97 protein-coding genes and 2 tRNA genes (1 of these 99 running past the window's edge) are annotated in these 115,343 nt (G+C 31.1%); 46 read left to right on the top strand and 53 right to left on the bottom strand.

The annotated features are described in order from the left end of the window. Together ABDX67_RS11400 and ABDX67_RS11395 are read left to right on the top strand one after the other, a co-directional pair. Positions 1–535, top strand: partial view of a flavin-containing monooxygenase gene (locus ABDX67_RS11400; RefSeq protein WP_347175159.1) — the 3' end only. The gene continues 908 nt to the left of window position 1, outside the view; only the last 535 of its 1,443 coding nucleotides appear in the window; its start codon lies off the left edge, out of view; the stop codon is at positions 533–535. An 8-nt stretch (positions 536–543) separates the two neighbouring features. Beyond that, positions 544–2,361: a Xaa-Pro dipeptidyl-peptidase gene (locus ABDX67_RS11395; RefSeq protein WP_347175158.1), complete on the top strand. Its 1,818-nt coding sequence runs from the start codon at positions 544–546 to the stop codon at positions 2,359–2,361. Between the two features lie 52 nt (positions 2,362–2,413). Here ABDX67_RS11395 and ABDX67_RS11390 read toward each other — a convergent pair whose 3' ends face one another. Then, on the bottom strand, positions 2,414–3,625 hold the full coding sequence (locus tag ABDX67_RS11390; protein WP_347175157.1) for an MDR family MFS transporter: 1,212 nt from the start codon (positions 3,623–3,625) through the stop codon (positions 2,414–2,416). A 240-nt stretch (positions 3,626–3,865) separates the two neighbouring features. On the opposite strand from ABDX67_RS11390, the gene ABDX67_RS11385 reads away from it, so the two are divergent. Beyond that, positions 3,866–4,483 carry a DUF1684 domain-containing protein gene (locus ABDX67_RS11385; RefSeq protein WP_347175156.1) on the top strand — a complete coding sequence of 206 codons (618 nt, stop codon included), beginning with the start codon at positions 3,866–3,868 and terminating at the stop codon, positions 4,481–4,483. A gap of 74 nt (positions 4,484–4,557) precedes the next feature. Here the strand turns inward: ABDX67_RS11385 and ABDX67_RS11380 are convergent, their stop codons facing one another. The 5 genes from ABDX67_RS11380 to ABDX67_RS11360 form a co-directional block, all read right to left on the bottom strand. Then, positions 4,558–5,259, bottom strand: coding sequence for a crotonase/enoyl-CoA hydratase family protein (locus ABDX67_RS11380; protein WP_347175155.1), 702 nt, complete (start codon positions 5,257–5,259; stop codon positions 4,558–4,560). A gap of 138 nt (positions 5,260–5,397) precedes the next feature. Next, positions 5,398–5,763 (bottom strand): fluoride efflux transporter CrcB, encoded by a 366-nt coding sequence (gene crcB / locus ABDX67_RS11375; protein ID WP_347175154.1) that lies wholly within the window; start codon positions 5,761–5,763, stop codon positions 5,398–5,400. 1 nt (position 5,764) lies between these two features. Further along, positions 5,765–6,730, bottom strand: a complete 966-nt coding sequence (locus tag ABDX67_RS11370) for a BT_3928 family protein (RefSeq protein ID WP_347175153.1) — start codon at positions 6,728–6,730, stop codon at positions 5,765–5,767. Then, on the bottom strand, positions 6,727–7,359 hold the full coding sequence (locus tag ABDX67_RS11365) for a hypothetical protein (protein ID WP_347175152.1): 633 nt from the start codon (positions 7,357–7,359) through the stop codon (positions 6,727–6,729). The genes ABDX67_RS11370 and ABDX67_RS11365 overlap by 4 nt, the downstream gene beginning before the upstream one ends. Positions 7,360–7,487: 128 nt before the next feature. Further along, positions 7,488–8,024, bottom strand: a complete 537-nt coding sequence (locus tag ABDX67_RS11360) for a DUF1599 domain-containing protein (RefSeq protein ID WP_347175151.1) — start codon at positions 8,022–8,024, stop codon at positions 7,488–7,490. A 137-nt stretch (positions 8,025–8,161) separates the two neighbouring features. Here ABDX67_RS11360 and ABDX67_RS11355 point away from each other — a divergent pair, with 137 nt between their 5' ends. From ABDX67_RS11355 to cdaA, 4 genes are all read left to right on the top strand, one after another. Beyond that, positions 8,162–8,743 (top strand): LOG family protein, encoded by a 582-nt coding sequence (locus ABDX67_RS11355; RefSeq protein WP_347175150.1) that lies wholly within the window; start codon positions 8,162–8,164, stop codon positions 8,741–8,743. A gap of 1 nt (position 8,744) precedes the next feature. Beyond that, positions 8,745–9,566, top strand: coding sequence for a dihydropteroate synthase (gene folP, locus ABDX67_RS11350; protein ID WP_347175149.1), 822 nt, complete (start codon positions 8,745–8,747; stop codon positions 9,564–9,566). A 97-nt stretch (positions 9,567–9,663) separates the two neighbouring features. Continuing rightward, complete coding sequence (locus ABDX67_RS11345; protein WP_347175148.1) at positions 9,664–10,257, top strand: ExbD/TolR family protein; 594 nt, start codon at positions 9,664–9,666, stop codon at positions 10,255–10,257. Positions 10,258–10,314: 57 nt separating this feature from the next. Continuing rightward, the gene (gene cdaA, locus ABDX67_RS11340; RefSeq protein ID WP_347175147.1) at positions 10,315–11,088 is read left to right on the top strand and encodes a diadenylate cyclase CdaA; all 774 of its coding nucleotides are present in this window, start codon (positions 10,315–10,317) and stop codon (positions 11,086–11,088) included. Here cdaA and ABDX67_RS11335 read toward each other — a convergent pair. Together ABDX67_RS11335 and truA are read right to left on the bottom strand one after the other, a co-directional pair. Next, a complete protein-coding gene (locus tag ABDX67_RS11335) occupies positions 11,085–12,854 on the bottom strand; it encodes an ABC transporter ATP-binding protein (protein ID WP_347175146.1) in 1,770 nt (589 codons plus the stop codon). The two genes, cdaA and ABDX67_RS11335, sit on opposite strands and share 4 nt — an antisense overlap. 2 nt (positions 12,855–12,856) lie before the next feature. Beyond that, entirely contained in the window at positions 12,857–13,582 is a 726-nt protein-coding gene (truA, locus tag ABDX67_RS11330; protein WP_347175145.1) for a tRNA pseudouridine(38-40) synthase TruA, read from the bottom strand. A gap of 63 nt (positions 13,583–13,645) precedes the next feature. Between truA and ABDX67_RS11325 the strand changes: the two genes are divergently transcribed. Then, positions 13,646–14,143: a metallophosphoesterase family protein gene (locus tag ABDX67_RS11325; RefSeq protein WP_347175144.1), complete on the top strand. Its 498-nt coding sequence runs from the start codon at positions 13,646–13,648 to the stop codon at positions 14,141–14,143. Here ABDX67_RS11325 and ABDX67_RS11320 read toward each other — a convergent pair. The 4 genes from ABDX67_RS11320 to ABDX67_RS11305 form a co-directional block, all read right to left on the bottom strand. Then, entirely contained in the window at positions 14,130–15,932 is a 1,803-nt protein-coding gene (locus ABDX67_RS11320) for a tetratricopeptide repeat-containing sensor histidine kinase (protein ID WP_347175143.1), read from the bottom strand. The genes ABDX67_RS11325 and ABDX67_RS11320 overlap by 14 nt on opposite strands. Before the next feature lie 34 nt (positions 15,933–15,966). Beyond that, positions 15,967–16,644 (bottom strand): hypothetical protein, encoded by a 678-nt coding sequence (locus tag ABDX67_RS11315; RefSeq protein WP_347175142.1) that lies wholly within the window; start codon positions 16,642–16,644, stop codon positions 15,967–15,969. A 155-nt stretch (positions 16,645–16,799) separates the two neighbouring features. Continuing rightward, positions 16,800–17,459: a response regulator gene (locus ABDX67_RS11310; RefSeq protein WP_347175141.1), complete on the bottom strand. Its 660-nt coding sequence runs from the start codon at positions 17,457–17,459 to the stop codon at positions 16,800–16,802. A 361-nt stretch (positions 17,460–17,820) separates the two neighbouring features. Continuing rightward, a complete protein-coding gene (locus ABDX67_RS11305) occupies positions 17,821–18,255 on the bottom strand; it encodes a DUF4293 domain-containing protein (RefSeq protein ID WP_347175140.1) in 435 nt (144 codons plus the stop codon). Between the two features lie 205 nt (positions 18,256–18,460). Between ABDX67_RS11305 and rho the strand changes: the two genes are divergently transcribed. After that, positions 18,461–20,086 carry a transcription termination factor Rho gene (gene rho / locus ABDX67_RS11300; RefSeq protein ID WP_347175139.1) on the top strand — a complete coding sequence of 542 codons (1,626 nt, stop codon included), beginning with the start codon at positions 18,461–18,463 and terminating at the stop codon, positions 20,084–20,086. Positions 20,087–20,158: 72 nt separating this feature from the next. Here the strand turns inward: rho and ABDX67_RS11295 are convergent, their stop codons facing one another. The 7 genes from ABDX67_RS11295 to ABDX67_RS11265 form a co-directional block, all read right to left on the bottom strand. Then, entirely contained in the window at positions 20,159–22,273 is a 2,115-nt protein-coding gene (locus ABDX67_RS11295) for a peptidylprolyl isomerase (protein ID WP_347175138.1), read from the bottom strand. Between the two features lie 99 nt (positions 22,274–22,372). After that, the gene (locus ABDX67_RS11290; RefSeq protein WP_347175137.1) at positions 22,373–23,638 is read right to left on the bottom strand and encodes a hemolysin family protein; all 1,266 of its coding nucleotides are present in this window, start codon (positions 23,636–23,638) and stop codon (positions 22,373–22,375) included. An 8-nt stretch (positions 23,639–23,646) separates the two neighbouring features. Then, positions 23,647–23,841, bottom strand: a complete 195-nt coding sequence (locus tag ABDX67_RS11285; protein ID WP_347175136.1) for a hypothetical protein — start codon at positions 23,839–23,841, stop codon at positions 23,647–23,649. Between the two features lies 1 nt (position 23,842). After that, complete coding sequence (gene lptC, locus ABDX67_RS11280) at positions 23,843–24,409, bottom strand: LPS export ABC transporter periplasmic protein LptC (protein WP_347175135.1); 567 nt, start codon at positions 24,407–24,409, stop codon at positions 23,843–23,845. 2 nt (positions 24,410–24,411) lie between these two features. Then, positions 24,412–25,770, bottom strand: coding sequence for a hypothetical protein (locus tag ABDX67_RS11275; protein ID WP_347175134.1), 1,359 nt, complete (start codon positions 25,768–25,770; stop codon positions 24,412–24,414). A gap of 14 nt (positions 25,771–25,784) precedes the next feature. After that, complete coding sequence (bamG, locus tag ABDX67_RS11270; RefSeq protein ID WP_347175133.1) at positions 25,785–27,080, bottom strand: BamG family beta-barrel-assembly machinery protein; 1,296 nt, start codon at positions 27,078–27,080, stop codon at positions 25,785–25,787. Next, a complete protein-coding gene (locus ABDX67_RS11265; protein ID WP_347175132.1) occupies positions 27,074–27,805 on the bottom strand; it encodes a type III pantothenate kinase in 732 nt (243 codons plus the stop codon). Before ABDX67_RS11265 ends, bamG begins: the two co-directional genes overlap by 7 nt. Positions 27,806–27,905: 100 nt before the next feature. On the opposite strand from ABDX67_RS11265, the gene ABDX67_RS11260 reads away from it, so the two are divergent. Further along, positions 27,906–27,978, top strand: a tRNA-Phe gene (locus tag ABDX67_RS11260). Between the two features lie 41 nt (positions 27,979–28,019). Here ABDX67_RS11260 and ABDX67_RS11255 read toward each other — a convergent pair. Beyond that, positions 28,020–29,666, bottom strand: a complete 1,647-nt coding sequence (locus tag ABDX67_RS11255) for a solute:sodium symporter family transporter (protein WP_347175131.1) — start codon at positions 29,664–29,666, stop codon at positions 28,020–28,022. A gap of 60 nt (positions 29,667–29,726) precedes the next feature. After that, entirely contained in the window at positions 29,727–30,605 is an 879-nt protein-coding gene (locus tag ABDX67_RS11250; protein WP_347175130.1) for a LysR family transcriptional regulator, read from the bottom strand. A gap of 78 nt (positions 30,606–30,683) precedes the next feature. Here ABDX67_RS11250 and hutH point away from each other — a divergent pair, with 78 nt between their 5' ends. Genes hutH through hutG form a run of 4 tightly spaced genes read left to right on the top strand, consistent with a single transcriptional unit; the run spans position 30,684 to position 36,447 of the window. Then, complete coding sequence (gene hutH / locus ABDX67_RS11245) at positions 30,684–32,177, top strand: histidine ammonia-lyase (RefSeq protein WP_347175129.1); 1,494 nt, start codon at positions 30,684–30,686, stop codon at positions 32,175–32,177. Between the two features lie 8 nt (positions 32,178–32,185). Then, entirely contained in the window at positions 32,186–34,183 is a 1,998-nt protein-coding gene (gene hutU, locus ABDX67_RS11240) for a urocanate hydratase (RefSeq protein ID WP_347175128.1), read from the top strand. Continuing rightward, positions 34,183–35,418 (top strand): imidazolonepropionase, encoded by a 1,236-nt coding sequence (gene hutI, locus ABDX67_RS11235; RefSeq protein ID WP_347175127.1) that lies wholly within the window; start codon positions 34,183–34,185, stop codon positions 35,416–35,418. Before hutU ends, hutI begins: the two co-directional genes overlap by 1 nt. Before the next feature lie 12 nt (positions 35,419–35,430). Continuing rightward, entirely contained in the window at positions 35,431–36,447 is a 1,017-nt protein-coding gene (gene hutG, locus ABDX67_RS11230; protein WP_347175126.1) for a formimidoylglutamase, read from the top strand. A gap of 35 nt (positions 36,448–36,482) precedes the next feature. Here hutG and ABDX67_RS11225 read toward each other — a convergent pair whose 3' ends face one another. From ABDX67_RS11225 to ABDX67_RS11195, 7 genes are all read right to left on the bottom strand, one after another. Further along, the gene (locus ABDX67_RS11225; protein WP_347175125.1) at positions 36,483–37,304 is read right to left on the bottom strand and encodes a pseudouridine synthase; all 822 of its coding nucleotides are present in this window, start codon (positions 37,302–37,304) and stop codon (positions 36,483–36,485) included. Positions 37,305–37,350: 46 nt separating this feature from the next. Continuing rightward, positions 37,351–38,268: a geranylgeranylglycerol-phosphate geranylgeranyltransferase gene (locus tag ABDX67_RS11220; RefSeq protein WP_347175124.1), complete on the bottom strand. Its 918-nt coding sequence runs from the start codon at positions 38,266–38,268 to the stop codon at positions 37,351–37,353. Positions 38,269–38,287: 19 nt separating this feature from the next. Then, positions 38,288–39,214 (bottom strand): mevalonate kinase family protein, encoded by a 927-nt coding sequence (locus ABDX67_RS11215; protein WP_347175123.1) that lies wholly within the window; start codon positions 39,212–39,214, stop codon positions 38,288–38,290. 63 nt (positions 39,215–39,277) lie between these two features. After that, the gene (locus ABDX67_RS11210) at positions 39,278–39,850 is read right to left on the bottom strand and encodes a toxin-antitoxin system YwqK family antitoxin (RefSeq protein WP_347175122.1); all 573 of its coding nucleotides are present in this window, start codon (positions 39,848–39,850) and stop codon (positions 39,278–39,280) included. 25 nt (positions 39,851–39,875) lie between these two features. Then, positions 39,876–40,973, bottom strand: a complete 1,098-nt coding sequence (locus ABDX67_RS11205; protein ID WP_347175121.1) for a diphosphomevalonate decarboxylase — start codon at positions 40,971–40,973, stop codon at positions 39,876–39,878. Between the two features lie 37 nt (positions 40,974–41,010). Next, positions 41,011–41,724 carry a LytR/AlgR family response regulator transcription factor gene (locus ABDX67_RS11200; RefSeq protein WP_347175120.1) on the bottom strand — a complete coding sequence of 238 codons (714 nt, stop codon included), beginning with the start codon at positions 41,722–41,724 and terminating at the stop codon, positions 41,011–41,013. After that, positions 41,717–42,787, bottom strand: a complete 1,071-nt coding sequence (locus tag ABDX67_RS11195; RefSeq protein ID WP_347175119.1) for a sensor histidine kinase — start codon at positions 42,785–42,787, stop codon at positions 41,717–41,719. The genes ABDX67_RS11200 and ABDX67_RS11195 overlap by 8 nt, the downstream gene beginning before the upstream one ends. Positions 42,788–42,994: 207 nt before the next feature. Between ABDX67_RS11195 and ABDX67_RS11190 the strand changes: the two genes are divergently transcribed. The 6 genes from ABDX67_RS11190 (at position 42,995) to ABDX67_RS11165 (ending at position 46,667) form a co-directional block, all read left to right on the top strand. Beyond that, entirely contained in the window at positions 42,995–43,342 is a 348-nt protein-coding gene (locus ABDX67_RS11190) for a hypothetical protein (RefSeq protein ID WP_347175118.1), read from the top strand. 31 nt (positions 43,343–43,373) lie between these two features. Beyond that, positions 43,374–44,699: a serine hydrolase domain-containing protein gene (locus ABDX67_RS11185; protein ID WP_347175117.1), complete on the top strand. Its 1,326-nt coding sequence runs from the start codon at positions 43,374–43,376 to the stop codon at positions 44,697–44,699. 65 nt (positions 44,700–44,764) lie between these two features. Next, positions 44,765–44,998 (top strand): hypothetical protein, encoded by a 234-nt coding sequence (locus tag ABDX67_RS11180; protein ID WP_347175116.1) that lies wholly within the window; start codon positions 44,765–44,767, stop codon positions 44,996–44,998. A 13-nt stretch (positions 44,999–45,011) separates the two neighbouring features. Further along, the gene (locus ABDX67_RS11175) at positions 45,012–45,803 is read left to right on the top strand and encodes a TlpA disulfide reductase family protein (protein WP_347175115.1); all 792 of its coding nucleotides are present in this window, start codon (positions 45,012–45,014) and stop codon (positions 45,801–45,803) included. A 19-nt stretch (positions 45,804–45,822) separates the two neighbouring features. Beyond that, positions 45,823–46,116, top strand: coding sequence for a hypothetical protein (locus tag ABDX67_RS11170; protein WP_347175114.1), 294 nt, complete (start codon positions 45,823–45,825; stop codon positions 46,114–46,116). A gap of 23 nt (positions 46,117–46,139) precedes the next feature. Continuing rightward, positions 46,140–46,667, top strand: coding sequence for a hypothetical protein (locus tag ABDX67_RS11165; RefSeq protein ID WP_347175113.1), 528 nt, complete (start codon positions 46,140–46,142; stop codon positions 46,665–46,667). A 2-nt stretch (positions 46,668–46,669) separates the two neighbouring features. Here the strand turns inward: ABDX67_RS11165 and ABDX67_RS11160 are convergent, their stop codons facing one another. The 3 genes from ABDX67_RS11160 to ABDX67_RS11150 form a co-directional block, all read right to left on the bottom strand. Then, on the bottom strand, positions 46,670–47,878 hold the full coding sequence (locus ABDX67_RS11160; RefSeq protein WP_347175112.1) for a BaiN/RdsA family NAD(P)/FAD-dependent oxidoreductase: 1,209 nt from the start codon (positions 47,876–47,878) through the stop codon (positions 46,670–46,672). Between the two features lie 137 nt (positions 47,879–48,015). After that, complete coding sequence (locus tag ABDX67_RS11155; protein WP_347175111.1) at positions 48,016–48,945, bottom strand: GYDIA family GHMP kinase; 930 nt, start codon at positions 48,943–48,945, stop codon at positions 48,016–48,018. 79 nt (positions 48,946–49,024) lie between these two features. After that, positions 49,025–50,296 (bottom strand): hydroxymethylglutaryl-CoA reductase, degradative, encoded by a 1,272-nt coding sequence (locus ABDX67_RS11150; protein ID WP_347175110.1) that lies wholly within the window; start codon positions 50,294–50,296, stop codon positions 49,025–49,027. A gap of 171 nt (positions 50,297–50,467) precedes the next feature. Here ABDX67_RS11150 and ABDX67_RS11145 point away from each other — a divergent pair, with 171 nt between their 5' ends. The 3 genes from ABDX67_RS11145 (at position 50,468) to ABDX67_RS11135 (ending at position 54,224) form a co-directional block, all read left to right on the top strand. Then, positions 50,468–52,003 (top strand): peptide MFS transporter, encoded by a 1,536-nt coding sequence (locus ABDX67_RS11145; RefSeq protein WP_347175109.1) that lies wholly within the window; start codon positions 50,468–50,470, stop codon positions 52,001–52,003. 73 nt (positions 52,004–52,076) lie between these two features. Then, positions 52,077–53,627: a peptide MFS transporter gene (locus ABDX67_RS11140; protein ID WP_347175108.1), complete on the top strand. Its 1,551-nt coding sequence runs from the start codon at positions 52,077–52,079 to the stop codon at positions 53,625–53,627. 75 nt (positions 53,628–53,702) lie between these two features. Continuing rightward, the gene (locus tag ABDX67_RS11135; protein ID WP_347175107.1) at positions 53,703–54,224 is read left to right on the top strand and encodes a thioredoxin family protein; all 522 of its coding nucleotides are present in this window, start codon (positions 53,703–53,705) and stop codon (positions 54,222–54,224) included. A gap of 92 nt (positions 54,225–54,316) precedes the next feature. On the opposite strand, the gene ABDX67_RS11130 is transcribed toward ABDX67_RS11135, so the two are convergent. The 4 genes from ABDX67_RS11130 to surE are packed head-to-tail and all read right to left on the bottom strand — an operon-like array spanning position 54,317 to position 58,552. Further along, positions 54,317–56,344, bottom strand: a complete 2,028-nt coding sequence (locus ABDX67_RS11130; RefSeq protein ID WP_347175106.1) for a ComEC/Rec2 family competence protein — start codon at positions 56,342–56,344, stop codon at positions 54,317–54,319. 31 nt (positions 56,345–56,375) lie between these two features. Continuing rightward, the gene (gene lpxB / locus ABDX67_RS11125) at positions 56,376–57,485 is read right to left on the bottom strand and encodes a lipid-A-disaccharide synthase (protein ID WP_347175105.1); all 1,110 of its coding nucleotides are present in this window, start codon (positions 57,483–57,485) and stop codon (positions 56,376–56,378) included. Positions 57,486–57,506: 21 nt separating this feature from the next. Continuing rightward, the gene (locus tag ABDX67_RS11120; RefSeq protein ID WP_347175104.1) at positions 57,507–57,794 is read right to left on the bottom strand and encodes a hypothetical protein; all 288 of its coding nucleotides are present in this window, start codon (positions 57,792–57,794) and stop codon (positions 57,507–57,509) included. Continuing rightward, positions 57,782–58,552, bottom strand: a complete 771-nt coding sequence (surE, locus tag ABDX67_RS11115; protein ID WP_347175103.1) for a 5'/3'-nucleotidase SurE — start codon at positions 58,550–58,552, stop codon at positions 57,782–57,784. The genes ABDX67_RS11120 and surE overlap by 13 nt, the downstream gene beginning before the upstream one ends. A gap of 221 nt (positions 58,553–58,773) precedes the next feature. Here surE and ABDX67_RS11110 point away from each other — a divergent pair, with 221 nt between their 5' ends. The 4 genes from ABDX67_RS11110 to ABDX67_RS11095 all read left to right on the top strand — a co-directional run bounded on the left by ABDX67_RS11110 (position 58,774) and on the right by ABDX67_RS11095 (position 64,845). Then, a complete protein-coding gene (locus ABDX67_RS11110; protein WP_347175102.1) occupies positions 58,774–60,894 on the top strand; it encodes a carboxy terminal-processing peptidase in 2,121 nt (706 codons plus the stop codon). Between the two features lie 13 nt (positions 60,895–60,907). Next, a complete protein-coding gene (locus ABDX67_RS11105) occupies positions 60,908–61,351 on the top strand; it encodes an acyl-CoA thioesterase (RefSeq protein WP_347175101.1) in 444 nt (147 codons plus the stop codon). A gap of 112 nt (positions 61,352–61,463) precedes the next feature. After that, entirely contained in the window at positions 61,464–63,089 is a 1,626-nt protein-coding gene (locus ABDX67_RS11100; protein ID WP_347175100.1) for a M14 family metallopeptidase, read from the top strand. Between the two features lie 13 nt (positions 63,090–63,102). After that, the gene (locus ABDX67_RS11095) at positions 63,103–64,845 is read left to right on the top strand and encodes a M14 family metallopeptidase (protein ID WP_347175099.1); all 1,743 of its coding nucleotides are present in this window, start codon (positions 63,103–63,105) and stop codon (positions 64,843–64,845) included. A 157-nt stretch (positions 64,846–65,002) separates the two neighbouring features. On the opposite strand, the gene ABDX67_RS11090 is transcribed toward ABDX67_RS11095, so the two are convergent. From ABDX67_RS11090 to ABDX67_RS11075, 4 genes are all read right to left on the bottom strand, one after another. Then, entirely contained in the window at positions 65,003–66,241 is a 1,239-nt protein-coding gene (locus ABDX67_RS11090; RefSeq protein WP_347175098.1) for a DEAD/DEAH box helicase, read from the bottom strand. A 145-nt stretch (positions 66,242–66,386) separates the two neighbouring features. Then, entirely contained in the window at positions 66,387–67,082 is a 696-nt protein-coding gene (locus ABDX67_RS11085; protein ID WP_347175097.1) for a Bax inhibitor-1/YccA family protein, read from the bottom strand. A gap of 75 nt (positions 67,083–67,157) precedes the next feature. Then, positions 67,158–67,400: a GlsB/YeaQ/YmgE family stress response membrane protein gene (locus ABDX67_RS11080; protein WP_347175096.1), complete on the bottom strand. Its 243-nt coding sequence runs from the start codon at positions 67,398–67,400 to the stop codon at positions 67,158–67,160. A gap of 133 nt (positions 67,401–67,533) precedes the next feature. After that, a tRNA-Leu gene (locus tag ABDX67_RS11075) sits at positions 67,534–67,615 on the bottom strand. A gap of 91 nt (positions 67,616–67,706) precedes the next feature. Here ABDX67_RS11075 and ABDX67_RS11070 point away from each other — a divergent pair. After that, positions 67,707–69,113, top strand: a complete 1,407-nt coding sequence (locus ABDX67_RS11070; RefSeq protein ID WP_347175095.1) for a dipeptidase — start codon at positions 67,707–67,709, stop codon at positions 69,111–69,113. Between the two features lie 56 nt (positions 69,114–69,169). Further along, positions 69,170–71,356 (top strand): S9 family peptidase, encoded by a 2,187-nt coding sequence (locus ABDX67_RS11065; RefSeq protein WP_347175094.1) that lies wholly within the window; start codon positions 69,170–69,172, stop codon positions 71,354–71,356. A gap of 191 nt (positions 71,357–71,547) precedes the next feature. Here the strand turns inward: ABDX67_RS11065 and ABDX67_RS11060 are convergent, their stop codons facing one another. After that, positions 71,548–72,174 carry a peptidylprolyl isomerase gene (locus tag ABDX67_RS11060; protein WP_347175093.1) on the bottom strand — a complete coding sequence of 209 codons (627 nt, stop codon included), beginning with the start codon at positions 72,172–72,174 and terminating at the stop codon, positions 71,548–71,550. A gap of 123 nt (positions 72,175–72,297) precedes the next feature. On the opposite strand from ABDX67_RS11060, the gene ABDX67_RS11055 reads away from it, so the two are divergent. Continuing rightward, entirely contained in the window at positions 72,298–72,666 is a 369-nt protein-coding gene (locus ABDX67_RS11055) for a BlaI/MecI/CopY family transcriptional regulator (protein WP_301399624.1), read from the top strand. 1 nt (position 72,667) lies between these two features. Further along, the gene (locus tag ABDX67_RS11050; RefSeq protein WP_347175092.1) at positions 72,668–74,872 is read left to right on the top strand and encodes a M56 family metallopeptidase; all 2,205 of its coding nucleotides are present in this window, start codon (positions 72,668–72,670) and stop codon (positions 74,870–74,872) included. A 250-nt stretch (positions 74,873–75,122) separates the two neighbouring features. On the opposite strand, the gene ABDX67_RS11045 is transcribed toward ABDX67_RS11050, so the two are convergent. The 3 genes from ABDX67_RS11045 to ABDX67_RS11035 all read right to left on the bottom strand — a co-directional run bounded on the left by ABDX67_RS11045 (position 75,123) and on the right by ABDX67_RS11035 (position 79,001). Then, positions 75,123–75,713 (bottom strand): PhnA domain-containing protein, encoded by a 591-nt coding sequence (locus ABDX67_RS11045; protein WP_347175091.1) that lies wholly within the window; start codon positions 75,711–75,713, stop codon positions 75,123–75,125. Between the two features lie 282 nt (positions 75,714–75,995). Then, entirely contained in the window at positions 75,996–77,618 is a 1,623-nt protein-coding gene (gene ade / locus ABDX67_RS11040) for an adenine deaminase (protein WP_347175090.1), read from the bottom strand. Between the two features lie 51 nt (positions 77,619–77,669). Then, positions 77,670–79,001 carry a S28 family serine protease gene (locus ABDX67_RS11035; RefSeq protein WP_347175089.1) on the bottom strand — a complete coding sequence of 444 codons (1,332 nt, stop codon included), beginning with the start codon at positions 78,999–79,001 and terminating at the stop codon, positions 77,670–77,672. Positions 79,002–79,122: 121 nt separating this feature from the next. Between ABDX67_RS11035 and lhpI the strand changes: the two genes are divergently transcribed. The 3 genes from lhpI to ABDX67_RS11020 are packed head-to-tail and all read left to right on the top strand — an operon-like array spanning position 79,123 to position 83,138. Beyond that, positions 79,123–80,082, top strand: coding sequence for a bifunctional Delta(1)-pyrroline-2-carboxylate/Delta(1)-piperideine-2-carboxylate reductase (gene lhpI / locus ABDX67_RS11030; protein WP_347175088.1), 960 nt, complete (start codon positions 79,123–79,125; stop codon positions 80,080–80,082). Continuing rightward, entirely contained in the window at positions 80,075–81,142 is a 1,068-nt protein-coding gene (locus ABDX67_RS11025; RefSeq protein WP_347175087.1) for a proline racemase family protein, read from the top strand. Before lhpI ends, ABDX67_RS11025 begins: the two co-directional genes overlap by 8 nt. Positions 81,143–81,158: 16 nt before the next feature. Continuing rightward, positions 81,159–83,138, top strand: coding sequence for an MGH1-like glycoside hydrolase domain-containing protein (locus ABDX67_RS11020; protein ID WP_430438131.1), 1,980 nt, complete (start codon positions 81,159–81,161; stop codon positions 83,136–83,138). A gap of 46 nt (positions 83,139–83,184) precedes the next feature. Here the strand turns inward: ABDX67_RS11020 and ABDX67_RS11015 are convergent, their stop codons facing one another. Then, positions 83,185–83,895, bottom strand: a complete 711-nt coding sequence (locus tag ABDX67_RS11015; RefSeq protein WP_347175085.1) for a LytR/AlgR family response regulator transcription factor — start codon at positions 83,893–83,895, stop codon at positions 83,185–83,187. 9 nt (positions 83,896–83,904) lie between these two features. Continuing rightward, positions 83,905–84,225, bottom strand: a complete 321-nt coding sequence (locus ABDX67_RS11010) for an Hpt domain-containing protein (RefSeq protein WP_347175084.1) — start codon at positions 84,223–84,225, stop codon at positions 83,905–83,907. A gap of 542 nt (positions 84,226–84,767) precedes the next feature. Between ABDX67_RS11010 and lacZ (ABDX67_RS11005) the strand changes: the two genes are divergently transcribed. The 7 genes from lacZ (ABDX67_RS11005) to ABDX67_RS10975 are packed head-to-tail and all read left to right on the top strand — an operon-like array spanning position 84,768 to position 99,498. After that, positions 84,768–87,893 carry a beta-galactosidase, LacZ type gene (gene lacZ / locus ABDX67_RS11005; RefSeq protein ID WP_347175083.1) on the top strand — a complete coding sequence of 1,042 codons (3,126 nt, stop codon included), beginning with the start codon at positions 84,768–84,770 and terminating at the stop codon, positions 87,891–87,893. A 3-nt stretch (positions 87,894–87,896) separates the two neighbouring features. Next, complete coding sequence (locus ABDX67_RS11000) at positions 87,897–89,075, top strand: glycoside hydrolase family 27 protein (protein WP_347175082.1); 1,179 nt, start codon at positions 87,897–87,899, stop codon at positions 89,073–89,075. A 5-nt stretch (positions 89,076–89,080) separates the two neighbouring features. Continuing rightward, the gene (locus ABDX67_RS10995; protein WP_347175081.1) at positions 89,081–92,116 is read left to right on the top strand and encodes an aminotransferase class III-fold pyridoxal phosphate-dependent enzyme; all 3,036 of its coding nucleotides are present in this window, start codon (positions 89,081–89,083) and stop codon (positions 92,114–92,116) included. A 40-nt stretch (positions 92,117–92,156) separates the two neighbouring features. Beyond that, a complete protein-coding gene (locus ABDX67_RS10990) occupies positions 92,157–95,423 on the top strand; it encodes an amidohydrolase family protein (protein ID WP_347175080.1) in 3,267 nt (1,088 codons plus the stop codon). Between the two features lie 36 nt (positions 95,424–95,459). Next, positions 95,460–98,579, top strand: a complete 3,120-nt coding sequence (lacZ, locus tag ABDX67_RS10985) for a beta-galactosidase, LacZ type (protein ID WP_347175079.1) — start codon at positions 95,460–95,462, stop codon at positions 98,577–98,579. Positions 98,580–98,583: 4 nt separating this feature from the next. Continuing rightward, on the top strand, positions 98,584–99,021 hold the full coding sequence (locus ABDX67_RS10980) for a YybH family protein (RefSeq protein ID WP_347175078.1): 438 nt from the start codon (positions 98,584–98,586) through the stop codon (positions 99,019–99,021). A 3-nt stretch (positions 99,022–99,024) separates the two neighbouring features. Further along, the gene (locus ABDX67_RS10975; protein ID WP_347175077.1) at positions 99,025–99,498 is read left to right on the top strand and encodes a GNAT family N-acetyltransferase; all 474 of its coding nucleotides are present in this window, start codon (positions 99,025–99,027) and stop codon (positions 99,496–99,498) included. Here the strand turns inward: ABDX67_RS10975 and ABDX67_RS10970 are convergent. The 7 genes from ABDX67_RS10970 to ABDX67_RS10940 all read right to left on the bottom strand — a co-directional run bounded on the left by ABDX67_RS10970 (position 99,495) and on the right by ABDX67_RS10940 (position 109,956). After that, on the bottom strand, positions 99,495–100,703 hold the full coding sequence (locus ABDX67_RS10970) for a M24 family metallopeptidase (protein WP_347175076.1): 1,209 nt from the start codon (positions 100,701–100,703) through the stop codon (positions 99,495–99,497). The two genes, ABDX67_RS10975 and ABDX67_RS10970, sit on opposite strands and share 4 nt — an antisense overlap. Positions 100,704–100,711: 8 nt before the next feature. Further along, a complete protein-coding gene (locus tag ABDX67_RS10965; protein ID WP_347175075.1) occupies positions 100,712–102,004 on the bottom strand; it encodes an aminopeptidase P N-terminal domain-containing protein in 1,293 nt (430 codons plus the stop codon). A gap of 1 nt (position 102,005) precedes the next feature. Next, positions 102,006–103,253, bottom strand: coding sequence for an NAD(P)/FAD-dependent oxidoreductase (locus ABDX67_RS10960; protein WP_347175074.1), 1,248 nt, complete (start codon positions 103,251–103,253; stop codon positions 102,006–102,008). A gap of 3 nt (positions 103,254–103,256) precedes the next feature. Beyond that, entirely contained in the window at positions 103,257–105,524 is a 2,268-nt protein-coding gene (locus tag ABDX67_RS10955) for a S9 family peptidase (protein ID WP_347175073.1), read from the bottom strand. An 11-nt stretch (positions 105,525–105,535) separates the two neighbouring features. Then, entirely contained in the window at positions 105,536–106,546 is a 1,011-nt protein-coding gene (locus tag ABDX67_RS10950; protein ID WP_347175072.1) for a 4-hydroxyproline epimerase, read from the bottom strand. Next, the gene (locus ABDX67_RS10945; RefSeq protein WP_347175071.1) at positions 106,539–108,260 is read right to left on the bottom strand and encodes a DUF885 domain-containing protein; all 1,722 of its coding nucleotides are present in this window, start codon (positions 108,258–108,260) and stop codon (positions 106,539–106,541) included. The genes ABDX67_RS10950 and ABDX67_RS10945 overlap by 8 nt, the downstream gene beginning before the upstream one ends. 94 nt (positions 108,261–108,354) lie before the next feature. After that, positions 108,355–109,956, bottom strand: a complete 1,602-nt coding sequence (locus ABDX67_RS10940; RefSeq protein WP_347175070.1) for an aldehyde dehydrogenase (NADP(+)) — start codon at positions 109,954–109,956, stop codon at positions 108,355–108,357. Between the two features lie 312 nt (positions 109,957–110,268). On the opposite strand from ABDX67_RS10940, the gene ABDX67_RS10935 reads away from it, so the two are divergent. Then, positions 110,269–111,237, top strand: coding sequence for a dihydrodipicolinate synthase family protein (locus tag ABDX67_RS10935; RefSeq protein WP_347175069.1), 969 nt, complete (start codon positions 110,269–110,271; stop codon positions 111,235–111,237). 258 nt (positions 111,238–111,495) lie between these two features. Continuing rightward, positions 111,496–112,335 (top strand): AraC family transcriptional regulator, encoded by an 840-nt coding sequence (locus tag ABDX67_RS10930; RefSeq protein WP_347175068.1) that lies wholly within the window; start codon positions 111,496–111,498, stop codon positions 112,333–112,335. Positions 112,336–112,401: 66 nt separating this feature from the next. Here ABDX67_RS10930 and ABDX67_RS10925 read toward each other — a convergent pair whose 3' ends face one another. Beyond that, entirely contained in the window at positions 112,402–112,797 is a 396-nt protein-coding gene (locus ABDX67_RS10925; RefSeq protein WP_347175067.1) for an MmcQ/YjbR family DNA-binding protein, read from the bottom strand. A 177-nt stretch (positions 112,798–112,974) separates the two neighbouring features. Between ABDX67_RS10925 and ABDX67_RS10920 the strand changes: the two genes are divergently transcribed. The 3 genes from ABDX67_RS10920 (at position 112,975) to ABDX67_RS10910 (ending at position 115,072) form a co-directional block, all read left to right on the top strand. After that, positions 112,975–113,736, top strand: a complete 762-nt coding sequence (locus tag ABDX67_RS10920) for a LytTR family DNA-binding domain-containing protein (RefSeq protein ID WP_347175066.1) — start codon at positions 112,975–112,977, stop codon at positions 113,734–113,736. A gap of 90 nt (positions 113,737–113,826) precedes the next feature. Beyond that, on the top strand, positions 113,827–114,444 hold the full coding sequence (locus ABDX67_RS10915; protein WP_347175065.1) for a dioxygenase family protein: 618 nt from the start codon (positions 113,827–113,829) through the stop codon (positions 114,442–114,444). Beyond that, positions 114,437–115,072: a YceI family protein gene (locus ABDX67_RS10910; protein ID WP_347175064.1), complete on the top strand. Its 636-nt coding sequence runs from the start codon at positions 114,437–114,439 to the stop codon at positions 115,070–115,072. The genes ABDX67_RS10915 and ABDX67_RS10910 overlap by 8 nt, the downstream gene beginning before the upstream one ends. The last annotated feature ends 271 nt before the right edge of the window (positions 115,073–115,343 follow it).

Below are 115,343 nucleotides of genomic sequence, written 5' to 3'. Positions count from 1 at the left end.
TATTAAAAATGGAAAAGCTTCTGTAATTACAGATCATATTGACACTTTTACAGAAAAAGGAATAAAATTAAAATCAGGAAAAGAAATAGAAGCTGATATCGTAGTTAGTGCAACTGGCTTAAAATTACTTGCTTTTGGTGGTGCTAAAATAGCTATTGATAATGAAGAATATGACATTTCTAAAGCATTAACTTATCGTGGTTTGATGTTAAGCAACTTACCAAATTGTATTTTTTTTGCGGGATACACGAATGCTTCTTGGACATTAAAAAGTGATTTAACTAGTGAATATGCAAATCGCCTTTTAAAATTTATGAAAAAAAAGAACTATACCTATGTTGTTCCACAAATTATGGATAATGAAATGGAAACTTTACCTTTATTAAATCTTAATTCTGGATATATTTATAGATCAGAACATGAATTTCCAAGACAAGGTTCTAAAACTCCTTGGAAATTATATCAAAATTATTTTAGAGATTATAAAACATTGCGCATAAATAAAATAACAGATAAACAATTACAATTTAAATAAATATAATTATGAGAATAAAAGTTCTAGTAGTTGCACTACTTCTAGTTGGATTTACAGTTCAAGCACAAGAAAAAACTGTTCCTGTTTTTAAAGACGGAGAAGCACAAATTGTAGAAGCATTTAAAGACCCTAAAGATTGGCTTCGTCACGATTTATGGGTAGAAACAGAATTTGACTCTGACGGAGATGGAAAATTAGACAGAATGCATGTTTCTGTTACCAGGCCAAAACAAACAGAAACTGAAGGTTTAAAATTACCAATTGTATATGAATCTAGTCCATATTATTCTGGAACTGCAGGAAATGCACCAATATTCTGGGATGTAAAACATGAACTTGGCGAACAACCAAAACCAAGAAATCATACCGAAGTAAAAAGAACAGGTAAACGCCCAATTATTTCGAATTCGCAAATTAGAACTTGGGTTCAAAGAGGATATATTGTAGTACATTCTTCATCACCAGGAACTGGTTTATCAGATGGTTCACCAACTGTTGGTGGCGATAACGAATCTTTAGCTCCAAAAGCTGTAATCGATTGGTTGTGCGGCAGAGCAAATGGTTTTACATCAAGAGAAGGAAATGAAAAAGTAACAGCATATTGGTCGACTGGAAAAGTAGGAATGACTGGAACTTCTTACAACGGAACAATTCCGTTAGCTGCAGCAACAACTGGTGTAAAAGGGTTGGAAGCAATCATTCCAATTGCACCAAATACTTCGTATTATCATTATTATAGATCAAACGGTTTGGTTCGTTCTCCTGGTGGATATTTAGGTGAAGATATTGATGTTTTATATGATTTTATTCATAGTGGAAAAGAAGAAAATAGAGCTCGTAATAATAAAGTTGTTCGTGATACAGAAATGGCAAATGGATTGGATAGAATTACAGGAGATTATAATGACTTTTGGGCTGGAAGAGATTATCTAAATGACATGAAGCCAATGAAAGCAGCCTTATTAATGTCGCACGGATTTAATGACTGGAATGTAATGCCAGAACACAGTTATAGAATTTATCAAAGAGCTAAAGAAATGGGAATTCCTTCTCAAATTTTTTATCATCAAAATGGGCATGGCGGACCGCCACCAATGACGATGATGAATCGTTGGTTTACACATTATTTACACGGAATTGAAAACGGCGTTGAGAACGATGCAAAAGCTTGGATTGTAAGAGAAAATGACAAAAGAGACAATCCAACTTCGTACAAAGATTATCCAAATCCTGATGCAAAACCTGTTCAGCTATTTTTGAATGCTGGTGCACCAAAAGCTGGAGGTTTATCAACCAACAAATCAAATTTAAAAATTAAAGAAACTTTAGTTGATAATTATTCTTTTTCTGGAGAAGTTTTAGCGCAAGCGGAATACACAAATCATAGATTATTATATGTAAGTCCAACTTTAAAAGAAGACATTCATATTTCTGGATTGGCTTCAATAACCGTAAAAATTGCAAGCAGTAAACCTGCAGCAAATTTATCGGTTTGGTTGGTTTCTTTACCTTGGAACGAAGGAAGAAGAACAGTAATTACTGACAATATAATTACGCGTGGTTGGGCAGATTTACAAAACTACAAATCGTTACGTAAAAGTAAACCGTTAAAACCTGGAAAGTATTATGAAATGACATTTGATTTACAACCAGATGATCAAATTATTAGAAAAGGACAACAAATTGGACTGATGATTTTTTCTAGTGATAGCAACTATACTTTGTTGCCAAAACCTGGAACAGAATTAACAGTTGACTTAAACGGAACTTCAATTACAATTCCTGTTGTTGGCGGTAAAGATGCTTTTGAAAAAGCAATAAAATAATACTTTACTTAAAAATTTTATAAAAAAAGCACTGAAAAATCAGTGCTTTTTTTTATTCCATAATTTCTTCTTTTTTTAACATTCGTTTTAATAGGAACATAAAGAATACGGCAAGTGCTGCAATTACTGTTACAATAACCCAAGTTATATCAAACCCAACTGCACTTACTAATTGCATTCCAGAATTATGACTAAATATGTGTGCAAAAGAAAATGCGATACTATACAACGCCATATATTCTCCTTGCTTTCCTTTTTTAGCGCGCTCCATTGCAAAGGCATTTGAAAACGGAAAAGCAATCATTTCTCCGATAGTCATTAAAAACATTCCGATAATTAAAATTCCTGTCCAAGTAGAAATCAATAACACAACAAAACTTAATGCAGTTAATATTCCGCCAAACAACATCAAACCAACTTTTGTAAATTTTGAATTTTCTAACCATTTTATCAACGGCATTTCTAAAACAAAGATAACAAAGCCATTCATCCCTAAAAGCAAACCAATTTCTTGTTCTGATAAAAAATGAACATCACTGTAATACAAAGGCATCGTAGAAAAATATTGTAAAAAGACAGCACCAAATAACATTATTCCGATTAAAAAAAACCAAAATGCTTTATCAGAATATGCAGAAATTGGGTTTTCTGCTTTTGATTTATCCAACACTTTTGATTTCTTCGGATTTAAAACTTGTAACAATAAAATTCCTGCTAAAAAACAAGTAATTCCATCAATCCAAAACAGACCAGAATATCCAATCGATGCAATAATTAAACCTCCAATTGCGGGTCCAGCAGAAAAACCTAAATTAATTGCCAAACGAATTAAGGTAACAGAACGCGTTTTATTTTCTGGTTTGCTATACGAACTCAACGCCACAAACATTGCCGGTCTAAAAGAATCTGCAATTATCATCAACCCAAAAATACCAGCACAAAAACCAGCAAAAGTGGTTACAAATTGCATGGCTACAAAAGCAAATCCAGTTCCAATCAAACTAAAAAACATCACTTTATAATACCCAAATTTATCAGTCAGTTTTCCACCAATCCAAGAACCAACCACAGAACCTAATCCGAAGAAAGACATAATCCAACCAACATCAGCCAAAGTAAATTCTAAGCTTTTTGTCAAATACAAAGACAAAAACGGAATTACCATTGTTCCGGCTCTATTGATTAAAGTAATCAATGCTAACCACCAAACTTCTTTAGAGAGTCCACTAAAAGTATCAATATAATTAAAGTATAATTTTTTCATTTTTTTTGGTTGTTGATGTGTATAAAAATAAAAAGTCCGACTGTGAAGTCGGACTCATTATGATAGTAATAATTTATGTTGATATCATTACAATACAATTGACGTTCGACTTTTTCGACTTTTAATCGATTTCTGACACGTATATGTATTGACAATTCTCATTTTAATTTTATTTGATGTTTCAAAACTACATAAATAATTGTAAAAATTGTATTTTTATTTTTTAAAATATTCATCTCAATGAAAAAACTAATTACCCTTTTCTTTTTGTGCGTTCTTATTTCTTGCAATGAAACACCAAAAGACGATTATCTTAAAAAAATTGAAGATTATCAATACAAAGAAAATTTAAAATTTCATGATGAAAGTGGATCTCCATTGACAAAAGAAGATTTGAAAACCTTTAAAAAATTAGATTTTTATCCGATTGATAAAAAATACAGAATTGTTGCAAAACTAGAAAAAACAGTGGATGCTCCGATTTTTGAAATGACTACAACTACAGATAGAAAACCTTTGTATATAAAATACGGTACGGTAACTTTTACGCTAGATGGAAAAGAACAAAAAATTCCTATTTATCAAAATAAAGATTTAGATAGAGATCCGCAATACATCGATTATTTATTTCTGCCTTTTACAGATAAAACAAGCGGAAAAGAATCTTATGGCGGCGGACGCTATTTGGATGTTTTAACGACGGATGAAAATCCAGATGGAACAATTATATTAGATTTTAATAAAGCTTACAATCCGTATTGTGCATACAACGAAACATTTTCTTGTCCGTTAACACCAGAAGAAAATACGTTAACAGTAGCAATTTTAGCAGGAGCTAAAAACTATAAAAAAGAGTAGTTTCTTTTTAATTTTGAGCGGATTCGAGAAATCTTTTAAGAGATGGCTTCATTTTATTCGCAATGACAAAAACATCAAGGATTGATAGCAATTTCTTCTTGCAAATCTAATTCAATTGCTTTTTCAATAGCTTCTAAATGTGGTTTTCTCACTTTTATTTTTGTTGCTGCATGTGCTTTTTCATTTAATTGACAGAACATTTTAGCAACCTTAATTGCAGTTGGCAACAATTGATTCTCTGGAACGATTACATCTAAAAATCCAGCTTTTATGGCATCTTTAGGATTGTATATTTCAGAATTATTAACACTTCTATCTAGAAAAATTGGCGCTAATCTAGCTTTGGCAATCGCAATTCCTGCGTGATGCATTGTCATACCAATCATCACTTCGTTTAAACCGATTTTAAAATCGCCTTCTACTCCAATTCTATAATCTGCAGACAATAATAAAAATCCGCCTTTTGCAATTGCATGACCAGAACAAGCAACAATAATTGGTTTTGGAAAAGATAACATTCGCAATGACAATCGCGATCCTTTTGTAACCAATTCTTTAGCAGATTCAGGTGATTTTGTCATTACTTTTAAATCGAATCCAGCAGAAAAAATTCCAGATTGACCAGTTAGAATAACAATTTTATTTTCTTGTTGCGCTTTGTCTAAACTAGCATTTAAACCTTCTATCACTTCATGCGAAATAGCATTTGCTTTTCCGTTTGCAATCGTAATTATTGCATACTTTTCTTCACTTTTATACTGTACTACTTCGTTCATTTTCTATTTATTATTTGACGGAGCTCAACTAATGAGATTTCTCGTCGTTCATTCTTCTCTCTGTCGAAATGACATTTAATTTTCTGTTTCTTTTGAAATAAATTTCTCTACTCCGCTCGAAAGGACAATTGTTTTATCTTACTTAACAATATAAATCCCTGCAAAAACAGCTAAAAATCCGACTACAAAACTGGCGATTGTGTAAAAAGCAAAGCTTGTAAAATCTCCAGATTTTAAAAACACATGATTTTCATAAGCAAAGGTTGAAAAGGTTGTAAAACCACCACAAAATCCTGTTGCTAAAAGTAATGTATGATTTTCTGTCAACGCATCACTTTTTGCTGCGTATCCCAAAATAATTCCGATGAATAAACTACCGATAATATTGGCTAAAAATGTTCCGTACGGAATTCCAGTTTCAGAATTGTTTAGAAATTTTCCAAACAAAAAACGCAATGCGCTTCCAAATCCGCCACCAATAAAAACAAGTAGTAATTGTTTCATCTTATTTTAAGATTATTTCATCTGCATCAGACCAATTCCATTTTCCCATGATGGTTCCTTTTTGCAGCATCATAATTCCTGGATTTGCTCTTACCATTGTTTTTAATGTGATTCCGTCACAAAACAGAAAATCAAAAGGCAATTCGTATTTTTCTTTTGCTAATAATAATTCATCTGTAAAAGATGCGGATGCACCGTAAACTGAGTATCCTTTCGCAATTGCTTTGTCTGCTATTTCTTTGATGGTTTTAAATCCGTTGGTATCAGCTTTATCCAACGTATGAACAATAATTAACAATACTTTTTCTTCTTCTAAAATTTCTGGTGCTAAATCTGCTTGTGCATCTTCTAAGTAGAAATCATGAATTTTAGGAAGCTCGCCATCGCCTTTGTATTTCATTCCTTCTTGAATGTTATTACCAACTGCATATGCTCTAAAATCGATGATTGGCAAATGCACCAATACATGATACGTGATGTATAAAAATGACGCCAACGACAAAATGGTAATTACTTGTGAAACCTTTACAGAAAAGATAGGTTTAATGTCTTTTACTCTAAAAATCATTAAGAGAATTAATGCGATTAGAAGGATGTTTTTATAGAACGTTTCCCAAGGTGTTAATGTAATTGCATCACCAAAACAACCGCAATCTGTTACTTTGTTATAGTATGCCGAATACCAAGTTAAGAATAAGAATATGGTTGACAACACGAGTAAACTCCATAAGGTTATTTTTGCTTTACAACCTAATAAGAGTATAATTCCCAGCATAATTTCTGCTAGAATTAAAATGATAGAAAATGCCAATGCATACGGAATTAAATATTCCATATCCAACACGCTTTGACTAAAATATTCTTCGAATTTGTATTGAGAACCAATTGGATCTACCAATTTTACAAAGCCAGAAAAGATAAACATCGCTCCGACAAAGATTCTTGAAATGTGTACTAGTAGTTTCATTTTTTTATTAATTGTGGTTGAATAAATTGTTCATTTAATGATAAATAATGAATAGCAATTAAAAGCCTAAATTTAATATCTTTTGAATCATAAAATCTATAATTAAGAGCTAAATCCCATTCATTTTTAACAGAGAGGTCATTTGATAATTCTATTTCCTCAGCGTATTTTTTAAATATTTCAAATTCCTTTTTTGAGTTTCCAACTCTTTTTAGGAAATTTATATAATCTCCATTACCGCGAATCCATAAGACATCTTTAATCTCTTTCTTTCCTTCTATTGTAAATGGATGAGCCCAAATTTTATATTTTAATTTTGGAGTTATTTTATTATATAATTCTTTTTGTTTTTTGAAATCAATAAAGTTTAAATAACGTGGATAACTTATAGAATCTGCAACATTAAATTTTTTATATGCTTTTTGAATATCACACTTGTTTAAATCTCCATATTTTTTACAAATTTGACTTTCAAAAAAATCAACAATCTTAGCTAAATCATTTAATTCATAAGTTGAAAATGATTCTGATAATAATGTATCAGCTTTCATTTCTTTAAAAGTTGATGTTTCATCTTTAGCACAACTTATAAAAAGCACAATTGAAACCAATAAAATGAACTTTTTCATAAACTTATTTTAAAAACTACTCAATCCTTTTTTCTTTTTATCTCGACTCCGCTCGATATGACAGAAAAACACTCGAAGTGACAACAACTTTGAACCTTTGAGCCTTTGCTACTTTGAACCTTTGGAACTTATTTCCCCATATGAATCATCGCAAAAATTGCATAATTAATCATGTCTTGGTAATTGGCATCAATTCCTTCAGAAACCAATGTTTTACCTTTATTATTTTCAATTGTTTTTACGCGCAATAGTTTTTGCAAAATCAAATCTGTTAAGCTAGAAATTCTCATATCCCGCCAGGCTTCACCATAATCGTGGTTTTTATTTTCCATCAATTCTTTGGTAATCGCAATGTGTTTGTCGTACAATTCTGTTGCTTCATCTGTAGATACATCTGGATTTTCAACAACTCCTAATTCAATTTGAATCAACGCCATTACACAATAATTGATAATTCCGATAAACTCACCTCGCTCACCTTCATCAACTTTTCTGACAGCATTTTCTTGCAATTGACGAATTCGTTGCGCTTTTATAAAAATCTGATCTGTTAACGATGGTAAACGTAAAATTCGCCATGCGCTCCCATAATCGCTCATTTTTTTAATGAACAAACTTCTACATTCTTCTACAACTGCATTGTATTGTTTCGACGTATTCTGCATAAATCTTAAATAAAGTATTTCTGTAAAAACAATCTTAGATTGCTTTTCATTTAATTATTTTTCTGATATCTCCGTAAAAATAGTAAATCTTACCTCCTTTTCGTTTATTTTTACAATGAATTTTACAAATCTCTTTGATGAAAAAAGTAGTAGTTTTTTGCGGTTCTAGTAGTGGATTTAATACGGTTTATAAAGAAGCAGCAATTGAATTAGGAAAGGCGTTTGTAAAAAACAATATTGCAATGGTTTATGGCGGCGGAAAAATTGGAATGATGGGAATTATTGCAGATACAATTCTTGCTGAAAAAGGAAATGTTATTGGCGTAATTCCGAAGTTATTAGAAAAAGAAGAAGTGGTTCACAGAGAAGTTACTGAGCTAATCATCACCAAAAAAATGAGCGAACGTAAAGTAATTATGAGCAAATTGGTTGATGGATATATTACCTTGCCTGGCGGATTTGGAACTTTGGATGAATTGTTTGAAGCATTGACTTTAGGACAATTACACATCGAGCAAAAACCAATCGGTATTTTAAATGTAAATGGATTTTTTAATCACACATTGCAACAATTAGATGTGATGGTTAAAGAAGGATATTTAAAACCACAAAACCGAAAATTGTTATTGGTAGATACAACTGTTGATGGTTTGTTAGCGCAAATGTATGCGTATAAAGCTCCAGAAAAATCGCACGTTATTAATAAAGTAGTAAGTTAAAATGACTATAAATTGCAACCATAAACTGATTGATATTTCTTCTCCAAAAGTGATGGGAATTTTAAATATTACGCCAGATTCTTTCTTTGATGGCGGATCGTATAAAAACGAATCTGACATTTTACAAAAAGTAGAAAAAATGCTTTCTGAAGGTGCAACATTTATAGATGTTGGCGCCTATTCTTCAAGACCTGGTGCAATACATATTTCTGAAGAAGAAGAACTACAACGAATAATTCCTATAATTAAATTATTAGTAAAACATTTTCCAGAAATTATTATTTCTGTGGATACTTTTAGAAGTAACGTCGCTAAAAAAACAGTTGAAGCTGGCGCAGCAATGATCAACGATATTTCTGGCGGAAAAATGGATGCGAATATGTTTAAAACTATTGCAGAATTACAAGTTCCGTATATAATCATGCACATGCTCGGAACTCCACAAAACATGCAAAAAAATCCAACATATGAAGATGTAACAAAAGAAGTAATTTCGTTTTTTGCGGAGCAGCTTTATAAATTGCATCAATTAAAAGTAAACGATGTTCTTATTGATGTCGGTTTTGGTTTTGGAAAAACCATCGAACACAATTACGAGTTATTGAAAAATTTATCACTTTTTAAAAATTTAGATGCGCCAATTTTAGTTGGAATTTCTAGAAAATCGATGTTGTACAAACCGTTAGAAATCACACCACAATTAGCATTAAACGCAACCACTTCTGCCAACACAATTGCGCTGTTAAATGGCGCAAATATTTTACGAGTTCACGATGTAAAAGAAGCGATGGAAGCAATTAAAATTATTGAGCAACTCTCTTAATTTCATTTTCGGCATTCTTTTTGTTTCTTCATTAGCAACTACCAAATTTTAAATTAGTAATCAAACTCCAACTATTTACTAATTAAAAATTAAAAAAATGAGCAGAAGAGAAAATCCAGAAATCAATGCCGGTTCTATGGCAGATATTGCCTTTTTATTATTAATCTTTTTTCTTGTTACCACAACTATGGTAGTTGATTCAGGGATTTTAAGAAAAATTCCGAAAGAACAAGAAAATGATGAAAAAATTATTTTAAAAGACAAAAATGTTTTAGATGTTACTATAAATAGCAACAATCAACTATTGGTTGAAAACGAAATTATCAACATCAAAAACCTCAAACAAATTGCTATTGATTTTATTGACAATGGTGGCGGACTCGATAAAGATAAAAACCCTTGTGATTGGTGTAATGGAAAAAAAGATCCAACATCATCAGATCATCCATCAAAAGCATTTATCGCCATACAATCAAGTAGAAATACAGATTACGGAACATATATTACAGTTTTAAACTCTTTAACTAGCGCAAATACATTTTTAAGAAATAAACTTTCTCAAAAACTATATGACAAATCGTATAATCAGTTGTTAGACATGTATAAATCAACAAAAAAAGAGAAAGAAAAAATTGATATCATTAGAGAAAAATATCCATTATTAATTTCTGATATTGAAAATACAAATTGAAACTTTAGAATGTTGCATAATTATTCCTATTTTTACAGTTAAAGCAACAAAAAATTAATGTTAGACTTTATTGATTTTTCTATTTTAGACATTCTAGATATTCTTCTAGTTGCTGCATTATTATACTACATCTACAAACTTTTAAAAGGCACGGTTGCCATTAATATTTTTATTGGAATTGCGCTTATTTTCTTAATTTGGAAAATAACACAAGCCTTAAAAATGGAAATGTTGAGTGGAATTTTAGGCTATTTATTAAGTGGTGGAGTTATTGCATTAATCATTGTATTTCAACAAGAAATTAGAAAGTTTTTATTAATGATAGGAACGACGAATTTCTCATCAAAAAGAAGTTTTTTAAAACAATTAAAATTCTTAAAATCAGAGATTGAATCTGAAACGGATGTAGATACAATCGTAAATTCTTGCATCAAGTTATCAAAAACAAAAACTGGTGCTTTAATTGTTATAGAACGCACAAACAACTTAGATTTTTTAGCAAATAACGGAGATAAAATGAACGCTTCTGTAAACGAAGCCATTATAGAAAGTATCTTTTATAAAAACAGTCCATTGCACGATGGAGCAACTGTAATTAGAGATAATTTTATTGTGGCAACTCGTGTGGTTTTACCTTTGTCTAATGAAAAAATTCCTGCTCGTTTTGGCTTACGTCATAAAGCAGCAATTGGAGTTACAGAAAAAACCGATGCTTTGTGTTTATTAGTTTCTGAAGAAACCGGAGAAATTTCTTATATAAAAGATGGCACTTTTGATTTGTATTCGGATTACAGTGAATTGATAGAAAAAATAAAAGACGATTTAAACTAAACCGCTTCTACACTACTAAATTGTTTGTCGTACAGATTTCTATAATATCCATCTGGTTTTTCTAACAATTCTTGATGCGTTCCTTCTTCAACAATCAATCCTTTGTCCATTACAATAATTTTATCTGCCATTTTTATCGTTGCCAATCTGTGTGCAATTACAATTGATGTTCTTCCTTTTGTAATCGTATCTGTTGCGTATTGAATCATTTGTTCTGCATTAGAATCTACAGATGATGTTGCTTCGTCTAAAATTAAAATACTTGGTTTGCTTACATACGCTCTTAAAAATGCGATTAATTGTCGCTGACCAGAAGACAACATTGCGCCTCTTTCTTTTACGTTATAATGATATCCGCCAGGTAACGTCAAAATAAAATCGTGAATTCCGATTTGTTTTGCAGCTTCTTCCACCTCTTCAAAAGTGATGTTTTCATTTTTTAAAGTGATATTGTTTAAAATTGAATCGGAAAACAAAAAAACATCTTGTAACACAATTGCAATTTGATTTCGCAAAGAATTAATTTCATAGTCTTTTACTGAAACACCATCAACACAAATTTCTCCTGAATTGATTTCGTAAAAACGATTTATTAAATTGATAATAGTTGATTTTCCTGCTCCAGTTGATCCAACAATTGCAACTGTTTGCCCTTTTTCTACTTGTAATGAAATGCCTTTTAAAACCTCTTCGTCTTTTATATAACTAAAGCGAACATCTTTAAATTCGATTTTTCCCTGTAAATTTTCTGCGAAAACAGTTCCGTTTTTATCAATACTACTTTGTGTGTCTAATACTCCAAAAACACGTTCACCAGAAACAATTCCCATTTGTAACGTGTTAAATTTATCAGCAATTTGACGTAAAGGTCTAAACAACATTTGCGTCATCATAATAAAACTCATAATTTCTCCTGGCTCAACATCCACATTATTTACTGATTGCAAACCGCCGTACCAAACTAATAATCCGATAGCAATAGACGATAATACTTCTGCAACTGGAAAGAAAATAGAATAATACCAAACCGCTTTAATATGTGCTTTTTTATGTTTGCTGTTTATTTCCATAAACTTTTCGTACTCTATTTTTTCTCTACTAAATAACTGAACAATGTTCATTCCTGTTACTCTTTCTTGTACAAATCCATTTAGATTTGCAACTTGAGTTCTTACTTCTTGAAAAGTAGATTTTATAGCAATTTGAAATAGTTTTGTAGCATAAATTAAGATTGGCAATACTGCCAATGCAATTAATGCCAATTGCCAATTCATAAAAAGCATCGCTACAATAACGACTACCATTTTTAAAATATCACTAATAATCATGAACAAACCTTGACTAAAAGAACTTGCAATGGTTTCGATATCAGAAACAACTCTTGTAACCAATCTTCCAACAGAAGTTGTGTCGAAATACGCCATTCTAAATTGTAAAATATGTCTAAATATTTTGGCGCGCATATCTCTAATAATATGTTGCCCAATCCAATTGGCAAAATAAATAAACAGCACTTGCAACAGTACTTCTGCAATTAAAACAGCAAGCATTAATAGTGTAAAATACAGTAAAGTCTCTTCGTTTTTATTTGTCGTAAAATCTTTTACTGCTTCTTTCAATAAATACGGTCTGTAAGCAGATAATAATGCTGTTGAAATTACGGCAACAGTTGCAATTATAAAATGAGTTCTATAACTTTTTGCAAAGCTTAGAATTCTCATAAATATTTTTGCGTCAAATGCTTTTCCAGACTCTTTTTTACTCATAATTAATACTTAATTTCTGTTAAAAACAACCCTTTCGCCGGAACTGATAATCCTGCATTTGCTCTGTCTTTACTTAAAATAATATTTCTAAAATCTTCTTTATCTATTTTGTTTTTTCCTACATCAACCAAAGTGCCAACAATTGCTCTAACCATATTTCTTAAAAAACGATTTGCCGTTATTTGAAATATAAGTTGATTGCCTTCTTGCACCCAAACTGCTTTTGTTACCTTACAATTAAACGTTTTTACTTCTGTTTTTACTTTAGAAAATGCTTGAAAATTTTCATATTCTAACAAAATTTCAGCAGCTTCATTCATGGCATTTACATCTAATTTCTGATGAAATAATTGCCAAGTAGTTTCTAGCAAAAAAGGGTTTCTTCCTAACCAAATTCTATATTCATAACTTCTGGTAAGCGCATCAAATCTGGCATGTTTTTCATCAGCAACTTTTTCTACTTGATGCACAACAATATCTTCTGGTAAAATAGAATTTAATTTAAATACGATATTATTATCTAATTCAATAGCAGAATCAAAATGCGCAAACATCTGTGAAGCATGCACTCCTGTGTCTGTTCTACCAGCGCCAACAATACCAATTTCTTCTTGTAAAACAATGCTTATCGCCTTGTTAAGTTCTTCTTGAATTGAGTTCGCGTCAGGTTGTATTTGCCAACCATGATAATTTTTACCTAAGTATGAAAGTTCTATAAAATATCTCAAAAAACAGTACTTTTGTTAACATCAAAACTACATAAATTAATTTGTTATTAGCATTTTTAAAACGTGAAAAAGATTCTTCTATTATCAGACACCCACAGTTATATTGACACACAAATTTTAAAATTTGTAAAACAAGCGGATGAAGTTTGGCACGCAGGAGATATTGGTGATTTACAAGTAACCGACACTATAAAAACGTTAAAACCATTACGTGCTGTTTACGGCAATATTGATAATACAGATGCGCGATTAGAATTTCCGTTAGACAATAAATTTACGGTAGAAAATGTTACTGTTTGGATGACTCATATTGGTGGTTATCCTGGAAAATACAATCTAAGAGTTAGAGAAGAATTACAACAAAATTCGCCACAATTATTTATTTGTGGTCATTCACATATTTTAAAAGTACAGTTTGATAAAAAACTAAATATTTTGCATTTAAATCCTGGTGCTGCAGGAAATCATGGTTTTCATAAAGTAAGAACAATGATTCGTTTTACAATTGATAAAAAAGAAATAAAAGATATGGAAGTGATTGAATTAGCTACGCGTGGCTAGTTTCTTTTTTCTCTAAAATTGGCAATTCAATTTTAATTTTTGTGCCAGTTTCTGCGTTAGAATCTATAAAGAACTTTCCTTTCATCATTTGTATTCTGGCTTCAATTTGATTTATTCCTAAGCCATCTTTTTTAGGAATATCTGTTTTATCAAATCCTTCGCCATCATCCTGAATATCAACAAATAAAACTCCATCTTTATCTAATATTTTCACAGTTGCTTTTGTTGCATTACTGTGCTTTAAGATATTATTGACTAATTCTTGAATGATATTATTTGCTTTAATTTCAAAACTCTGTTGATAACGTCTTACACTTTTAATGTGGGTATTTATTTCAATTTTAGAATTCGAATATTTTTCTGCCATGTCTTTTATAGCATATTTCAATCCAAATTTTAGTAAAACTGATGAGACTAACGTATGCGATAAATCTCTTATTGTTTGCGAAGCTTCTACAATTATTTTTTGTGTTTTATCAATCTCCACAGGAGTTTCGCCATTAAATTGCATTTTACTTGCTTGTAAGTGTAAGTTGGCAGAAGACAATAAAGAACTAACACTATCGTGTAATGTTTCTGCTATTTGTTTACGCTCCTCTTCTTTACCATCTAATGTTGCATTTAAAATACGAACCTGCGATTCTGATTTTAACTTTTCTAAGTTACTTTCTTGTTCTAATTTTGTTTGATCTAAATGCAATTTTAAATTCTTTTGGCGTAATTTATAATTGTAAATAATCACTCCAGAACTTAAAATTATTAGTACACTAAGAAGCCCAAAAAACCAAGCTGACTTCTTTGCCTCTGCTTCTTCTAATTTTACTTGCTCTTTTTTTAGATCTACTTGAAATTTCTCATAAACTCCTTTTACAAGGTGTTCTACCTCTACATCTCTTAAACTATCTTTTATGATGAAGGATTTTTCTTGATAATCATACGCTGTATAATCTTTTAAGTTATATAAAGCCCAAGCTAAATTAAAATACAGATCACGTTTATATTTAAACGCAGTACTACTATTGTCATTTTCAATTAAATCTAATGCATTATAATATACTTCTTTCGCTTCTTTATATTTTTCTTCTAAGACATAAATACTTGCTAAATTTCCAAGAGCTGAAGCCTCATGTAATTTATTATTTGTCTTTCTTCTAATTTCAATTGCTTTTAAAGAATATTCTTTGGCTTCATCATATAAAGAACTCTGTATATAAATACCAGATAAATTATTATATGCTGATGCTTTTATACTCTCTAAATCATTATTTAAAGATTTTAGGTCTATAATTTTATTAAAATAATATCTAGCACTATCAAGTTTATTAATAACTATATATTCTGTACCAAGTTTTAAAAAATTATCAGCTAAAGCTTTATTTCTAGAGAAACTTAAATCATATTTTTTTATTTTTTCACTAAACTGTGACTCATCGCTTTCTAATAATAATGTTAAAGATTTTTTTAAATACTTAAGCGCATTACTATGGTTATTTAATTTTACAAATAGTTCTCCAACTTGATAAGTGCTTAAAAATTCTACATCTTTATTATTTGCTTTTTTAGAATCCTCCAATAACTTTAAACTTAACTCTAAAGAACTACTATATTCATTTTTTTTAATGCTTTTTTTAATGCTTAAATAACGATTTTGTAATACAGTATCTTGTTGTTGCAAAACAGATAAAGGAAAAACCTCTTTATAAAAGATTTTTCCTTTATCTATTGAACTAGCTACAACTTTTAAAGTAAATACTAGAAGTAAATAAAATAGTATGTATGTCTTTTTCAAAATTTTTTATTCATTGTGGAATACAAAGTAATTCTTAGCCACCAAAACTATCATTATCAAAAATAATAATTGGTTTTCTTATAACTGACTCTGCTAAACCTTTTCCTAATAGTTTGTGATTTACAAAATCTAGCTTTAAAACTCCTGTATCTGGTACATTTAATGCTCTAGAAAATTTATTTTCAGAACTAGCTCCTTTAGATAAATGCACTTCATAAGTAGCTAAATCTTCGTTGTAAACAAACTCTGTTTTTACATTATTGTTCACTTCAAAATCTAATTGAATTGTGCCATCATCATTTGTAGTTAATCCATATTCTTTTAAGAACTTTTTACTGGTCCCTTTAGCAAAGGTAATATTTTCATCTTCAACAGAAAATTTCATTTGTTTTCCAGTTTCATTATCAAAAAAACCAATACTTAATTTATTGTTATCTAAAGTAAAATCATTTCTATATTGATTTTGAGTATTATGACTTACCTTATTTAAATGAACCTCATTTGTTGATGAGTTAATACCTTTACGAACATCTGAAAAAGTATTGTTTGCAACTACATAATCTACAGAATAAGATCCTGATGCATCTCTTTTTAATTGTACTTCTTTTAATAAAGATTCTTGAGGGGTTTCAAAATCTGTTTCGTTTGTTGAACAAGATGCGAAACTAAAAGCTAAAACTATGGCTAAAAAGCCTACACTTAGTTTTTTCATGGGAATAAATTTTTAAAATTTGATTAGACTTGATTAATTATTTTCTTTATAAAAAAATGAGTGAGTTAGCAAAACTGCATTTATATAGGATTGGGGGGATTTCTTATTTAGGGGGATAAATCTTTTAATGAAATCTCTATTTAGGGAATAGAATTCTATATAATCTTGTTTTTAACGGCAAACATTGCTAAGCCCACTGCATTTTTTACATTTAATTTTTTTAATAAATTTTTTCTATACGTTTCTACTGTATTTACACTTAAAAACAACTTATCTGCCATTTCTTGTGTACTATATTCTTTTACTAGAAGCTTTAACACTTCCATTTCTCTTTCTGTTAAACCATTTATTACATCAAAATCTGGTCTAGAACCTTCACTTACATTATAACCTAATGATAAATTAAACAACCCTTCTTTAATGTCATCACTAAAATAAGGATCTCCATTATAAACAGATTTAATTGCTTTTAAAATATGTTCTCCAGCACTTGTTTTTGATATAAAACCATCAGCTCCAAAAGTTGTTAATTGTTTTACCAATTTAGCATCATCATAACTAGACAACATAATAATTTTTTGATGTTTCTTCTTTTTGTTAAACTTTTTCAACACCTCTATACCATCTAATTCAGGCATATTAATATCTAACACCAAAATATCTGCTTCGTTAGTTTTAAACCATTCTATAACTTGTTTTCCTGTTAATGAATAACCAACAACCTCTATATCTTTATCAGTATTTAGCATCGCAATAATCCCTTCAATCAGAATCATGTGATCATCTGCGACATGAACTTTAATTTTTACTTTCATAATTAATTACCTTACAAATTTAAACTACAATTACAGTTTGTACAATACCCATTTATGGGGTTTTTTTTACCTCACGGAAAACCGTGAGTTGACTCACGGAAAACCGTGAGTTGAGCCTCTCACGGAAAACCGTGAGTTAGCTCTGTAACTATCTGATTTTCTTACTCTTATGAGCACTATTTTTTACTGTTTTTTTAGACCACTAATTTACAAAAATTAATTGCTTATTGTTTTTTCTTATTTTTTTCTAAAAAATAAAAAGCATAAAAAAGGCTAATTTTATACATGTAAAATATAAAAACTAAAAAACCGAAGTATTAAACTTCGGTTTTTTCGCACTAAATATACTAAGATGTTAGGTTTACCTTAATCTGTCTACAGATTTTACGAGATCTTCATCCTTTTTTATTGCTTTATTAGCCAAAGCTAACAACACAATAACTATAACCGGAATAAACATCCCAATACCCTTCTCAGAAACTTGCGTTTCTCCAGATACAGTTAGAGACAAATATATAAGTACACCTAATAAATAGAAGTTAATCAACATATTTACTCTTCCTATTACAAATTGTAATTGTCTATTCTTATATAAAAAAATAGCAATTACTGATAGAATAGCAGATAGTAAATATGAAAAAAATATTGTTTTTAAAAGTAAACTTGTTTCATTTATTAAATCTGGAGCAGAAATAATTTTTGTTGATTTTTCTGTCCATAAACTAAATACAAAAATCAATCCACCAGAAAATAGAGCGGCACATAATAAATATAATGTTTGAATTCTTTGTATCATTAGTACTAATTGGACAGCAAAAGTAAAACTTTCTTTTTTTAAAAAGAAACATTGTAGTTAAAAATAATTACATATATTTGCTAATAATTCAACTACACACTCGTATTAGCCAAAAGCTTTACAATACTGAATCAAAAAAATTCAACACAAATAATTCTTAATTGTATTAAGAAAAATCCCACTATATTAATTTAACAATGTAAAAATGTTCGAAATCACAGAACTGAAAGCCAAAACTCTTACAGAACTACAAGAGATTGCAAAAACTATTGGATTATCTAAAACAAGTCAATTAAAAAAATTAGATCTTGTATATCAAATTTTAGATACTCAGGCAGCGAATCTTGCTAATCAAGAAAGACCAAAGGCCGAAAAACCAAAAAGAAAAAGAGTTGTAAAAAAGGTTGTACATAAAAAACCTGAAGAAAAAACAGCTCCGATTGTAAAAGAAGAAAACAATCCAAAACCAAAACCAACTCCAAGAGAAAAAGTGGCTGAAACTAAGTCTGAAGTTCAAAAAACTGAAGAAAAACCAACTACACCTGAAGCAACTTCTGATGAAGAAAAAACTGAGCAAAAAAAACCTGTTCATACTAATCAGAAACAGAAAACTAACAATCCTAACCAGAACAAAAACAGAAATAATAATCAACCAAGAGAAAAAGTTTCTAAAGGAAATAAAAGCAATTCACGTTATAAAGATCCAGATTTTGAGTTTGATGGAATTATAGAAAGTGAAGGTGTTTTAGAAATGATACCAGATGGTTATGGTTTTTTACGTTCTTCTGATTACAATTATTTATCATCTCCTGATGATATTTATGTATCTCAATCTCAAATAAAGTTATTTGGTTTAAAAACTGGAGATACCGTTAAAGGAAATGTTCGTCCACCAAAAGAAGGTGAAAAATATTTTCCTTTAATTAGAGTTTCTAAAATTAATGGATTGAACCCAAATGTTGTTAGAGACCGAGTGTCTTTCGAGCATTTAACACCATTATTTCCTCAAGAAAAGTTCAATTTAGCAGAAAAAGGGAGTTCTTTATCAACAAGAATTATCGATTTATTTTCTCCAATTGGAAAAGGACAACGTGGAATGATTGTATCACAACCTAAAACAGGTAAAACAATGCTTTTAAAGGATGTTGCTAATGCAATTGCAGCAAATCATCCAGAAGTATATCAAATTGTTTTATTGATTGATGAGCGACCGGAAGAGGTAACAGACATGCAACGTAGTGTTCGAGGAGAAGTTGTTGCTTCTACTTTTGATGAACCAGCTGAAAAACATGTTCGTGTTGCAAATATTGTTTTAGAAAAAGCAAAAAGATTGGTAGAATGTGGACATGATGTTGTGATTTTATTAGACTCAATTACACGTTTAGCTAGAGCTTACAATACAGTTGCTCCTGCTTCTGGTAAAATTTTATCGGGTGGTATAGACGCAAATGCATTACACAAACCAAAAAGATTTTTTGGGGCAGCAAGAAATATTGAAGGCGGTGGTTCTTTAACTATTATTGCTACTGCATTAACAGAAACTGGTTCTAAAATGGACGAAGTAATTTTCGAAGAATTTAAAGGAACTGGTAATATGGAACTACAGTTAGATAGAAATATCTCTAACAGAAGAATTTACCCTGCTATTGACTTAATTAAGTCAAGCACACGAAGAGATGATTTACTGTTAGATGAAAAAACTGTTCAACGTATGTGGGTATTAAGAAAATACCTTGCAGATATGAATCCTGTAGAAGCAATGGAATTTATCAACGAAAGAATTAAATTTTCTAAAAACAATCAAGAGTTTTTAATTTCTATGAACGGATAATTAAAATACAATTCATAAAAAAAACCGAATCAATATTGATTCGGTTTTTTTTATGTTTTAAAGTTTTACTAATTACTCAATTCCGTAATAAGCACCTCTATTATCTACAATTTCTGCAGCTTCTTTAATAGCATTGTACATTAAACTTGTTTGAGATTTTCTAGTACTTGCTAATCTATTTCTATAAGAATCATAATTTGGTAAAGCAACTGGCGCTTCTCTTTTTGTAACAACAAAAGCAAAAACTCCTTTTCCTCCTTCAACATTATTAAACAATGTATTCTCTTTTGCTGAATACATTGCACCTACAATTTTAGGCTCAAATCCTACAGCAGAAATAATTGGAGATTGCATTGAAATTGCAGAAGCTGTACTAACAGCTTGTTTTGTAGATGTTGCAATATCAGCTAAAGTTGCTCCAATCATTGTTTTATTAATGATTGCCGCTTTCTTTTGATTCATTAAAATTGGCCTAACAGTGTTTGTTGCTCTTGCGGCAGACATTAAACCTTTAAATGTTTTGTTTGTAATTACAGCTACAACATGTCCATTGTTTGTATCAAATCTTTGATAAGCACCAACTTCATTCTCTTTTTTATGAGACCAAGTAACTATTTCTCTTTGATTACCAATTCCAGGAACTGTTTCGTCTAATATTTTTAAACCAAATGCAGATTGAGGGCTTAAAGCTTTTTCTTTTGCAACATCTTCAAACTTTTCTCCGTTTGATAATGCTAAAGCAAATGTTTCTGCATTTTGAAAAATTGTATTCTCTGTAGCTTGTGATGCTTCTATTCTTCTAGCAAAAGTTGCAATTTTAACTGCTTGTTGCTTGTTTTTACTTTCATCAACTCTAATAATGTGGTAACCAAATTTAGTTTTTACTACTTTTATGGTTCCTTTTTTATTGAAGAATAATGCTTCTCCAAAATCTTTATCTAAAGAAAAAGCAGCACTTGGATTAATCCAATCAATATCTCCACCTTTTCCTTTTGTTCCATCAGGGTTAACTTCATCAGCAATTTCAGCAAATTTCTTTGGATTATTTCTAACTAATTTAAAAATACTGTCAATAGATTTTTTTGCTTGAGCATCTGTTATTTTAGTGTCTGGTCCAGAAGATGCAGAACCAATAAAAGGAAGTAAAATATGTGCTCCTTTTACAGAATCTGGAATCTGAACTACTTCATTAATTTTAGAAATTTTAAAATATCCATTGTCTTTATAAGGACCAAATACATCTCCTTTTTTTCCATTAAAAACTTGATCAGCAATAACTGCAGAAACTGTAGTTTTAAAGTTATATCCATTATCTAAAGTTAAATCCGAACCGTTATCAGCAAAAAACTCAGCATCATTTTCTGTGTTTTTAAAACCTTTTACTCCGTCTTTATCATCTAATAAACCAGCAACCTCATTTTTAATATCATCTTCATCTTCTTGTGTTGGAATAATATCAAACTTTACATATTTAATATCTGCAGAAGCATCTACTTTAAATGAAGTTGGATTTGCTTTTATATAAGCTTCAATTTCTGATTTAGTAACAGTAACTAAGCTATCTGCAACTGTTGTAAATGGAACATATACATATTCTGCAGTAATTTTTGTATTATCAGTTAAATACTGTAACTCTCCTTCTTTTAAAGAAGCACCAACACCAGCAGTAATTAAATTATTGTACGTTGTGGTTTCTAAACCACTTTTAAGTTGCCCCATAAAAGCTGACCAAGATGCCCACATTTCTGGGTCGTCAGATTTTGTTAAAGCTAAATATTCTTTTAATTTAGCTTCGTCAAACAAACCAGCAGCGTTTAAAAACTGTGGATTTGTTTTTACAGATTGGTTTTCTATAAGAGCAGTCCAAACATCATTTTCTCCAACAGTAATTCCTGCAGCAGATAATTGTGTTTGATAAATTTTTTCTCTTACTAAGTTATCCCAAACTATTTTAGAAGCTTGCATATCTGTAAGTCCGTTACCTACTTGTGCTTTATAAGCTTCTAAAGCTTCGCTAAAATCTTTTCTTGATATTACTTCTCCACCAACTTCTCCAACTGTATTTACTTTAGTTGAATTGAAAAAATCTTGGATACTTGAAGGATCTAATACAAAAGCAAACAAAGCCAATCCAATTACTAGGATTAATGCCATTGAACGCTCTCTAATTTTAGATAAAATTGCCATACATTATTTATTTAATTAACAGGGAGCGAAAATACAATATCGGTTTTAATAATGCAACTGCTTAGCCACAATTATTTACGATATTTTTTAAGGATAAATTTAATCTTCTATATCGCCAATTTGGAAGTGTATTTCTTCAATTTTTGAGGAGCTAACTTTAAGTATTTTAATCACAAAATCTTCAATTCTTATTTCTTCATTAACATCCGGAATATTTTCTGTATGTTCTATTATAAAACCACCCAACGTTTCGTAAGCTTCTTCTTTTGGGATGTTTAAGCCGTATTCTTCGTTCAAATAATCTATTTCTAACCTTGCAGAAAAACGAAATTCAGTTTCGTTAATTTGCTCTTCGAGTAACTCTTGAGAATCGTGTTCGTCTTCTATTTCTCCAAACAATTCTTCAACAATATCTTCAACAGTTATCATACCTGACGTTCCGCCATACTCATCTAAAACAATAGCAATACTTTTTCTTTTTTTGATTAAATTGTTTAAAACATCGTGAATAATCATCGATTCTGGAACAATTTCTATTGGTAAAATAACAGAACGAATCGTTTTTGGTTTTTTAAATAACTCAAAAGCATTTACATAACCAACAATATCATCTAACGAGTTTTTATAAATCAAAATTTTAGAAAAACCTGTTTCAATAAATATATTTCTTAAATTAGGGATTGTTTCATGAAATTCAACTGCCATCATTTCTGTTCTTGGCACCATAATTTCTCTAGCTTTTACTTTATGAAAATCTAAAGCGTTTTGAAATATTTGAATTTCAGAATCAAAAATATCGTGAGCATTACTAGTTTCTATCTGTTCGTTTATATAATTCCCTAATTCTTCTCTACTAAATTCTGTTTGCTCTTCGTCTTTATTAGTTCTAAAAAAAACACGTAGAAAAAAATCTGAAATAAATGTTATAAATGATGAGAAAAAATGAAAAATAACATAGAAAAAATAAGTTGGTACTGCAAAGTATTTTAGTGCTTCATTGGCATAAATTCTAAAAATTGCTTTTGGCAAGAATTCTGCTGTTACTAAAATTAATAAAGTAGAGATAATGGTTTGAATTAACAATATTGAAAATTCATTAAGCGAATCCGAAGGTAAAAACCCTACTAAAAAATCGCCCATATAAATACTGTAAATTACCAAAGCAATATTATTACCAACTAACATTGTGGTAATAAATTTTGATGATTTATTTGTAAGCTTTGCAAGTATCTTAGAAATAAAGTTATCCTTCTTTTTTTCTAATTCGATATGTAATTTATTGGCAGAAACGAAAGCAATTTCCATGCCCGAGAAAAATGCAGAAAGTAATATTGAAATAACAATTATTGCTATTTGTGTTTCCATGTAAAGTTTTACTGGTTATTTTTAGATTGTACTTTTTTTCTAAAATATCTTTTAAAGAAAAACACTAAGGTAATAAAAACTGCAAACCCAAGCATTAAATAAGATCTTTCTCTGTTAGTATTCCAACCTAAAATTGCTTCAACCAAAAACACAATTGCAATTATCAAATATGCATATTGTAAATATTTCCAAAGTGTATTCATTTTATTCTTCTTTTGTAATTAGTTCTCCAGATAATTTTTTTGCTAAAAACTTTGTTAAATCTTTTTTAGATTCAAAACCAATTCCTCTAATTGTATCTGTTGGGTTTGTTAATTTAAATTTTTTTTCTGAAAAAAAATAATCTGTATTTTGATCCCAAAATAACTGATCTGTATATAATTTTGATTGGTCTGTATGATTAATGATAACCACATTTCCTTTTAACTCAGTAATCATTGTTTTTAAATACGAAATAGAGTAATCGCCAAGTATAGTTGTTGAATCTTTCCCATTATTTTCAAACGTTATCAATCTTATTCCTTCAGGAAATTCATTATACGGATGTTCTACTCTATTGCTAAAATCTTTTAACAAGGGTGCAAATAGCTTTGATGTTGTTCGTCCAGAATCTCTATAAACATGTGCAATCTCTTTTGCAACTCCAACTGGTAAATTTTTTACAGAAAAAAACTCTCTAACTTCATTTGAATTATTAGTGCAAGAAAAAAACATTGCTACTATACCAATAGTAGCAATGTTTTTACATATTTTCTTTGAACTAAAATTCATTATTATTTTTCGGAAACTTTTACTGTTTCTCCTATCCAACATTTAATTGTGTATGGTGTTCCTGCTTTTATTGTTTCACTAAACATTAATTTTTTAGAAGGTTCTTGAGAAAGATAATTCTTAATATATCTAGATGCAGTAGATGCAATACTTGGATCTACAGAAGCAGCTCTTCTTGCTTGATATAAAGCAGCAGTATAAACCATTCTTTGTTCAAATTCTGTTGTTCCACAAGCACTTGCACTAGTCGCATATAAGTTAGCAATTAATAAATATGCTTTACCAAAATTTGGATTATTTTTTAATGCTTGTCTAGCATAACTTCTTGCTTGAGATTTTTGCCCTCTTTTAGCAAACAATTGTGCAATTTTATACTGATTCTTAGCCTTTTCAAAAACGTCTGGCTCTTGATCTACAGCTTTCTTATAGTAATCCATTGCTTCTGTTTCTTTACCTTTCTTATATAAGATACCAGCAAAATAAACCAATGTTTTTGGCGATGGATCTGCAGCAACCCAAGCTTCTACTAATTTTTCATACAATGGTTCATCTGTACACTCTTTAGAGTACATTCTAGAAACAGCTCTATTTAACCATTTTACATTTGTTTTATTAGTTTCAAACTCTCCAGTATATAAAGGAATCAATCTTTCACAAGTAGATAACTCTACAATAATTTGATCTAAACCTGCTTCAACTTGACCTAATGCTTTTGAGTTAATAGAATAAGCTCTTAATAAACTTTTTTCTCTTTTTTCTAAAGTCTCACCTTTTTCTTCTTTTGCTTTTAAAGGCACTAGCTTTTTAGCATAATAATCTAATTTTTCACCTACAGATTCTAAAACATCATCATAAGTATCAAATACTTTTTGAGGATTAGTATCTTTATTTCTATCTGTAACGCCTTGAAAATATTTGTATATATTTCTAACACCCATTTGTGTTGGGTCTAAAGAATATGCTTTTTCTAATAAAGCAAAAATTTCGTCATCAGAACCTATTTTTTCTCTCGCTAAAAACGTTGCGTAATCACTATGCATTTTTGCCGCATCTTTAGGGAAGTACTGTAACCTTTGTTCGTAAATCTTTTTTGCTAAAGCGGTAAACTCAGCTTTATCGCTACCAGCTTTTAATTGATCTTTAACCAATCTGTCGCCTAATTTATAGATGTTAACTGATAACTCAGGACAGTCATTCATTAATTGTTTTAACTTAGGTAATGCAGTGTCATACTTTTTAGTTTGAACTTCTCCTTTAAATAAATTGTATACTCTACCACAATCAGTAGTGTTCTGTGCTAAAATGCTAGTGTTTAAAAGCAGTGTTATTGCTGCAAGTAAGAACGTAATTTTTTTCATCATCTATCTGTTTTTAATTAGTCAATTGATTTTTTTACAAACCAAGCTTGTTGCCCAAATGCGCTTAATGATAAACTTAGTTTAAAGTTAAAATAGTTTTCTTGTATTAAGTTGTTTATTGTTGATCCTTTTTGACCGTACTCAATTCCTAAATTTAGGTTTGATAAACTTCTTAATGGTAAACCTAAACCAAAAGATATGCCAAAATCTTTTATTTCAGTAAAATTTCCTGGTGTGCTTGTTCCATTCACCAATAAACCTGTATTTTCAAATCGGACTCCAGCCCTATATGTAACTCTATCCCAGTAACTTGAAATTGAATTGTCTTTTGGCAGATAAAAACCACCAATAGAAACTCTACTCGATTTATTATATTTATATGATGAGTTAGTTAAAATTGAACCTTGCAAATCTAAAGCATTTTGAAATTCATATTCTATTCCTGCATACCACTTATTCTCTTTTCCAAGTCCAACACCTAAACCTGTTTTCATTGGGTTTACAATTTTACTATCAATAGAAGCACTGTACAATGTGTCTTTTGGAATTTCTATAGTAGAAGAAGTAATAGCTACAGAATATAAATTTTCTGTTCCAGAAGTTTTTAAATTATTTTCTAATTTAAAAGCGGCACCTATATTTAACATTAATTTGTTATCTAACTCCTTTATATAATGCATTCCTAATTTAACTCCTGTACCTCTAATTGTAGTTACTTCATTGTTTTTAGTACCTAATTGTGAATTTAATCTTTGTGATAATATATTATTTTCAGTTTTTCCAAAAACATACTCTCCTTCTAATCCAACAGAAAAGTTTTTTGTGATAGAAATTCCGTATGCTCCATAAATTCTATTTGTTCCTCCAGAACCATAAAATCTTGTTGCTTCAAAAGCATCACCATTAATATCATTTACAATATTTAATAATGAATATCCAACTGTAGTATTTGGCCTTAAACCAAAAGAAACACCTGCATTTTTTCCTACAGGAAAACCAATATTAACATAAGATAAGGTAGATGAAGTTGAGTTTTGTGAACCAGAAAAGTCTTTTATTGTTAAATCATTTACATTTACCCCAATTGAATAGGTTGCAAATCTTAAATATGCATTTGCTGCAGGATTTAAGAAATTTAAATGAAAGACATCATTATAAGCAATTCCAATACCTCCCATACTTGCTTGTTCTACTGTTTGTGAACTGTATTGTTGACCAATACCGAAAAAAGAATACGGAGATGAATTTGTTCTCTGCGCAGTTGCTTTTATTGAAATAAATAATAAAAATATATAGAAAATTTTCTTTAACATTCCTTGTTGTTATATATCAAAATTGTGTTTAAACCCTCCAAAACAAAATTTGGATTGGCAAATATGCTACTTTTTAATTGTTTAGCCAAGAAATATGTATCTCCACCTGTTAAAACTAGTGTTAAAAATGAATATTCTCTTTCATATTGCTCTATTGCTCCATTGATTTCATTTAAAACGCCATTAATTATTCCTGAATGAATACTCTCTTCTGTAGTGCATCCTACAAAGTTTTTAGGAATATTTTTTTCTAATAAAGGCAATTTAGAAGTGTAATTATGCAATGCTTTATATCTCATTTCTATTCCTAATGAAATTGCTCCTCCAAAATATTCTTTCTGTTCATTTATAAAATCGTAGGTAATACAAGTTCCTGCATCAATGATTAGTACATTTTTATTTTGAAATTTTTCTACAGCATTTGACACCAAAGCTATCCTGTCTACCCCCAGTGTTTTAGGGGTTTTATATAAATTCTTAAATGGCACTTTTGTGGATGAATCAAGAACTAAAAAAGAAAGTTTTTTATGTAATTGATCTAATTGACTTGTAGAAATATTCTTAACAGAAGAGATAATTCCTTTATCAATATTATATTTGTTGATTAAAAAAACAACTTTTTTAAGTAGATCATTAGCTTCAAAAACAACTACTTCTAATAAGGTATCATTCTCAAAAACAGCAGCTTTAATTCTAGTATTTCCAACATCAATAATTAAATTCATCCTATCATTTTAAGTGGTCTCCAAAAATACAACAGATTTTTTACAATTTTATTTGGTAGATATAAAAAAGGAGTACTATATTTGCATCCGCTAAGGCAATGGTACCTTAGCTCAGTTGGTAGAGCAAAGGACTGAAAATCCTTGTGTCCCTGGTTCGATTCCTGGAGGTACCACAAAAACCACTCTTTTTAGAGTGGTTTTTTTGTTTAACTCATTAAGCAAAATACACATAAACAGCAATTACTATTGCGCAAATTGCAAATCCGGCAGTTTTTAGATGTTTCCATGGAGTAATATCTACTTGCTCTGTATATTTTTGTACATAATCTTCTTTTCTTGGTTTAAACTTACCAATTACCAACATAATTAGGATGTTCAAAATAAACAAAATTGCCATGATATCTAAAAAATGAGGATACGCTTCTGCTTTTATCAATGCTAATTCTTCTATATCTGTAATACCTTTTAAACCAGCCTCTTCTAATGCTGATGCAATAAATCTTGGTTGTAATATAAATTGACTGATAATATATAAAATACATCCAGATAATAATCCGATTTTTGCAGCAATTGCAGGAACTCTTTTTGTGGTATAACCAACTACAATAATTGTTAAGATCGGAATACTATAGATACCATTTATTTCTTGTAAGTACGCGAACAAACTTCCCGCGTTTGCTATTAAAGGCGCAATAAACATGGATGCAATTGCTAATAAAATTCCAAATGATTTTCCGTATTTAACTACCGTTTTTTCAGTTGCGTATTTATTAATATGCTGTTTGTAAATATCAATTCCAAATAATGTAACCGAACTATTTAACACACTATTAAAAGAACTTAAAATTGCGCCAAATAATACCGCCGCAAAAAAACCTAATAACGGAGCTGGCAACACTTTGTTAACCAACATTGGGTACGCATCATCTGCATTTTCTATACTTCCATCAAACATGTGAAATGCTATTAACCCTGGTAAAACAACAATTATTGGTCCTAATATTTTTATAAATGATGCTAATAATAATCCTTTTTGCCCTTCTTCTAAATTTTTTGCTCCTAATGCTCTTTGAATAATTTGTTGATTTGTTCCCCAATAAAATAATTGCACCAACATCATTCCGGTAAAAATAGTATAAAACGGAACTGGATCTGTTGGTCCACCCATCGATTTAAATTTGTCAGGATTTTCAGTTACTAAAATAGACAAACCATCAAACATACTTCCATCACCAATTGCCATAAAACCAAAAATCGGAATTAACAAACCACCAATTAATAACCCAACAGCATTAATTGTATCTGAAATTGCAACAGCTTTTAATCCTCCAAAAATTGCATAAATAGATCCAATACTTCCAATTCCCCAAACACAAATCCAAATTGATTGCTCTTGAGAAACATTTAACATTTCTGGCACATTAAACATTCCGCTTATTGCCAATGCTCCAGAATATAAAATTACAGGTAATAAAACCACAACATATCCAGATAAAAATAAACCAGAAGTCAATGTTTTTGTAGTTGTATCAAACCTTTTTGCTAAAAAGCCAGGAACCGTTGTTAGTCCTCCTTTTAAATATCTTGGCAATAAAAACACTGCAGTTACAACCATAGCAATTGCTGCCAAAGTTTCCCAAACCATAACCGACAAACCGCTTGTGTAGGCTGATCCGTTTAGTCCGACAATTTGTTCTGTTGATAAATTTGTTAACAGTAAAGAGCCAGCAATTACACCAGCTGTTAATGTTCTTCCTCCTAAAAAATATCCGTCAGAAGATTTTTCGTCTGTTTTTCTAGTTTTTAAATAAGAAATAATTGCAACAATTAATGTAAAGCCAATAAAAGTTAGAATTTGCATAAAATATAGGTTTGGTTTTTCGATGTGAAATTTAAACAAATAATTATAAATCTATTGTAGCTACAACAATTTAATTATTTCTTTTAAAATCGGATTTCTATTATCAGTATTCCAAACTACAGACAAGGTAGTTTTTTGTTTAGCCTTTTTTAATTCGATAAATTTTATTTTATGATTATTTAGTATAGCCAATGATTTTGGAACAATTGAAATTCCGAAGTTATTTTCAACCAATTTGTAGATTGAGCCAGCGTGAATTGTATTATGTGATACTATTGGAGAAAACCCACTTTCATCAAATAATTGCATTACTTTTTCGTAATAAGACGAACTATATTTCGGATCAAAAAGAATAAATGGTTCTTCTTTAAATTGTGTTAAACTTTTAAAATTATCAGCATTTATTTGATGATTTTCTGGCAACACCAAACAAAATGACTCTTTTAAAACGGGTTTACTTATCAATCCTCTTGGCACTCTATCAAGCCTTACAAATCCTAAATCTAACTCATATGAAAGCAACCCTTCTATTTGTTTTTCATTGTCCATTTCTTTTAAACTGAACACAATATCTGGATAATCACTTTTAAAACTCATTAATAAATTCGGAATTACCTCTTGCATTGCAGAGCCAACATAGCCAAATTTTAAATCTCCGTTTTTACCATCACTCAACATTTTAGCATGATGCAAAGTATGCTCAATATTTTTTAAATTAATTACCAATTCTTTCTTCAAATACTCTCCAGCTTTTGTCAATAACACTTTTCTATTATGCCTTTCAAACAACACAACACCCAAACCATTTTCCATCTGCTTTATTTGTTTACTCAAACCTGGCTGCGAAATAAATAATCTTTCTGCAGCTTTTCTAAAATGCAAATCTTCTGCAACGGCTAAAAAATATTTGATATGTCTAATTTCTATTTGATAACTCATAGTTATTATTTATTAGATTAAATAATATTGTAAAGCATCAAAAATAAGAATAACTTTGTTAAAAACATTTTTGACACGATGAAATTTAAATACGGTATAGATCATTTAACAGTTAATAAGGTAATTGCCATTGCAAATGGTAGTTTAAAAGCAGAAATCAACGAAATAGCAATCAAAAAAATTACTGAATGTAGACGAAAAGTTGAAACCATGGCAAATGGCGATAAAGCAGTTTACGGAATCAATACTGGTTTTGGGCCTTTGTGTGATGTGCAAATAACACCGGAAGAAACTAGTAAACTTCAAGAAAATTTATTGATTACACATGCAGTCGGAGTAGGAAACCCAATCGATAAAGAACTGTCAAAAATCATGATGATTTGTAAAGTTCACGCCTTATGTCAAGGTTTTTCTGGTGTTCGTTTAGAATTGATTGAACGCATCCTTTATTTTATTGAAAACGATTTATTACCTGTTGTTCCTGAGCAAGGTTCGGTTGGTGCCTCTGGAGATTTAGCTCCGTTATCTCATTTATTTTTACCCTTATTAGGTGAAGGAGAATTCTGGATGAATAATGAAATTGTATCTGCAAAATCAATTTTAGAAAAACACCATTTACAACCTTTAATTCTTCAAGCAAAAGAAGGTTTAGGATTGATAAATGGAACGCAATTTATTTTAGCGCACGCTATTATCGGGTTACAAAAAATGAAGTATTTACTCGATTTGGCTGATGTTTGTGGCGCAATGAGTATTGAAGGTTATCAAGGAAGTGCCTCTCCGTTTAGATCTGAATTACATGAAATTCGTCCGTTTAAAGGAACGATAAAAGTAGCTGAACGCATGAGAATGTTATTCAACAATTCTCAAAACATCAACTCTCACCAAAGTTGTGAACGTGTTCAAGATCCGTATTCAATGCGTTGCATTCCACAAGTTCACGGAGCGTCAAGAAATGCCTATTATCATTTAGAAGAATTGGCAGAAATTGAAATGAATTCTGTTACCGACAATCCGATTGTATTGAGTGAAACCGAAGCAATTTCTGGTGGAAATTTTCACGGTCAGCCGTTGGCAATGGCTTTAGATTATTGTTCGATTGCCGCATCAGAATTGGGAAATATTTCAGACAGACGTTCGTATTTATTATTAGAAGGAAAATTTGGTTTGCCAAGATTATTAACTTCTGGTGGCGGATTAAATTCTGGATTTATGATTCCGCAATACACAACTGCAGCGCTGGTTACAGAAAACAAATCGTTATGCTTCCCTCCTTCTGCGGACAGCATTCCTACTTCTTTAGGACAAGAAGACCATGTTTCTATGGGAAGTATTTCTGGGCGAAAATTCAATCAGATTTTAGGAAATATTGATAAAATATTCGCCATAGAATTGATGTATGCAGCACAAGCAATGGATTTTAGAAGACCTAATACTTTTTCAGAAATCATTGAAGAGAATTTTAAAATCATCCGAAATAAAGTAGATAAATTAGAAGACGACAGAATTTTAAAAGAAGACATCAACAACTTGATTCAGTTAGTAAAAAATCAATCTTTCATCGTAAAATAAAAAATATCATGACATTTAAAGAACAGATTTTACAAGGAATTCCTTCTGAAATTCCAGCAAAAAAAGACTATCCAAAAAATGCGAATAGAGCTCCGAAAAGAAAAGATATTTTATCGATTGAGGAAAAACAATTAGCCATTAGAAATGCGTTGCGTTATTTCCCAAAAAATTGGCATCAAGAATTGGCGACAGAATTTGCAGAAGAATTAAAAGAATACGGCAGGATTTATATGTATCGCTTTAAGCCTGAATATAAAATTTATGCAAGACCAGTTTCTGAATATCCTGCAAAATCTTCTCAAGCTGCAGCAATTATGTTGATGATTCAAAACAATTTAGACCCTGCGGTTGCACAACATCCTGAGGAATTAATTACCTACGGAGGAAACGGCGCCGTTTTTCAAAATTGGGCACAATATCTTTTAGTAATGCAGTATTTAGCAACAATGAACGATGCGCAAACATTGCATTTGTATTCTGGTCATCCGATGGGATTATTTCCTTCTTCAAAAAATGCTCCGAGAGTGATTGTAACCAACGGAATGATGATTCCTAATTATTCAAAACCTGATGATTGGGAAAAATTCAATGCACTTGGAGTTACACAATATGGACAAATGACGGCGGGTTCATTTATGTATATCGGTCCGCAAGGAATTGTACACGGAACTACAATTACAGTGATGAACGCTTTTAGAAAAGTCTTAAAAAAAGATGAAAATCCTGCTGGAAAAATATTTTTAACCGCTGGTTTAGGCGGAATGTCTGGCGCACAACCAAAAGCTGGAAACATTGCAGGTTGTATTACAATTGCTGCTGAAGTAAACCCGAAAGCAGCAACAAAAAGACATGAACAAGGTTGGGTTGATGAACTAATTGACAACATAAAAGATTTAATTTCTAGAGTTCAACAAGCACAAAAAAATAATGAAATTGTTTCGATTGCATACATCGGAAATGTGGTTGAAATTTGGGAACGTTTTGATGAAGAAAATATTTTTATTCACTTAGGTTCAGATCAAACATCGTTACATATTCCTTGGACTGGTGGTTATTATCCGGTTGATATTTCCTATGAAGAATCAAATCGATTGATTAGAGAAGAACCTACCGTTTTTAAAGAAAAGGTACAAGAAACATTACGAAGACACGCAGCTGCCATCAATAAACACACAGCAAAAGGAACGTATTTCTTTGATTACGGAAATGCTTTTTTATTAGAAGCTTCAAGAGCTGGTGCAAATGTAATGGCAGAAAATGGTATCGATTTTAAATATCCGTCGTATGTGCAAGATATTTTAGGGCCGATGTGTTTTGATTACGGATTTGGTCCTTTCCGTTGGGTTTGTGCTTCTGGAAAAGCAGAAGATTTAGACAAGACTGATGAAATTGCAGCAACCGTCTTACAAGAAATTATGGAAAATTCTCCTGAAGAAATTCAGTTACTAATGCAAGACAACATCACTTGGATAAAAGATGCCAAGAAGAATAAAATGGTGGTTGGTTCTCAAGCAAGAATTTTATATGCTGATGCAGAAGGTCGTTCTAAAATTGCAGAAGCTTTTAACAACGCAATTGCCAATAAAGAAATAGGCCCAGTTGTTTTGGGAAGAGATCATCATGATGTAAGCGGAACTGATTCACCTTACAGAGAAACTTCAAATATTTATGATGGAAGTAAATTTACGGCTGACATGGCAATTCATAATGTAATTGGCGATAGTTTTAGAGGTGCCACTTGGGTTTCTATCCATAATGGCGGTGGCGTTGGTTGGGGCGAAGTGATGAATGGCGGATTCGGAATGTTGTTAGACGGAACAAAAGAAGCAGAAGTACGATTAAAAAGCATGTTATTTTACGATGTAAATAACGGAATTGCAAGGAGAAGCTGGGCAAGAAATGACGAAGCTATTTTTGCCATCAAAAGGGAAATGGAACGGTCTCCAAATTTAAAAGTAACTTTACCGAACATAGTGAATGACGAATTGTTAAAAGATTTATTTTAATGGCTACATTATTTAAAAATATCAAAGAATTAATTCAGGTTAGAACAACACCCATTTCTTTTGTATCTGGAAAAGAAATGAAGGTTTTACCAACCATTAAAAATGCTTTTTTAGTAGTAGAAAACGGCTTAATTACTGATTTTGGCGAAATGAAAGATTGCCCAACTACTAAGTTCTCAAAAGTAATTGATGCAACAGGAAGAATGATTTTACCTTCTTGGTGCGATTCTCATACGCACATTGTCTATGCAGGAAACAGAGAAGGAGAATTTGTAGATAGAATTAACGGTTTAACCTACGAAGAAATTGCAAATAATGGTGGTGGAATTTTAAATTCAGCTAAAAAACTACAAACAACTTCTGAAGAAGAATTATATCAACAAAGCAAAGTTCGTTTAGAAGAAGTAATGCAATTAGGAACTGGCGCAGTTGAAATAAAATCTGGATACGGATTAACAGAAGAAGCCGAGTTAAAAATGTTGCGAGTTATCAAACGTTTAAAAGAAAATTATCGGGTAGAAATCAAAGCAACATTCTTAGGCGCACATGCGGTTCCTGCAGCATTTAAAAACAATAAAGCGGGTTATTTACAATTACTAATTAACGATGTATTACCAAAAGTAGCACAAGAAAACTTAGCAGAATACATTGATATTTTTTGTGAAACTGGTTACTTTTCTGTCGCTGATACAGAATTGATTTTAGCAGCAGGAAAAAAATACGGATTGATTCCTAAAATTCATGTGAATCAATTTACTGCAATTGGAGGTGTGCAAGCCGGAATTAAATTCAACGCATTGTCTGTAGATCATTTAGAAGAAATGAGAGATGAAGATATAGATGCGTTAAAAAACACCAAAACAATGCCTGTTGCATTGCCAAGTTGTTCTTATTTTTTGAGCATTCCGTATACTCCAGCAAGAAAAATGATTGATGCAGGTTTACCTTTAGCTTTAGCAACGGACTACAATCCAGGTTCTACTCCATCAGGAAACATGAATTTTGTAGTTTCTACCGCTTGTATTAAAATGAAAATGACTCCAGAAGAAGCGATTAATGCTGCAACTATTAACGGAGCATATGCAATGGGATTAGAAACAAAAGTCGGTTCTATTACAAAAGGAAAAATAGCAAATTTGATTCTTACAAAACCGATTAATTCTTACGGATTTATTCCGTATTCATTCGGAATTCATCTAATAGAAAAAGTATTTATTAAAGGAAAAGAATTTTAAAGAAAACCAACATTGAAAAAAAACATCTTTGAGAACATAAATATTGATTATCAGCCTGGAAAAAAAAGATTTTGGACAGGTAGAAAATCAAATCCAGATATTGAAAATCAATACTGGCATCAAGAAGTAGAACTACAAGATATTAATGATTTGCAAAGAAAAAACTCAACAGATATTGCTTTGTTAGGTTATGTTTGTGATGAAGGAGTTCGTAGAAACTCTGGAAGAATTGGAGCAGAAAAAGGACCTGAAGTAGTTAGAGATCATTTGGCAAAATTGCCAATACATTTTGAAGAAAAAAGTGTTGCCGATTTTGGTGATATCATTTGTATTGATGAAGATATGGAAGCTTGTCAGCAAGGACTTTCTACAAGTGTTTCTAAATTAATTTCAAAGAGTGTTTTTCCAATTGTAATTGGCGGCGGACATGATATGGCATATGGTCATTTTATGGGAATTAGAGATGCAATAAAAAATACTTCTAAAAAGAAAATTGGAATTATTAATTTTGATGCACATTTTGATTTACGTCCGGTTGATAAAAAATCAAATTCTGGAACACCCTTTAATCAGATAATTTCTGAAGTGAAAAAAGACGGACAAACCATAGATTATTTTGCAATCGGAATTCAACGACAATCAAACACCAAAGAACTTTTTAATATTGCAAAAAGCGAACACGTGAGTTTTGCTATTAATTACGAATGTGAATCTTCATCCGAAGAGTTAAATGCTTTAAAAGAAAAGCTTTCTAAGATAATAGAAAGAAATGATTATTTGTATATAACAATTGATATGGACGGATTTTCATCTGCATATGCACCAGGCGTTTCGGCTCCTTCACCGTTGGGATTTACTCCGTATTTTGTGTTTAAAATGCTACACTTTTTATTTGACACCAATAAAGTAATTTCTTGTGATATTGCAGAACTTAATCCTAGTTTAGATCGTGATAATTTAACTGCAAAATTAGCGGCAAAACTCGTAGATTTTATTGTAATGAAACTCAACAAAAAAGACATCTTTTAAGTAAAAGATGTCTTTTTTAGATTGTTAGATTTTTATTATATCATATGAAGCGTATTTACTTCTTGAGAAGTTAATTCTCTATAACGTCCTCTTGGTAAGTTTTTCTTAGTTAATCCTGCAAAAATTACACGATCTAACTTTACAACCTTATAACCAAAATGTTCAAAAATCTTACGAACAATTCTGTTTCGTCCAGAGTGAATTTTAATTCCGACTTCTGTTTTAGATTCTCCAACAACATAATCAACCTCATCAATGAAAACTTTTCTTCCTTCAATAATTACTTCTTCTCTAATTTTCTGAAGATGCTTCATTTCAAACTTTTTATCTAAAGAAGCGTGGTATAATTTATGAACATTATGCTTAGGATGTGTTAATTTTTTTGCTAATTCTCCATCATTTGTAAACAACAACAAACCAGTAGTATTTCTATCTAAACGCCCAACTGGATACACACGTTCTTTAGTTGCATTTTCTATTAAATCCATCACCGTTTTTCTACCACGCTCATCATCCATCGTAGTAATATAATTTTTTGGCTTGTTTAATAAAATGTATTTTTTTTCTTCTGGTGTAATTGACGATCCATCAAAACGAACTTCACTTCCTGGTTTTACTTTAAATCCCATTTCTGTAATTACAACACCATCTACAGTAACATTTCCAGAAGCAATAAGTTTATCTGCTTCTCTTCTTGAAGAAACTCCTGAATTAGAAATGTATTTGTTCAATCGAATTCCGTCTTCTGGATTTGCTTTTGGAGCAATTTTTATTTTTCTATACTCTTTTTTCTTTCCTTGAAAACCACCACTGTTTCCTGATTGTCGTCCTCGCGACGAGTGTTTATCTGTACTCATTTTTTATTGTATTAATTTTCGGCAAAGATACTGCTAAATATTTGATTTAATTTAGTTTATCAATTACTCTTTCTAAGACCAAGGACGGATCTATAAAAAGCAAACTTAGAATACCTAAAAGCAACATTATTTTAAGAATAGTATGTAATAAAATATAATGCTTTTTTAGGTTCGCCTTCCATAAAAAGTAACCAATAAAAATCAATATAATTAAAGAGAAAAGGAAATAATATTTCATATACCCAACTCCAGAATAATTAAGCAAAATAGCTGTTGGTAAAAAAGTAAAAACAATAAATACTATTCCTAATTTTCTTGTATTACGCTCACCATACTTTACTGGAAAAGTGATGTAATTATTTGCAATATCGCCTCTTAAACTTCCTAAATCTTTAATCAGTTGCCTTAACAACAAAACCAGAAATAAAAATGTAGCATGCACAAATATTATTTTTGAAAAATTTTTATAATACACAAAAATGGCAAAAAATGGTAGAATTGTTAAAACTGCAGCAGAGATTAACCCTATAAAAGGATGCTTTTTTAATTTGTGTGAATACAACCAAATTGCAAAAATATACACTGCAAAAAACAAGGCTGCTCTCCAAGAAATAAAAAAGCCAAAAATAAAACCTAAAAAATTAAGTAAAAAATAAATCTTTAATTTTATTTTTTGACTAACAACATTATCTAAACTTGTTTTAATTGGTTTATTAATAATATCTGCTTTTACATCATAAAAATTATTGATGATATAACCAGAAGAAACAACACATACTGACGCTAATACAATTAACAACAATTCATAATCTAACAGAACAAATCGCAGTGATTTTTTTGGGGAAAAAATAAATATTGCAGCTAAATATTGTGCCAATATTAGTACTAAAACATTGTAACCTCTAACAACTGAAAGTAAACTTAATAGTTTGTAAAAAAAAGATGTTGATTTAGAAGTTCTCACTTTTTGAGTTGTTGTGTTTCTAAAATCGATAGACCAATTCTAACTTATAATCTTGGAGTTTTTCTTTTGCCTTTTCGAAATCTTCAGTAAATCCTAAGATATAACCTCCGCCACCAGAACCACACAATTTTAAGTAATAATCGTTTGTAGTAATTCCTTGCTCCCAGACTTTATGAAAAGCGGCAGGAATCATAGGTTTAAAATTAGTTAAAACAACTCTAGATAACTTTTTTACATTACCAAATAATGATTTAACATTTCCATGTAAAAAATCATCAATACAAGCATCTGTATGCAATGCAAATTCTTCGTTTAACATTTTTCTAAAACCTTTGTTTTTCATCTTATTCATAAAGATGTTTACCATCGGTTCTGTTTCGCCAACAATTTCTGAGTCTAACAAAAACACAGCACCTTTTCCTTCTTTTTGTGACGGAATTCCAGCTGGTTCTATATTGGTTTTAGAATTGATTAAAATTGGCAAACTTAAATAACTATTTAATGGATCTAAACCAGAGCTTTTACCGTGAAAAAAAGATTCCATTATACTAAACGTTTCTTTTAAAATCAACAGTTTATCTCTTGTTAAATTTTCTAAAACGGTTATTTTATTATTTGCATATTTATCATAAATAGAAGCAACCAAAGCGCCAGAACTTCCAACTCCATATCCTTGCGGAATTGAAGAATCAAAATACATTCCGTTCTCTAAATCTGCTTTAAATTCATCTAATCTAAAAGATAAATTATTGTCTTTTAATTCTGATAAATAGTTGTAAAATCTACGTAAATTGCCATTAGATTTTATTGCTTCTTCTGAAGGATTTTTTGAAGCTTTTAATGCACCTCTGTAAGTATTATAAGGAATCGCGAGACCTTTAGAGTCTTTTATAATTCCGTATTCTCCAAAAAGCAAAATTTTAGCGTAAAATAATGGTCCTTTCATTTTTTTCTTTTCTTTAACAATTGCAAAAATACTATTTATTATTTTAACGTACAGTAGTTTAAATTATTTCTTGTCTAGGTTTTTGTAGAAGACTTTCCATGTTCCGGCCTTTTTGCCTTTTACATAATTCCCTTTTTCTTTTATTTTTCCGTTTTTATAAAAGGTTTTCCAATTTCCTTCTCTAAAATTATTTTCAAAATTACCTCTAGAATAAAGTTCACCCGATTCGTAATACTCGTAGTGTTTTCCTTCTGTTTTATCGTCTTTATAATTTGTTACAGTTTTTAATTTTCCAGATTCAAAATACACTTTTCTAACTCCGTCTATTTTGCCTTCTTTATAATTTATTTCCTGAAACAGTACTCCGTCTTTAAAATAATACTTTACTAATCCATGAAACTTTTCGTTGTTAGGATTGTCGTTTAGACTAAATCCTTCCATTTGTATAGTTCCATTTACGTAATAATCAACAATCCAAAATCCGTTTTTCTGAACTTTAGGTTTAGGTCTGTAATAAGTTGCTTTTTCTTTTGCTGTTGAATTCCAATTTGCATCGAACCACATAGCTTCTTGAGCTGAAACCGACGCAGTTAAAAACCCAACAACTAACATAAATAGTAAGGTTGAAGTTTTCATAATTAATGGTTTTAGTTTCTGTAATTTACAACTTTTTTGCTCCAAATCCTACGGAATCAAAAATATATTGCTTTTTCTGACAGTAATTAGACAAAATTTCCTCAATAAAATGATTTACTTTTTCCTTCTCATTTTCTGGATACAACACGTGTACATTTGCACCAGCATCTAACGTAAAACAAATTTTACTTTGAGTTTCTTCTCTAAATTTCCAAATTTTATTGATGATTTCCAATGTATTTGGTTTCATCAAAATAAAATACGGATTACTCGTTAACATCATTGCGTGCAATGTTAATGCTTCACTTTCTACGATGTTTATAAATGCATCAACATCTCCGTTTTGCAATATTTTAGAAATCTTGGCAAGGTTTTCATTTGCTTGTAAAAAGCGTTGTTTTGCATACAGATGTTTGTGCATTAAATTATGACCAACCGTACTAGAAACTTGCTTTTCTCCTTTATCAACTAATAAAATGGCATCTTGATAATTTTCAAAAACCGAATGCACTTTATACGGAAATTGTATACCAAATAAATCTGAACTTCCTTTAATCTCTGAATGATTTCCCCAAACAACTAACGGACCTTCTATACTTCTACTTGCGCTTCCAGAACCCAAACGTGCTAAAAAAGATGCTTTTTGATTGATGAATGCTGATGATAAATTTGGATTTAATTCTTTTTCTAAATTCAATAAACACATAGCAATTGCCGATAATCCACTTGCAGAAGATGCAATTCCGCTTGAATGCGGAAAAGAATTTTCTGAGTTAATTACCATGTCATATTCAAAAATATACGGACAATATTCTTTTATTCTTTCAAAAAATTGAGCGATCTTCGGTTTAAAAGCTTCTTTTTTTTCTCCTTCAAAAAACAGTTCGAAATAGATTTGAGACCTTTCGACTCCGCTCAAGGATACATCTCGTTTAACAAAATCAATTGAAGTAATTGTATGACAATTATTTAATGTAAAACTAATGGAAGCGTTCTTTGGAATTTGCGGATCACTTTTTCCCCAATATTTTATCAAAGCGATATTACTTGGTGTTCGCCATTTATATGTTGCTTTTTCTATCGAAAAATTAAGTACTGAAGGAATGAATTGTGCTGTGTTCAAATCGAAAATAATTTGCTGTAAATATAACTTTTTATTGTTACATATTTTCTAATTTTTTCAAAACAGCATCTTTGTATTTTCTACTAATCGGAATTGCTTTTTGAGCAATTTCTAGAAATTCATTTGTGTAAGAATCAATACTTTTTAAGGAAACAATATACGACCTGTGCACTCTTAAAAATTGTTGCGATGGCAACTTTGCTTCAACATTTGTTATGGTTTCTCTTGTAATTATTGTACTATTTTGAGTGCAAATTTTTATATAATCGCTCAAACTTTCTATGTATAAAATTTCTTCAAAATTAACTTTCACCATTTTTCGTTCTGAACGCACAAAAAAGAAATCAGCAGTTACATTCTTATTTTCTTTTGGCGATTCTTCCGCAACAGAAATCGTATCAAAAAAAGTATTTACGGCTTCTAAAAATCGATCAAAAGCAATTGGTTTTAATAAATAATCTACTGCTTTTAAATTGAATCCTTCAACCGCATAATCTCTATACGCTGTGGTAAAAATAACTTTAGATTCTTTACCAATCATTTTTGCTAAAGACAAACCAGAAACTTCTGGCATGTTGATGTCTAAAAACAATAAATCGATTTTTTGAGTATTGATTATTTCAAAAGCTTCCAAAGCATTTTTACAACTTTTTATCAATTCTAAATTCGATATTTTTTCTACATAAGAAACCAATATTTCTCTTGCCATTGGCTCGTCGTCAACAATAATGCATTTGATTTTTTTAAACATCTGTTTTTGTTTTTAAACCATCAATGGAAATTTGCAATTGTACTTTAAATTGATTTTTCGAATGCTCAACAATTAAATTATGCGCATTCGGATATAACATTTCTACTCTTTTATGAATGTTCTCTAAACCAATTCCATTGCCTTGTTTATCATTGCTTTCTGAAGTATTTACAATCTCAAAAATCAGGATATTATGATCAATTTTTAAATCAATGTTGATGGATAATTTTTCATCAATAATTTTACCGTGTTTAAAACTATTTTCTAAAAACGGAATGAACAACATGGGCGCAATTTGAATATCAGAAGTAAGTTCAGATTTATTAAAAGTAACAATTAAGGTGTCGTGGAATCGCATTTCTTCTAAAGAAATATAATCTTCTAAATGATGAATTTCATCAGCAAGACTAACTGTTGGTTTATCAACCTGATATAAAATATAATCCAGTAAATTAGACAATTTTAAAATCATTTCTGGCGCTTCATTTTTCTTTTTTAAAGCAAAACCATAAATAGTATTTAAAGAATTGAATAAAAAATGTGGATGGATCTGCATTTTTAAAAACTTTAATTCTTGCTCTTTAAGTTGCAATTGCGCCTGCAAGATTTTATTTTCTAAGGATTTATTTTTCTCCAAAGATTTGTAATTGTGTGACAAGATTTTAATTCCGCTTGCCAAAACAACAATCAACAGCACACAAACCAAAATAACAGAAGAACTTTTGGTTAACGCTGGCATATTTTGAAATTCTAAATTAAAATAGAAAACAAAACCAAATGCCATCGTCATAAAAACTCCACAGGTAATAAAAACACCTGCATAAACACTATATAAAGCAAATTCTTTGTATTTCTTTTTCAATAAATAATTTGGTAATAAATTATACACAAAAACATAAGAAGCTATAATTGAAATAATACTTAATAAAATAGAAAACCAAAAAATAAACTGTGCGTTTGAAGAACCAACACTAAAGAATGTTTGAAAGAAAAACCAAACCACAAACCAAAAACTTAGATGTAAAATGGATTGTTTTAAAAAATGTTGAAAAGTGGTATTCATTAATGTAAAGGAAATTAAAAAAGTCTTTTAATGCTATAAATATAGACGATTTTAGGTTTCTGAGATGCCAAATACAGGTTTTGTATTGTTTTTGCAAAAAAGGAGCTAATTAGGTTAAAAGGAATAAAATATCTTAATTTGGTCGTTTTTAATTATTTAAAGTGATGAATTAAAATAATTTAGTTCTGAATTTAAAAACTACAAATTATGACACATTTGCTTTCTGATGGCGGACCAACATTTATGTATCCTTTATTAATTTTATTATTAACTTCAGTTTTCCTAATCGTTAGAGGAATTAAAAACAACACAACAAAAAACTTAAACCTTTTAAAATCTATTGGACTTTTTGCGTTGGTTTTTGGATTTTTAGGCTTTACAATTGGTTTGATTGACGCATTAGATAGAATTGTAGAAATCAAAGGAGATATTGCAACACCTGTGCTTGCTGGCGGATTTAAAATAGGAATTCTTCCTCCAACTTTCGGAATGTTTACTTTTTTAGTTGGTAGAGCAGGAATTATTTTATTGACAGGATTAAAAAAAGAAAACTAATCTTTTTAAAAATCACATTAAACTTCTACTTATGATTAAAAAAATACTTTTTATTACTGTATGCTTGTGCTCAATTTTTACATTTGCTCAGACATCAACAAAAACAAATTTAGACAACTTATTCAAAACATTTGAATCAGAAAATAAAGCAATGGGAACTGTTTCTATTTTTAAAAACGGAACAGAAATCTACCAAAAAGACTTTGGTTTTGCTAACCTCAAAACCAAAAAAAGAGGAAATAAATTTACCAAATACAGAATTGGTTCTATCTCTAAAACAGTTACTGCAACTATCATTTTACAACAAATTGATGAAGAAAAATTAACCTTAAACACTTTCGTTAAAGAGTATTTTCCGGAATTACCAAATGCACATAAAATTACGATTGAAGATTTATTAAGACATCAAAGTGGTTTGGTAAATGTTACAAACGATACAAACATTAGGTCTTGGATTACAAAACCGCAAACTCGCAAGCAAATGATGGATCGTTTTATTAAAAACGGAACTGAATTTGAACCGAAAACACAATCAAAATATTCTAATACTAACTTTATCATTCTCTCTTACATTTCAGAAATAATTGATAAAAAACCTTTTAATAAAATACTAGAAGATAGAATTATAAAACCACTACAATTAAAGAGAACTGAATTCGGAAACCCAATTAAACCCAACAACAACGAAGCGTTGCCTTATTATTTTGAAAATAATCAATGGAATTTTATCGACATGCAAACTAATATGTCTGCGCCGATGGGAGCTGGAGCAATTGTTTCAACTTCATCAGAATTAAATGTTTTCTTATCAAATTTATTTTCAGGAAAACTAACTTCTGCTGCTGCTTTAAAAAAATTAATGACTATTAAAAACGGAAAAGGACTCGGAATTATGCAATTCGAGTTTAACGATTTAAAAGTATTTGGTCACGATGGCGGCATTGATGGTTTTCAATCTTATGCTTTATACATTCCAGAGAAAAATATTACCATGGCTTTTACATTTAATGGGTTAAATGCGATGACGATGCCAACTGTAATTTCTATTTTAGAAACCTATTTTAAAAATGACACTTCGTTAAAAAAGACAGTTACACTTCAATTAAAAACGGAAGAATTAGACGTTTATTTAGGAGTTTATAGCGGAAAAACATTTCCTGCGAAAGTAACTTTTACTAAAAAAGGCACTACTTTGTTTGCACAAGCAACTGGTCAACCAATCTTTAAATTAATTTCGCCTAAAAAAGATCTTTTTATGTATGACGCAATGGGAATTCGTTTTGATTTCAACCTACAAAACAAAACAATGGAATTGACTTTTGGCGGGAAAAAACATTTACTTGAAAAAGAAGAATAAGTATAAATTTTAGTTCGTTGTTAAAATACCTTTTTCATTCATTTGAAAAAGGTATTTTTGTATTTATGAATAGAAAACTAAAATTAATCTGGGATTTTAAAGGAGAAGATGGTTTGGAAACTGCAAAACATCACCACATTCATTTAATGGAATTTGCTGCAGCAAAAGATCTATATTATTACGAAATTGATTTCTTAGAACTCACCGAATTTCATAGTATCGCTTATATTATTGTTGATGAAGTTGATATGAAAACATATCGTGATGCTTTGATTCCGCATAGAGGAGAATTGGCGTAAATTTAAAATAATTATGCAAAATATATTTAAAAAGGGAATTCTTTTAACGCTACTTTTTATCTTTTCAGCAAACATCTTGATTGCGCAAAAGAACAAATCATTTGAACAAATTTTTATCGTGAACGATGAAATTGTTTCAAAAGAAAAAATAAACGATTACATGAAATCCGGATTCATAAAAGGAATGAAGAATGGTATTTCTGATGATGAATACATCCGTTTAAAAAAGAAACTCGGAGATATATTGGGCGAAAAGGAATTTATTGCAGTCATCGAAATTTTTTCTAAATCAGAAATGAGAAAGAAAAAAAGAGTTAAAAAAGCCGAAGAAACCTATGCTAAAAAATTTACTAGAGAATATATTTTAAATGTAAATGATACTGCAAAAAATTTTAGGGTAGAAATGGTAAACGGAGAACAAATTCAGTTATCCGATTTAAAAGGAAAAGTTGTTTTGCTTAATTTTTGGGCAACTTGGTGCGCGCCGTGTATCAGAGAATTTTACGAAATGCCGTCTAAAATTTTAGAAAAATATAAAAACGAAGATTTTGTTTTTATTCCGATTGCAATCGGAGAAGACAAGGCATTGGTTTCAAAAAAAATGACCTACTTAAAAGGAAAAGAAATTGTTTTTAATGCAGGATTTGATCCTGAGAAAAAAATATGGAACAAATATGCAAAAGGAGCAATTCCTAAAAATTTTATTATTGATAAGAAAGGAATTATCCGTTTTACCTCAACAGGAAACAACGAAGCAAATGTTGATAATTTAGCCAAAGAAATAAAAAAATTACTAATAGAATAATCACTTAAAACCTAAAATTATGTTTTTAATAAATGCTTTAGCAAAACCAACAAAAAAATCTGAGCAATACGATGAAGTTATCGGTGCGTATGTAAGTTTATACATCGATTATAAAGATATTGAAGGTGCGTACAAATTAGCAAAATATTATATCAAAAGCGAAGGTTGGAAAGTAACCGAAATCGAAGAAGAATATTATACGCTAGATACTGTAGACGATGTTGATGAAGACCAAGTTGAATTGTACGAAGAAGCATTAGAATATGGCTACTCAATTATTTTTAATTGTTTTGAGGAGGAGGATGAGGAATAAAAAATATTTTTAGAAAATAAATTATGGAATTAAACCAGAAAGAGAATTTAAAGAAGAGACTTTTAATCTCAAATCAAAGTCTAAATGAAGCTAAAGATGATCAATTAAAATTGAACGAATCTTTAGAAAAAATAATGACTTGGCTTGTTGGTTTTATATTTGTCTTTTTAGGAGTTTTAATAAGCAATATTGACAAAATTTGTATTAAACATTTTAAATCATTATTTCTTCTTTTAGGTTTGACAATAATCTTTGGTACTTTATCAAGAGTTTTTAGTTATTTATTTAGTCTTTCTTTTATGTCCGCATTAAATCTTTTTAATTTTGAAATAAAACTAGGTTCAAACTTAAGTGAAGAAGATATTAATGACCTAGAAGTTTCTGAAAAAGCAAATGAAATAGTTTCAAGTTACGCACCAAGCAGTAAAGGTTTTATTAACAAAAACGTCAACTTATATAAAAACTTTTTTGTTTTATTTTCCTCCTTAACATTCTTGTTTTTCATAATATCAGTTATAGTTTTAATTTTAAAAATATATTTTTATTTCTAAAACTATTTAGCAATCGCTTTTCCTGCAATAAAACCGCCAGTCCAAGCATTCTGAAAATTAAAACCACCGGTAACGGCATCAATATTTAAAATTTCACCTACAAAAAATAAGTTGTTGTGTTTTCTGCTTTCAAAACGTTTAAAATTAATTTCTTTTAAATCAATTCCGCCAGCAGTTACAAACTCTTCCTTAAACGTACTTTTTCCGTTGGCATTAAACACTCCTTTGGTTAATTGATTGGCTAATTTCTCTATATGATGATTACTTAAATCTGCCCATTTAAAAATTTCTGTAATATCAGAAGCAGCAACAAAACGTTCCCACAATCTTCTTGGAATTTCAGCAAACGGAGATTTTAAAAATACTTGCTTTTTTGGTTGTTTCTTTTTTAAATTCAACAACACATTTACAATTTTATCGGTTGGTCTCGATAACCAATTTACTTCCACATTGTATTGATATCCTTTTTCTGCTAAAATTCGCGCTCCAAAAGCAGACAATTTTAATACTGCTGGACCGCTCATTCCCCAATGTGTAATTAATAAAGGACCTGAGGATTCTAATTTTGTTCCAACAATATTCACAGTTGCATTCGGAACAGAAATTCCTAATAAATCAATGATTCTTTTGTCTTTAATATTAAACGTAAACAAAGACGGAACTGGCTCAATGATTGAGTGATCTAAAGTGGTTACCAATTCCCAAATTTTATTACTACTTCCTGCAGCAATTACTAATTTATCCGCAGTAAACGTTTCGTTTTTTGTGTGGATTTTCCATTGATTATTTTCTTTTTCTACCGAATTTACTCCGTGATTTTTCAGAACTTTTATACCAAGTGTATCAACAGCATTTTGAAAACAATCAATAATTGCTTGCGAAGTATTTGCTTCTGGAAACACTCTGTTATCTTCTTCAATTTTTAACGGAACGCCACGATCATCAAACCACTCAAAAGTATCGCCAGTCATAAATGTATGAAAAGGTCCTAGCAATTCTTTTTCTCCTCTTGGATAAAATTTTACCAATTCTTTGGGTTCAAAACAAGCGTGCGTAACATTACATCGTCCGCCACCAGAAATTTTTACTTTTTGTAGAACATCATTTCCTTTTTCAAGAATTATAATGTCTAAATCTGGATTTTGCTCTTTCGCATTTATTGCTGTAAAAAAACCTGCGGCTCCTCCACCAATGATAATTATTTTGTTCATTTTTTTTTGTTTGTCAGTTCGAGTGTCACGCCAAAGCGTGATGTATCGAGAACTTTTCTTTAAATCATCTCGTTATAAATTTATTTCAACTTCGACTTCGCTCAGTTACCAATAAATTTACTCGATGTGACATTCATTTATAAAACCATTTTTGAATATGAAAGTACAGTTTCAAACCCTTTTTGTTTAAAATAATTTGGTGTGTCTTCGTTTCCAGTTGCCAATACAAAATCTCCGCCCCAAGCTCCCAAGCTTTTTACAGTGCCAAAATAATCAGAAAATAATTCCTTTTTAACTGGATTTAATTTAATAATAGAAGAAATAATGTTTTCATGTTCTTCTAGTATTTTTTTTAAATCTGATATTGAAGTTGCTTTTACAAACTCGTTTGATAAATTGGAAATCTCAGTAATTTCTTGCTGAATATGTTGGTTATTTTTTCTGTATTGCGCAATTCCATCTCTGCTATTTTGCTTTTTATTTAAGTGTACAAAAAATAATTCGTCTTTAAAAAATGGATTGAAATCAACTTGCTTTACAATGGGTTGTTTATTTTTTAACTGATAAAAAATTGGAACATCATTTTTAGCACAAGCAATATCATAACCACTTCCAGAAAAAGCATTCCATAATAATCTATACCCATCAACATTTGCCCAAGTTGCAATATTATTTATTAAGGTTGAAGAACTTCCCAATCCCCAATTTTGAGGGAAAGTTAAATTTGTTTTTACGATGAATCCTTTATCGGTTTGCAAAAAATCCGGATTTAGTTTTCTTGCTTCGCTTAAAATTTTGTGTAACGTTTCTGCAATAAATTCGGCATTTCCTTCTTTATCAGAATTGAAGGTTGCGTTTTTTAAACGGAGTTTTGGTAAATCAAAAATTGCTTCAAACCAACACTCTCCTGTATTTGTAAAACTTCCCCAAACCAATTGCGGTTCTTGAATTGACGTTACAACTAAATCTTGCCCAAATTTTGTAGGCACAGCCAACGATGTCGCTCCGTCAAGAACAACATATTCTCCTGTTAATAATAATTTTCCGTTTGAATAAAATCGAGTCAATTGTTAGTTTTTTTGTCAGGTCGAGCGCAGTCGAGACCTAAATAAAAACCTCTCGACTGCGCTCGAGGGGACATTCCGTTTACCTTCTCAAAGCATTAAATTGTTCAACAACTGCACTATGTGTAACCGTTTTATCTTTAAAGTAAGCAACAACTTTTTCTTTTTCTTCATTTGTTGCATTCAATTGATTTAAAATATTCATCAAATGCATTTTCATATGTCCTTCTTGAATTCCGCTTGTAGTTAACGCTTTTAACGCAGCAAAATTTTGTGCCAAACCTGCTGTTGCAATAATTTGCATCAATTCTCTTGCCGATGGTTTTTGCAACATATCTAGCGATAATTTTGCCATAGGATGTAAAGCGGTTAATCCGCCAACAGTTCCTAAAGCTAAGGGAATTTCAATCCAAAATTTAAAAATATTATTTTCAATTTCGCAATGCGTTAAACTTTTATAGTTTCCAGATTTTGCCGCATAAGCATGCGCTCCAGCTTCAACAGCTCTAAAATCATTTCCGGTTGCCAATACAACAGCGTCAATTCCGTTCATAATTCCTTTGTTGTGCGTTACAGCTCTGTAAGGTTCTATTTCTGCAATCTGAACTGCTTGTTTAAATTTTTGAGCAAATTGTTGTGGATTTTCTCCGCCCAATTCATCAATCTTACAAGAAACCTCGGCTCTTACTAAACATTGCGGAACGTAGTTTGATAAAATACTCATTACAATTTCAATATCGTCTTTTCTAAAAGCTTTTGCAATGGCTTCTAAACACGAATTGATAAAGTTTGCGCCCATAGAATCTTTGGTTTCAAACGTTGCATGTAATTGATAATAATTTGCAAGCTTATCAGTTTTATCAACCAATTCAATAGCTAAAATTCCGCCACCACGTTTTTCCATATTTTTAGTTATGGAAGCAGTCGCTTTGTATAAATTTTCTTTTTGTTGATGGAAATACGATGTTAAATCTTCTTTATTACCTTCGTACATAAAATGTACTTGACCAATTTTAGTTGTTGAAATTACTTCTGCTTTAAAACCGCCACGTTTACTCCAAAATTTTGCCACTTTAGAAGCTGCTGCAACTACAGAACTCTCTTCAACAACCATAGGAATTACATAATGATCTCCGTTAATTACAAAGTTTGGTGCAACACCATAAGGCAAATAAAAATTGGACACTGTATTTTCGATAAAATCATCATGTAATTCTTGCAGTTTTTTATCTGCATTCCAATATTGCTTAAGTGTTTGAATAATTTCTGGTTGTGAGCTAAAGTAATTTTTAGACAACCAGTTTATTTTTTCTTCTTTAGTAAGTTTAGAAAACCCTGAAATAATTTTGGACATTGAATTGTACTTTTTAAGCGAAGCAAAGATAATTGAATCCTAGATAAATAACCTTAGAATTCCATATTTCTGATTTTTTAGCTTGATTTTTGCCAATTTTTCCGTAAACTTGGCAATCTTTTTATCAACTAAATAAAGAATAATTAAAAAAACAACTAAAATTACATACTTATGTCAGAATCAATAGTCAAACAACCAGAACAGCAAGAAATGTTCGGACATCCAAAAGGCTTATTTTATTTATTTTTTGCAGAATTATGGGAACGTTTTAGTTTCTATGGAATGAGAGCGTTGCTAACGCTTTACATGGTAAATGTAATATTTGAAGCTTTAGTAGAAAGAGATATTGCAGCAGCTGCTGTATATGCTTCATATGGATCTTTAGTATACGCATCTACCGTAATTGGTGGTAGAATATCTGATAGTATCTTAGGAATGAAAAATTCTATTTTCTTGGGAGGTATCTTAATGGCTATTGGTCATTTTGTATTAGCCATTCAAAGCGACATTGCTTTCTTTTTAGCATTGGCTTTTATTGTGGTTGGTAACGGTTTTTTTAAGCCTAATATTTCAACATTTGTTGGAGAACTATATAAAGACGATGACCCTAGAAAAGAAGCAGGTTTTAGTATTTTTTATATGGGTATTAATATTGGTGGTTTTGCAGCCCCTCTATTATGTGCATGGCTAGGACATACGTATGGATGGCACTATGGTTTTGCATTGGCAGGATTCGGAATGCTTTTAGGTTTAATTGTATTTTGGAGTGGAATTAAAAAAAATGTATTTGGAAATAAAGGTGGGGCACCAAGTAAAGAAATTATTGAGAAAAAAGTAATCGGGATTAAACAAGGCGTTTTAGTTCCTGTATTGGCAGTTTTAGCAGTTCCTGTAATTGCATTTTTAATTTCTTCTTATAAAAGTGTTTTTGCTGATGATGCATTCATGGGTGGTAAAAACATTGTAAATATTATCTTTAATATATTACTTCTTGTGATTGTTGTGTATTTAGGGTATATCATGTATCAAGCAAAAGTTGAAGAAAGAAAAAAAATATTTGTTGCCGTATTAATTACTATTTTTATGTCACTTTTCTGGGGATTCCATGAATTATCTGGTAGTGTAATTACGCTATTTGCAGCAAGAAATGTTAACTTATATTTAGTTGATGCAGCAGGTACAAACGCATTAAACTCTATGTTTATCATTATATTATCGATACCAATGTCAATGTTATGGGTTTATCTATCTAAGAAAAAGAAAAATCCAAGAACACCTTATAAGTTTGGGTTAGGACTCCTATTTGCCGGAATCAGTTTTTATATTTTATCAATTAGTGGTGCAAGCGCAGATGAAAATGGTATGGTACCTTTTTCGTTCTTATTAGTTATGTATTTCTTAATTTCTGTAGGAGAAATGTTAATGTCTCCAATTGGACTCTCTAAAATTACAGATCTATCACCAAAAAGAATTGTTGCTTTTATGATGGGGATTTGGTTCCTATCTTCAGCATTTGCTTTTCAATTGGTTGGATTTATTGGAGAACAACTTGCCATAGAAAGTACCGATAAAAACATCGGTGGTTTTGAAACTTTAACTACCTATACTGATGGATTTTTGATGATAGCACAATATGCTCTTGGAGCAGGTTTATTAATACTTATTGCTTCTCCATTGATAAAACGCTTGATGGGCAACGTACATTAAAAAAACATATTTTTAAAACCTCACAAACTCATAGTTGTGAGGTTTTCTTTTTTAACTTCAATTATTAATTATTATGAGCACTACTGTAAAAGCTAATGAGTTTAGTTTATTAGGTCACAAACCTGCCTTATTTGTTCTATTTTTCACAGAAATGTGGGAACGCTTTTCCTATTACGGAATGCGTGCCATTTTTGTATTATTCTTAACCGCTTCATTTACTGATGGTGGCTGGGAGTGGACAAGAGAAAGAGCCTTAGGCTTATTGGGGATTTACACAAGCTCTGTTTATTTAACCCCAATTATTGGTGGTTGGATTGCTGATAAATTTACAGGTTATCAAAAAGCTGTTGCTTTAGGAGCTTTATTAATGACACTTGGTCATGCTTCATTAGCTTTCGAAACTGAATTTATGTTCTATGTTGGAGTTGGTTTATTAATTGCAGGAAATGGATTATTTAAACCAAACGTAACTTCTGTAGTGAGTGGTTTGTATGATAAATATCCAGACAGAAAAGACGGTGCGTTTACAATTTTTTATATGGGCGTTAATTCTGGTGGATTCTTAGGAGTTTTACTATGCGGATTCTTAGCTAGTAATTTAAGTTATGCATGGGGATTTGGATTGGCTGGAATCTTTATGCTTTTAGGAACGATGCAATTTTGGTTTGGAAGAAGCATTTTTGGAAACGTGGGTGCAGAACCTACAAAAAAAGTTGACATCTCTGATGCAATTGAAAACATAGAAGTTACTAAAGAAGAAAAAGTACCAGCAAATGTGCAAAGAGACAGATATATTGTAGTAGGTATCTTAGCGTTTTTTGTTGTTTTCTTTTGGGCTGCTTTTGAACAAGCTAGTGGTTCTATGAATATTTTTGCTCGAGATTACACACAAAGAGGCTTGGAAGGTAGTTCTGCTTTAATTTTTAAAATTGTTGACACCATAATTACCATTGTTCCACTAGGAATCATTTCATGGGTTTTACTAAAGCTATTTGCTCAAACTTTTAAGAGTATTTCTTTATCAAATATTATTCTAGGCATCAGTTTTTTAAGTATTTGGGCAATTGCAATTTGGAAACTAACTGTTATTTTACCTGGTGATAAAGCAGAAATTGAAGCTTCATGGTTTTTGATTTTAAATTCTTTGTTTATTATTGGTTTGGCACCACTTTTCTCAAAATGGTGGGAAAGCAAATACAATCCTTCTGCCGCAATGAAATTTGGAATCGGAATGATTCTTTTAGGAATCGGTTTTGGTGCTCTAGCTTATGGTTCTAGCACAATTCCACAAGGAGCAAAAACAGCTTCTGTTAGTTTAATTTGGTTAGTCTTAGCATATTTATTACATACAATGGGCGAATTATGTTTATCGCCAGTTGGGTTGTCTTATGTTTCAAAATTAGTGCCTCCAAAAAAAATTGGAGTGATGTTTGGCGTTTGGTATTTAGCAATTGCTGCTGGTAACAAAATAGCTGCAATGGTTGGTGGACAAATTGATGCAATTGTAGAACAATATTCTATGAGTTACTTCTTTTTAATATTTACAATTATTCCTGCTGCTGCTGGTTTCATTTTAATATTAATCAACCCATTAATGAAAAAATTAATGCACGGAATTCGTTAAGTTAGAATCACAATATTATTGAAAAAGCTAAAAAACACTTTGTAAATTTGTGAATTAAATATCGACAGATAGAACATGAAAAAAATAATTACTTTACTACTTATTACTTTTGCATTAAACACAAATGCACAAGAAAAAGTAAACTGGCTTTCTTTTGAAAAAGCAATTGAAATCAATAAAACAAATCCAAAACCTTTATTGATTGCTATTTATGCAGATTGGTGTGGTTGGTGTAAAAAAATGGATAAAGAAACCTACACAAATCCAATAATTGCAAAGTATGTAAACGACAACTATCATGCAATAAGACTAAATGGCGAAGGTAAAGACCCAATAACATATAAAGATTACACATTTAAATTTAATCAACAAGGAAAAACAAAATATCACGAATTAAGTGCTGCTTTACAAAACGGAAAACTAAGTTATCCAACGACTGTTATTTTAAATAAAGAAGAACAATTATTAGACAGAATTCCTGGTTATTTAACGCCACGAAAAATGGAAATGGTATTGGCTTTTTTCATTAAGAAAGACAGAAAAGAAAAGAATTGGGGAGATTTTGTAAAAAACTTTAAAAGTACAATTGTAGAGTAAATTACTTCATTTTAGTTTCTAAATTAGTTCTCGACTCCACCTGCCGGATGAAGGCAAGGTTCGAACTGACATTTTGGAAATTACCTAACTAGTTACTTAAAAATGATTGCTCCTTTTTCTGCGGTATAATAAAACGGAATGCCTTTTTGATCACAAATAAATTTCCAATTTACAATCTGACTTTTATAATTTGAAGCATCGGCAATGATTTGTTTGGGTTGGATGTTTTGAATCAATCTTTCTAAGTTAATTTTTGGAGATTGAATTAATAAAACAATTGGTTTTAATTGAATTCCTAATTGATAAACTCCCAAACTATCTACCAAAACAAAAGTTTCTTTTTTAAATTGATAAGCATTAGAAAGTTTATTTTTAAATTGAATTTCTTTTGCTTTTCTGCCAACTTTATAATCTCTAATTAAACCTAAGTTTTTTATACTTACTGAATCTAAATCATGGTAAATCTTTAAATTTCCATTATTATTTTCAGCAATAATAGTTTGTCGGCTTTTATTAAAAATTACAAATTCGTGTCTAGTTTCTGTTTGTTGTTTTTCATAAAAAATGCTTCCTTGAAAAAGGATGATCATTAATAAAAGTGCCACAACTGACTTATAGGTTTTTCTTTCAAAATAGCTAAAACCGAAAATCAAACATCCATAAGACATCATCAAGAATAAAAAAGAGAACGAAATATCTTTTATCAGAAAAGATTCTTGAATTGAAATCCAACTTACAAATTGATTCATTAATGAAATAATGAAGATGTATAAATCTGCCAAAAAGTTAGGCAAGATTTGAAATAATGCTAATACAATTACTAAAATTCCAAGCATTAAAATAATTCCAATAAAAGGAATTATCACCAAATTAGAAAGCATAAATAACCCAGGAAATTGATGAAAATAAAACAAACTCACAGGTAAAACCCCCAATTGTGCAGCAACAGAAACCGTAAATAGTTGCCAAAACTTATCTGTTAAAAACCATTTTGGCTTCCATAATTGATACAGTTTTGGCTGAATGGTTACAATACTAAAAACTGCTAAATAACTTAATTGAAAACCAACATCAAACAAAAACATCGGTTTGGTAAGTAGCAACACAAACATCGAGGCAATTAATGTATGTTGCACTAGTGTTTTTCTCTTAAATGTCATTCCGATTGCAATGGCTGTAAACATGGTTACTGCTCTTACAACCGATGCAGATAAACCCGCAATAACTGCAAAAAACCAAAGCAATAAAACGATTAAAAATGTCTTTATGATTTTTCCGTTTTTAAGTTGTTCTAATGGTTTTAAAAAGAACGTTAGAATTAATAAAATAATTCCGACATGCAAACCAGAAACTGCTAAAATATGAATGGCACCAGCATTTGTATAATCTTCTAATAAATCTTTTGAAATATCTTTTCGTTGTCCTAAAATCAACGCTTTTATAACAGCAAGTTCCTCTCCTTCAAATCCGTTTTTTACTAATTCCTTTTCAACTTTAGCTCGGATGTTTTCAGCTATTTTATACATTGAATTTTCGTTAGATTCTTTTACCAAAAAAGCAGTATTTCTTAGAAAAACTTGATGGTAAACACCTTGTTTTTCGAGATACGTTTTATAATTAAATTGAAATGGATTTAATGGTTTTTGAACTTTATTGAGTTCTGATTTAAACAAAAATACGGAACCAATTTTAGCAGACGTTTGCAAACTATCTCTTTGAACATTTAGCAAAATTGTTCCTACAGTTTTTTGATTTCCAACTTTAATAATTGAACCTAAATACTTATCATAATACAAATTACTTTTTAACACTTTTTCTACTTTAAAAGTGATTAAAGAGTCCGCAGGAAAATAATTTGCATAATAGTTTTCTTTATGTGATTGGTTTTGAGAAAACACAGCAATCATTCCTACAAAAACAAATAAAAACCAACTTGTAATTGTAAAAAAAAGTTGCTTTTTAAAATACTTGAAAAGAAAAATCAGTAGTAAAAATAATACAACAACAAAAACTGATTGCGTAAAAGAATACTGCCATAATTTATAGTAAAATTGCAAAACAATTCCTACAATTAGGCAAATAGTAAAATGAGTTGGTAAAAAACTTAGCAACTTTTTCATAGCATGCTAAAGTTACTAAAAAAATAAGAAATTATTTTATTCCTTCAATAATTAATCTTGCAGACTCTTCTGAAGCTCCTTTTCCACCAAGGATTTTTTCTAACTCGTAGTATTCTAAAAACAACTTTTCTCGATGCGTTTCATCTAGAATTTTAGTCAATTCTTTGCGTAGTGTTTTTGTGTTAAAATCACTCTGAATTAATTCAGTTACCACTTCTTTATCCATAATTAAATTGACCAATGAAATAAATTTTAATGTGATAATTCGTTTGGCAATTGCAAACGTAATGGCGCTTCCTTTATAACACACAACTTGCGGCACTTTAAACAAAGCCGTTTCTAAAGTTGCTGTTCCGGATGTTACCAAAGCAGCAAACGAAACGCTTAATAAATCGTAGGTTTTATTGTTGATAAACTGCACATTATCCGTTTTTATAAATTGCTGATAAAAAGAAAAATCTTGACTCGGAGCGCCAGCAATTACAAATTGATATTCTTTAAAATCATCAACCACAGAAAGCATTACCGATAACATTTTTATAATTTCTTGTTTTCTACTTCCAGGTAATAATGCAATAATTTTTTTATCGCCTAAATTATTTTCTTTTCTAAAAGCGATTTCACCAACTTGTTTTCTATCGGCAATGGCATCAATTAAAGGATGACCAACAAAATTGACATCATAATTACGTTTTGCATAAAATTCTTTTTCAAAAGGGAGAATTACATTCATCATGTCAATATCTCTCTTAATCTTTTCTACTCTGCTAGATCTTGACGCCCAAACTTGTGGAGAAATATAATAATTGGTTCTAATACCTTTTTGTTTTGCCCATTTTGCTATTCGTAAATTAAATCCAGAATAATCTATAAAAACAACAACATCTGGCTGAAATGCCTCAATGTCTTTTTTACAAAAAGCAATGTTTTTAAATATGGTAGGAATGTTTGCCAACACTTCTACAAAACCCATAAAAGCCAATTCTTTATAATGTTTTACCAACGTTGCTCCAGCATTTTTCATCAAATCTCCGCCCCAACATCTAATATCTGCATTCTCGTCTTGTTTAAACAATGCTTTTATCAAGTTAGAACCGTGTAAATCTCCTGATGCTTCTCCGGCAATAATGTAGTATCTCATTCCTTTTATTAAGAATTGTAGCTAAAATAGTTTGACAACAAATGTAGTAAATGCAATTAAAATAGTTGTAAACAAAACACCTCTTGCTCTGTAATCTTGTTTCTTTTTGATAAAAATAAAAAACACAAACAAATTTGGAATTGCAGCTAAGGTTAATATTTTAGCTGTTAAATCTTGTTCTTTTATAACGATTAACGTTTCTTGAAAATTAAATTTTGAAAAAAATTCTATATAAATAAAAACTCCAGAAAATGTTGCAAATAGCGACACTAAAGCTCCAATTAGAATTTCTTTTTTTATAAATCCCATGTATTTAATTTTTGGATTGTGTGATGTGCAGTCATATCAAACTTAACAGGAACCACAGAAACATAACCGTTATTTAACGCCCAAATATCTGTATCTTCTCCTTTGTCTTTACAAATAAACTCGCCAGACAACCAATAATATTCTTTTCCGTTTGGACTTGTTCTTTTGTCAAAGTTTTCTTGCCAATTTCCGTTTGCTTGTCTACAAATTTTAATTCCTTTGATGTCTTTTTCAGGCAAATTCGGAATATTTACATTTAAAACGGTAGCTTCTGGAATCTTCTTCTTTAAAGCTTCAAGTACAATTTGTTTTATAATTACTTTAGATGCTGTAAAATCTGCATGCCAATTAAAATCTAACAACGAAAAACCAATTGCCGGAACACCTTCAATTCCTGCTTCTACAGCAGCACTCATCGTTCCAGAATAAATGACATTTATAGATGAATTTGATCCGTGATTAATTCCTGAAACACACAAATCTGGTTTTCTGTTTAAAATACTATTTACCGCCATTTTTACACAATCTGCCGGAGTTCCAGAACAACTATATTCAATTTGCGGTCCATCATCAACAGTAATTGAATTACAATGCAACACATTATCAACCGTAATTGCGTGTCCCATTCCGCTTTGCGGACTATCTGGCGCAACAACAAAAACGTCTCCAATTTCATTCATCACTTCTATAAGAGCGCGAATTCCTGGAGCAGTTATTCCATCATCATTTGTAACTAAAATTAAAGGTCTTTTTTTCATAATTATATTTTATCACTAACAAATGTACCATAATTTTACTTTCTTTTATACGATACGGATTTAACATTTTTTAAACAGATTTACGATGGATATTTAAGTAACATTGTATCAATAATATCACAAAAAAATACGAAATAAATTTGCACTACTTTTTTTGGTATAATTTTAGTAGTTTGCAATACTCTAAATTGCAAAAAAGAATTTATAAAAACAATAAGAACATGAAGAGAGCATTTAAATTTATCATTCCGTTTGTAGCATTTTTTATACTAGCATCAAGTTTTACAACAAATCCTATAAAAAATGATCCAGAAAAAGACAAAGTATTAATTTCTGTCATCAATTACATGCTTACAAATGGGCATTATTTACCTAAGGATTTAGATGATGATTTTTCTGAACATGTTTTTAATGAGTTTATTGAAGGTTTAGATCCGTCTAAAAGATATTTTACACAAGAAGATATTGAAGATTTTTCTAGATTTAAATACTTAATTGACAATCAACTTAAAAAAGCAGATTTAGCTTTTTATCATTTAGTTTATGGTCGATTTACAGAAAAAATTAAAAGCGCAAAAAAATATTACGGAGAAATTTTAGCGCAACCATTCAATTTTAATAAAAGAGAAACCATTGATATTGATTATGATAAAATTCCCTTTCCAAGAAACGAAAATGAGTTGATAAATAATTGGAGAAAACAATTAAAATTAAACACGTTAAGCAGAATTCAAGAAAAACAAGACTTAGAAACTGAAAAAGGGAAAAATGATAAGAACTTTAAAAAATCATCTTTTAAAACCTTAGAAGCTGCTGCAAGAAAAGAGGTTTTAAAAAATATGGATGAACTATATATCCGTATAGAAGAGTTAGAAAATGCTGATTGGTTTTCAACTTTTTTAAATAGTGTAACCAGTGGTTTCGATCCTCATTCTACATATATGGCTCCAAATGTTAAAGAAAAATTTGATATTGATATGTCTGGTAAAATAGAAGGAATTGGAGCTAGATTACAGAAAAAAGGAATTTACACGCATGTTTTTGAAGTTGTTTCTGGTGGACCAGCTTGGAAACAAGGTGATTTAGAAGCTGGAGATATTATTTTAAAAGTGGCGCAAGCAGATGAAGAACCTTTAGATATTGTTGGAATGCGTTTAGACGACGCCATTAAATTTATCAAAGGAAAAAAAGGTACAGAAGTTAAATTGACTGTAAAGAAAAAATTAGACAATTCTATTCGTGTAATTTCTATTATTAGAGATGTTGTAAATTTAGATGAAACTTTTGTAAAATCTAGTGTTGTTCTAAAAGACGGAAAAAAATACGGAGTCATTAATTTACCAAAATTTTACATCGATTTTAGTGATAAAAACTTTAGAGATTCTGCAAAAGACATGGAAAAAGAAATTGCAAATCTTAAAAAAGAAAATGTAGAAGGCTTGTTAATCGACTTAAGAAATAATGGCGGTGGATCTTTAAAAACTGCTATTGAGATTGCAGGATTATTTATTAGTGAAGGTCCAGTTGTACAAGTAAAATACAGAGGAGAAAAAGCAAGAGTTCAACATGATCAAGATCCAAAAATACAATGGGATGGACCTTTGGTTGTTTTAGTAAATGAATTATCTGCTTCGGCATCAGAAATTTTTGCTGCTGCAATGCAAGACTACAACAGAGCAGTTATTATTGGAAGTAATCAAACCTACGGAAAAGGTACTGTTCAAAATATTTTACCAATCAACCAATTTTATCCAGATTATAAAGAAGATTTAGGTTTTTTAAAAATGACCATCCAAAAATTCTACAGAGTTAATGGCGGTTCTACACAAAAAGAAGGCGTGTATTCTGATATTGCAATGCCAGACAGATATAGTTATATGAAGTTTGGTGAAAGAGATTTAGATGGCGCTTTAGATTGGGATAAAGTTCCGAAAGCAAGATATACTCCTGTAAATTCTTATGAAAATTTTAGCGATGTTGTAAATGAAAGTAAAGAGAGAATTATGCAAAATCCTAGTTTTACATTGATTAATGATTATGCAAAATGGTTGAAGAAAAGTCAAGATGACACAACATATTCTTTAAACTTTAAACAATTTACAAAAGAAGCTAAAAAGCATCAAGAACAAGGAGAAAAATTTAAATCTGTTTTTAAATTTGAATCAAAATTAAAATTTGAATCTCCTAAAAGTGAACTTCCTTTAATCAAAAAAGATATTATAGACGGTGACAAAAGAACAGCTTGGCATCAAAATTTAGCAAAAGACATCTACATAAATGAAGCTTTAAATGTATTGAGTAGATTAAAAATGAGAAATTTAAATCAAGTAGTTCAACACTAAGTCGAATATTTTTATGGAATTTAAAGTAACATTTAAAACAAAATGGGCAGATTTTGATGCAAATAGACATATGCGACACACCGCATATAATGATTATGCCGCAGAAGTTAGAGTTCGGTATTTTAAAGAACATGGATTGTCTATAGATGATTTTGCTAGAGAAAAATTAGGTCCAATTCTATTTAAAGAAGAAACTAACTTTTATAAAGAAATCCACATCGGAGAAGACATTACAGTAAATCTTACGTTAAAAGCTTTATCAACAAACATAGAACGTTGGAAGTTACAACATCAACTTTTTAATGAAAATGGCAAGTTGGCAGCACAAGTAAATGTGTATGGCGCTTGGATAGATTTAGAAAAAAGAAAATTGACCGCTCCTTCAGAAAAATTTAAAAATTTATTTTCTAGTTTAGACAGAACTGAAGATTTTGAAGAAATTATTCTAAAAAAGTAAACGTTAAAAAAAACTTAATATTTATAAGTTCATAGAACAACAAATAGGTTTGTATATAGAATTCTATATCTTTAAAGCTAATTCATTATAATTAACTTAACCTACTATTATTATGTTCAACAAAAAACAAGCAATTACCCTTTTTTCTGGGTTGCTTTTTTGCTTTACTTCTTTGCAAATTTCGGCACAAACCGATTATAGCAATTATAGCAAATTCTCTCAACGACTTAAAACTTTACAAAGTCAAAATGCATCAAACAGTAAATTAGAAACACTTACAACAACAGTTGGTGGACATAAAATTTGGGCATTAACTTTATCTAAAGGAAACTCTAAAAACAAACCTGCAATAGCTATTGTTAGTGGTGTTGATGGTTCTCATATTTTAGGTCCAGAAATGGCAATTCAAATTGCAGAAAATATTTTAAAAAATCATGCGGATGTATTAGAGAAAACTACATTTTATATTTTCCCTAATATGAGTCCGAATGCTACAGAAAATTATTTTTCTTCTTTAAAACATTACAAAAACGGAAACGCAAGAAGTACTGATGATGACAGAGATGGCGAATTTAACGAAGATCCTTTTGAGGATTTAAACAAAGACGGTTTAATTACCATGATGCGTGTAGAAGACGTTACTGGAGATTACATCAAACTAAAAGAAGACGAAAGAATACTTGTGAAAGCTGATAAAAATAAAGGTGAAACAGGAATGTATAAAATTTTCTCAGAAGGAATTGATAATGATAAGGACGGGAAATTTAATGAAGATGGGAAAGGCGGAATTTTATTTAATAAGAACTTCAGTTATAACTATCCTTATTTTAAACCAGGAGCTGGAGAACACGCAATTTCTGAAAAAGAAAATAGAGCTTTATTAGAATTTTTATATGAGCAATGGAATATCTTTTCTATTATTACTTTAGGTCCAGAAAACAATCTTTCTAATCCATTAAGATATAATGCGGCTGGCGCAAGAAAAAGAGTTGTAACTAGTGTTTTAAAAGACGATGCAGCTTTAAATAAATTTTTATCAGGAAAATACAACAAAATCACAGGAACAAAAGACGCTCCAACTTCTAACGGAAAAGGTGGAGATTTCTTTCAATGGTCTTATTTCCATTTTGGTAAATTAGCATTAGCAACTCCAGGTTGGTGGGTTCCAAAAGTAAAAGATTCTGCTAAAAAATCTGCAAAAAACAAGTTTGTAAACTATTTAAATTGGGCAAAACAAGAAAACATAAGCAATGCTTTTGTTGATTGGAAACCAATAAATCATCCTGATTTTCCAAATAATAAAGTAGAAGTTGGAGGAATTTCTCCTTACAAAATGATAAATCCGCCATTTAAAATGGTTGCAGACATCAGTAAAAAACACACAGATTTTATTATTGAACTTGCAAAAATGCAACCAAATATTACACTTCAAAATGTTACTTCTGAAGCTATTGGAAATGGGTTAACAAGAATTTCTGTAGATGTTCATAACAGTGGTTTATTACCAACTCATACAGAAATGGGGAAAAAATCTAGATGGTTATTAAAAATAAAAGTAGCTGTTAAATTGGGTAAAAATCAAGAAATTATTAGCGGAAAAGAAATTACGTTGGTAAATAGTATTGACGGAGATAGTAGTCAAAAATTTTCTTGGTTAATTAAAGGAAAAGGAAATGTTAGTATAGAAGCAGGAACTTCTCATACAGGTTCAGATTCAGCAACAATCAAATTAAAATAAAAAATTAGAAAAGATGAAAATCAACAAAAATATATTAAAGTCATTGTTGCTAGTATTTTTATTTCCATTAGCAATTGGCGCACAGAATAGTTCAGAAATTTTTAGAGCAGCCGGATCACCACACAATCCTAAAGTTCAAATTTCATTTAATAGATATTATACTTCAGAAGGATTAGCTGCACTAAGTAAAAAAATTGCAGATGCACATCCTAATTTAGTTAAAAGACAATCTATCGGTAAATCTGCAAAAGGCAGAGATATTTGGATGCTTGCAATTACAAATTATAAAAAAGGAAAAGCAGACAGAAAACCAGGATTTTATTTAGATGGAAATATTCACTCAAATGAAATTCAAGGTGGAGAAATCAGTATTTATACAGCTTGGTATTTGACAGAGAATTTTAACGATAACGAATATATAACCAATATGTTAAATGACCGTATTTTTTATATTGTTCCAACGATAAATCCAGATGCAAGAAACGATTTTATGAAAGAACCAAATACTGGAAGTAGTCCAAGGTCTGGTATGATTGCTTTAGATGATGATAGAGATGGTTTGTTTGATGAAGATGGTTATGATGATATCAACGGCGATGGTTCTATAACAATGATGAGAAGAAAGAGCAATCACGGAAATTATATTGTAGATCCACAAGATCCAAGAAAAATGATTCCTATTGGTCCAGATGATGTTGTTACAACTCAGCGTTACGAATATTTAGGAAACGAAGGAATTGACAATGACGGCGACGGAAGAATAAACGAAGATACGCACGGATATTACGACCCAAATAGAGATTGGGGTTGGAAATGGCAACCAGATTATATTCAACGTGGCGCATACAGACATCCGTTTTCTTTACCAGAAACGAGAGCAGTTGCAGATTTTGTTTTAGCGCATCCAAATATTGCTGGTGCACAAAGTTTTCACAATTCTGGAGGAATGATTTTACGTGGTCCAGGAGCACAAGAAGATTTAGCAACTTATAACAGAGCAGACATTAGAATTTATGATGCAATTGGTAAGAAAGGAGAAAAAATGTTGCCAGGTTATCGTTACTTAACAGTGTATAAAGATTTGTATTCTGTTTTTGGAGGTGAATTAGATTGGTTTTATGGAAGTAGAGGAATTTATACTTTTACCAATGAAATTTTCACATCATTTGCATACTATAAAAAGAGCGGAAGAGACAGAAACCAAACGTATGATTTTGACAAAGAATTGCTAATGAGTGATGCTTTTACTGATTGGAAAGAGTTTAATCACCCAACATACGGAAAAATAGAAATTGGCGGATTTAAAAAGAATTTTGGTAGAGCAACGCCAGGTTTTATGTTAGAGGAAGAAGCGCACAGAAATATGGCGTTTACTTTTTATCATGCGTATCACATGCCAAATTTATCAATTGCAGATATTTCTGAAAAGAAATTAAGTGGTGGCTTAAAAGAAGTAACTGTTACTATTCAAAACGATAGATTAATGCCAACACACGCAAGTCAAGATTTAAAATACAATATTACAAGACCAGATTATGTAAGTATTTCTGGAGTTAATGTTGTTGCAGGAATGTTGGTTACTGATGCAGATTTTAACGTAACCGAAGAACAAAAAGTGAATCCGGCTAAAATGAGAGTTCAGAACATTCCTGGAAACGGAGTTGTAAAAGTTCGTTGGATTGTAAAAGGAAATTCTAAATTTACTGTTACTGTTGATAGTGCAAAAGGTGGAGTTGTTTCTAAGAGAAGTAATTAAGTTTCACTTATAAATCTAAACAAGATTGACTAAAAAGCACTAAATTTTTAATTGTCTCCTTGAGCGGAGTCGAAAGGTTTGTTGATTATCAAAATAATAACAAGTTCTCGACTCCGCTCGAACGGACAAGAACCTTCTTTTTAGCCAATCTTTTTATTTAATACCAACGTTTCTTTTTCTTTTTAGAAGCTACAGATTTCCTTCCTTTTCTGTATTTTCCAGCATCAGGAGATTTATGTACTTCTGGCTTTGCTTTTGGGTCTAGCGGATACGGATGATCTTCAATAACATCCAATTGCTTATTGATTAACTTTTGGATAGCAATAACATAGTCTTTTTCGTCTGCAGAACAGAATGAAAATGCAGCGCCTTCTTGCCCTGCTCTACCCGTTCTACCGATTCTATGCACATAGGTTTCTGAGATATTCGGAAGGTCAAAATTAATTACTGTATCAACATCTTTAACATCAATTCCACGTGCAGCAACATCAGTAGCAATTAAAATATTAACCTCTCCTTTTTTAAATTTCTGCAAAGCTTCTTGACGTAGATCTTGAGATTTATCACCATGAATACTATCAACTTTATACTTATTTCTAAGTAGTGTTTTTTCTAATTTATCTACTCCGTATTTAGTTCTTCTAAAAATAATGACACTTCCTTTTATAGAGTTTCTAAGCAAGTGCAAACACAATTCTATTTTTTTTGGTTTTGGAACATAAAACAATAATTGATGTACACCTTTTACCGTAGAAGAAGTTGGAGCAACTTCAATTTTCACTGGGTCTTTTAAGATCGTTTTAGCCAATTCCACCACTTTAAATGGCATCGTTGCAGAGAATAATAAGGTTTGTTTTTGTTGATGACATAAGCGTTCTATTTTCTTAACATCATCAATAAAACCCATATCTAACATTAAATCTGCTTCGTCTAACACAAAAGTTTCAATATAATCTAAGTTTACAAAATCTTGTTTGTGTAAATCCAATAATCTACCAGGAGTAGCAATTAAAATATCAACTCCTTTTCTCAGCATTTCTTTTTGTGGCTCAATAGAAATTCCGCCAAAAACGATACCCGTTCTTAGGTTGGTGTATTTACTATAAATATTGAAATTCTCTTCTATTTGTATCGCTAGTTCTCTTGTAGGACTAATAATTAATGCTCTAATTTTCTTTCCTTTTTTAGAAGCATCTTGTTTGTCAAAAAGTTGTTGCAAAATGGGCAATGCAAACGCAGCTGTTTTTCCTGTTCCGGTTTGAGCAGAAACAATCACATCTTTTTTTTCAAGAACAATCGGAATAGTTTGTTCCTGAACTAAAGTAGGGTTTTCGTATCCGTGTTCAGTAATTGCTCTTACAATTGGTTTATTTAATCCTAAATCTCTAAACTGCATATCTCTTTAAATAATGCACAAAGATACTGTAAAAAGTAGTATAAAATAGAAATGTCTCATCGAGCGGAGTCGAGATGTTTAGATATAATCAAAGAATTATAAGTTCTCGACTCCGCTCGAACAGACAATTAAAAAGTTAAGCGATTTATTTTCTATCACCCAATATTCTTAGTAGTAATAAAAACAAGTTGATAAAGTCTAAATACAACATTAATGCTCCAACAATGGCATTTTTAGATTCTTCTTCAGAACCAACTTCAGAAGTACCACTCATTCTTTTAATTTTTTGAGTATCGTATGCTGTTAATCCAACAAATATAAAAACACCAGCATAAGTTATCAGCCAATACATCATTGTACTTTGCATGAAAAAGTTAACAACAGAAGCAATAATAATTCCGATTAATGCCATAAATAATAAATTACCCCAAGATGTTAAATCCTTTTTGGTGTAATAACCATACATACTCATGATAGCAAACGTACCAGCAGTAACTAAAAATGTACTTCCAATTGATTCTGGTGTATACATTAAAAATACGACGGATAATGTCAAACCGTTTAGTGCTGCATACCCTGTGAAAATAATCCCTGCAGTTTGCGCAGATATTTTATTAATCCTTGAAATTAAATATCCTACTAAAAATATTTCTCCAATAAATAAACCAAAGAATAACATTCTATTCTCTTGAATCATTTGTCCTATTCCTGAAATTGATGCAACCCACATTGCTATCAAACCTGTAATTGCTAGTCCACCAGACATCCAAGAATACACTTTTGACATAAAAGCAGCTTGAATGGTTTGTATTTGTTCGTTTGTATAATTTCTTATTTCCATGATCTAATTTCTTTTGTGTAAAAATAAAAAAAAGAGCTATCATAAAATAGCTCTTTTCGTTAATTCTTTGATAATTTATTTTTTAAATAAACCTGCTATAAATAGCACTACTGATGCTCCAATTACACCGGTAATTAAATCGCCAACAATACCATTTGCAATAGTAATTCCCAGAATTCCAAAGATCCATCCGCCTACTGCTCCACCAATAATCCCTAAAATTACATTCAATAAAAAGCCGAATCCACCGCCTTTCATTAATTTACCTGCAAGAAATCCTATCAATGCTCCAATTAAAACTGTGTACAATAAAGTCATAATATAAATTATTTGTTAGTAATTCTTAAATTTAGTAAATTATTTATTATCAATTACTTAACTTAAAACTGAGTTATTAACAGAGATATTATAAAATAAAAAGCTCTTCGAAAATCGAAGAGCTTTTACTTAGTACAGGCGGAGAGACTCGAACTCTCACACCTTGCGGCACTAGATCCTAAGTCTAGCGTGTCTACCAATTCCACCACGCCTGCATTTAAGGAGTGCAAATATAAACATTACTTAGAAATTGCAAAGAAGTTCTTTAGGAATTTTAGTATTTTTGATATTCATCAAAAAACTATCATGCAAAACATTAAAAATTATATCAATTCAAACAAAGATCGTTTTATAAACGAATTAATAAAAATCCTTAAAATTCCTTCTGTTAGTGCAGATCCTGCATTTAAACAAGATGTTTTAAATACATCAGAAGTTATAAAGACATTTTTAGAAAAAGCAGGTTGTGACCACGTAGAAATTTGTAAAACTCCAGGATATCCAATTGTATACGGAGAAAAAATTATTGACGTTAATTTACCAACCGTTTTAGTGTATGGTCATTATGATGTTCAGCCAGCAGATCCAATAGAATTATGGGATTCTCCACCTTTTGAACCAGTAATAAAAACAACTGAAATTCATCCTGAAGGTGCCATTTTTGCTCGTGGAGCTTGTGATGATAAAGGACAAATGTTTATGCATGTAAAAGCGTTAGAGTACATGACATCAACAGGAAATTTACCTTGTAATGTAAAATTTATGATTGAAGGCGAAGAAGAAGTTGGTTCTGAAAGTTTGTCTTGGTTTGTCGAAAGAAATCAAGAAAAATTAGCAAATGATGTTATTTTAATTTCTGATACCGGAATGATTGCCAATGACATTCCGTCTATCACAACCGGTTTACGTGGCTTAAGTTATGTAGAAGTTGAAGTAACTGGACCAAATAGAGATTTACATTCTGGCTTGTATGGCGGTGCTGTTGCAAACCCTATTAATGTATTGACAAAAATGATTGCTTCTTTACATGATGAAAATAACCACATTACAATTCCTGGTTTTTATGATAATGTAGAAGAATTATCACTTGAAGAAAGAGCAGAAATGGCAAAAGCACCATTCTCTTTAGACAATTATAAAAAAGCATTAGATATTGATGCTGTTTACGGCGAAAACGGATATTCTACCAACGAAAGAAATTCTATTAGACCAACGTTGGACGTTAACGGAATTTGGGGCGGATATATTGGTGAAGGCGCAAAAACAGTAATTGCTTCAAAAGCGTTTGCAAAAATATCGATGCGTTTAGTACCAAATCAAGATTGGAAAGAAATTACAGAATTGTTTAAAAATCATTTTGAAAGTATTGCTCCTGCAGGAGTTAAAGTTGTAGTAAAACCTCATCATGGTGGACAAGGTTATGTAACTCCGATTGATAATATTGGATATCAAGCGGCGAGTAAAGCCTATGAAACTACTTTTGGTAAAACGCCGATTCCACAAAGAAGTGGAGGAAGCATTCCGATTGTTGCTTTGTTTGAAAAAGAATTAAAAAGTAAAATAATTTTAATGGGATTCGGTTTAGATTCTGATGCAATTCATTCGCCAAACGAACATTTTGGAATTTTCAATTATCTTAAAGGAATTGAAACAATACCATTATTTTATAAATATTTTACCGAATTGAAAACCAAACAATTAACTGTTTCTTAACTCAAATCAACAGATAATTAAAATATTTTTATACAAACTAATTAAATACTCAACCAATGAAAAATTTACTTCAAAAAGCAAGTATGGTTTCTTTATCCATTTTGCTTTTAACGGCTTGTACTACTTCTACCGAAAAGAAACAACGAACTGCAGATGATTATAAAAATGCTGCTAAATTTATGCAACGTAGTTGGTCTGGATTGGTTCACAATCAAATTACTTCTCAGAATTGGACAAGTAATGATGTACTTGTTTATTCTAAAAGAACTAAAAACGGAACTGAATATGTTTCTGTAAATGCCAACACAAAAGAGAAAGCAACTTTAACTGATTATAAAACTCCAAAAACTGAATCGAAATATGCAAAAGCAACCAGAAACGAACATGTTTCTCCGAATGGAAAATTAGCTGCTTATATTGATAATTACAATTTATGGATCAGAGATTTATCAAACAATAAAAAGACACAATTAACTTTTGACGGAAAAGAAGATTATGGTTACGCAACCAATAACGCAGGTTGGACAAGAGGAGATAATGCGGTGTTAAAATGGTCGCCAAACTCTGACAAAATTGCAACGTTTCAACAAGATGCTCGTGGCGTTGGCATGATGTATTTAACAACAACAAATGTTGGTCATCAAAAATTAGAAGCTTGGAAACATCCATTACCTGGAGATAAAACTATTTTCACGATAGAACGTGTAATTATTCACTTAGGAGCAAGACCAAAAACGGTGCGTTTAAAAATGGGTAAAGACTTTCAAAGAGGAACAACTACAGATCATATTGCTGGTCGTGGTGGTGTTTTATTGGATGCTCAATGGAGTAAAGATGGTTCTAAGTTTGCCTTTGTTTCTGGATCAAGAGATCATAAAGAAGCACATTTACAAATTGCAGATGCAAGAACTGGTAAAGTAAGTTCAATTCACAAAGAAGTTGTAGACACCTATTACGAATCTGGTGTACGAGCAGAAAATTGGAGAGTTTTATTTGATTCTAATGAATTTATTTGGTATTCTGAAAAAACAGATTGGGGACATATCTATTTATATGATTTAAATACAAAAAAACTAAAAAATCAAATTACAACTGGTAACTGGTTGGTAAAACAAATTAAATATCTTGACGAAAACTCTAGAGAAATTTTCTTTACTGGAGGCGGAAAAGAAGAAGGAAATCCATATCATGATTATTTATACAAAGTAGGTTTTGACGGAAAAGGATTGACAAATTTAACTCCAGATTACGGAACACATTCAGTTAGTTTTTCTCCAAATATGGATTATTTTGTAGATACATATTCTACAACAGATACTCCGCCAGTTTCTGTATTAAGAAATAGAAATGGGGAAGAAATTGCAGAATTGGAAGCGGCAGATATTTCTGAATTAGAAGCTGAAGGATATATCGCTCCGATTGAATTTAACGTAAAGGCGAGAGACAATGAAACTGATTTATACGGCGTTTTATTTCTTCCTACAAATTATAATGAAAGTGAAAAATATCCAGTATTAAATTATATTTATCCAGGTCCACAATCTGGTTCTGTTGGTAATTACGGATTTAGACCTGTTTGGAGAGATTTTCAAGCTGCGGCCGAATTAGGTTTTGTTGTGGTTGCTGTTGACGCACAAGGAACGCCAGGAAGATCAAAATCTTTTCATGATTTCTATTATGGAAATATGGGCGATAATGGAATTCCAGATAATATTGCAGCAATTAAACAATTAGCAGAACAATACAAAGGAATGGACATTGAACGTGTTGGAATTTGGGGACATTCTGGTGGTGGATTTGCGTCTACAAGAGCCGTTTTTGCATATCCAGAATTTTATGATGTTGCTGTTTCTGGCGCTGGAAATCACGATAACAGAAACTACGAAGCAGATTGGGGAGAAAAATGGCAAGGTTTATTAGTGGAAGGAAATATGGAAGGAAACGGAGACGGAACTACAAATTATGACAACCAAGCAAATCAATTAATTGCAGGAAATTTAAAAGGAAAATTATTAATTACACATGGTTCTATCGATAATAATGTTCCACCTTCTAACACCATGTTAGTTGTTGAAGCATTGATCAAAGCAAACAAAGATTTTGACATGATTTTATTTCCGAATAAAAGACATGGTTATGGAGACATGACAAATTATATGACAAGAAAAAGATGGGATTATTTTATTACACATTTACGTGATGAAGTTCCACCAAAAGAATTTGATTTAGCAAATTTTAAATAAATAAAACACTTTGTAAAAACCGCTTAGATATTGAAACAAGTTCAGTATCTAAGCGGTTTTTTGGTTGCTAATATTTTTAATTGAAAATAAAGAACATAAATATGTATGTTCGAGTGTCATATCGAGCGGAGTCGAGATACAAGAACTTCTTTTGTTATAAACCTTTCGACTCCGCTCGAACAGGCAATAACTTATTTTATAAAATACGCTTTGATGATATAATCTACTTTTGGATATTTTTCTCTTAAAAAAGCATTACCAAACTTTGCAATAGAATCTTGTTTTCTTCCTAAAGCACCTCCATATCCGCTATAAAATTTCAGTACATTTTCTTTGCCTTCAATCACTTTTGCAATTACAGGAAATCCTGTAACGCCTGGCCCTTTATAATTGTCCAATCTATAATTGTCTTTTAAATTGATGTAAAACTGATTGGATCTTGTTCTTTTACCTCCTCGCGCAAATGCAATCGACATGGCTTCATTTTTTGCCAAAACTGGTTCATCATCAATCTTATTGTTTCTCCAACTATTATTGATAGTACTATCATTATGAATACCAAATTGAGCTACAAAATCAGGAACTACTCTATATATTGCAATATCATCGAAATAACCATTTTTAATTAATTGATACAATCTATCAACACCTTTTGGAGACCAAGCTCTTCTGGCAACAATATCAAAATTTCCTTTTGTTGTTACAAAACGTGCTTTAAACGTATTTGGCGCTTCAGCCTTTAACCATTTTTGATTGAATTTTTTTGGCGCACAAGATGCTAACAATATGATGCTTACAAGTATTAAAACTCTTTTCATTTAAAAAAAATTAGTGGTTCGTTTTTTGACATCAACAAATGTAGAAAAAAAATTTTGACTCTACACTTGTAGAATCAAATTTTATTTCTACATTTGTAGAGTTAATTCTAAAAACGTAGAACAATGCAATTATCAAAATCTGAAGAACAACTAATGCAATACTTATGGAAACGCAATAAAGCTTTCATGAAAGATTTATTAGATGATTTTCCTACGCCAAAACCTGCAACTACAACTGTTGCTACTTTGTTAAAGCGCATGAACGACAAAGGTTTTATTGATTACAAACTCTACGGAAAATCGAGAGAATATTTTCCGTTGGTAAAAAAAGCGGATTATTTTTCGAAGCACGTAAACGGATTAATTAAAAACTTTTTTAATGATTCTGCTCCGCAATTTGCATCGTTTTTTACTTCTGAAACGAATTTATCAAAAGAGGATTTAGAAGAATTGAAGAAAATTATTGACAAACAAATCGATAAAAAAAAGTAAGATGATCGCCTATATCATAAAATCAACAATCTGTTTAGTATTGCTTTTAGCATTCTATCATTTTGTTTTAGAGAAAGAAAAAATGCATCGATTCAATCGTTTTTATTTATTAGGTGCTATTGTATTTTCATTCATCGTTCCTAGTTTTATAATTACAGTTGCACCTGCAGAATTTGTTGAACCAATACTACATCAACAAGAAAATGTGTTACAATTTCAATCAGAATTAACAACAACTCAAATTACTCAAGAAGTTGATTATACCAATTATATTATCGGATTGTATTGCATCATCAGTTTGGTTTTATTATTTCTCCTGACAAAAAAAATATATCAACTTTTAGAACAAACAAAGAGAAATAAAAAAGTCAGTTATTATTCTGCAACAGTTGTGTTGCTTAGAGAAAAAATTATTCCATATACATTTCTACATTATATATTTATCAATAAAAAGAAGTATAAAACGAATGCCGTTGAACAGCAAATTTTAACGCACGAGTTAACGCATGTGCAACAAAAACATTCTTTAGATGTACTTTTTATAGAAGTTTTACAAATCCTATTTTGGTTCAATCCAATCTTTAGATATTACAAAAAAGCAATCCAGTTAAATCACGAATTTTTAGCGGATGATGCTGTACTAAAATCACATAAAAACATTGCTGAATATCAATATGTATTATTAAATACAACTGCTCAGCAAAACAATATTTACTTGGCCAGTAATTTAAATTATTCACTCACAAAAAAACGATTACTTATGATGACAACACCGAGTTCTAAAACAAAAATCCTGCTTAAAAAATTGATGGTTTTTCCATTAGTTGCAGGATTTGTTTTCGCCTTTGCTCAACGAGTTGAAGCAAAACAAACTAAAAATGAAAAACCACAAGTAGTTGTGGTAGAAACAGAGGAAAATGGCATTTCAGAAAAAGAAATGAACGAATATAAAGAATTAATGACGACTGCAAAAAGGTCAAAAATATTCATCTACAAGCAACTTAATAGAATGAAAGAGTTGTACAAAAGAATGTCTGTAAAACAACAAAATTCTGTTGAAGATGTTTATGAAATTGCTCCGCCGATGCCTCCAATTTCGCACAAGAAAAAAACACCTACAGAAGCACAATTTAATTCTTGGAAAAACAAAGAGAAATTTGCTTTATGGATTGATGGAAAAGTGGTTGATAATTCAGTTTTAAACAATTATAAGAATACTGATTTTCCTTATTTTCTTGGAAGTAGAGTTTACAAAAATGCAAGAAACGAACGTTTTCCACAAGAATATCAATTCAGTCTTTACACGCATTTATTTTTCAAAAAAATGAAAGAAAAAGAAGCTCAAGAAAATAAAAAAACTGTAACTATTCTTATTAAAGATGATGGAAATTTAATTGTTCAGAATCAAACAATTGCTCTTGATAATCTAGAAAAAACTTTAGACAAAATAGTAAAAGACGAAGCCTTAGTTATTATAAAAGGAGAAAGTGATAAAAGCACAATTCATCTTAACAAAGTAAAAAATGCGTTAAGAAAATATGGTCTTTATAAAATAAGTATCAATAACAAATTATTGCCTCCACCACCGCCAATGGATATTGTTTTCACCTATAAAAAATTGGCAAAAAGAATTCAATCTACTTCTAAAAATAGAAAAGCAAATGTGATTTATTTAAATGAATTGTATAACAAAATGACTGCTTCTCAAAAAAAGCAAGTGACAAAACCTTCTCGAGTTCTTCCGCCGCCTCCGCCAAAAACGAAAGAAAATGAAATAGCGGAAACTCCAGTAATTAATGAGAATTATGCAAGTTCAAATCAGTGGGTAGAAGTTGTAGAATTACTACAAAGTGCTCCAGGTAAAATTGATGGAAAAGCAATTCCACCTCCACCGTTATTAAAAAAGAACGCTACAAAAAAAGAAACTGAGCGTTATAATAAAGCGTTTACTTATTGGAAACAGAAAACGCAGAATCCTATAAAGGTAGAAAAGGCTACAAGAATTAAAACTATAATAAGTTATATGAAAAACCTTAATAAAAGAGGTGCAAAATTTACTTATAACGGCAAACCAATAACATTTAAAAAAGCAACAAAACTGGTTAAAGAGGAAAACATTCATAATTTATATTCTGTTGAGAATAAAGACAAAACATTCGAAGTCAATCTTTCTGACACACCTTTTGTAAACGAAAAAATAGAGTAATCAAAATTCCGAAAAAGCTTATTCTATTAAAATGAATTAAATTGAGTCGCTCAAATACTGAAACAAATTCAGTAAAATGAGCGGCTTTTTTTTGTAACATTTTTCTAAAAGTATCGTTCTAATTGTATACGAATGTCACTTCGAGTGGTTTTCAACTTTAGGAGAAAATTGTATCGAGAAGTTTTCAATGAGTTCTCGATACTAATTTTTTCGTTCCTCATAAATTCACTCGAACTGACAAAAGCTAGCTCTACTCTTTCTCAGACATTTTCTTTACGTAATCTGTAATAATTACAATCTGAGTTGGTCCAACTTTACCTTCAATATATTTCGCATTTTCTTTATCCAAAGAAATTCTACGCACTGCAGTTCCTTGTTTAGCAACCATGCTAGAACCTTTTACTTTTAAATCTTTTATCAACACCACAGAATCTCCGGCTTCTAAAATTGCTCCGTTTGCATCTCTATGAATTATTTTTTCGCTTTCATCTAAATGATCTCCAGATTCTTTTGCAAAACGCAAATCGTCATCTTCTAAATACATCATATCAAGTAAATCTTGTGGCCAACCTTCTTTTCTTAAACGCGACAATAGTCTCCAAGCAATAATTTTCACAGCTCTGTGTTCGCTCCACATAGAATCGTTTAAACAACGCCAATGATTTGCATCTGTATTTTCTGGATTCTCAATTTGATCAACACAAGTTTCACAAGCCAACAAACTTCCGTCAACACCACCAGTTGATGTTGGTTTTACTTCATAAATTGATAAATTCTCTTTTGATGCGCATAATTCACATTGATTTCCACTTCTGTTTTCTAAATCTTGTTGTAAGCTCATTTCTCTATTTTATTATGTTGTAAAAATACATTTTTTTAGAAGCTATTTCCTGCTTTCCGCTATATCTTTTTTACTTCTGTTCTCGATACACCACGCAAAAAAGCGTGGCACTCGAACTGACAGTAAAAAAGGATGCCGCTTCAATCAGGGCTAAACCTGTTTACTTACTTTTTGCTTTTATTTACTAACTGTTATTTTTTACGAAATGTAGTGAAATTCAGTTTTTAGATTTCTCCAGAAAGTAAAAACAACAAACCACTTTGAAACTTTGAAGCTCTGCAATTATAAAACCCCCAACGAAGTAAACTCAAATGAATCTCCATTAAACAAACCTTTATCGCTTAATTTTAAAGCTGGAATCACCAACAACGCCATAAAAGACAAACTCATATAAGGTGCTCGTAATGTACTTCCCTTTTGCTTTGCCATTTTATCTAATTCTGCATACGATTTTCCGATTTCTTCTGCTGATTTATCAGACATAATTCCTGCAACTGGCAACGGAACAACTTTTTCTTCTTTTGAAGTTACAGCACAAATTCCACCTTTATTTTTGATGATTAAATTCACCGCTTTGCAAATTGCTTCGTCCGAAACTCCAACCGCAATAATATTGTGAGAATCGTGTCCAACCGAACTTGCAATGGCACCTTCTTTAATTCCGAAATTTTTGATAAACGCAATAGAAGGTGCTGTATTTTGATATCGATTTACAACCGTCATTTTTAAAACGTCAGTTTCTGTATTAGAAACTAAATTCCCATCAACAATTAAAGAATTTGCTTCAATTTCGTTGGTTACCAATTCGCCATCCAAGGCTTCAATAACACGAATCTTTTTTGCGGATGATTGAAACTCAAAATCAGACACATTTTTAAAATCTGTATTAAAATTATTCAACACTTCAAAATCAACTGATTTCACAAATGATTTTCCGTTTTCAGCAACCAATACCCCATTGATATACGTTTCCAACACTTTAAATTTCTCTAAATTTTCAACAACAATAAAATCTGCATCATCTCCATTTTGCAACAAACCAACATCTAACTTATAATGTTTCACCGGATTTACACAAGCCACTTGCAATACTTTAAAAACATCCATTCCTTTTGCAATTGCAAGTTCACATAATTGATTGATATGACCAACTAACAAATCATCTGGATGTTTATCATCAGAACAAAATAGCATGTTTTCAAAATGCTCTGGTAATAAATCTATCAACGCTTCAAAGTTTTTGGCTGCAGAACCTTCTCTGATAATTACTTTCATTCCTTTTTGCAATTTCTCTTGCGCTTCATCAAACGTAAAACATTCGTGATCTGTAGAAATTCCTGCAGAAATATATTTCGTAACATCATCTCCACGTAAACCTGGTGCATGTCCATCAATAGGTTTATTATTGTTTTTTGCATGTTGAATTTTCGCTAACACTTCATCATCATCAAACAAAACGCCTGGATAATTCATCATTTCTGCCAAATATTTAATATCAGGATTTTCCATCATCAATTTAATATCTTCAGAATCAATAATTGCTCCGGCACTTTCAAATGAAGTTGCAGGCACACAACTTGGCGCACCAAAATTGAATTTCAACGGAACTTTCTTTCCGTTTTCAATCATAAATTCAACGCCTTTTACACCTAATACATTTGCTATTTCGTGTGGATCAGAAACCGTTGCAACGGTTCCGTGAACAACTGCAATTTTTGCAAATTCAGACGGAACCAACATTGAGCTTTCTATGTGAATATGTGCATCTACAAAACCAGGAAGAATGTAGTTTTCTATAGAATGATTCGTTTCTTTAATGGAAGCAATTTTTCCGTTTTCTACGGTTACTTCACCTTTAAAAATCCGTTTATTTTGGATGTCAACTATATTTCCTTGTACAATCATTTGGTTTGTGTTTCTATGACAAATTTACAAAGAAAATCAGCTAAAATCAGGTTATTGTAACGGATAAATTTTTACATCTTCTCCTAACCAACTTTGTAATTTAGTATACATTTTTTGTTGATCTTCTTTAGAGAAATCTTTAATTCTTGTTCCATGATGTCCTCCTTTTAACACCATTTTTAAAGCATCAACTGCTGGTTTAGGATTTGGAGCACAAGCTCCCCAAGGATCATTTCCTCCATAAATATATAAGAATTTATTTCCTTTATTTTCAACAAAATTTCTTACTTTTTTTATATAATTGGCATTATAAGTTAAATCAACATTTTCGGGCCCAAAAACAACTAAAGAAGACGTTTTTACATGTTGTAATAAGTCTTTAACGGGCTCTAAATCGTAACCATAATAACCTAATTCTGTCATGTGCTGATAAAATGACGGCAAGTAATTATAAATTCCTGCATCACTAAATAAATAAAAACCTGAAACCTGTTTTAAATACTTGAATAATTCTTTTGCCGTTGCATTCTCATTCGGAATATCACCACAATTACTTCCCCATTGCCAAAATGAAAAAGGAAATTCTAAAACAGCATGTTCCAGCGCTTCATCAATTGTCATTTTAGTAAAAGAGATCTTATTTTTTTCAGAATCAGCTTTTAATTCAGCCAAAACCGCAGTTCTGTTTTTTAAAACAGCTCTTTGAAATTTTTGAATACTTTCTCTACACTCTTTTGTTCCTACTGAATTTATTAAATCGGTTGTTCGATTATCTTGTTGCGTATTTATCAAAGGTGCAACATAAGGCACAGCAACATTGATATCATTTGGATATTTCGATTTGTAAATCATCACTGTCTCTCCTCCTTTGCTAATTCCAGTTGACAGCCATTTCTTTTTATAAATTTTTTTTAATTTGGTTACAATTGCATGATAATCGTCTGCTGCTGCATCGTTTTTTAAATATTGCCAATCGATTACTTTTGGTCTAGATTTTCCGTAAAAACGGTACTCAACCATTACTTGATTTGCTTTAAACATCTTACTCAATTCATACGTTTGATGTCTAGCATTATATCCTTCAGTGATTAAAACAGTTGGTTTGTTATAATCTGAATGAGAAACATAAATATGATGCTCAAAACTTCCTGCATCAGGATTTTTATGATCTAGCGGTTGTTGAATTGTCAATTCAAATGCATTTGAAAAATGATCATTTATGTTAATCGAATCAATTGTTGCTGTTGGGAATAATTCTTGTAAATGCTCTTTAAAAGTTACGTTTTCTAATGCTGATTTATGCTCTGAACAAGAAACAAACACAACACTTACAAATAGAAAAAACAATACTTTTTTTAATCCCTTCATTTTTATAGATTTCATTTTTTAAAATTAGAAGAAGTACTTCAATATAACTGATATTATTTTAACCAAGTGTTTGCTTATGTTATGATAAAGTAAGTTAGTATGCTATAATATCTTCGGATTTCCTTATTTTTAACCTATGGATAAAATCAAGCAAATAAGTAATGAATTCATAGAAAAAAACACCGCTTTTTTGGAGTTAATTTCTGAAATTAAAATCAATTTTTCTAACGATGAAGTGATTGTTCCGATGCGTCATCATCACGATTTTCCGAATCCGGAAGTCAATTCTGATTCTACTTTATTGCTGATGCCAGCTTGGAACCCAAGTAAAAATGCAGGTGTAAAAATTGTAACGGTAAGTCCAGAAAATGGACAGTTTAGTTTACCATCAATACAAGGAACTTATATTTATTTTGATGCCATAAAAGGCTCTATAAAAGCAATTTTAGAAGCAAAAAGCTTAACAGCAAAAAGAACCGCAGCAGCTTCTGCATTGGCATCTTCTTACTTATCGAGAGAAAACTCTAGTTCATTATTAATGATTGGAACTGGCGCTTTATCTAAAAATTTAATTCTTGCACACGCCGCAGTTCGTCCTATAAAAAAAGTGTTTGTTTGGGGACGAAATTTCGACAAAGCAACTGCGATTTGCAAAGCATTAGAAAATGAAAATTTTTCGATTACTCCCATAAAATCAATTGAAGATAAAATAAGTGAAGTTGATATTATTTCTTCTGCAACATTATCAAAAAATCCGTTAGTTTTAGGCAGCTATTTAAAAGCGGGTCAACATGTCGATTTAGTGGGCGCCTATAAAAAAGACATGCGAGAAGCTGATAACGAAGCAATCACAAAATCTGCTGTTTTTATCGATACTTTTCAAGGTGGATTAAAAGAAAGTGGCGATATTGTAATTCCGTTACAAAACGGAACTTTATCAGAAAAAGACATCAAGGCTGATTTGTTTCAATTGTGTTCAAATCAAAAAAAAGGAAGAAGTTCTAATGTAGAAATCACGCTTTTTAAATCTGTTGGTCATGCTTTAGAAGATTTGGCGGCTGCAAATTATTATTACAAGAAATTTACAAATGAGTAAAACTTATCAAAACATACTTTTAAAAACAGATTTTACACCTCACAAAAATTGGTTGCAAATCAAAACTATTGACATGCACACTGGCGGCGAACCGTTGCGTGTTATTGTTGATGGATTTCCGGAATTAAAAGGAAATTCTGTTTTAGAATACAGACGTTTTTGTAAAGAAAATTATGATGATTTAAGAACTGCTTTGTTATTTGAACCTCGTGGACATGCAGATATGTATGGTTGTATTTTGGTTCCGCCAAACGATGAAGATGGAGATTTCGGAATCATCTTTTTACATAATGAAGGGTATTCAACCATGTGCGGACATGCAATTATTGCAATTTCTACGTTAGCCATTGAAATGAATTGGATTGATGTAAAAGAAGGAGAAAATATTCTTAAAATTGATGCGCCGTGTGGCCGAATTACATCTTTTACAACAGTAAAAAATAGTCAAGTAATAGGAGTTCGTTTTCATTGTGTTCCTAGTTTTGTTGTTGCATTAGACAGAACTGTAGAAGTTGAAGAATTAGGAAATATTACCTATGATTTGGCTTATGGCGGCGCATTTTATGCCTATGTTGATATGGCAAAAAATAATTTTAATTTCGATTTAAGCACAGCTTCTTATCGTGCTTTAATTGCAAACGGAATGAAAATTAAAAATGCTGTGATGAAAGCTGATAAAGAAATTTTACATCCTTTTGAAAACGATTTAAGTTTTTTATACGGAACCATTTTTATAGACAACAACAAACAAGTTTCTGGAAACGACAGTAGAAATGTGTGCATTTTTGCTGAAGGCGAAGTTGATCGTTGTCCTACTGGTTCTGGAGTTTCTGGAAGAATGGCAATTCACAAAGCAAGAAAAGAAATTGATTTTGGAGAAACCATGACCATTGAAAGTATTACAAATTCTGTTTTTAAAGGCTCAATAGTTTCTGAAGAAAATTATGGCCCGTTTACAGCTGTAATTCCGCAAGTTGAAGGAACAGCTCATATCACAGGAATGCACACATTTGTAATTGACCCAAAAGATCCGATGAAAAACGGATTTATTTTGAGATAATATGATACATATTAAAATGAATACATTGAAAAAACTAATTTATCTTTTTACGATCCTTCTCTTTTTTAACTGTATAAAAGAAGAGCCAAAGAGCTATTTAAAATTTAGTGAAAAAGCTTTAAATTATCAAATAACTCCAACTGATAAATTTGACAAATCTGGATTGATGTTTTCAGATCAAGGTGCTTGGTTTGCCTATAGTTTCCCGAATCCAGAAAGTAAAATTTCAGGTTTTACTGGTCCATTTTTAATGACGCAGCAAAATGGAATTTGGAGTAGCGCTTCTTTAACCAATTTAGTGATTGAAAATAATTCATGGACTTCACACACAACATCAAGCTTTAATAGCCATTTAGAACAAACTTTTACTTCTGATAAATTAGAATTGAAACAAGAATTGGTCTTTGCTTCTGGACATACAGCAATCATAAAATCGACCATAAAGAATATAAGTAAATCAAATCAACAACTACAATATCATTTTAAAAACGAAAAAATATTAGCTGATGGATTGCAATTTTTGGCAAGTAACAATCAGCTTATTATTAATTCTTCAAAAACAAATGCTGTTGGACATATTATTTTTCCAAAAAATATCAATATAAAATCTACTGATAGCACTTATATTTCTGATAAAATGAGCATCGAATTAAAACCAAATGAAGTAAAAAATTTCACCATTTCTCAAACTTTTATTTTCAAAGAATATTCTTGGAATGATGAATTAAATTCAATTCAAAACACCACTTTTAAAACAGTTTTAAATGCGCGGAAAGCAGAAAAAAACACCCAACTAAAATCGTTAATTGAAAATAGAAAACCACAATTCTCAGAAGAAATCTATGCCGACGTATTGGCAAAAGCACATTTGACTTTGCAAAATAATTGGCGAATTCCAGCCGGAGAAATAAAACATGAAGGTTTATTTCCGAGTTATCATTACAAATGGTTCAACGGATTTTGGTCTTGGGATTCTTGGAAACATGCGGTAGGATTATCCTATTACAACACTGAACTAGCAAAAAAACAAATGAAATTGATGTTTGAATTTCAACTTGAAGATGGCTTTATTGTAGATTGTGTTTTTAGAGACACAACTATTGAAAAACACAATTATAGAGACACAAAACCTCCACTTTCAGTTTGGGCAGTTGCAAAAATTTACGAAAAAGACAAGGATTTAGAATTTGTAAAAGAAATATATCCCAAACTAAAATTATATCACGAATGGTGGTATAAAAAAAGAGATCACGACCAAGATGGATTGTGTGAATATGGATCAACAGATGGAAGTTTAATTGCGGCAAAATGGGAAAGCGGCATGGACAATGCCATTCGTTTTGACAATTCTAAAATTGTAAAAAACGGTGAAGGCGCGTATTCAATTGATCAAGAATCTGTAGATTTAAATGCATATCTTTTTGCAGAAAAAATATATTTAGCACAATTAGCGACTGTTTTACAAGAAAGTGAAGACGCTCAAAAATTCACAAACGAAGCAGCCGTTTTAAAAACTAAAATTCAATCACAATTTTATGATACAAATGACGGTTGGTTTTACGACACAACTTTAGACGGAAAAACATTTATCAAAGGAGAAGGAAGTGAAGGTTGGACAGCACTTTGGGCAAATGCTGCAACACAAGAACAAGCAGAAGCAGTAAAGCAAAAAATGATGAACCATAAAAAGTTCTATACCAAAGTTCCATTTCAAACCATGAGTGCAGATCATGAAAAATTTAATCCTTTAAAAGGATATTGGCGAGGACCAAACTGGCTAGACCAAGCGTATTTTGGTGTGAAAAGTTTACGAAATTACGGTTTCAACGAAGACGCAGATAAAGCTACAATTCAGATTTTAAAAGGCGCTGAAGGAGTTTTAGGAAAAGGAAAATCTATTAGAGAAAACTATCATCCGTTAACTGGAGAAGGTTTAAATGCACAAAATTTTAGTTGGAGCGCTGCACATATAATGATGTTATTACAAAAGGAATAAGTTCTAATTAAAAAACTACTATCAACTAAAGGGCAAAAAAACTTAACTATAATAAGTTAAGTCTTTTCATAAGTTCTGGTTTTTTAGACCTACTAACAGGAATTACTTCTCGTTTTATAAGGACGCTATTGTCTTCAATGTCTATAATTTTTTTAATATTAATCACATAAGATCGATGTACTTTTAAAAATAATGTATCAGGCAATTTTTCTTCTATTTTTTTTAAAGTTGAATGTACTGAGTAATTTTTATCATCCGTTTTTATTAAAATATAATCTCCTTTTGCTTGGATCACATTAATTGATGATAAATCAATTTTAATTAATCTACTATCAATATTCACATATAAATCTTTTGCTAAAACTTCTGATTTAGAGCTACTTGTTGTTGAATTATGTATTGGATAAGTAGAAGATCTTGCTTTTGAAACTGCTTTTAAGAATCTTGGTGTAGCAATTGGTTTTACTAAAAAATCAACAATACAATTATATTCAAAAGCTTCCATTGCGAAATCTTTTTCTGAAGTAGTAATGATAATATTTGGTGGGTTTTTTAAAGTTTGTATAAAATCAAAACCCGTAAAACCTGGCATATTAATATCTAAAAATATTAAATCTATGTCGTTTTTATTCAAATATTTTATGGCTTCTATAGCATTCGAAAATTCTTCAACTACATTTAAATCTTCTACATTTAAACACAATTGATTTAAAATCATTCTTGCAGTGCCTTCGTCATCTATTAAAATACAATTCATTTTTGGGGATTACTTATCGTTTAAAAAATCTGACATTTTTTGAATAATGGTTTGAAATTCTGTTTGCATAGCAGCATTTTTCTCTTTCAGAGCTTCTTCGTGCTTTTTTGCTAGAACACAACTTTTTTCAAGCCCTAAAATACTAATTTTATGCACAAGTTTATGTACTATTTCAGATGCTTTTATAAATTCTTTGATTTCTAAAAATTTTTTATACTCAGCAACTTCTAATTGGGTCTCTTCTTTAATCGTTTTTATAAGTAGAATTTGAAAAGCAATATCACCATTGGCAATTTCATGTACATAATCTAGGTTTGGTTTTTCGTTCACAAGCTTCCTTTTTTAAAGATTACTTTCAAAGTGTAAAATAAAATATTTTTCCTTTATCTAGAGCATTTTTAAGCCAAATCTCTCCTTTATATAAATCTACAATTATTTTAACGATGGATAAACCAATTTCTGTAGATTATTTATTTTCATCCATTCTTAAAAATAAAACATTGCTTCTGCTCCACGAATCGAAAAAAAGTATTAATAAAAGGTAAGATTTACTTATAAATATATTTATACTTTCAATAAAAGTAACATATTATAATTTTATTTTTATGGATTAATCTGAAGCAAGATTTTTATTATATTTATCAAACTAATAAAAATTTCTTTGGAGTATTTTCTATTCATAATTCAGTTTAAATTTTAATGTTTTAAACTATTTGGATATTTTTAAGATAATGACAATAGCTCTATTAAATTTTAAAGACACAAAATAGTCGCTTGGAAAAAATCTATAAGATAAAATCATCATCCATTTATAGAAGAAATTTTAGTTAGAGCGTTGCACATATAATAATGTTATTAGAAAAAAAATAAAAATGATTCATAAAAACTTATTTAAAAAAAGTATAAAACTAACGCTTAGCTTATTTTTTATCATAAACATAACAACAGCCCAAACTTTAGATCCAATTATTGAAAATCCAGCAGTTTTTGAAATTAATAAACTACCAGCAAGAGCAAGTTTTTTTGCATATGAAAATGAGTCATTAGCCAAACAAAATGACATTTCAAAATCTGAAAATCATCTTTCACTAAATGGAATTTGGAAATTTAATTGGGTAAGAGACCCTGAATTACGTCCGAAAGACTTTTACAAAAATGACTATTCTACTGAAAGCTGGAAAGACCTAAAAGTTCCATCTAATTGGGAAGTTGAAGGTTATGGCGTGCCAATTTATACAAACGTAATTTATCCTTTTGCTCCAAGAAACCCGAATCCGCCAGATATTCCGGATGGTTATAATCCTGTTGGTTCGTACAAACGGACTTTTAATTTGCCTGCAAGTTTTAGCGATAAAGAAATTGTTGTTCATTTTGGCGCAGTAAAATCGGCTTTTTACATTTGGGTAAATGGCGAAAAAGTTGGGTATAGCCAAGGTTCTAAACTTCCTGCTGAATTCAATCTTACCAAATTTGTTAAAAAAGGAACCAACACCATTGCTTTAGAAGTGTATCGTTGGAGTGATGGAAGTTATTTAGAAGATCAAGATTTTTGGCGATTTTCTGGTATTGAAAGAGATGTGTATTTATACGCAAAACCAAAAGTTTTTGTTGATGATTTTACAGTAAAAGCTGGATTGATAAATAACTATACTGATGGTGATTTTCATCTGGCTATTTCGTTAAAAAATGTGCAAAAATCAGCTGAAAAAAGTAGTATTTCTGTGAAAATTGTAAAAGATGGGAAAACTGTTTATCAATCAGAAAAAAACATCAACATCAATCCGAAGGAAAGCAAAACTCTTGATTTCTCAACCAAAATAAGCCAAGTTTTACCTTGGACAGCAGAAACTCCGAATTTATATGAGCTACACATCACTCATAAAAACAATTCCGAAATAGTAAAAGAAGCAATTGTTAGAAAAATTGGTTTTAGAACTTCTGAAGTTAAAAATGGTCGTTATGTGTTAAACGGAAAACCTATTTTATTTAAAGGTGTAAACAGACATGAAACCGATCCTATAACGGGTCATGTAATTTCTAAAGAAAGCATGTTGCGCGATATTAAAATTTTTAAAGAATACAATATCAACGCCGTTAGAACAAGCCATTATCCGAATGATCCCTATTGGTATGAACTCTGTGATGAATACGGAATTTATGTGATTGATGAAGCCAATATAGAATCGCACGGAATGGGTTATAATTTAGAACGTACTTTAGGAAATAATCCGAAGTGGTTGAATGCGCATTTAAGCAGAACGCAACGCATGATTGCTCGTGATAAAAACCATCCATCAATTCTTATTTGGTCTTTAGGAAATGAAGCCGGAAACGGATATAATTTTTACAAAACCTATTTGTTAGCCAAAGAAATGGACAATACAAGACCTGTGCAATATGAACGTGCAGGATTGCAATGGAATACTGATTTGTATGTACCGATGTATCTTACACCAGCAAATGTTGAAAAATATGCGAAAGATAACACCAAAAATATTTCGCTAATTCAGTGTGAATACGCTCACGCAATGGGAAATAGTATGGGCGGATTTAAAGAATATTGGGATTTATATGAAAAATACGACAAGCTTCAAGGCGGATTTATTTGGGATTTTGTAGATCAAGGTTTAAAAACGATTAAAAACGGAAAAGAAATTTATGCCTATGGTGGCGATTTTGGTCCGAAAGATGTTCCGAGTGATAACAATTTTCTGAACAATGGTTTGGTGCAACCCGATAGAAAACCAAATCCGCATATTTATGAAGTGAAACACATTCAGCAGAATATTAAATTTTACGAAAATGATTTATCAAAAGGAATCATCAATATTAAAAATTGGTATTTTTATAGAGATGTATCGAACTACACATTTTCTTGGAACATAATTGCAGATGGAAAAGTTGTAGAAAAAGGAAATTTAAAAAACGTTGCTGTTTTACCACAAGAAACCAAAGCATTTACAATTCCTTTTAAAACAAAATTGAAAGAAAATACTGAATACTTTTTAAACATCAATGCTACTTTAAAAACTAACGAACCTTTATTATCAAAAGGTTTTGAAGTTGCTTACGAGCAATTTCAACTCACAACAAAAGAAGTTCAAAAAACTAAAAAAGCAACCAGAAAAATAAGCTTTACAGATAATGATAAAGAAGTTATTGTTAACGGACGTAATTTTAAAATCACTTTTAACAAAGAAAAAGGGCAGTTAACTTCTTATAATTATAGAGGAAAAAATATCATTAAAAAAGCGGCAGATGTTAACTTTTGGAGAGCACCAAGTGATAATGATTTCGGAGCAAGAACACAAGTAAAGTTTAGAGCATGGAAAGATGTTGCCACAAAATTTAAAGTTGCAACAACAATTCAGCAAGAAAATAACAATTCGCTTACGATTAATACAAAAAGAATCTTTTTTGATGGTGATGCAGAGTATATTCAAACGTATACAATTGATGGAAATGGCACTATAAAAATCACCAATGATTTTAAGGCAATAAAAGGTGAACATAGCAATATTTACAAATTCGGAAACGAATTGATATTACCAGAAACTTATAAAACTATAGAATGGTACGGAAAAGGGCCGTTTGAATCGTATTTAGACCGACAACATGCTGCTAAAATTGGATTATTTAAACAAACAATTGATGAGCAATATTTCCCATACATAAGACCACAATTAACAGGAAATAAAATGGGTGTTCGTTGGGCGAAAATCCAACAAAAAAATGGTATCGGAATTTATATTATTGGAGAAAAACCACTAAATGTTTCCGCGTTACATTTTAGCACGGAAGATTTAGATTCTGGAATTAAAAAAACACAAAAACACGCAGGAGAAATCACACCACGTAAAGAAGTATATTTAAATATAGACGGATTTAGTTCAGGATTAGGAAGCATTAATAGTTGGGGTTATTTACCTTTAGAACAATACAGATTACCTTATAAATCTTACAATTATTCGTATTGGATTATCCCAATTAAAAAATAACATATGAAACAAATATTCCTTTTTATTTTCCTTTTTACAGCAACAATTTCTCAAGCGCAAAAATTTAAAAATTTAGCAATGACTCCGCCAATGGGTTGGAATAGTTGGAATACTTTTAAATGTGACGGCATTAATGAAACGGTGATTAAAGAAATAGCAGATGCCATGGTTTCCAAAGGAATGAAAGCTGCTGGTTATGAATATCTTGTAATTGATGATTGTTGGCAAATTGGTCGTGATAAGAATGGCTATATCATTATTGACAAAGAAAAATTTCCTTCAGGAATAAAAGCCTTGGTGGATTATGTACATTCAAAAGGATTAAAATTTGGCATTTATTCTGATGCAGGAACGCATACTTGTGCAGGTAGACCTGGAAGTAAAGGTTTTGAATTAAAAGATGCAGAAAAATATGCAGAATGGGGCGTAGATTTTCTTAAATACGATTGGTGTAATACAGAAGGACAAGATACCAAACAATCGTATTCATTAATGAGAGATGCACTTTACAAACACAAAAGACCTATTTTATTTAGCATTTGTGAATGGGGAACAACTGAACCATGGAAATGGGGAAAAGATGTTGGACATATGTGGAGAACAACGTATGACATTAGTTTTCATGGTCATTTTAGTGGAAATCGTTGGGGAAATCAAATTGGTTGGGCAGATATTATTGACAAACAAGTTGGTTTAGAAAAATATGCTGGACCTGGACATTGGAACGATCCAGATATGTTAACAGTAGGAATTAAAATGCCAGAAAATGAAAGTAGAGCACAATTTACAATGTGGTCTATATTAGCTGCACCACTTATGACAGGAAACGATTTAAGAAACATGTCTGATGAAACTAAAAACATTCTTACCAATAAAAATGTAATTGATATCAATCAAGATAAACTTGGTAAGCAAGGGTTTAAAATTTATGATGATTGGAATTTTGAAATTTGGCAAAAACCTTTATCAAATGGTGAAATTGCGATATGTTTATTTAATAGAGACTCAACAATAAAAAATTATACATTATTGTGGAATAATCTAAAAATAAAAGACTTTAAAGGAAAGTATCAGATTACAAATGTATGGCAACAAAAACAAGTTGGAACAACAGAAAACAAGATTGATTTAACTGTGCCAAGTAGAGATATTATTCTTTTCAAACTAACTCCTATCAATTAGAATTAATGAATTATTCAGATAAAATAATAACCAAAGAGCAAGCAGAAAAAATACTTTTTGAACTCTATCAAATTAAAGGTGTTGTTTCAGAATTACCTGGAGAAATCGATTTTAATTTCAAAATTAAAGTCAGCAGTTCTGAAGCATATGTTTTAAAAATATCTCGTCCAGACGAAGACGAAAATTACCTAGATTTTCAACAAAAGCTATTGCAATTTGTAAACAAAAACGGAAAGAATATTATTGCTCCGAATGTAATTTTAGACACAAATGGAAACGCCATTTCTAAAATTACAGACTCTTTTGGCTACACAAGAAATGTACGTTTATTAACGTGGGTTTCTGGTAGAATTTGGTCATCAGTAAATCCGCAGTTAAACGATTTACGTTTTAGTCTTGGCGAACAATGTGGTAAATTAACTACTGCTTTGCAAGAATTTAAACATGAAAAAGCAGCAAGAGAATTTGTATGGGACGTTGCACAATCACTTTGGACAAAAGAACATCTTTATCTTTTTTCATCCGAAGAAAAAGAAATTGTCACCTATTTTCAAGAGCAATTTGAATCTCAGAAATCAGATTACGATACGTTACGAAAATCGGTTGTACACAACGATGCAAACGATAACAATATTATTGTTTCAGACGACCTAATCAACCCAACGGTTAAAACGGTTATTGATTATGGAGACGCAGTTTACACGCAAATTATTAACGATGTTGCCATTGCGTGTTACACCACTATTAATTATCGAGACCCTTTAGATGCTGCGTTGTCAATTGTTAAAGGATATCATTCAGTTTTTCCTTTACAAGAAAAAGAAATCAAACATTTGTACAATGCGATAGCGATGCGTTTGGTAATTTCTGTGACAAAATCGGCCATCAATAAAATTGAAGAACCCAACAATGAGTATTTATTAATTAGCGAAAAACCTGCTTGGGAAATCTTAAAAAAGTGGAAAGCAATTCATCCCCATTTTGCAGAATATTCATTTAGAGTTACTTGCGGATTTACCTCGCACCCAAATGAAGAACAATTTCAAAAATGGGCTTCTAAAAACACATTTTCACTTTCTGGTTTATTTCCAACTGTAAACAAAAATGAAGCTCATCATGTTGATATGAGTGTTTCAAGTAAATGGATTGGTCATCAACAAGACTTTAATAATTTAGATTTACTACAGTTTAAAATTGAGCAATTACAAAAAGAAGTTCCGACTAAAATTATTGCTGGCGGATACCTAGAACCCAGAGCATTATACACTTCTACAGCCTATGATAAAACAGGAAATTACGGAAAAGAAAGTAGAAGTATTCATTTAGGAATTGATTATTGGTTGCCAGAAAACACTCCAATACATGCACTTTTTGATGGTGAAGTTGTTATTGCTATAGATGATGCTGGAGATAAAGAATATGGTGGATTAGTAGTTTTAAAACACAAAACAGAAAATTTTGATTTCTATACTTTATACGGACATAATACAGTTGAAAGCGCAACAAAACATAAAATTGGGGACATTATTTTAAAAGGAGAAAAGATTGCTGAATTAGGAAATTATCCTGAAAACGGAAATTGGGTGCCACATTTACATTTTCAAGTGATGCTTTCTTTATTTGATTATAAAACTGACTTTCCAGGTGTTGCGTATTTGAATCAAATTGATGTTTGGAAAAGTGTTTGTCCAGACCCAAATTTGTTATTCAAATCAGAAGGTTTACAAAAAAACACGGCTATTTCAAATGAAGAAATCATCAACTATAGAAAACAACATTTAGGAAAAAGTTTGAGTCTGCAATACAAAACGCCAATTAAAATGGTTCGTGGTGCTGGTCAATATTTGATGGATCAATTCGGAAACAACTATTTAGACACGGTAAATAATGTGGCGCATGTTGGACACGAAAATTACAATGTTGTAAAAGCCGGGCAAGAACAAATGGCGTTGGTCAATACCAATTCGAGGTATTTACACGAAAACATCAACGAATTAGCAAAAGAATTGATTGAAACGTTGCCAAAAGGATTGAATGTATTGCATTTTGTAAATTCTGGAAGCGAGGCAAATGAACTGGCAATCAGAATGGTAAAAGCAGTTACTGGAGAAAAAGACATCATAGCTAGTGAAGTTGGTTATCATGGGAATTCGAATATGTGCATTGACATTTCATCCTATAAATTTGATGGAAAAGGCGGAAATGGCGCTCCAGAATACACACAAATTTTTCCGTTACCAGATTCTTTTCGAGGGAAATACCGAGGAGAAAATGCAGCAGATAAATATGCAGAAGAAGTTGAAAAATGTATTGTAAAAATTCAGCAAAAAGAAAGAAATGTTGGTGGATTTATCATTGAACCCATCATTAGCTGTGGCGGTCAAATTGAATTACCAAAAGGTTTTTTAGCAAAAGCATATGAAAAAGTTAGAAAAGCAGGTGGAATTTGTATTTCTGATGAAGTGCAAACGGGTTGTGGTAGAATGGGAAAAACTTTTTGGGGATTTCAATTACACAATGTAATTCCGGATATTGTTACCATCGGAAAACCGTTAGGGAATGGTCATCCAGTTGCTGCAGTTGCTTGCACACAAGAAGTTGCGGATGCTTTTGCAAACGGAATGGAATATTTTAATACGTTTGGAGGAAATCCTGTTTCATGTGCAATTGCTACCGAAGTTTTAAAAACTGTAAAGCGAGATAAATTACAAGAAAATGCGTTAGAAGTTGGTGAGTTTTTAAAAACTGAGTTAAAAAAACTGGCTCAAGAGTTTCCAATTATTGGTGAAGTACGCGGACAAGGATTGTTTTTAGGAATTGAATTGGTGGATGCAAAGCTAAATCCGTTAGCGGCACAAACCGATTATTTGGCAAATAGAATGAAAGAGTTTGGAATTTTAATGAGTACCGATGGGCCAGATCACAACGTATTAAAAATAAAGCCACCAATTATTTTTACCAAAGAAAATGCAGAAGAATTGCTTTTTTACCTACGTAAAATCTTTGCAGAAGATTTTATGACACAACAAACTAAAATATAAATCTTACATTTATAATCTTATTCAATTAAACACCACAATTATGCGTAAAATTTTAACTTTAATTACAATTATTTCATTTTCGTTGAATTCATTTTCTCAAAAAAAAGATGCAAAATGGAATGTAAATATTCCTCATAAAGATTGGAAGTACACTTCGTTCAACTTAAACACCAATGAAGGAACTTGGATGAATTTAGATGTAAGTCCGGATGGAAAAACTATTGTTTTTGATTTATTAGGAGACATCTATACAATGCCAATTACCGGAGGAAAAGCAACTATTTTACGATCTGGATTGGCCTATGAAGTACAACCGAATTTTAGTCCAAACGGAAAATACATTTCTTTTACAAGTGATGCAGAAGGCGGAGATAATATTTGGGTAATGACTGCGGATGGAAAAAATGCAAAATCCATTACCAAAGAAAAATTTAGATTGTTAAATAATGCTGTTTGGACTCCAGACGGAAAATCGTTGGTTGCTCGTAAACACTACACTTCTACTCGATCAGTTGGAGCTGGAGAAATGTGGCAATATCCGCTTTCTGGTTCAGCTGGATTAAAGTTAACCAAAAGAAAAAATGATCAACAAGATGTAAATGATCCGTCAATTTCTTCAGACGGAAAGTATTTATATTATGCAGAAGACATGTATCCTGGAGGTTTTTTCCAATACAATAAAGATCCAAATAATCAGATTTATGTAATCAAACAATACAATTTTAAAACAGGTAAGACCAAACAAATTACTGGTGGACCTGGTGGAGCAGCTAGACCTGTAATTTCTAAAAACGGAAAATTATTGGCTTTTGTAAAACGCGTTAGAACTAAATCTGTTTTATATATTCACGAATTAGAAACCGGGAAAGAATGGCCAATTTATCATGATTTAAATAAAGATCAACAAGAAGCTTGGGCTGTTTTTGGTGTGTATCCGCATTTTACATTTACAAATAATGATGCTGATATTGTTTTTTGGACAGGCGGTAAAATCAATAAGATTAATATTGAAACAAAACAACTTACAAATATTCCGTTTCAAGTAAATGAAAAGATTAAAATCACAAAAACGCATCAAGTAAAAAGAAAAGTTTTTGAAGAAAGTTTTACTTCAAAAATGATCAAAGATGTAAAAACATCTCCTGATGGAAAATCAATTGTATTTACATCCTTAGGTCATGTTTACAAAAAAGAATTGCCAAACGGAACGCCACAAAGAATTACAAACTTAACTGATTTTGAAGCGGAACCTAATTTTTCTCCTGATGGAAAATCAATTGTATTTGTAACTTGGAATGATGAAAATTTAGGAGCAGTTTATTCGATCAACAAAAATGGTTCTGGATTGCAAAAACTAACAACGATAAAAGGAATTTATAGAACTCCGTCTTTTGACAATACTGGAACTAAAATAGTTTATAGAAAAGAAGGAGGAAACGGAGATCAAGGTTTTGATTACTCTAAAAAAACAGGGATTTATATTGCAAATGCAGATGGAAAAAATGCTAAAAAAATAGCTGATAATGGAGAATTTCCTCAGTTTTCTGCGGACAATAAAAGAGTGTTTTTTCAATCTGGAGGTTCTTTTATGGGCGGATTAACAAAGCGATTACAAAGTGTTGATTTAGATGGTAAAAATCAAAGAAGCCATTTTGTATCTAAACTTGCAAATCGTTTAGTGCCGAGTAAAGACAATAAATGGATTTCATTTATTCATTTGCATAAATTGTATGTTGCGCCGATGATTATAAACGGAAGTGAAATCAATTTAGATGCGAATACAAAATCATTTCATGTAGAAAGTTTGTCAGAAAATGCAGGAATCAATTTACATTGGTCTACAAATAACGAACAAGTTCACTGGACATTGGGCGATGCATATTTCACAAAATCAATTGTAAACAATACAGAAAACCCGTTTGCAAAAAGCAACTTACTTGCTGGAGAAAACACCGGAATTAAAATTGGATTATCAGCAAAATCGGATGTTCCAAATGGAAGAATCGCTTTTACAAATGCACGTTTAATTACGATGGATAACGACAAAGTAATTGAAAACGGAACGATCGTTATTTATCAAAATAAAATTGAGAAAATAGGGAATTCAAGTTCAGTTCGAGTTCCTGCTGATGCAAAAGTATATGACATGAAAGGCAAAACAATTATGCCAGGAATTGTTGATGTACATGCGCATGTTGGTGCTTTTAGAAACGGATTAAGTACACAGAAACATTGGCAGTTTTATGCAAATTTAGCATTTGGAGTTACAACTTCTCATGATCCGTCAGTAAATACAGCTGCAGCTTTTACATTAGAAGAATTACAAAAAAGTGGAGCAACAGTTGGACCAAGAATGTTTTCTACAGGATTTATTTTATACGGAGCAGAAGGAGATTTTAAAGCTGTTGTAAATAGTTTAGAGGATGCACGTTTTGCAATTGCAAGAACAAAAGCGTTTGGAGCAAGATCCGTAAAAAGTTACAATCAACCTAGAAGAGAACAACGTCAGCAAATTATGCAAGCTGCCAAAGAACTGGGTGTAAATGTTGTTCCTGAAGGAGGTTCAAATTTCTTTGCAAATATGAGTATGATTTTCGATGGTCATACAGGAATTGAACATAATATCCCGGTTGCACCAGTTTACAAAGATGTTTTATCGCTTTGGAAAAACAGCAATACGGGTTATACGCCAACCTTAATTGTGAATTATGCTGGAATGAGCGGAGAATATTATTGGTATCAAAAAACCAATGTTTGGGAAAATAAAAAACTATTAAAATACACGCCTAGACATGTTGTTGATACGCGTTCTCGTCATAGAACGATGGTACCAGATGAAGAATATTACAACGGACATATGTTAACATCTAGAACGGTTACTGATTTATCGAAATTAGGCGTAAAAGTAAATTTAGGTGCTCACGGACAATTACAAGGTTTGGGTGCGCATTGGGAGCTTTGGATGTTAAATCAAGGTGGATTATCTAATTTAGAAACGTTAAAAGCTGCAACAATAAACGGCGCAGAATACATTGGAGTTGGAGACGAATTGGGCTCTTTACAAAAAGGAAAATTAGCGGATTTAATTGTGTTGGATAAAAATCCGTTAGAAGATATTCAAAACACTAACTCTGTTATTTACACAATGATTAATGGTCGATTGTTTGATACTAGCACGATGGATGAAATTGGAAATTACAACAAAAAAAGAAGTCCATTTTATTGGGAAAGCGGAAATTACAATCAAGGTGTTCCATTAAATTTAGACACCAACAGTTTTACAATTCCGACGTGTAGTTGTCATTAATTAAATTATAAACAAATCTATTTTAAAACAACGTTGATGAAGTACAGAATTCTGATTTTAATTGCAATTGTTTATACTTTTTCGAACTGTCAACAAAAAAAATTAACAGCAGTTTCTGAACAAAAAAATCATTACAATCATCAGGTATTTGAAGAACATAAATTAGCGCCAAGAGCCAGTTTTTTTGCATTTGAAAATCCTGAAATAGATTTAAAAGAAAATTCTAATCGCTATTATTCATTAAATGGCGATTGGAAATTTAATTGGGTAAAAGATCCAAAAAAGCGTCCAACCAGTTTTCAGAATGTAGATTTTGATGATTCTGATTGGGAAACAATTCCTGTTCCGTCTAATTGGGAAGTTGAAGGTTACGGTTATCCAATTTACTTAGACGAACGATATCCGTTTACCACAAAATGGCCCAATGCACCAACAGATTACAACCCTGTTGGAACGTACAGAAAAGAAATACTACTTGATGAAGAATTTCTATCTGAGGATATAATCCTCCATTTTGCAGGTGCAAAATCTGCCATGTATGTGTATATCAATGGTAAATATGTTGGGTATTCTCAAGGAAGTAAAACTCCGGCTGAATTCAACGTTACAAAACATTTAAAAGAAGGAAAAAACCTAATCGCCTTACAACTATTTCGCTGGTCTGATGCTAGTTATCTTGAAAGTCAAGATATGTTGCGCATGAGCGGAATTGAACGAGACGTTTATTTATACACAAGACCAAAAGTATTTATTGCTGATTTTCATGCAAAAACTACGTTGGATGATTCTTATAATAATGGAATCTTTAATGGAGATGTAAGAGTATCAAATAATACAATGGATGGTGTAAAGAAAAACATTCAATTAGAAATATTTGACGGGGAAAAATCAGTTTTTAAAGAAATAAAAACTATTGAAATTCACGGAAACGGAAATGCTAGTTTTAAAACTAAATCAATCTTAAAAAATGTAAAATCGTGGTCTGCTGAAATTCCAAATTTATACGATTTACATATTTCTATAGACAATCAATTTATCAAAAGGAAAATCGGATTTAAACGTGTAGAAATTAAAAATTCTCAAGTTTTAATCAACGGAAAACCCATTTATATAAAAGGTGTAAACCGACATGAAACCGATCCATTTACTGGTCACGTTGTTTCGAAAGCTTCAATGGAAAAAGACATCCAATTGATGAAACAAAACAACATCAACGCGGTGCGATCTTCTCACTATCCGAACGATCCTTATTGGTTAGATTTATGCGACAAATATGGTTTATATGTGGTTGACGAAGCCAATATTGAAAGTCATCCGTTAGCAATTGATCAAAAAACACAAATCGGAAACGAAATGAGTTGGTTGCCAGCTCACATGATGCGTACAAAACGCATGTATTATCGAGATCGAAATCATGCTTCAATTTATTCTTGGTCGTTAGGAAATGAAGCTGGAGAAGGTGATGTTTTTAGAGCAACATACAAATGGTTAAAAGAGCAAGATGATAATAGAATTGTACAATATGAACCGGCAGGAAAAGAAGATTATACCGATTTGTATTGTCCGATGTATCCAAAACCTGAGTATTTAATCAAACACGGAAAGTCTAATTCTGACAAACCATCGATTATGATTGAGTATGCGCACGCAATGGGAAATTCAGTTGGAAACCTACAAGATTATTGGGATATTATTGAAAAATACGACAATTTACAAGGCGGATTTATTTGGGATTGGGTTGATCAAAGTTTAGAGTACATTGACAAAAACGGCAAACCTTATTTGGCTTACGGACACGATTATCATCCAGATTTACCAACAGATGGAAACTTTCTAAACAATGGTTTGGTTGATCCGTACAGAAATCCACATCCACATTTATCGGAAGTAAAAAAAGTGTATGAACCCGTTCAGTTTAACTATTTAGGAAATCAAACCATTCAAATTACCAACAAGAATTTTTTTGCAGATTTTTCTGATAAAGAAATGCGTTTTAAAATTTTAAAAAACGGAAAAGTAGTTTTTGAAAAAACGAATATTTCTCTAAATGTAAAACCACAATCTTCTATAAAACTTCGTTTTAAAGATATTCCTGAAATGTTTGTACCAGAAAACGAGTATTTTTTAGAAGTTAGTTTGCATCAAAAAGAAGCAACTGAATTAATCCCGAAAGGCTATGAGGTTGCTTGGGACCAGTTTGCTTTAAAGTTTGGTTCAAATCCTCTTTATGAAAAAAATAAAGGAGAAAAATTTACTATCAATTTAAATAATGATGTTTTTCTTATTAAAAACAATAAATCACAATTAAATATTTCTTCAAAAACAGGCGAAATTACTTCGTGGGTTTTTAACGGAAAAGAAATTACAAATCAACCAATTCGACCAAATTTTTGGCGTCCACCAACCGACAATGATTTAGGAAACGGAATGGATAAATGGGCAAAAATATGGCAAGATGCTAGTTATAAGTATACAGCAAAACTGATAGAAAAACCAAAAAAATCCGAAAACAGTGTTTCATTTAAAGTACTTTATTCAACACCAAAAAATGAAATAGATTTAGAAGTATCTTACTTTTTAGATTCTAATGGAAGCATTTCAGTATATTCAATTTTCAGTCCAAAACAAAAAAACCTACCAAACATTCCGAGATTGGGAATGTACTTAACAATTCCGAATACATTTACTGATGTTTCTTGGTACGGAAAAGGCCCTGAAGAAAGTTATTGGGATCGAAAAACTGGACAAAAACTCGGAATTTTTTCTGGAAAAACTAAGGAACAATTCCACGTGTATTCTCGTCCGCAAGAAACAGGTAACAAAACGGATGTTCGTTGGGTGCAAGTAGCATCTAAAGACATCAGTTTAAAAGCTACAAGTCAACAATTATTAAACACAAGTGTTTGGCCTTTTGTTATGAAAGAAATCGATTTTAATGCTGGTGATGGCGCAACATCAGCATCAGGATTAGTTCCTGTTACTACCAAACACGGAGCAGATATTAAAATTGGAAATAGCATTCAATGGAACATCGATTTTAAACAAATGGGCGTTGGCGGAGATACTTCTTGGGGACGATTGGTTCACAAAGAATATACAATTCCAGCTAACAAAACCTACCGTTATTCATTTACAATTACACCATCCAAAAATTAAAACAATGAGAAAAATCTTCATGTTGTTATGTGCTTTATCACTTATCTATTCTTGTGATAAACCAAATGACGAAATAAAAGACAAGGCAGATATTATTGCCGTTTTAAGAGCTCAAGAAAAAGCCTGGTCTAAAAATAATATTGAAGGCTACATGCAAGGTTACTGGAAGTCTGATTCCTTAAAATTTTATGGAAGTAGTGGTGAAATAGCTTATGGCTGGAACAAAACATTATCAAATTACAAAAAGAAATATCCTACAGCAGAGCATACTGGTACGTTAAAATTTAAAGTGAATGATATTACTCAAATTCAAAATGAATCATACTATGTAATGGGTGAATATCATTTAACTAGAAAAGTTGGGAATGCCAATGGGGTTTTTCTAATTATTTTTAAAAAGTTTGACGGCGAATGGAAAGTTGTTGCTGATTTAACTCCTTAAATTATGAAACCAATTGTACGACTTGCTACTAAAAATGACTTGCCTGTTTTAGATACATTTATGGATGATTTGGTAAATGCCGAAAGACCTATGGATGTTACTATTAAAGATGGAAAAGTTGTGTATTATGATTTAGAAAGCTTCATTACCAGTAATGATGCAGTTTTGTATGTTGTAGAAATTAATAGCGAATTGGTAGCATCTGGTTATGCAAAAATAAAACCAGACAGCGTTTATTTAAAACACAGTACACACGCATATTTAGGTTTTATGTTTGTTCCAGAAAAGCATCGAGGAAATGGATATAACAAATTAATTGTTGATGCATTATTAGCTTGGAGTAAAACAAAAAACGCACATGAAATTAGATTAGATGTTTACTGTTCTAATCCATCTGCAATTAGAGCTTATGAAAAAGCTGGTTTTGCTAAACATATGATTCAAATGCGAATGAATATTGATGATTTAAGTGATTAAATACCAAACGGATTGTTAATAGAATGCATTGGTTTTGTAAACCATTTAGGTCCATTTTCTGTCATATAAATATGATCTTCCAATCGAATTCCGAATTTATTTGGAACACAAATCATGGGTTCATTACTAAATGTCATTCCAGGTTCTAAAACAGTAAAATCATTTCTAACAATATATGGCCATTCATGAATTCCTAAACCGATTCCGTGTCCGGTTCTATGTGGCAATCCAGGTAATTTATAATCTGGACCTAAACCGTGAGATTCTAATACCTTTCTAGAAGCGTTGTCTACATCTGCACAAGTATTTCCTAATTGTGCTGCGTCAAAAGCTGCTTGTTGCGTTTCTTTTTCGATATTCCAAATTCGAGTTTGTTCTTCATTTGCTTTCCCAAACACAAAAGTTCTTGTAATATCAGAAATATAATCGTGCAACATACAACCCGTATCTATTAATACAACTTCGTTTTCTTCTAAATTTTTGGGTGATTTTACTCCATGTGGAAACGAGGAATCTACTCCAAATAACACAATACAAAAATACGATCCAGACGGAATTCCATATTTAATATGTGCATTATGAATAAAATCGGTCACTTCTTTTGCTGAAATTCCAACACGTAAAATTCTTGCTGCTGCTTTATGAACTTCTAAGGTAATGTTCATTGCATGTTGCATAATTGCAATTTCTGCTTTAGACTTAATCATTCTACAACCCGCAGTAATTGGTTTTGCATTTATTAATTGATATACTTCTTGACAGTTTATAATGCCGTCAAAAATAAAAAAAGGCGTTGCTTCATCCATAAAAATTGCGCCATCTTCTACTCCATGTTGTTTTAAAATTGATACAAATAACTCATACGGAGATTCATGTTCTTCCCAACAAACAACTTCTCCTTCAATCATCATAAAATCGAAAATAGTTCCTTTTTCAAATTCTGGTGCTATAAAAATTAGTTTCCCGTTTGAAAACAAAATAGCTCCAACCATTCTTTCACTCGGATTCCATTTCATTCCTGTAAAATAAAACAAGTTGGTTCCTGCATGCAAGTACATTGCTGAAACATTTTGAGCTTGCATTAAGCAACAAGCTTTATCTATTCGTTGTTGAAAATCTTCTTTCTGAATAGGCTTTACTAAATGTGCAGTTGGTTGAATTGCATTTAATTCTGCTTCTATGGTTGATCCTCCGATTCCTTTCATTCTGACAATTAATTATTCATTAATGCTTCAATTTCTTCTATTTCAATTGGCATTGCAGCTGTTAAATTGATGTTTCCGGTTTCTGTAATTAAGTAATCATTTTCTAAACGACAACCAATTCCTTCTTCTGGGATGTATATTCCAGGTTCGCATGTCAATACCATTCCAGCTTCTAAAGCACGAGAATACAAACCAACATCATGTACATCTAAACCAATATGATGCGCTGTTCCGTGCATAAAATATTTTTTATACAATGGTTTTTCTGGATTTTGATTGGCAACTTTATCTGCGTTTAACAAACCTAATTGTATCAGTTCTTTTTCTACTAAAACAGCCATTTTAGTTTCGTAATCGGCAGGTAAAATACCTGGTTTTAATAATTTACTTCCTTCTTTTAAACAATGTAAAACAGAGTTATACACTTCTTTTTGTCTTTCAGAAAATGTTCCGTTGACAGGAAAACATCGCGTTGTGTCGCTATTGTAATTTGCATAACAGACTCCGAAATCTAACAAAATCATTTCTCCATCTTTACAAATTGCATCGTTTGTATTATAATGCAATGCACAAGCATTTTTTCCTGAAGCAACAATTGGTTTAAAAGCATGTCTGGTGGCGCCAGATTTTACTAAATTATAGGTTAATTCAGCTTCCAATTCATATTCTTTGATGTTTGATTTACACGCTTTAAGAACTCGTTTAAAACTGTCAACACTTATGTCTGCTGCTTTCTGAATTAATGCTATTTCAATTTCTGATTTAATTGGACGTAATTCTCTTGTGATTTTTGCTGCTCTATAATAATCGTGCAAAGGATATTTTTCTTTACACCATTTTATCATTCTGTCTTGCTGAGTTTCTTGATCTTTAGTGACTCGCTTTAAATGCTCATTGTGTCCTAAATAAAGACCATCAGCTTCAAAAACCATGTATTGCAAAACCATTTCAAAATCTTGATTCCATTCTACTCTTTGTATTCCTGAAACATTGGTTGCTTGCTCTTTTGTTAGTTTTTCTCCGTCCCAAATTTTAATTTGCTCATTGGTTTCTTTTACAAATAAAATTGCTTGGTTTTCTTTTTTAAAAGCATCAGGATACAAAACTAAAATGGTTTCTTCTTGATCAATTCCAGACAAATAAAATAAATCGTTGTTTTGAGTAAATCCCATTACATCATCAGCATTGTTGTGTTTTACATCGTTAGAAGTAAGAATAGCAATGGTATTTGGTTTCATTTTAGCAATAAAATTGCTTCTATTTTTAATAAACAATGAATTCGGAATTGACTCGTATCTCATATTAAAATTTTCTATCTGGATGAAATGGACTTAAATCTAAGCTTGTTGTTTTATTTGAAATAATTTCTGAAACTAACTTTCCTGTTGCTGGACCTAAGCTCCAGCCCATCATTGCATGACCAGCAGCAACGGTTAAGTTTATACATTTAGCAGATTTACCAATAAAAGGCAAACCGTCTGGAGAACAAGGTCGTAATCCACATTGTACATCATTTTTTTCTTCCTCAGTTATTTCTAATCCTTTGTAATATTTTTTTACAGCATCAGCAATTGCGTTTACTCGAACTGGATTAATATCATGGTTAATTCCGTTAATTTCCATTGTTCCTGCAAATCTTGTAAAACCAGACATTGGAGTTACAGCAACTTTTGTTTCCATTAAAATAGTTGGCATTGTAATTCCTGTTTCTCTAGCTACATTCATTCGATATCCTTTTCCAGCCTGAATTAACAAATTCAATCCTATCTTTTTTGACACTAATGAGCTCCAACTTCCTGCGGCTAGCACAACTTCATCAGCAGAAATTTCTCTTTTATCAGTAATTACTTTTGATATTTTTTTGTTAGATATTTCTATATCTTTTACTTCTTCTTTTGCTAAAATCTCAACTCCTAATCCTTTTAAATGCAAAATCATTTGTGGCATAAAATCAGATGGAGTCATGTGTGCATCACAATCATAATAAATGGCTCCTTTAACATCTAAGTTTGCATTTGGCTCCAACTTTTGCACTTCTTCCTTTGTTAATTTTTCTGCTGATAATCCTTCTTGAATCAATCTTTCACCAACTTTCCATTCGCCTTCACCAGCTTTATCAGTTTTATAAGCCATTAACAAACCTTTGCGTTCGTAATGGAAATCAAACTCGTTAGAAGCCTTTAAATCTTCGTACAAATCTCTTGTCAATAAATTGATATCTCTAATTACTCGAACAGATTTTTCTACTTTTTTGGCATTCGCAGATTTCTTAAATGCCAAAGTCCATTTTAAAAATTCTGAATCTAATCTAGGTTTTACATAAAACGGACTTGCAGGATTTAACATCCATTTTATTCCTTGATTTATGATTCCAGGATGCGCCAAAGAAATAATATGACTTGGTGTAATATAGCCAGCGTTAACATAAGATGCGCCAGTTGTAAAATCTGATTTATCGATTACCGTAACTTGGTGTCCTTCTTTTTGAAGGTAATAAGCAGAACTTAATCCTACGATTCCGCCACCAATAATTATTACTTTTTTACTCATTAATTAGTTCCACTTAAAGTTCCAAATAGGTTTGTTATTCCCAAGATGTTCTACAAAATAGTTCCATCTTTTCTTTAAAAAATATTTTTGATAATCGCCTTGATATCCATGGTTTTGACTTGGTAAAATTAACAAATCAAAATCTTTATCTGCTTTGATTAATTCTTCAGCTAATTTAAAGGTTGCAGACGGATTTACATTTTCGTCTAATCCGCCATGCGTTAGCAATAATTTTCCTTTTAATTTTGATGCATTTGTAACATTAGAAACCTCTTGATATGTTTTATCAATTGGCCAACCTTGATACATTTCTGGCCACCACGCTTTTTCCATTCTAAAATCGTGATCTGCAGAACTTGCTACTCCAACTTTATAAAAATCTGGAAAAGCTAACAAAGCTCTTCCGGTATCATATCCACCAGCAGAATGACCGTAAATTCCTACTTTATCAACATCAATCCAAGAGTATGTTTTGGCTAAATGTTTAATCGCCAACACATGATCTTCTAAATTATTTCCCATGTTTTTATAAGAATGATTATGAAATTCTTTAGATCTACCAGAAGTTCCTAAACCATCTACTCTAACAACAATAAAACCAAGTTCTGCTAAAGATTGATTGCTAAAAACATTGTCAAAAGACTTCGGAAAACGTTGTGTATGCGGACCAGTATAAGTTGCATCTACAATTGGATATTTCTTAGAAGCATCAAAATTTGTTGGCTTCCAAAAAGCGCCATAAATGGTTGTTTTTCCATCTTTTGCAATCATAGAAAATGTTTCTGGTGTTGTATAGCCTCTACTTTTTGCTTCAGAAATATCTGCTTTTGTTAATGTTGCTAAAATTTTTCCTGTAGCTGCTTCTCTTAAAACAGTTTCTGTAGGAGAATTTATGGTTGAAATATTATCTGTAAAATAAGCTCCATTTCTTGAAAAAGAAACTTGATGATGTTTGTTTTCTGGAGTTAATAATGTTTCTTCACCGCTGAAATTTACTTTATAAACTTGTTGATGATACGGATTGTTTTCTATTTCTTTTCCTGAAGCTAAATAATAAATTGTTTCCGTTTCTTCATCAATATATTCGATGCTGTTTACGTAATAATTATCGCTAGTAAGTAATTTTGTTGTGTTGGTTTTAAAATCATACAAATGCAATTGTCTCCATCCTGTTCTTTCTGATAAAAACAGTATTTTTTGACTCTTTTCTAAATGTCGATATTCAAAATTATCGATGTTTGTTTTAGAAGTTTCTGTTAAAACAACTTTTGATTTTTTAGTGTTTAAATCTACTTGAACCAATTCATTTTTTTGAAAACCTCTGTACGGAATATGAGCTAATAAAACTCCAGATTTATTTGTCCATTGGCTATTTACAGAATTAATATGTGTTTGCGTTGGTAAGTTTGTTTTTACTTGTCTTTTTGTAGCAACATTAAAGAAAGTTGGTGTTAATTTTACCATAGTTGTATCGCCTGGAGAACCACGATAATACGACAACAACTCTGGCTTGTACACACCATCTTTACTCCAATCTAATAAATACATTTTCTCTGCAGTTCTTGTATCTACAATATTGGCAGAAATCCAATTAGAATCTGCAGACCAATTTACATTAAAGCGTTTTGGTCTTTCTCCATTTTCGCCATACATTATATCATACCAACCATACCAAGATGCATATTCGTATCCTTTTTTCCCATCAAAACTTAATTGAAATGTTCTTTTAGTTGTTGTTGATTTGATATATAAATTATATTCTTTGGTAAACGCAATCCATTTTCCATCTGGCGATGTGCTTTCAAATTCGTTTCTTCTTTTTCTTTCTTTATTTTCCTCTTCAACAAGTTTGTATGAATCAGTATTTAAAACATAGTTTTTATTGTTGGTTGTAAACGAAAAACCATTCTCTGTTGGCTGAATATTAGTTAAAGAAATTTCGTTTGCTTTTAGTTCTTCGTTGGTGATTTTATTTAGTGCATCAACTAATTTTTGTTGATCAAACATTAGATTAACTTCTGTAGCATTTTTTAACGAAACTGTTTTATAAGCTTTTCCATTTTTGCTATAATCTACAAACCAAAATCCAGATGCATCATTAAACCAGTTCACTCTAGTGTTTAAGTTAAATGCTGTTTTATTATAATAGTTTTCGCCCATAAACGAAACTGCACTTTGATAATTTTTCTCTGAAATTTCGTTTCTAGAATTTGAGCACGACGCCATCAATAAAACTCCAAAAACTACAACTACTGATTTAAAATATTTCATGTTTTTTAATTTTAGATAACTTGAAATCCATGAGCATACGGATCATCTTCATCATCAATAATAATATTGTTATATCCATACACTTTTGCCCAACCTTTAATACTTGGAATAATTGCTGCTTTTCCGTCTAATGTAGTTTCTTCTTCTACAGAACCAATAAATTTACTTCCAATAAAACTTTCGTGGATAAATTGTTCGCCTTTTTTTAATTTTCCTTTTGCGTGTAATTGTGCAATTCTGGCTGATGTTCCTGTTCCGCACGGACTTCTATCAATGGCTTTATCGCCATAAAAAACAGCGTTTCTTCCAGAGGATGTTGGGTCAATCGGATTTCCTGTCCACAACATATGTGTTACATCTCTAATCGTATCATTTTCTGGATGGATAAATTGATTCGGATATTTTTCGTTAATTCTATCTCGAACAACTTGAGAATATTGAATAATTTTCGAAGCTGTAAAATCGTGTACACCAGAGAAGTTTTTCTGCGGATCTACAATTGCGTAATAATTTCCGCCATAAGCAACATCAAACGTTATTTCACCTAACTCCGGGCAATCAATGGTTAAATTTTCTGCTGCTAAATAACTTTTTACATTGGTTAATTTAACCCAATCTACTTTTTTTCCAGTTTGCCCATATTCAATATTCACCAAACCAGCTGGCGCTTCCATTTTAATTTTCCCAGGAACTTTTGGTGTAATTAAACCTTCTTCAATGGCGATGGTAATGGTTCCAATAGTTCCGTGTCCGCACATTGGCAAACAGCCAGAAGTTTCTATAAACAAAATAGCAAAATCGTTTTCTGGATTGTGAGGCGGAAATAAAATACTTCCACTCATCATATCGTGTCCGCGTGGTTCAAACATCAACCCTTTACGAATCCAATCGTATTCTTTTAAAAAATGCTGACGCTTTTCGCTCATGGTATTTCCAACCAAATTTGGTCCGCCACCAGCAACAACTCTTACTGGATTTCCACATGTATGTGCATCCACACAAAAAAATGTTTTTCTACTCATTTCTTTTACTATCAATATAATTAAGTACTCTTTTTTCTAAGATTGATAAAGTAACTGTTCCTTCTCCTAAAATTACTTCATGAAATTCTCTAATATTAAATTTATCACCTAAATCAGCTTCTGCTTTTTTACGCATTTCACGGATTTTAATTTCTCCCATTTTATAAGACAATGCTTGTCCTGGCCAAGAAATATAACGATCTGTTTCTGTAGTAACTTCATGCATAGATAAAGCTGTGTTTGACGCCATATAATCAATCATTTGCTGACGAGTCCAACCTTTCGCATGAACGCCTGTATCAACAACCAATCTACAAGCTCGCCACATTTCATAGGTTAACTGACCGAATTTTTCGTACGGAGTTGTATAAATTCCCATTTCTTGCACTAAATATTCTGAGTACAATCCCCAACCTTCACCAAAAGCTGATAAGTATAAATTTCTTCTAAATCTCGGAATTGTCTCAGGCAATTCATTGTTTAAAGACATTTGTAAATGATGTCCAGGAACTGCTTCGTGTGCTGTTAAAGCAGGAATTGTATACAATGTTCTGCTTGGTAAATTGTAGGTGTTTACCCAATAAAAACCTGCCGAAGTTTCACTTCTAGAACCAGAATATCTTCCGCCTGTATAATTGGGTGCAATTGCAGCAGGAACAGGAACTACGCCATAAGGTTTTCTTGGTAATGTGATAAAGTATTTTGGTAATTCTGCATCAATTCTTTTTGAAATATCTCTAGCAAACATTAATAATTCTTTCGGAGTTTTTGCATAGAATTGTTCGTCAGTTCTTAAAAATTTTAAAAATTCTGCAAACGAACCTTTAAAGCCTAAATCTTTAACTATTTGTTGCATTTCAGATTTAATTCTAGCAACTTCTTTCAATCCGATTTGATGAATGTCTTCCGCTGTATATTTTGTACTGGTTGTGTAATAATTAATTCTGTTTTGATAAAATTCTTTTCCGTTCGGAACTGTACTTACTCCCAAACCTTTTCTTGTACTCGGAAAATATTCTTCTTCAAAAAAGGTTTTAATTTTCTTGTATTGATCTATCGCATTTTTTTGAACACTTATTTTTGCAACTCCAATAATAGAATCTTTTAATTCACTAGAAAGTGATGCTGGTAATTTGTGAAATGGCGCATAAAACTCACTCTTTGTAACATCATCTAAAATATGTTTGTTGTAGGTATTATCGTACTTATAAAAAACCGCTTTTGGTTGAGAAATTCCCTCTTTAACTCCAGCTCTTAACAAGTTTAAATTGTAATCAACTCTTTTTGGCAATTCTTTTAATTGATTTAAATATCCAATTATTTGTGTTTTGTTTTTAAAGTTTCTGTTTGCCATTCTACTTAAATTTAAGTGAAAAGCAGACTCATTTGTAATCGGATTTAGATACATTTTAAAGGTATGTGTATCTATTTTATCTTGCAAAACAAACAGTAATAAATCTCTAGAAATTTTATCAGTTTCAGACAAACCATCTACAGAAATAGCAGACAGTTTTTCTTTTAAATTTGCTGCAAAATCAGACTCTGATTGATAATATTTTATAGTATTTTCTACAGATTCTGACCTGTTAAAATCATACTTTCTGGACTTTTCATATTCTATAATAATTGATTTTAATTGATCACTCGAAGTTGTCTTTGTACAAGCCGAAAAACTTATTAAAAGTAAAAGTCCAAAAAGTTTGATTGTTTTCATATGTCTATATTATTTGTTTTTTATCGGTCACATATAACTTCCATATAGTCATTCTCTTGGGTATCGACTACTCGTTACGGAAGTTTCCATATTCTTAAATTTTATCTGTAGTTTTTATTCCATTAATATTTCTTAAAATTCCAAGCGGATTTTCATTTTTCAATTCATCTGGCAGCAAGTTATTTGGCCAAGATTGAAAACTAAATGGTCTAACCCAACGCTTTATTGCATCTACACCAACAGCTGTAAATCTTGAATCTGTTGATGCTGGATAAGGTCCACCATGTTGCATTGACGGACAAACTTCAACTCCAGTTGGAACGCCGTTAAAAATAATTCTACCAACTCGGTTTTGCAATGCAGAAACAATTCCAGAATTTGAAGAAAGTTCTTTTTCAGTTCCAATAATGGTTCCTGTTAATTGACCTTCTAAATGCTGTAAAATTTGCTCTAATTGCGCTTCGTCATCACAAACTACTAATAAAGAAAATGGACCAAAAACTTCTTGATGTAATGTTGGATTGTTTAAAAATGTAGCTCCATCAACTTTAGAAACAATCTGACGCCCATAATTTGCTTTTGAATCTCCTTCAAAATCTGCTAAAACTTCAATTCCTTCTTGAGAAATTACTTTTGATTTATTACTATTGTAAGCACCAACAATATTTGGATGCAACATACAAGATGGTTCAATTTTTACTATTTCTTCAGCTAAAGTTTGTGCAAACTCATTCAAGCCATCACCTTTAATTGCTAATAATAAACCTGGATTTGTACAAAATTGTCCAGATCCTAAAGTAATAGAACCTGCATACGTTTTTGCCCAATCAACAGCTTTTTCTTTTAATGGTTCTGGTAAAATTACAACCGGATTTATACTTCCCATTTCTGCAAAAACCGGAATCGGTTCTGCTCGTTGAGCTGCTAAATCAAATAATGCTCTTCCTCCACGAATACTTCCTGTAAATCCAACTCCTTTTACCTTTGGATGAGAAACCAATTCTTGTCCTACTTCAATTCCACTACTATTTAAATTAGAAAAAACGCCATTTGGCATTCCTGTTTTTTCTGCTGCTTTTATGATTGCTGATGCAACTAATTCTCCAGTTCCTGCATGCATTGGATGCGATTTTACAATCACAGGGCAACCTGCAGCAAAAGCTGCTGCTGAATCTCCACCAGCAGTTGAAAATGCCAACGGAAAATTAGAAGCTCCAAAAACCACAATTGGTCCTAACGGAACATTCATTTTACGTAAATCTACTTTTGGCAATGGTTGTCTTTCTGGCAGAGCAGTATCAATTGTTGCTTCAGACCAAGAACCTTCTTCTACATGAGTTGCAAATGCTCTTAATTGCCCAAGAGTTCTTCCTCTTTCTCCTGCTGCTCTTCCAGCTGGCAAACCAGATTCTGAAGTATAGGTTTCAATTAATTTTTCTCCTAAATTTTCAATTTCTTCTGCAATCGCTCTTAAAAAAACAGCTTTTTCTTTTCCTGATTTTTTAGAATAAGTTTCAAAAGCTTCAGAAGCTAATTTTGCTGCCTCATTGATTTCTTCAGAGGTTGCTTCTGTAAAAACAGTTGTATTTTCTGTATTTGTTTGCGGATTAAACGTTGTATATGTTTTTGTTCCTTTTGCGGAAAGTTGATTTCCAATATAATTTTTTCCTGTAACTTGTGTTGCGGATGTATTCATAATTAATTTGTTTTGATGAATTTTTTTTTAATATGTCAAATTGAAATACATAAAGTGCATCAACTTGATAAAGATATTAATTTATGTAGTTTATTATGTTAATAAGCTAATAATAAATCTTTTGATTACAAAAATAGTATTGATTTAATGTTTTTTTTGTTTGTTTACTATCTTGTTGTGGTATTATTTTAACTATTTATATGACTTTACTTGCGTTATACGTGAATATCGTATATGTTTTAGTTCTTCTTTTGGTTATTTTACATAGTTTTACAAAAAACTTACTGACATAATTTTAGACAATAAGAAAATATGAAAAAAACGAATAATTCAGATTGGAGGTATAGCGTTATGCCGGCCGTGTTTACATGGCTGAAAGAATCAAAATCCGGCGACCTTGAAATAGACTTAGATGCAACAAAAAAATATGCTGCAGATATTTTAAAAGTTCAAGGAAAAGGTGGAAGCAGAATGGGTGGACTTGTAGGTTCTGGTACTTTGGGTGAGAATAGCTATCTGAGCTCAGAACAACGACTTTCTTTACTTAAAGCTCTTTCTGAGGTTGCTAAAGAATACGATGTACCGTTAATCAGTGGAGCTGCGGCAGAAACTAAAGAAGAGCTTGCTAAAATCATTGAAGGCCTTGCTACTGTTGGAGTGGACACTGTTATGGTTATGCCACCAAAAACTTCAGCAATTCCTTCTGATGAAGAAATGTATGCGTATTTTGCACTTGCTGAAGCAACAGCTAGAGACGCAGGCGTAACTATTATGCCTTATAACAACCCTGATGCAGCTGGATATCATAAACTTTCTACGGATCTTCTTAGAAGAATTTCTGTTCTTACTAATGTAACTGCTCTTAAAATATCAACGATAGATGTTTCCATAATTGAAACACTCATGTTAGAGAATAAAGATTTAAAAGTTTTAGCAGGAGTCGACACAGTAACTGTATATGCTGGACTTGCTGGTGCATGTGGAGGAATTACAGGTGTAGGTTGTATCTTCCCTAAAGCTAGTGTTACTATGCAAGAATATGTTGTAAATGGAGAATGGGTTAAAGCAAAACAAATTTCTCAAGCTATGAATTCCATTTCATACTTAGATGCACAGCCGCTACTTATGGAATATCTTAAATATGCTTTTGGAATTCATCATAATGATGCTGATGGAGGACTTAACACCTTTGGTAAGAAATTAACGCAACAGCAAATTGCTGATGTCCAAGCAAGATATATCCTAGCTAGAGAAAGACTTGAAACTCTAGACTTGATATAGACAGGTTATTTTAAATATTCAAAAAAGAAAAAACTCCATTTTTATGGAGTTTTTTTATGCCTAAATACTTTGTATCGTAAAGAGAGAATAGACTTAGATTGGATTAGCAACAAAAAATTGAAGAAATTTATAAGGAAAAATTTCTCTTATAATATTTAAATTATCACACAATGATATTATTTTATCTTTTTTTTATTAAAAAAATTATTTATTGAGTAATATTTGAATACTTTTGAGTTTGAATTTAAGAGTATACTAATGAAAGTTTTACCTTTTCAGATACCAAAATCTAAAGATGTTTCTTTAATTTATCAAGAAGATAAAGGAACTATTCTGTACGATAAATTACATCAACATGAAGAAATTCAGTTGTGTGCAATTGTAAAAGGTGAAGGAAGTATTGTGGTTGGAGATTCTATTAACGAATACAAATCTGGAGATATTTTAATTATCGGAAGCAACTTACCACACGTATTTAAAAGCGACACTTCTAATTATACAACTACTTTTATGCAATCCTTGTTTTTTACCAAAACATCTTTTGGAGAACAGTTTTTTGAGTTGGGAGATTTTACAGAAATCCAACAAATATTTGCGATGAGTACTTCTGGCGGAATTTTATCATCAAATAATACAGTTGTTTTAGAGTTGTTTCAGCAACTTAAAAAAGCATCCAATCTGCATCGGTTTATTTTGTTTTTAACGATTATTAGCGAATTGTTAAAAGCAGATATACAACCACTTTCTACGTTTATTTATCCAAAAAAATATTCTGATAACGAAGGAAAACGCATGAGTAATATTATGGAGTATACGATGAACAATTTTCAGAAAGAAATTAGTTTACACTCCATTGCCGGAATTTCTTATATGACGCCAAATGCCTTTTGTAGGTATTTTAAACAACGAACTAACAAAACATATTTTCAGTTTTTAATTGAAGTTAGAATTGAAAACGCGTGTAGATTATTAAAGAATAAAGATTTATTAATTACAGAAATTTCTGAAAAATCTGGCTTTAAAAATATTTCTAATTTTAATAGAAAGTTTAAAGACAAAAAAGGAATTACACCTTCTAAATATCGAAGTTTACATTAGTGGTTTTAGTTTGCAGTCTCAGCACTCAGTATTCAGTTTTTGTTGATGTTATTGATATCCCTTTTTTTATGAAAGACTCTCTAATTCTGCTTTTAGTTTTTTGGTTAGTTTATTAACCACAACTTGATACGCGTCTTTAATTAAATTAAAAACTTGCGCATCAGAAACTTCTTGGTTTACGACAACCGTATTCCAATGTTTTACATTTACATATTTTGCCTCTGGTTTTCTTCCTTGTTGAAATCCACCCAAAATGCTTTCGTTAGCTTCTCGTAATTCAATTGCAATTTCTGGATCTAGCTTTATCACAATATTTTGCTCTCCTTTTTCCCAACGATCCAACGGAACCATCATAAACATTTTATTCATCACTTTAAAAACCAACGTAACATCATCAAACGGAAAATGTTCGGTAACACCTTTTTTTGAAATACAATATTCTCTAAGTTGTTCTATGTGCATTTTTTTATTTTTTATTGAAAAATTAAAAGATTTAAATAATTAAAGATAAGATAGTTTTTGAAAAACAATTCAATTTGTTTCTAAACTCCTTTTTCGGTAACTTCGCTAACTACGATTATAAAACATTAAAACGTTGCATAATCGTGTTAACGTTGGCGGTAATTTAAGACATCCGAAATGAAGATAAAAACAATCGAAAATCATAATATCAAAACCATTCATTTGGCAATTCTTGTGTTGCTCTTGGTTTCGTTTGTAATTGGAAAGGACTTTCTACACGCTTCAATCCAGAATTATTCGTTTTACCTATCAGAATCATTATTGTTCGGTACGTTTTGGATATTGTTTATCCCATTGGCATTTATAAACAAAAAAGTGACGATAGTAAAACATCCAATACCTTCTTTGTTTTTGAGCAGTTTACTTCACATCAGTATTTTTTCTCTATTTGTTTATGTAATTTCGGAATTGTTCCTTAACCATACTTTTGCTTTTAATGCAGTCTTTATAAATAGCATTTCAGAAAACGGAATTGTATGCTTGTTGATTTATGGAGTATTAAATTACGGTGCATTTCATAAAAAACAATCAAATAAAAACACGGTGGTTAAAGATGATGAAGGTACTATTTTAGTGCGTTTTCAAAATCGGACTATTGTTGTTAGTCTTGATAATATCATTTATATAAAATCAGAAAAACCATACATTTCGCTTGTTACCAGAGAAAGAAAATACCTTCACAGTTTTTCTTTAAAGAGATTTCTTGTCGAACATTCAAGCGATATGTTTATTCAAATTCATAAGAGTACCATTATCAATAAAAACGATGTTGTTTCTTTTAACTCTCGGAAAAATGGCGATTATGATGTTCAATTGACCAATCAGGAAATAGTTAGAGCAAGCCGAAGTTTTAGAAACAACTTCAAACATTTTTTATAGCGTAACAACTTGGAATAATATTCACTCAAGTCAGCAAATTTCTTTCCTGATTAAATTTAAGTTTTATTAGATTCGGAAGAAATTAATATTATGAAGTTCTATTATTCAATATTCCTTTTTTCTGTTCTATCCTCGTGTCTTGCTCAAACAGAAAGCCAAAAGATTGTTGGCGGATCGTGTGAAGGCTGTGAGGCAATTTATGAATATGGAAACCAAAGATTAATATCAATTGATACACTTCCCGATTTTAAACATACCGAGCCAAAGTTAAAACTGACAGGAACAGTATTTGAAAAAGACGGTAAAACGCCAGCAGAGAATGTTATCTTATACATTTATCAAACCGACAGAAAAGGAATTTATGTTACAAAAGGCAACGAAAAAGGTTGGGCTAAACGACACGGATATATTCGTGGTTGGATTAAAACGGATAAATCAGGTAAGTACACATTTTACACTTTTAGACCAGCATCATATCCAAACAGAGCAGAACCCGAACACATACACATCACAATAAAAGAACCAAACAAGAACGAATATTACATTGACGAATTTGTGTTTAATGACGACCCAACACTAACACAAAATAAAAGAGATGACTTGGAAAATCGAGGTGGTTCGGGAATCGTACAACCAATCCAAGAAGATGGTATTTTAACTGCAAATCGAGATATCATTTTAGGTTTAAATATTCCAAACTATGAATAAGCATTTTTTAATAATCGCATTTTTGGTTTCATTAAGTTCCTGTATTGGCAAACACAATTCAGAAGCTCAAAAAGCAACAATAACAGAGGAAAACACAGAAGTTGAAAATCAAACAAAAGGCGATACGATTAGAATTGACCTTACCAAATCAAATATTCATTGGAAAGGAACCAAAATGCGCGGAACAGGAAAACACGAGGGCAAAATTGAATTAAAAAACGGTTATCTGATAGCAAATAATAAGCAGATATTAAGCGGAAAATTTGTTGTAGATATGACTACAATTAGTGTAACAGACATTCCGGAACACGAACCCATTCCAAGAAACAATTTAAATAATCATCTAAAAAGTTCTGACTTTTTTGATGTCGATAAATTTCCAACATCTGAATTTCAGATTATCAATGTTAAACAAATAACTTCAGACAGTTTGTTAATATCGGGAAACTTGACCTTAAAGGATATTACAAAAAACATTGAATTTGAAGCAAAATACCAAGGCGATTATTTCACTTCAAAATTTACGTTTAACAGATTTCAATGGAATATTGCTTATGAAGGGAATTTTGTAGATAAAACATTAGTAGATAGAGATATTGAACTAAAAATTAAGCTGAAAATGAAATAAAAACTACCGCCAACAACGTATATAAAAAATAGCGGTTTAATCGCTTAAACAAATGAAAATTAATAAATTAGAGGTCGTTGTTAAACTGAAAAATTAGTATGTGAAATCCGCTGCTTTTCATATACAAGACCGTTAGCGAATCTCCTGACCCGTCCTGAATAAAGGCTACATAATTTTAAACATTATGTATAGAAATGACAAAGTAATTAGACGGTATTCAGAACCCTTTAAACTGAAAATTTTAGCCGAACTTACAACCGGAAAACACACA

Origin of the sequence: Polaribacter uvawellassae (genome assembly GCF_039748955.1) — a bacterium.
Classification (GTDB): domain Bacteria; phylum Bacteroidota; class Bacteroidia; order Flavobacteriales; family Flavobacteriaceae; genus Polaribacter; species Polaribacter uvawellassae.
This window is presented reverse-complemented; position numbering and strand designations above follow the sequence as displayed.

Coding starts and splice junctions, on each gene's coding strand:
- ABDX67_RS11080 (WP_347175096.1), bottom strand. CDS start 67,400: ATGACTTTATTGTACACAGTTTTAATTGGAGCATTGATAGGATTTCTT.
- ABDX67_RS11255 (WP_347175131.1), bottom strand. CDS start 29,666: ATGCAAATTCTAACTTTTATTGGCTTTACATTAATTGTTGCAATTATT.
- ABDX67_RS11065 (WP_347175094.1), top strand. CDS start 69,170: ATGAAAAATTTACTTCAAAAAGCAAGTATGGTTTCTTTATCCATTTTG.
- ABDX67_RS11090 (WP_347175098.1), bottom strand. CDS start 66,241: ATGCAGTTTAGAGATTTAGGATTAAATAAACCAATTGTAAGAGCAATT.
- ABDX67_RS11285 (WP_347175136.1), bottom strand. CDS start 23,841: ATGAATACACTTTGGAAATATTTACAATATGCATATTTGATAATTGCA.
- lpxB (WP_347175105.1), bottom strand. CDS start 57,485: ATGAGATACTACATTATTGCCGGAGAAGCATCAGGAGATTTACACGGT.
- ABDX67_RS11305 (WP_347175140.1), bottom strand. CDS start 18,255: ATGATACAAAGAATTCAAACATTATATTTATTATGTGCCGCTCTATTT.
- ABDX67_RS11070 (WP_347175095.1), top strand. CDS start 67,707: ATGCAAAACATTAAAAATTATATCAATTCAAACAAAGATCGTTTTATA.
- hutI (WP_347175127.1), top strand. CDS start 34,183: ATGGCTACATTATTTAAAAATATCAAAGAATTAATTCAGGTTAGAACA.
- ABDX67_RS11105 (WP_347175101.1), top strand. CDS start 60,908: ATGGAATTTAAAGTAACATTTAAAACAAAATGGGCAGATTTTGATGCA.
- ABDX67_RS11390 (WP_347175157.1), bottom strand. CDS start 3,625: ATGAAAAAATTATACTTTAATTATATTGATACTTTTAGTGGACTCTCT.
- ABDX67_RS11085 (WP_347175097.1), bottom strand. CDS start 67,082: ATGGAAATAAGAAATTATACAAACGAACAAATACAAACCATTCAAGCT.
- ABDX67_RS11055 (WP_301399624.1), top strand. CDS start 72,298: ATGCAATTATCAAAATCTGAAGAACAACTAATGCAATACTTATGGAAA.
- rho (WP_347175139.1), top strand. CDS start 18,461: ATGTTCGAAATCACAGAACTGAAAGCCAAAACTCTTACAGAACTACAA.
- ABDX67_RS10965 (WP_347175075.1), bottom strand. CDS start 102,004: ATGAGATACGAGTCAATTCCGAATTCATTGTTTATTAAAAATAGAAGC.
- ABDX67_RS10915 (WP_347175065.1), top strand. CDS start 113,827: ATGAAGTTCTATTATTCAATATTCCTTTTTTCTGTTCTATCCTCGTGT.
- ABDX67_RS10980 (WP_347175078.1), top strand. CDS start 98,584: ATGAGAAAAATCTTCATGTTGTTATGTGCTTTATCACTTATCTATTCT.
- ABDX67_RS11140 (WP_347175108.1), top strand. CDS start 52,077: ATGAGCACTACTGTAAAAGCTAATGAGTTTAGTTTATTAGGTCACAAA.
- ABDX67_RS11295 (WP_347175138.1), bottom strand. CDS start 22,273: ATGGCAATTTTATCTAAAATTAGAGAGCGTTCAATGGCATTAATCCTA.
- crcB (WP_347175154.1), bottom strand. CDS start 5,763: ATGAAACAATTACTACTTGTTTTTATTGGTGGCGGATTTGGAAGCGCA.
- ABDX67_RS11025 (WP_347175087.1), top strand. CDS start 80,075: ATGAGTAAAACTTATCAAAACATACTTTTAAAAACAGATTTTACACCT.
- ABDX67_RS11110 (WP_347175102.1), top strand. CDS start 58,774: ATGAAGAGAGCATTTAAATTTATCATTCCGTTTGTAGCATTTTTTATA.
- ABDX67_RS10940 (WP_347175070.1), bottom strand. CDS start 109,956: ATGAATACATCCGCAACACAAGTTACAGGAAAAAATTATATTGGAAAT.
- ABDX67_RS10995 (WP_347175081.1), top strand. CDS start 89,081: ATGAATTATTCAGATAAAATAATAACCAAAGAGCAAGCAGAAAAAATA.
- ABDX67_RS10975 (WP_347175077.1), top strand. CDS start 99,025: ATGAAACCAATTGTACGACTTGCTACTAAAAATGACTTGCCTGTTTTA.
- ABDX67_RS11360 (WP_347175151.1), bottom strand. CDS start 8,024: ATGCAGAATACGTCGAAACAATACAATGCAGTTGTAGAAGAATGTAGA.
- hutU (WP_347175128.1), top strand. CDS start 32,186: ATGACATTTAAAGAACAGATTTTACAAGGAATTCCTTCTGAAATTCCA.
- ABDX67_RS11165 (WP_347175113.1), top strand. CDS start 46,140: ATGGAATTAAACCAGAAAGAGAATTTAAAGAAGAGACTTTTAATCTCA.
- ABDX67_RS11315 (WP_347175142.1), bottom strand. CDS start 16,644: ATGAAAAAACTAAGTGTAGGCTTTTTAGCCATAGTTTTAGCTTTTAGT.
- ABDX67_RS10955 (WP_347175073.1), bottom strand. CDS start 105,524: ATGAAATATTTTAAATCAGTAGTTGTAGTTTTTGGAGTTTTATTGATG.
- ABDX67_RS11045 (WP_347175091.1), bottom strand. CDS start 75,713: ATGAGCTTACAACAAGATTTAGAAAACAGAAGTGGAAATCAATGTGAA.
- ABDX67_RS10945 (WP_347175071.1), bottom strand. CDS start 108,260: ATGAAAACAATCAAACTTTTTGGACTTTTACTTTTAATAAGTTTTTCG.
- ABDX67_RS10990 (WP_347175080.1), top strand. CDS start 92,157: ATGCGTAAAATTTTAACTTTAATTACAATTATTTCATTTTCGTTGAAT.
- ABDX67_RS11175 (WP_347175115.1), top strand. CDS start 45,012: ATGCAAAATATATTTAAAAAGGGAATTCTTTTAACGCTACTTTTTATC.
- ABDX67_RS11130 (WP_347175106.1), bottom strand. CDS start 56,344: ATGAAAAAGTTGCTAAGTTTTTTACCAACTCATTTTACTATTTGCCTA.
- ABDX67_RS10930 (WP_347175068.1), top strand. CDS start 111,496: ATGAAAGTTTTACCTTTTCAGATACCAAAATCTAAAGATGTTTCTTTA.
- ABDX67_RS10925 (WP_347175067.1), bottom strand. CDS start 112,797: ATGCACATAGAACAACTTAGAGAATATTGTATTTCAAAAAAAGGTGTT.
- ABDX67_RS11365 (WP_347175152.1), bottom strand. CDS start 7,359: ATGAAAAAGTTCATTTTATTGGTTTCAATTGTGCTTTTTATAAGTTGT.
- ABDX67_RS11275 (WP_347175134.1), bottom strand. CDS start 25,770: ATGATGAAAAAAATTACGTTCTTACTTGCAGCAATAACACTGCTTTTA.
- ABDX67_RS11265 (WP_347175132.1), bottom strand. CDS start 27,805: ATGAATTTAATTATTGATGTTGGAAATACTAGAATTAAAGCTGCTGTT.
- ABDX67_RS11145 (WP_347175109.1), top strand. CDS start 50,468: ATGTCAGAATCAATAGTCAAACAACCAGAACAGCAAGAAATGTTCGGA.
- ABDX67_RS10970 (WP_347175076.1), bottom strand. CDS start 100,703: ATGAAAGGAATCGGAGGATCAACCATAGAAGCAGAATTAAATGCAATT.
- lacZ (WP_347175083.1), top strand. CDS start 84,768: ATGATTCATAAAAACTTATTTAAAAAAAGTATAAAACTAACGCTTAGC.
- ABDX67_RS10950 (WP_347175072.1), bottom strand. CDS start 106,546: ATGAGTAGAAAAACATTTTTTTGTGTGGATGCACATACATGTGGAAAT.
- ABDX67_RS11335 (WP_347175146.1), bottom strand. CDS start 12,854: ATGAGTAAAAAAGAGTCTGGAAAAGCATTTGACGCAAAAATATTTATG.
- ABDX67_RS11050 (WP_347175092.1), top strand. CDS start 72,668: ATGATCGCCTATATCATAAAATCAACAATCTGTTTAGTATTGCTTTTA.
- ABDX67_RS11120 (WP_347175104.1), bottom strand. CDS start 57,794: ATGGGATTTATAAAAAAAGAAATTCTAATTGGAGCTTTAGTGTCGCTA.
- ABDX67_RS11190 (WP_347175118.1), top strand. CDS start 42,995: ATGACACATTTGCTTTCTGATGGCGGACCAACATTTATGTATCCTTTA.
- ABDX67_RS11225 (WP_347175125.1), bottom strand. CDS start 37,304: ATGAGTACAGATAAACACTCGTCGCGAGGACGACAATCAGGAAACAGT.
- ABDX67_RS11380 (WP_347175155.1), bottom strand. CDS start 5,259: ATGAACGAAGTAGTACAGTATAAAAGTGAAGAAAAGTATGCAATAATT.
- lacZ (WP_347175079.1), top strand. CDS start 95,460: ATGAAGTACAGAATTCTGATTTTAATTGCAATTGTTTATACTTTTTCG.
- ABDX67_RS11020 (WP_430438131.1), top strand. CDS start 81,159: ATGAATACATTGAAAAAACTAATTTATCTTTTTACGATCCTTCTCTTT.
- ABDX67_RS11355 (WP_347175150.1), top strand. CDS start 8,162: ATGAAAAAAGTAGTAGTTTTTTGCGGTTCTAGTAGTGGATTTAATACG.
- ABDX67_RS11095 (WP_347175099.1), top strand. CDS start 63,103: ATGAAAATCAACAAAAATATATTAAAGTCATTGTTGCTAGTATTTTTA.
- ABDX67_RS11395 (WP_347175158.1), top strand. CDS start 544: ATGAGAATAAAAGTTCTAGTAGTTGCACTACTTCTAGTTGGATTTACA.
- ABDX67_RS11370 (WP_347175153.1), bottom strand. CDS start 6,730: ATGAAACTACTAGTACACATTTCAAGAATCTTTGTCGGAGCGATGTTT.
- ABDX67_RS10910 (WP_347175064.1), top strand. CDS start 114,437: ATGAATAAGCATTTTTTAATAATCGCATTTTTGGTTTCATTAAGTTCC.
- ABDX67_RS11345 (WP_347175148.1), top strand. CDS start 9,664: ATGAGCAGAAGAGAAAATCCAGAAATCAATGCCGGTTCTATGGCAGAT.
- folP (WP_347175149.1), top strand. CDS start 8,745: ATGACTATAAATTGCAACCATAAACTGATTGATATTTCTTCTCCAAAA.
- ABDX67_RS11035 (WP_347175089.1), bottom strand. CDS start 79,001: ATGAAATCTATAAAAATGAAGGGATTAAAAAAAGTATTGTTTTTTCTA.
- ABDX67_RS11310 (WP_347175141.1), bottom strand. CDS start 17,459: ATGAAAGTAAAAATTAAAGTTCATGTCGCAGATGATCACATGATTCTG.
- ABDX67_RS11170 (WP_347175114.1), top strand. CDS start 45,823: ATGTTTTTAATAAATGCTTTAGCAAAACCAACAAAAAAATCTGAGCAA.
- lhpI (WP_347175088.1), top strand. CDS start 79,123: ATGGATAAAATCAAGCAAATAAGTAATGAATTCATAGAAAAAAACACC.
- bamG (WP_347175133.1), bottom strand. CDS start 27,080: ATGTTAAAGAAAATTTTCTATATATTTTTATTATTTATTTCAATAAAA.
- ABDX67_RS11135 (WP_347175107.1), top strand. CDS start 53,703: ATGAAAAAAATAATTACTTTACTACTTATTACTTTTGCATTAAACACA.
- cdaA (WP_347175147.1), top strand. CDS start 10,315: ATGTTAGACTTTATTGATTTTTCTATTTTAGACATTCTAGATATTCTT.
- ade (WP_347175090.1), bottom strand. CDS start 77,618: ATGATTGTACAAGGAAATATAGTTGACATCCAAAATAAACGGATTTTT.
- ABDX67_RS11385 (WP_347175156.1), top strand. CDS start 3,866: ATGAAAAAACTAATTACCCTTTTCTTTTTGTGCGTTCTTATTTCTTGC.
- hutH (WP_347175129.1), top strand. CDS start 30,684: ATGAAATTTAAATACGGTATAGATCATTTAACAGTTAATAAGGTAATT.
- ABDX67_RS11250 (WP_347175130.1), bottom strand. CDS start 30,605: ATGAGTTATCAAATAGAAATTAGACATATCAAATATTTTTTAGCCGTT.
- ABDX67_RS11180 (WP_347175116.1), top strand. CDS start 44,765: ATGAATAGAAAACTAAAATTAATCTGGGATTTTAAAGGAGAAGATGGT.
- ABDX67_RS11150 (WP_347175110.1), bottom strand. CDS start 50,296: ATGTCCAAAATTATTTCAGGGTTTTCTAAACTTACTAAAGAAGAAAAA.
- ABDX67_RS11195 (WP_347175119.1), bottom strand. CDS start 42,787: ATGAATACCACTTTTCAACATTTTTTAAAACAATCCATTTTACATCTA.
- ABDX67_RS11215 (WP_347175123.1), bottom strand. CDS start 39,214: ATGAAAGGACCATTATTTTACGCTAAAATTTTGCTTTTTGGAGAATAC.
- ABDX67_RS11210 (WP_347175122.1), bottom strand. CDS start 39,850: ATGAAAACTTCAACCTTACTATTTATGTTAGTTGTTGGGTTTTTAACT.
- ABDX67_RS11185 (WP_347175117.1), top strand. CDS start 43,374: ATGATTAAAAAAATACTTTTTATTACTGTATGCTTGTGCTCAATTTTT.
- surE (WP_347175103.1), bottom strand. CDS start 58,552: ATGAAAAAAAGACCTTTAATTTTAGTTACAAATGATGATGGAATAACT.
- ABDX67_RS11160 (WP_347175112.1), bottom strand. CDS start 47,878: ATGAACAAAATAATTATCATTGGTGGAGGAGCCGCAGGTTTTTTTACA.
- ABDX67_RS11100 (WP_347175100.1), top strand. CDS start 61,464: ATGTTCAACAAAAAACAAGCAATTACCCTTTTTTCTGGGTTGCTTTTT.
- ABDX67_RS11200 (WP_347175120.1), bottom strand. CDS start 41,724: ATGTTTAAAAAAATCAAATGCATTATTGTTGACGACGAGCCAATGGCA.
- ABDX67_RS11015 (WP_347175085.1), bottom strand. CDS start 83,895: ATGAATTGTATTTTAATAGATGACGAAGGCACTGCAAGAATGATTTTA.
- ABDX67_RS11060 (WP_347175093.1), bottom strand. CDS start 72,174: ATGAAAAGAGTTTTAATACTTGTAAGCATCATATTGTTAGCATCTTGT.
- lptC (WP_347175135.1), bottom strand. CDS start 24,409: ATGAATTTTAGTTCAAAGAAAATATGTAAAAACATTGCTACTATTGGT.
- ABDX67_RS10935 (WP_347175069.1), top strand. CDS start 110,269: ATGAAAAAAACGAATAATTCAGATTGGAGGTATAGCGTTATGCCGGCC.
- ABDX67_RS10960 (WP_347175074.1), bottom strand. CDS start 103,253: ATGAGTAAAAAAGTAATAATTATTGGTGGCGGAATCGTAGGATTAAGT.
- ABDX67_RS10920 (WP_347175066.1), top strand. CDS start 112,975: ATGAAGATAAAAACAATCGAAAATCATAATATCAAAACCATTCATTTG.
- ABDX67_RS11000 (WP_347175082.1), top strand. CDS start 87,897: ATGAAACAAATATTCCTTTTTATTTTCCTTTTTACAGCAACAATTTCT.
- ABDX67_RS11290 (WP_347175137.1), bottom strand. CDS start 23,638: ATGGAAACACAAATAGCAATAATTGTTATTTCAATATTACTTTCTGCA.